Origin of the sequence: Kitasatospora sp. NPDC101155 (assembly GCF_044768305.1) — a bacterium.
Lineage (GTDB): Bacteria > Actinomycetota > Actinomycetes > Streptomycetales > Streptomycetaceae > Kitasatospora.
In genome coordinates this window covers 1-91,526 of the sequence record NZ_JBIWPN010000022.1, presented here as the reverse complement: position 1 = coordinate 91,526, position 91,526 = coordinate 1, and the positions used below count along the sequence as shown (strand labels likewise).

General features: G+C 72.1%; 78 protein-coding genes and 3 pseudogenes. 50 read left to right on the top strand and 31 right to left on the bottom strand.

What is annotated here, in order from left to right; translation table 11 throughout:
• Positions 1-173: 173 nt before the first annotated feature.
• From ACIRYZ_RS28380 to ACIRYZ_RS28355, 6 genes are all read left to right on the top strand, one after another.
• Positions 174-824 carry a hypothetical protein gene (locus tag ACIRYZ_RS28380; RefSeq protein WP_402949372.1) on the top strand — a complete coding sequence of 217 codons (651 nt, stop codon included), beginning with the start codon at positions 174-176 and terminating at the stop codon, positions 822-824.
• Positions 825-1,026: 202 nt separating this feature from the next.
• Positions 1,027-1,812, top strand: coding sequence for a thioredoxin domain-containing protein (locus tag ACIRYZ_RS28375; protein ID WP_402949370.1), 786 nt, complete (start codon positions 1,027-1,029; stop codon positions 1,810-1,812).
• A gap of 19 nt (positions 1,813-1,831) precedes the next feature.
• On the top strand, positions 1,832-2,476 hold the full coding sequence (locus ACIRYZ_RS28370; RefSeq protein WP_402949368.1) for a vitamin K epoxide reductase family protein: 645 nt from the start codon (positions 1,832-1,834) through the stop codon (positions 2,474-2,476).
• A 147-nt stretch (positions 2,477-2,623) separates the two neighbouring features.
• Positions 2,624-3,625, top strand: coding sequence for a hypothetical protein (locus tag ACIRYZ_RS28365; RefSeq protein ID WP_402949366.1), 1,002 nt, complete (start codon positions 2,624-2,626; stop codon positions 3,623-3,625).
• A gap of 148 nt (positions 3,626-3,773) precedes the next feature.
• Positions 3,774-4,874 carry an ABC transporter substrate-binding protein gene (locus ACIRYZ_RS28360; protein ID WP_402949364.1) on the top strand — a complete coding sequence of 367 codons (1,101 nt, stop codon included), beginning with the start codon at positions 3,774-3,776 and terminating at the stop codon, positions 4,872-4,874.
• Entirely contained in the window at positions 4,875-5,936 is a 1,062-nt protein-coding gene (locus ACIRYZ_RS28355) for a FecCD family ABC transporter permease (RefSeq protein WP_402949362.1), read from the top strand. It abuts the gene before it with no gap.
• 34 nt (positions 5,937-5,970) lie between these two features.
• Here ACIRYZ_RS28355 and ACIRYZ_RS28350 read toward each other — a convergent pair whose 3' ends face one another.
• Positions 5,971-7,179, bottom strand: a complete 1,209-nt coding sequence (locus ACIRYZ_RS28350) for an RNA-guided endonuclease InsQ/TnpB family protein (protein ID WP_402949452.1) — start codon at positions 7,177-7,179, stop codon at positions 5,971-5,973.
• A 202-nt stretch (positions 7,180-7,381) separates the two neighbouring features.
• On the opposite strand from ACIRYZ_RS28350, the gene ACIRYZ_RS28345 reads away from it, so the two are divergent.
• Entirely contained in the window at positions 7,382-8,191 is an 810-nt protein-coding gene (locus ACIRYZ_RS28345) for an ABC transporter ATP-binding protein (RefSeq protein WP_402949359.1), read from the top strand.
• A gap of 64 nt (positions 8,192-8,255) precedes the next feature.
• On the opposite strand, the gene ACIRYZ_RS28340 is transcribed toward ACIRYZ_RS28345, so the two are convergent.
• The 10 genes from ACIRYZ_RS28340 to ACIRYZ_RS28295 all read right to left on the bottom strand — a co-directional run bounded on the left by ACIRYZ_RS28340 (position 8,256) and on the right by ACIRYZ_RS28295 (position 16,615).
• A complete protein-coding gene (locus ACIRYZ_RS28340) occupies positions 8,256-9,200 on the bottom strand; it encodes an L-tyrosine/L-tryptophan isonitrile synthase family protein (RefSeq protein WP_402949357.1) in 945 nt (314 codons plus the stop codon).
• A 120-nt stretch (positions 9,201-9,320) separates the two neighbouring features.
• Positions 9,321-10,592, bottom strand: a complete 1,272-nt coding sequence (locus ACIRYZ_RS28335; protein WP_402949355.1) for a cytochrome P450 — start codon at positions 10,590-10,592, stop codon at positions 9,321-9,323.
• A gap of 39 nt (positions 10,593-10,631) precedes the next feature.
• Positions 10,632-12,464: an asparagine synthase (glutamine-hydrolyzing) gene (asnB, locus tag ACIRYZ_RS28330; protein WP_402949353.1), complete on the bottom strand. Its 1,833-nt coding sequence runs from the start codon at positions 12,462-12,464 to the stop codon at positions 10,632-10,634.
• A gap of 40 nt (positions 12,465-12,504) precedes the next feature.
• A complete protein-coding gene (locus ACIRYZ_RS28325; protein WP_402949350.1) occupies positions 12,505-13,866 on the bottom strand; it encodes an MFS transporter in 1,362 nt (453 codons plus the stop codon).
• A gap of 302 nt (positions 13,867-14,168) precedes the next feature.
• Positions 14,169-14,333: a 50S ribosomal protein L32 gene (rpmF, locus tag ACIRYZ_RS28320; protein ID WP_387630387.1), complete on the bottom strand. Its 165-nt coding sequence runs from the start codon at positions 14,331-14,333 to the stop codon at positions 14,169-14,171.
• A gap of 14 nt (positions 14,334-14,347) precedes the next feature.
• Positions 14,348-14,590, bottom strand: coding sequence for a 30S ribosomal protein S18 (gene rpsR, locus ACIRYZ_RS28315; RefSeq protein ID WP_402949346.1), 243 nt, complete (start codon positions 14,588-14,590; stop codon positions 14,348-14,350).
• A gap of 38 nt (positions 14,591-14,628) precedes the next feature.
• A complete protein-coding gene (locus tag ACIRYZ_RS28310; protein ID WP_402949344.1) occupies positions 14,629-15,792 on the bottom strand; it encodes a CobW family GTP-binding protein in 1,164 nt (387 codons plus the stop codon).
• Between the two features lie 5 nt (positions 15,793-15,797).
• Positions 15,798-16,103 carry a 30S ribosomal protein S14 gene (gene rpsN, locus ACIRYZ_RS28305; protein ID WP_402949342.1) on the bottom strand — a complete coding sequence of 102 codons (306 nt, stop codon included), beginning with the start codon at positions 16,101-16,103 and terminating at the stop codon, positions 15,798-15,800.
• A complete protein-coding gene (gene rpmB / locus ACIRYZ_RS28300; protein WP_402949339.1) occupies positions 16,103-16,339 on the bottom strand; it encodes a 50S ribosomal protein L28 in 237 nt (78 codons plus the stop codon). The genes rpsN and rpmB overlap by 1 nt, the downstream gene beginning before the upstream one ends.
• 108 nt (positions 16,340-16,447) lie before the next feature.
• Positions 16,448-16,615 (bottom strand): hypothetical protein, encoded by a 168-nt coding sequence (locus ACIRYZ_RS28295; protein ID WP_402949337.1) that lies wholly within the window; start codon positions 16,613-16,615, stop codon positions 16,448-16,450.
• A 169-nt stretch (positions 16,616-16,784) separates the two neighbouring features.
• On the opposite strand from ACIRYZ_RS28295, the gene ACIRYZ_RS28290 reads away from it, so the two are divergent.
• Positions 16,785-18,221: a hypothetical protein gene (locus ACIRYZ_RS28290; RefSeq protein WP_402949335.1), complete on the top strand. Its 1,437-nt coding sequence runs from the start codon at positions 16,785-16,787 to the stop codon at positions 18,219-18,221.
• 124 nt (positions 18,222-18,345) lie between these two features.
• On the opposite strand, the gene ACIRYZ_RS28285 is transcribed toward ACIRYZ_RS28290, so the two are convergent.
• Positions 18,346-19,104: a DeoR/GlpR family DNA-binding transcription regulator gene (locus tag ACIRYZ_RS28285; RefSeq protein WP_393035636.1), complete on the bottom strand. Its 759-nt coding sequence runs from the start codon at positions 19,102-19,104 to the stop codon at positions 18,346-18,348.
• Between the two features lie 141 nt (positions 19,105-19,245).
• Between ACIRYZ_RS28285 and nagA the strand changes: the two genes are divergently transcribed.
• Entirely contained in the window at positions 19,246-20,421 is a 1,176-nt protein-coding gene (nagA, locus tag ACIRYZ_RS28280; RefSeq protein WP_402949332.1) for an N-acetylglucosamine-6-phosphate deacetylase, read from the top strand.
• Here the strand turns inward: nagA and ACIRYZ_RS28275 are convergent.
• From ACIRYZ_RS28275 to ACIRYZ_RS28255, 5 genes and pseudogenes are all read right to left on the bottom strand, one after another.
• A pseudogene (locus ACIRYZ_RS28275) lies at positions 20,408-20,563 on the bottom strand (galactokinase family protein); the annotation flags it as partial. The gene nagA and the pseudogene ACIRYZ_RS28275 overlap by 14 nt on opposite strands.
• Positions 20,564-20,619: 56 nt before the next feature.
• Positions 20,620-22,599: a hypothetical protein gene (locus ACIRYZ_RS28270; protein ID WP_402949329.1), complete on the bottom strand. Its 1,980-nt coding sequence runs from the start codon at positions 22,597-22,599 to the stop codon at positions 20,620-20,622.
• An 11-nt stretch (positions 22,600-22,610) separates the two neighbouring features.
• The gene (locus ACIRYZ_RS28265; protein WP_402949327.1) at positions 22,611-23,471 is read right to left on the bottom strand and encodes a carbohydrate ABC transporter permease; all 861 of its coding nucleotides are present in this window, start codon (positions 23,469-23,471) and stop codon (positions 22,611-22,613) included.
• Positions 23,468-24,412 carry a carbohydrate ABC transporter permease gene (locus tag ACIRYZ_RS28260; RefSeq protein WP_402949325.1) on the bottom strand — a complete coding sequence of 315 codons (945 nt, stop codon included), beginning with the start codon at positions 24,410-24,412 and terminating at the stop codon, positions 23,468-23,470. Before ACIRYZ_RS28260 ends, ACIRYZ_RS28265 begins: the two co-directional genes overlap by 4 nt.
• A 126-nt stretch (positions 24,413-24,538) precedes the next feature.
• Entirely contained in the window at positions 24,539-25,852 is a 1,314-nt protein-coding gene (locus ACIRYZ_RS28255) for an ABC transporter substrate-binding protein (RefSeq protein WP_402949323.1), read from the bottom strand.
• A 219-nt stretch (positions 25,853-26,071) separates the two neighbouring features.
• Between ACIRYZ_RS28255 and ACIRYZ_RS28250 the strand changes: the two genes are divergently transcribed.
• Together ACIRYZ_RS28250 and ACIRYZ_RS28245 are read left to right on the top strand one after the other, a co-directional pair.
• Positions 26,072-27,310, top strand: a complete 1,239-nt coding sequence (locus ACIRYZ_RS28250) for an ROK family protein (RefSeq protein ID WP_402949321.1) — start codon at positions 26,072-26,074, stop codon at positions 27,308-27,310.
• A 307-nt stretch (positions 27,311-27,617) separates the two neighbouring features.
• Positions 27,618-29,375, top strand: coding sequence for a DUF885 domain-containing protein (locus tag ACIRYZ_RS28245; RefSeq protein WP_402949318.1), 1,758 nt, complete (start codon positions 27,618-27,620; stop codon positions 29,373-29,375).
• A gap of 252 nt (positions 29,376-29,627) precedes the next feature.
• On the opposite strand, the gene ACIRYZ_RS28240 is transcribed toward ACIRYZ_RS28245, so the two are convergent.
• Positions 29,628-31,118 carry a hypothetical protein gene (locus ACIRYZ_RS28240; RefSeq protein ID WP_402949316.1) on the bottom strand — a complete coding sequence of 497 codons (1,491 nt, stop codon included), beginning with the start codon at positions 31,116-31,118 and terminating at the stop codon, positions 29,628-29,630.
• Between the two features lie 282 nt (positions 31,119-31,400).
• Between ACIRYZ_RS28240 and ACIRYZ_RS28235 the strand changes: the two genes are divergently transcribed.
• Together ACIRYZ_RS28235 and tnpA are read left to right on the top strand one after the other, a co-directional pair.
• Positions 31,401-32,024 carry a TetR/AcrR family transcriptional regulator gene (locus ACIRYZ_RS28235; RefSeq protein WP_402949313.1) on the top strand — a complete coding sequence of 208 codons (624 nt, stop codon included), beginning with the start codon at positions 31,401-31,403 and terminating at the stop codon, positions 32,022-32,024.
• A 178-nt stretch (positions 32,025-32,202) separates the two neighbouring features.
• A pseudogene (gene tnpA, locus ACIRYZ_RS28230) lies at positions 32,203-32,508 on the top strand (IS200/IS605 family transposase); the annotation flags it as partial.
• On the opposite strand, the gene ACIRYZ_RS28225 reads toward tnpA, so the two are convergent.
• Positions 32,477-33,037: a hypothetical protein gene (locus tag ACIRYZ_RS28225; RefSeq protein ID WP_402949310.1), complete on the bottom strand. Its 561-nt coding sequence runs from the start codon at positions 33,035-33,037 to the stop codon at positions 32,477-32,479. The pseudogene tnpA and the gene ACIRYZ_RS28225 overlap by 32 nt on opposite strands.
• 444 nt (positions 33,038-33,481) lie before the next feature.
• Between ACIRYZ_RS28225 and ACIRYZ_RS28220 the strand changes: the two genes are divergently transcribed.
• Positions 33,482-34,558 carry a LacI family DNA-binding transcriptional regulator gene (locus ACIRYZ_RS28220; RefSeq protein WP_402949307.1) on the top strand — a complete coding sequence of 359 codons (1,077 nt, stop codon included), beginning with the start codon at positions 33,482-33,484 and terminating at the stop codon, positions 34,556-34,558.
• A gap of 154 nt (positions 34,559-34,712) precedes the next feature.
• Here the strand turns inward: ACIRYZ_RS28220 and ACIRYZ_RS28215 are convergent, their stop codons facing one another.
• From ACIRYZ_RS28215 to ACIRYZ_RS28195, 5 genes are all read right to left on the bottom strand, one after another.
• Entirely contained in the window at positions 34,713-36,647 is a 1,935-nt protein-coding gene (locus ACIRYZ_RS28215; RefSeq protein ID WP_402949304.1) for a hypothetical protein, read from the bottom strand.
• A gap of 206 nt (positions 36,648-36,853) precedes the next feature.
• Positions 36,854-38,800, bottom strand: coding sequence for a glycoside hydrolase family 5 protein (locus ACIRYZ_RS28210; protein ID WP_402949301.1), 1,947 nt, complete (start codon positions 38,798-38,800; stop codon positions 36,854-36,856).
• Positions 38,801-38,924: 124 nt separating this feature from the next.
• Complete coding sequence (locus ACIRYZ_RS28205) at positions 38,925-40,208, bottom strand: alkaline phosphatase family protein (RefSeq protein WP_402949298.1); 1,284 nt, start codon at positions 40,206-40,208, stop codon at positions 38,925-38,927.
• A gap of 743 nt (positions 40,209-40,951) precedes the next feature.
• A complete protein-coding gene (locus tag ACIRYZ_RS28200; protein WP_402949295.1) occupies positions 40,952-42,109 on the bottom strand; it encodes an ABC transporter permease in 1,158 nt (385 codons plus the stop codon).
• A gap of 152 nt (positions 42,110-42,261) precedes the next feature.
• Entirely contained in the window at positions 42,262-43,047 is a 786-nt protein-coding gene (locus ACIRYZ_RS28195) for an SDR family NAD(P)-dependent oxidoreductase (protein WP_402949293.1), read from the bottom strand.
• A 194-nt stretch (positions 43,048-43,241) separates the two neighbouring features.
• Here ACIRYZ_RS28195 and ACIRYZ_RS28190 point away from each other — a divergent pair, with 194 nt between their 5' ends.
• The 3 genes from ACIRYZ_RS28190 (at position 43,242) to ACIRYZ_RS28180 (ending at position 45,433) form a co-directional block, all read left to right on the top strand.
• Positions 43,242-43,925 carry a TetR/AcrR family transcriptional regulator gene (locus ACIRYZ_RS28190; RefSeq protein ID WP_402949291.1) on the top strand — a complete coding sequence of 228 codons (684 nt, stop codon included), beginning with the start codon at positions 43,242-43,244 and terminating at the stop codon, positions 43,923-43,925.
• Positions 43,922-44,593, top strand: a complete 672-nt coding sequence (locus ACIRYZ_RS28185; RefSeq protein ID WP_402949450.1) for an amino acid permease — start codon at positions 43,922-43,924, stop codon at positions 44,591-44,593. Before ACIRYZ_RS28190 ends, ACIRYZ_RS28185 begins: the two co-directional genes overlap by 4 nt.
• 444 nt (positions 44,594-45,037) lie before the next feature.
• Positions 45,038-45,433, top strand: a complete 396-nt coding sequence (locus ACIRYZ_RS28180; protein WP_402949288.1) for a transglycosylase SLT domain-containing protein — start codon at positions 45,038-45,040, stop codon at positions 45,431-45,433.
• Between the two features lie 123 nt (positions 45,434-45,556).
• Here the strand turns inward: ACIRYZ_RS28180 and ACIRYZ_RS28175 are convergent, their stop codons facing one another.
• Entirely contained in the window at positions 45,557-46,081 is a 525-nt protein-coding gene (locus ACIRYZ_RS28175) for a DUF6114 domain-containing protein (protein WP_402949286.1), read from the bottom strand.
• Positions 46,082-46,151: 70 nt separating this feature from the next.
• Positions 46,152-46,772 (bottom strand): DUF6230 family protein, encoded by a 621-nt coding sequence (locus ACIRYZ_RS28170; RefSeq protein WP_402949283.1) that lies wholly within the window; start codon positions 46,770-46,772, stop codon positions 46,152-46,154.
• Between the two features lie 893 nt (positions 46,773-47,665).
• Between ACIRYZ_RS28170 and ACIRYZ_RS28165 the strand changes: the two genes are divergently transcribed.
• The 22 genes from ACIRYZ_RS28165 to ACIRYZ_RS28060 all read left to right on the top strand — a co-directional run bounded on the left by ACIRYZ_RS28165 (position 47,666) and on the right by ACIRYZ_RS28060 (position 76,106).
• Complete coding sequence (locus ACIRYZ_RS28165) at positions 47,666-49,150, top strand: sugar transferase (RefSeq protein WP_402949280.1); 1,485 nt, start codon at positions 47,666-47,668, stop codon at positions 49,148-49,150.
• Positions 49,151-49,223: 73 nt separating this feature from the next.
• The gene (locus ACIRYZ_RS28160; protein ID WP_402949278.1) at positions 49,224-50,540 is read left to right on the top strand and encodes a nucleotide sugar dehydrogenase; all 1,317 of its coding nucleotides are present in this window, start codon (positions 49,224-49,226) and stop codon (positions 50,538-50,540) included.
• Positions 50,530-51,810 (top strand): glycosyltransferase family 4 protein, encoded by a 1,281-nt coding sequence (locus ACIRYZ_RS28155; RefSeq protein WP_402949275.1) that lies wholly within the window; start codon positions 50,530-50,532, stop codon positions 51,808-51,810. The genes ACIRYZ_RS28160 and ACIRYZ_RS28155 overlap by 11 nt, the downstream gene beginning before the upstream one ends.
• Positions 51,807-53,195: a Wzz/FepE/Etk N-terminal domain-containing protein gene (locus ACIRYZ_RS28150; RefSeq protein WP_402949272.1), complete on the top strand. Its 1,389-nt coding sequence runs from the start codon at positions 51,807-51,809 to the stop codon at positions 53,193-53,195. The genes ACIRYZ_RS28155 and ACIRYZ_RS28150 overlap by 4 nt, the downstream gene beginning before the upstream one ends.
• On the top strand, positions 53,192-54,721 hold the full coding sequence (locus ACIRYZ_RS28145; protein WP_402949269.1) for a Wzz/FepE/Etk N-terminal domain-containing protein: 1,530 nt from the start codon (positions 53,192-53,194) through the stop codon (positions 54,719-54,721). The genes ACIRYZ_RS28150 and ACIRYZ_RS28145 overlap by 4 nt, the downstream gene beginning before the upstream one ends.
• Before the next feature lie 3 nt (positions 54,722-54,724).
• Positions 54,725-56,632 carry an asparagine synthase (glutamine-hydrolyzing) gene (gene asnB / locus ACIRYZ_RS28140; protein ID WP_402949266.1) on the top strand — a complete coding sequence of 636 codons (1,908 nt, stop codon included), beginning with the start codon at positions 54,725-54,727 and terminating at the stop codon, positions 56,630-56,632.
• Positions 56,633-56,683: 51 nt separating this feature from the next.
• Positions 56,684-58,882, top strand: a complete 2,199-nt coding sequence (locus ACIRYZ_RS28135; protein WP_402949263.1) for a bi-domain-containing oxidoreductase — start codon at positions 56,684-56,686, stop codon at positions 58,880-58,882.
• Positions 58,879-60,846 carry an alginate lyase family protein gene (locus ACIRYZ_RS28130; RefSeq protein ID WP_402949261.1) on the top strand — a complete coding sequence of 656 codons (1,968 nt, stop codon included), beginning with the start codon at positions 58,879-58,881 and terminating at the stop codon, positions 60,844-60,846. Before ACIRYZ_RS28135 ends, ACIRYZ_RS28130 begins: the two co-directional genes overlap by 4 nt.
• A gap of 9 nt (positions 60,847-60,855) precedes the next feature.
• A complete protein-coding gene (locus ACIRYZ_RS28125) occupies positions 60,856-62,367 on the top strand; it encodes a right-handed parallel beta-helix repeat-containing protein (protein WP_402949258.1) in 1,512 nt (503 codons plus the stop codon).
• A 1-nt stretch (position 62,368) separates the two neighbouring features.
• Complete coding sequence (locus tag ACIRYZ_RS28120; RefSeq protein ID WP_402949255.1) at positions 62,369-63,613, top strand: O-antigen ligase domain-containing protein; 1,245 nt, start codon at positions 62,369-62,371, stop codon at positions 63,611-63,613.
• Positions 63,614-63,615: 2 nt separating this feature from the next.
• Complete coding sequence (locus ACIRYZ_RS28115) at positions 63,616-64,890, top strand: glycosyltransferase (RefSeq protein WP_402949252.1); 1,275 nt, start codon at positions 63,616-63,618, stop codon at positions 64,888-64,890.
• Positions 64,887-66,122: a methyltransferase domain-containing protein gene (locus ACIRYZ_RS28110; protein ID WP_402949249.1), complete on the top strand. Its 1,236-nt coding sequence runs from the start codon at positions 64,887-64,889 to the stop codon at positions 66,120-66,122. The genes ACIRYZ_RS28115 and ACIRYZ_RS28110 overlap by 4 nt, the downstream gene beginning before the upstream one ends.
• Positions 66,119-66,937, top strand: coding sequence for a glucose-1-phosphate cytidylyltransferase (locus tag ACIRYZ_RS28105; protein WP_402949247.1), 819 nt, complete (start codon positions 66,119-66,121; stop codon positions 66,935-66,937). Before ACIRYZ_RS28110 ends, ACIRYZ_RS28105 begins: the two co-directional genes overlap by 4 nt.
• Positions 66,934-67,611 carry a PIG-L deacetylase family protein gene (locus ACIRYZ_RS28100; RefSeq protein ID WP_402949244.1) on the top strand — a complete coding sequence of 226 codons (678 nt, stop codon included), beginning with the start codon at positions 66,934-66,936 and terminating at the stop codon, positions 67,609-67,611. Before ACIRYZ_RS28105 ends, ACIRYZ_RS28100 begins: the two co-directional genes overlap by 4 nt.
• Positions 67,612-67,614: 3 nt before the next feature.
• The gene (locus tag ACIRYZ_RS28095; RefSeq protein ID WP_402949242.1) at positions 67,615-68,640 is read left to right on the top strand and encodes an NAD-dependent epimerase/dehydratase family protein; all 1,026 of its coding nucleotides are present in this window, start codon (positions 67,615-67,617) and stop codon (positions 68,638-68,640) included.
• Complete coding sequence (locus tag ACIRYZ_RS28090) at positions 68,628-69,911, top strand: DUF4910 domain-containing protein (protein ID WP_402949239.1); 1,284 nt, start codon at positions 68,628-68,630, stop codon at positions 69,909-69,911. The genes ACIRYZ_RS28095 and ACIRYZ_RS28090 overlap by 13 nt, the downstream gene beginning before the upstream one ends.
• Positions 69,912-69,916: 5 nt before the next feature.
• Positions 69,917-71,236, top strand: a complete 1,320-nt coding sequence (locus tag ACIRYZ_RS28085) for a hypothetical protein (protein WP_402949448.1) — start codon at positions 69,917-69,919, stop codon at positions 71,234-71,236.
• Positions 71,233-72,180 (top strand): glycosyltransferase family 2 protein, encoded by a 948-nt coding sequence (locus tag ACIRYZ_RS28080; protein ID WP_402949237.1) that lies wholly within the window; start codon positions 71,233-71,235, stop codon positions 72,178-72,180. The genes ACIRYZ_RS28085 and ACIRYZ_RS28080 overlap by 4 nt, the downstream gene beginning before the upstream one ends.
• The gene (locus ACIRYZ_RS28075; protein ID WP_402949234.1) at positions 72,177-73,397 is read left to right on the top strand and encodes a polysaccharide pyruvyl transferase family protein; all 1,221 of its coding nucleotides are present in this window, start codon (positions 72,177-72,179) and stop codon (positions 73,395-73,397) included. The genes ACIRYZ_RS28080 and ACIRYZ_RS28075 overlap by 4 nt, the downstream gene beginning before the upstream one ends.
• Positions 73,394-73,942: a dTDP-4-dehydrorhamnose 3,5-epimerase family protein gene (locus ACIRYZ_RS28070; RefSeq protein ID WP_402949232.1), complete on the top strand. Its 549-nt coding sequence runs from the start codon at positions 73,394-73,396 to the stop codon at positions 73,940-73,942. Before ACIRYZ_RS28075 ends, ACIRYZ_RS28070 begins: the two co-directional genes overlap by 4 nt.
• A gap of 5 nt (positions 73,943-73,947) precedes the next feature.
• Positions 73,948-75,273 (top strand): glutamate-1-semialdehyde 2,1-aminomutase, encoded by a 1,326-nt coding sequence (locus ACIRYZ_RS28065; protein WP_402949230.1) that lies wholly within the window; start codon positions 73,948-73,950, stop codon positions 75,271-75,273.
• Between the two features lie 215 nt (positions 75,274-75,488).
• Positions 75,489-76,106 (top strand): HAD family hydrolase, encoded by a 618-nt coding sequence (locus ACIRYZ_RS28060; RefSeq protein ID WP_402949227.1) that lies wholly within the window; start codon positions 75,489-75,491, stop codon positions 76,104-76,106.
• Here ACIRYZ_RS28060 and ACIRYZ_RS28055 read toward each other — a convergent pair.
• Positions 76,074-77,372 carry a helix-turn-helix domain-containing protein gene (locus ACIRYZ_RS28055; RefSeq protein ID WP_402949224.1) on the bottom strand — a complete coding sequence of 433 codons (1,299 nt, stop codon included), beginning with the start codon at positions 77,370-77,372 and terminating at the stop codon, positions 76,074-76,076. The two genes, ACIRYZ_RS28060 and ACIRYZ_RS28055, sit on opposite strands and share 33 nt — an antisense overlap.
• A gap of 240 nt (positions 77,373-77,612) precedes the next feature.
• On the opposite strand from ACIRYZ_RS28055, the gene ACIRYZ_RS28050 reads away from it, so the two are divergent.
• From ACIRYZ_RS28050 to eis, 10 genes and pseudogenes are all read left to right on the top strand, one after another.
• Positions 77,613-78,050, top strand: coding sequence for an ATP-binding protein (locus tag ACIRYZ_RS28050; protein ID WP_402949221.1), 438 nt, complete (start codon positions 77,613-77,615; stop codon positions 78,048-78,050).
• A 258-nt stretch (positions 78,051-78,308) separates the two neighbouring features.
• A complete protein-coding gene (locus ACIRYZ_RS28045) occupies positions 78,309-78,629 on the top strand; it encodes a hypothetical protein (RefSeq protein WP_402949220.1) in 321 nt (106 codons plus the stop codon).
• A gap of 109 nt (positions 78,630-78,738) precedes the next feature.
• The gene (locus ACIRYZ_RS28040) at positions 78,739-79,482 is read left to right on the top strand and encodes an NUDIX hydrolase (protein ID WP_402949217.1); all 744 of its coding nucleotides are present in this window, start codon (positions 78,739-78,741) and stop codon (positions 79,480-79,482) included.
• Positions 79,475-80,269, top strand: coding sequence for a 2-keto-4-pentenoate hydratase (locus ACIRYZ_RS28035; RefSeq protein ID WP_402949214.1), 795 nt, complete (start codon positions 79,475-79,477; stop codon positions 80,267-80,269). The genes ACIRYZ_RS28040 and ACIRYZ_RS28035 overlap by 8 nt, the downstream gene beginning before the upstream one ends.
• A gap of 56 nt (positions 80,270-80,325) precedes the next feature.
• Positions 80,326-81,210, top strand: coding sequence for an acetylating acetaldehyde dehydrogenase (locus ACIRYZ_RS28030; RefSeq protein WP_402949212.1), 885 nt, complete (start codon positions 80,326-80,328; stop codon positions 81,208-81,210).
• Positions 81,207-82,205 (top strand): annotated as a pseudogene (dmpG, locus tag ACIRYZ_RS28025) (4-hydroxy-2-oxovalerate aldolase); the annotation flags it as partial. The gene ACIRYZ_RS28030 and the pseudogene dmpG, both read left to right, overlap by 4 nt.
• A gap of 12 nt (positions 82,206-82,217) precedes the next feature.
• A complete protein-coding gene (locus ACIRYZ_RS28020; RefSeq protein ID WP_402949445.1) occupies positions 82,218-82,478 on the top strand; it encodes an acyl carrier protein in 261 nt (86 codons plus the stop codon).
• Positions 82,475-83,347, top strand: a complete 873-nt coding sequence (locus ACIRYZ_RS28015; RefSeq protein ID WP_402949209.1) for an HpcH/HpaI aldolase/citrate lyase family protein — start codon at positions 82,475-82,477, stop codon at positions 83,345-83,347. Before ACIRYZ_RS28020 ends, ACIRYZ_RS28015 begins: the two co-directional genes overlap by 4 nt.
• The gene (locus ACIRYZ_RS28010; protein WP_402949207.1) at positions 83,344-83,874 is read left to right on the top strand and encodes a MaoC family dehydratase; all 531 of its coding nucleotides are present in this window, start codon (positions 83,344-83,346) and stop codon (positions 83,872-83,874) included. The genes ACIRYZ_RS28015 and ACIRYZ_RS28010 overlap by 4 nt, the downstream gene beginning before the upstream one ends.
• Positions 83,875-83,885: 11 nt before the next feature.
• The gene (gene eis / locus ACIRYZ_RS28005) at positions 83,886-85,061 is read left to right on the top strand and encodes an enhanced intracellular survival protein Eis (RefSeq protein WP_402949204.1); all 1,176 of its coding nucleotides are present in this window, start codon (positions 83,886-83,888) and stop codon (positions 85,059-85,061) included.
• Positions 85,062-85,150: 89 nt separating this feature from the next.
• Here eis and ACIRYZ_RS28000 read toward each other — a convergent pair whose 3' ends face one another.
• The 4 genes from ACIRYZ_RS28000 to ACIRYZ_RS27985 all read right to left on the bottom strand — a co-directional run bounded on the left by ACIRYZ_RS28000 (position 85,151) and on the right by ACIRYZ_RS27985 (position 90,488).
• On the bottom strand, positions 85,151-85,822 hold the full coding sequence (locus ACIRYZ_RS28000) for a phosphatase PAP2 family protein (RefSeq protein WP_402949201.1): 672 nt from the start codon (positions 85,820-85,822) through the stop codon (positions 85,151-85,153).
• 288 nt (positions 85,823-86,110) lie between these two features.
• The gene (locus ACIRYZ_RS27995) at positions 86,111-88,888 is read right to left on the bottom strand and encodes a SpoIIE family protein phosphatase (protein ID WP_402949199.1); all 2,778 of its coding nucleotides are present in this window, start codon (positions 88,886-88,888) and stop codon (positions 86,111-86,113) included.
• 150 nt (positions 88,889-89,038) lie between these two features.
• Positions 89,039-89,791, bottom strand: a complete 753-nt coding sequence (locus ACIRYZ_RS27990; protein ID WP_402949196.1) for an SDR family NAD(P)-dependent oxidoreductase — start codon at positions 89,789-89,791, stop codon at positions 89,039-89,041.
• A gap of 112 nt (positions 89,792-89,903) precedes the next feature.
• Positions 89,904-90,488, bottom strand: coding sequence for a glycosyltransferase (locus ACIRYZ_RS27985; protein WP_402949194.1), 585 nt, complete (start codon positions 90,486-90,488; stop codon positions 89,904-89,906).
• A gap of 69 nt (positions 90,489-90,557) precedes the next feature.
• Between ACIRYZ_RS27985 and ACIRYZ_RS27980 the strand changes: the two genes are divergently transcribed.
• Positions 90,558-91,154 (top strand): MFS transporter, encoded by a 597-nt coding sequence (locus tag ACIRYZ_RS27980; protein ID WP_402949192.1) that lies wholly within the window; start codon positions 90,558-90,560, stop codon positions 91,152-91,154.
• Positions 91,155-91,526: the final 372 nt, after the last annotated feature.

Below are 91,526 nucleotides of genomic sequence, written 5' to 3'. Positions count from 1 at the left end.
GGCGGGGGGGGGGGGCGGGGGGGGGGGCCGGCCCGCCGCGCCCGCGCCCCCGCCCCGCCCCCCGGGGGGTCGGGGCGGGGGGGGGGGGGGCCGCCGCGCCCCCCCCCGCCTCCGCCCGGCAACCGCGCACCGACGGGGTCAGAAATCGAACAGGCCGTGCCATACTCGGCCGCATGGAGCCCGGGACGGCGGTCCGCACAGCACGCGCGGGAGTGTTCACCGCGCTGCTGCTGTCGCTGTCGGCCGGCGGCCACATCCTGCTGACCGGCACGCCACTGCCCGCCACCGTCATGGCCGTGGCCGCCGTGGTGGTCTTCGGCACCGCGCTGCTGCTGTCCTCCGCCGAGCGGGCCTTCCTCCAGATCGCCGCGGTCCTCCTCCCCCTCGAACTGGCACTGAACGCCGTCTACAACGTCGGCCAGGACACCTGCGGAACCGGCCGCCGCCCCAGCGGTGGCCTGCTGCCCGACCTGCTGTGCGGCGGTGGCCCCGTCCACGGCATGGGCCCCGTACCCGAACTGCCCGGGCAGCTCGCCGGCGGCCAGCTGGCCGCCGTGTTCCTCGCCCACCTGGCCGCCGCGCTCGTCGCGGCCGTGTGGCTGCGCCAGGGCGAGAAGGCCGTCTTCCGGCTGCTGGGCGTAGCTGCCGCGCTCACGATGCGGCCGGTGCGGCTCCTGCTGGCCTGGCTGGTTCCGGCCGAGCCCGAGCAGGCCGTGCGCGCCCGGGCGCTCCCCGACGACGATCGTCCGGCGCCCCAGGAGGTCCTGCGGCGCGGCGTCCAGCGGCGCGGCCCGCCACCACTCCTCCCGGCGCTGAGCGGCTGACCGGGCTGACCGACGCTCGTCCACCGAGTGTGCCGTCCGCGGGGTGATCGCCCCGACAGCCCACCGCGCCCTTCCCTGCAGCCCACCCGGGCGGAACCGCCCGTACTTCCCCTTCCCCGAACCTGCACGGAGTCGTCCCGGACCCGGGCTTCCGGCCCTTGCGGCCGTGCCCGGCGTCCGCGAGACGGGAGACGAGGCCACCATGAGCGACCGGAACAGCCAGGACGCCAAGAAGTCCGCACGCGAGCGGATGCGCACCGAGCGTGAACGTCAGCAGCGGGCCGCATCCCGCCGCAAGAAGATCGTCATCGGCGGCATAGCCGTCGCCGTCGTCGGCGCGGCCGTCGGCATCAGCATCGCGCTGGCCGGGAACGGCGGCAGCAGCGGCCCGCTGGTGGTGCCCGCGAACGCCAGTGGCCCCAACGGCACCGTGATCGTCTACGGCAACCCGGACAACAAGAACGTCCTGGACGTGTACGAGGACTTCCGCTGCCCGGTCTGCGACAAGCTGGAGCAGGCCGACGGCCCGACCATCCAGCAACTCGCCGACAACGGCACGTACGCCATCCACTACCACCTGGCGACCTTCCTGGACGCCAACCTCGGCGGCAGCGGGTCGAAGAACGCCCTCGCCGCCGCGGGCGCGGCACTGAACGAGAGCACGGCGAAGTTCAAGCAGTTCCACGACGTGCTCTACGCCAACCAGCCGAGCGAACAGGACGACGCCTTCGCCAACACCGGCCACCTGCTCGACCTCGCCGCCAAGGTCCCCGGCCTGGTCACCCCCGACTTCACCAAGGCGGTCCAGGACGGCACCTACAAGCCCTGGGCCGGGAAGGTCAACGACGCCTTCAACAGCAGCGGCGTCTCCGGCACGCCCACGCTGAAGCTCAACGGCAAGCAGCTTGAGGTGTTCGACGGCCAGGGCAACCCGATCACCCCGGACCAGTACACCCAGCTGATCCAGCAGACCATCGCCGCCAAGTAGAGCCGGGGGACCACACACCATGACCACCTCCGCCCGACCCGGCACCGGCCCGACGACCGGACGGCTCACCGAAGCCGTCCGCAGCAGCCGGGCGTTCGGCCTGCTGCTGCTCATCGCCGGCGCCCTCGGCCTGGCCGCCTCCGTCACCCTCACGCTGGAGAAGATCCGGCTCCTGGAGAACCCCGCCTACGTCCCCAGCTGCAACATCAACCCGATCATCAGCTGCGGCTCGGTGATGCGCACCCCCCAGGCGTCGGCCTTCGGCTTCCCGAACTCCCTCATCGGCGTCGCTGCCTTCACCGTCGTCGTCACCATCGGGGTCTGCGTGCTGGCCCGAGCGCGGCTGCCGCGCTGGTTCTGGCTGGGCCTCCAGGCCGGGACCCTGTTCGGGGTCGGCTTCGTCACCTGGCTGATGGACCAGACGCTGTACGAGATCGGCGCGGTCTGCCCGTACTGCATCGTCGTGTGGATCGCCACCATCCCACTGTTCTGGTACACCACCCTGCACAACGTCAGGCACGGGGTGATCCCGCTGCCCGCGCGGTGGCGCCCGGCGACCGAACTGGCCGCCCGCTACCACTGGGTCGTCCCGGCCGTCTGGTACCTGGTGATCGCCCTGCTCATCCTCAACCGCTTCTGGTACTACTGGCACACCCTGCTCTGACACCCCAGGGCAGCCGTGCACACCGTCCTCGCCCGCACCGCCGGAAGGAACGCCTCCCTGCCCGCAGCTTTTCGTTATCTCCACCGGCCGCTCGGATCTCCTGAGTAGCGCGGCCCGACCGGCCGGACGAGAGGAGAGCGGGCAAGGATGAACACCGGCACCGAACACGAGAAGTCGGCGTCCCCGGAACAGGGAAGCCCTTCGTCGACCAACCGCTGGCCGGCCCACCGCATCCTCTACGCCTGCTCCCTCGCCCTGGCGGTCTGCGCGATCGCCCTGCTCACGCTGGCCGCGCGCGGGCCGTCCACGCAGGCGGGGCAACCCGGCATGCCCGGCATGGACCACGGCGCGATGCACATGTCCGGCACGGCGCCGTCGGGCATGCCCGCCATGCCAGGGATGCCGGGGATGTCCGGGACGCCAGGGATGTCGCCCGGTGACGGGCTCGCCACCGAACGCGACGGCTACCGCCTCGACTCCGCGGCCACCAGCCTCCCCGCCGGCCAAGCGGTGACCTACCCGTTCACCGTCACCGGCCCGGACGGACGCCCGGTCACCGACTTCGCCGACGTCCAGACCAAGCGGCTGCACTTCTACGCGATCCGCTCGGACCTCACCGGCTATCAGCACCTGCACCCCACGATGGCACCCGACGGCACCTGGACCGCCGACCTCGCCGCCCTCGAACCGGGCGACTGGCGCCTGTACGCCTCGTTCACACCGAACACCGGCCCCCACAAGGGCAGGGAATTCGTCCTCAGCCGCACCGTGACAGTGCCCGGCCAGGCCACCGCGGTACCACTGCCCGCCGCGACCGACAGCACTACGGTCGACGGCTACACCGTCGCAGTCCGAGGAGAGTTGACGGCCGGAACGCCCGCCCCGCTCACCGTCACCATCAGCAAGGACGGTCAGCCGGTCACCGACCTCCAGCCGTACCTCGACAGCTACGCCCACCTCAGCATCTTCCACGAGGGCGACCAGGCGCTGGCCCACCTCCACCCCGTCACCCCCGTCAACGCGGACCACGGCGGGCCGACGCTGACCCTCTACGCCCTGCTCGGCGAACCCGGCAACTGGCGGGCCTATCTGCAGTTCCAGACCGCCGGACAACTCCACACCGCGGCACTCACACTCCACGTCACCTGACACGCCGACGGTCTCACGCCGTCGGCGCCCGACCACGCGGGAGGATTTTCCGGACGCTCTTCGGAACTTTCCCCGGCCTCGATCCGACTACCAGTGCCGGGCCCGCACACCGCTGGCCCCCGCCCTCGGATCGTCCCAGGAGAGTTCCATGCGTTCTCGTGTTCTGTACGGCACGGCCGCCGCCGTCGCCCTGCTCGTGACGGGCTGCGGCAGCGGTGGGAGCGCCGAGTCCGGCGACGCGGGCGCCACCACGGCCGCCGCGCCGGGCGCCGGAGCCTCCTCGGCCGCGGCGGCCTTCCCGGTCAAGGTCACGGACTGCACCGGGAAGGAGACGGTGTTCGACTCCGCGCCGAAGAAGATCGTCACCAGCAACGCCTCCGGCCTGGAGATGCTGCTGAAGCTCGGTGCGGGCGACAGAGTGATCGGAACCGGCTTCCCGCCCGGCAAGGGCACGCTGCCCGCCGACGTCGCCGATGCCGGGGCGAAGGTCCCGGTCCTCGGTGACATGGTGATCCCGAAGGAGAAGCTGCTCGGCTCCGGTGCGGACCTGTACGTGGAGACCTTCGCCGACATGGGCGGCATGGGCGGCGGCATGGGCACCGCCCCGACCGCCCAGGAGTACCAGGCCGCCGGGATCAAGCGGGTCTTCCTGCACTCCACCGCCTGCGCGGCCGTGGCCCCGGCCGCGGTACGGGACCTGACCGGCGTCGAGGGCGACATCAAGAGCCTCGGCCAGGTCACCGGCACCTCCGCCAAGGCCGACGCGCTGGTCGCGGACATGGAGAAGAAGGTCGGCGCCGTGAAGACCGCGCTGGCGGGCGTGGCGGCGGACAAGCGCCCCGGCTACTTCTTCTTCGACTTCGACGCGGGCACCAAGCAGCCGATGGCGGTGGGCAACCGGCAGGTCGCCAACGCGGTGATCACCCTGGCCGGCGCGCGCAACGTGTTCGGCGACGTCGACGGCGACTTCAAGCCCGTCTCCTGGGAGGACGTCGTCGCCAGGAACCCCGACTGGATCCAGCTCGGGGTGCGCAACCGCGGCAGCGACGCCGAGAACAAGAAGGCCTTCGACGACGCGGAGAAGTTCCTGCGCGAGTTCCCCGCCACCAAGGGCCTCAAGGCCGTCCAGGAAGGCCACTTCGTGCGCATCGGTTCCGAGCTGACCACCATCGCCGGCACCCGCAACGCCGACACCGTCCAGCAGATCGCCCACACCCTCTTCCCCGACCAGGTCAAGGACGCACAGTAGATGACCGCCGCCACCGCGGCGACCGGCCGCCGGCCCGCGCGCACCGCGCGGGCCGGCCTCGTCGCGTCCGCGCTCTCCCTCGCCCTGGTCCTCGCCCTCACCCTCGCCGTCTCCCTCGGCGCGGTGGACATCCCCGTCCGCGAGGTGTGGACCGTCGTCGGCCACCGGCTCACCGGTTCGGCCCCGGAAGCCGGCACCCGGGACCTGATCGTCTGGCAGCTGCGGGTGCCCCGCGCCCTGCTGGCCGCGATCGTCGGAGCCGGACTGGGCCTGGTCGGCACCGCCGTCCAGGCCCTGGTCCGCAACCCGCTCGCCGACCCCTACCTGCTGGGCATCTCCTCCGGCGCCTCGCTCGGCGCGGTCGCCGTCATCGTCCTCGGCGCCGGCACCGGCTTCGCGTTCGGCTTCGGCGTCTCGGCCGCCGCGTTCGCCGGGGCCCTGGCCTCCTTCGCCCTCGTCTGGGCGATCGCCCGGCGCGGCGGCGGCTTCGCCCCGATGCGCCTGGTCCTCGCCGGGGTGGCCATCGGGCAGTTCCTCTCCGGCTTCACCAGCTTCCTCGTCCTCCAGGCCGGCGACGACCAGCAGACCCGGGGCGTGCTGTTCTGGCTGATGGGCAGCCTCGGCGCCGCCACCTGGGACCAACTCGCCGTCCCGGCCGCCGCCGTCACCCTGGGCTGGCTGGCCCTCCAGGGCCGCGCCCGGCACCTCAACGCGCTGCTGATGGGCGACGAGACCGCCGCCGGCCTCGGCGTCGACACCGCCCGGCTGCGCCGTGAACTGTTCGCCGTCACCAGCCTGCTCACCGGCGTCCTGGTGGCGGTCTCCGGCGCGATCGGCTTCGTCGGCCTGCTGGTGCCGCACGTGTGCCGGCTCGTCGTGGGCGGCGACCACCGCCGGCTGCTGCCGCTGTCCGCCCTCACCGGCGCCGTCCTCCTGGTGGCCGTCGACACCGTCGCCCGCACCGCGCTGGACACCCAGGAACTGCCGATCGGCGTCGTGACCGCCGTCATCGGCGCACCCGTCCTGCTGTACCTCCTCGACCGGAAGCTGGAGCGCTGTTGACCTCCTCCCCCTCCTCGAAGGAGGGGGATTCCCCTCAGCCTCGCGGCTGAGCCGCTGCGCGTGTGCGCTGCGGTGGGACTACTTCCTGCTTCATCGACAACCGCCCGCCCGGAGTGCTCCGTTGAGGTCTTACACCGTCTCCACAGGCTGTCACCGCCAGTCCGGCGGCCAGGATGTTGCGTGCCGCGTTCACGTCCCGGTCGTGGACTGCTCCGCAGTCGCACGCCCACTCGCGGATGTTCAGCGGCAACATGTCGCGGATGGTTCCGCAGGCCGAGCACAGCTTGGAACTGGGGAACCACCGGTCGGTTCTCACCAGGTCGCGGCCGTACCAGGCACACTTGTACTCCAGCATGGTCCGCAGCTCGGTCCAGGAAGCGTCCGAGATGGCCCGGGACAGCTTCTTGTTCTTGAGGAGGTTGCGAACGGTCAGGTCCTCGATCACGACCACTTGGTTTTCGTGGACGAGTCGGGTGGTGAGCTTGTGCAGGAAGTCCCTGCGCCGGTCGGCGATCTGCGCGTGGACGCGGGCGACCTTCTTGCGGGCCTTCTCGCGATTCTTCGAGCCCTTGGCCTTGCGGGCAAGTTCCCGCTGGGCCTTGGCCAGACGCTCCCGATCCTTGCGCTCGGACCGGGGATTGGCGATCTTCTCCCCGGTGGACAGTGTCACCAGGCTGGTGATCCCCGCGTCGATCCCCACGGCTGTGTTCAGCCTGGGCATCTGCTCGATGGTGGGGTCGTCGCACAGCATCGAGACGAACCAGCGCCCGGCCGCGTCCCGGGATACGGTCACCGTGGACGGCGACTGGCCCTCCGGAAGAGGCCGGGACCACCGGATGTCCAGCGGCTCAGCCATCTTCGCCAGCATCAGCCGGCCATCCCGGTAACGGAATGCGGAGATGGTGTACTCGGCGCTGTCCCGGGACTTCTTCTTCGACTTGAAGCGGGGATACTTCGCCCGCTTCTGCCAGAAGTTGGAGAACGCCCCTTGCAGGTGACGGAGAGTCTGCTGCAACGGAACGGAGGAGACCTCGCAGAGGAACGCCAGCTCCTCGGTCTTCTTCCACTCCGTCAGCATCGCCGAGGTGGCGTTGTAGTTCACCCGTTCCTGACGCATCGACCACGCCTCGGACCGGGCGGCCAGCGCCTTGTTATAGACGAGCCGCACACATCCGAACGTGCGCGACAGCTCAGCTGCCTGCGCATCGGTCGGGTAGAAGCGGAACTTGAAAGCCCGCTTCATGCGAGTAACCGCCACCGAACACACAGTAGCATCTACCCTTGCGACCACTGCGGGTGATCAGGTGATCAACTGCCGAGACGCCGGTCCGCCTTGGCGGCGAAACGGCTATCCCTGCCTCGCTACACGAGAGCTTCGTTTCTCCCCCGCGAGCGGGGGCACCTCCACCCCGGCTAAAGCCGGGGGTATCCATGAAGGAGTCCTGATGAGGATCACCGTCGAGGACATCACCGTCACCCTCGGCGGACGCGACGTCCTCTCCGACGTCGGCCTGATCGCCGCCGAGGGCGAGATCGCCGGTCTCGTCGGGCCCAACGGCAGCGGCAAGTCCACCCTGCTGCGCACCGTCTACCGGCATCTGCGCCCGCACGCCGGGCGGGTGCTGCTGGCCGACCGGGACGTCCGGTCCCTGGCCCCGGCCGAGGCGGCCCGGCACATCGCGGCGCTGCCCCAGGAGCGCGGCTCGGACTTCGAGTTCACCGTGCGCGAGGTCGTCGCGATGGGCCGTACCCCGTTCAAGCGGGCCTTCGCCGGGGACGACGAACACGACCACGCGACGGTGGCCGAGGCCCTGGAGCGTGTCGGTCTCCAGCCGTACGCGCAACGCCGGTTCGCGGAGCTGTCCGGCGGCGAGCGCCAACGGGTCCTGCTCGCGCGGGCGTTCGCCCAGCAGCCGGATGTCCTGGTGCTGGACGAGCCGACCAACCACCTCGACGTCCAGCACCAGGTGGAGCTGCTCGCCCTGCTGCGCGAGCAGCGCCGCACCACCCTGATCTCGCTGCACGACCTGAACGCCGCGGCCTCGCTCTGCGACCGGCTCCACGTCCTGCACGACGGCGCTGTCGTCGCCTCCGGGACACCCCGAGAGGTGCTCACCCCGGACTTGCTGGCGAAGGTGTTCGGGGTGCGGGCCACCGTGGTCGAGCACCCGCTGACCGGCGACCCGCTGATCGCCTTCGACCACCGGAACACCCTGCCCACCCCGACCACGGAGGAGTCGCCCGTCACGGTGTGAGATCGGTGCGGGTGGCCCCCGGTCCCCCCACGGGACCGGGGGCCACCCGCACTCCTGGAGGTGGTCAGGAGGCCTCGAAGTGGCTCGGCCGGCCGTCGCGCAGCACCAGGGTGCCCTGCCGCTCGGCGTCGGCCCGGCGCATCAGCTGCCAGCTGCCGTCGGGCCGGTGCAGGACGGCCGAGTGCCACGGGGTGGTCCAGGCGTCCGGGGCGTCGAGGAGGCAAATGCCGAACTTGGCGGCGCCGCGCGGCTGGGGGTGGATGGACAGGCGGACGGTACGGGGATGGTGCTCGGCGATGAGGTCGCCCCAGGCGCGGCTGCGCTGGATGACGCCGTAGGCGCGCTGCCGGCATTCGCGCTGGAGGGCCGACTTGGTGCCGGTGAAGTCGACGGTGTCCTCGGTGAGGAAGCGGGTGATGCCGCAGTAGAGGGCGAGGGTGTGCTCGTCGCTCTTCACCTCGGCGCGCAGTTCCTCGACGGTCGGGGCGTGGGCGGCGTGGACGTGGGCGCGCTTCTCGTCGTACGGGAGGTCGCCGAGCACGTCGCGCAGGTCGAAGACGGACAGGTGGGTCAGGCCCTCGCGCCGGATCATGGCGGCGAGTTCGTCGGAGTAGGCGTCGATCTGCGGGTCGGGGACGCGGATCAGATCGCCGAAGACGTGGCCGTCGGAGCAGATCTCCATCCGCGCGCCCGGCTCGTACACCTCGCCGATCGCGCGGCAGAGGTCGTCGAGGAAGGTGAGGGAGAGGCGCTCGCCCTCGTCGGGCAGGTGGCCGAGGACCTTGTCGGGGCTGGGGGACTTGCAGGGGAAGCCGGGCAGGGTGAACACGATCGGATCGCCGTACTCGGCGAACTCGCCTATCTGGCACAGCTGTTCGGGGAAGTCGTCGACGGTGGCCGGGGTGGCGGTGTCGGTGGCCCGGCGGTGGGGCAGGAGCAGTTCCAGGACGGCGGCGCTGATCTGCCGGACGTCTCTGGACCTGGGTGTGGCGGTACCGGTGGTGGTCATGCGGCTTCTCCGTGAGGGCATGGCGGGATGGCGTCCCGGCGCGCCCGCGCCCTCCGGTGGGGGCGGGCGGGCCGGGACGCCTGAGACGGGCGGGTCGGGGCGCGCGGTGGGGCCGGTCGGTCAGATGCGCTTGTCGTAGGCGACGGGCAGCTGGTTGACGCCTCGGGCGAGGACGGCCGGAATCCAGGTCAGGTCGTCCAGGGGGCCCCCGGGCCGCAGGCCGGGCAGGCGGGTGAGCAGGGTGGCGACGGCGATCTGGAGTTCGGCGCGGGCGAGGGCGGCGCCGGGGCAGAAGTGGATGCCGTGACCGAAGGCCAGGTGGGGGTTGGGGCTGCGCTCCAGGTCGAGGGTGTCGGCGTCCGGGAACTGTTCGCCGTCGCGGTTGGCGGCGCACAGCGAGACGATGACAGAGTCGCCGGCCGGGATGCGGGTGCCGTGCAGGTCGCTGTCCCGGGCGAAGAACCGCCAGGTGGTCAGCTCGAAGGCGCTGTCGTAGCGCAGGAGTTCCTCGATCGCCCGGGGCATCAGGCCGGGGTCGTCCCGTAGCCGTTCCAGTTGCTCGGGGTGGCGGAGCAGGGTGATCAGCATGGTGGTGATCTGGTTGGTGACGGGCTCCTGGCCGGCGACCAGGAGCTGGAAGATCATCGAGTCGAGTTCCTCCTGGGTGAGTTCCTTGCGGTCCTTGGCGACGACCAGGCGGGAGAGCAGGTCGTCCTCCCAGTGCTCGCGCTTGTGGGCGACGACGTCGGCGATGTAGGTCTGCAGGCCGAGCAGCCTGGCCTCGTAGGCGGGGCGGCCCGGGTCCTGGGGGCCGACCGGCTGGACGACCTTGCCCCAGTCGCGGTCGAAGCGGGCGGCGAGCTCCGGGGGCAGGCCGATGACCTCGGCCAGGACCTTGAAGGGGTAGTGCGCGGCGAAGCCGGCGACCAGGTCGGCGCCGTTCTCGGCGGGCAGCGCGTCGACCAGGGCGTCGGCGATCTCCTGGAACCTGGGCCGCAGGGAATCCACCCGCCGCGGGGCGAAGGCGTCCAGGACGAGGCGGCGCATCCGGGTGTGCTCCGGCGGGTCCTGGTGCAGCAGGTGGACCTGGAGCTGGGAGTGCTGGGGCTCCGGCATGATCGAGGCGAGGGAGCGCCAGTAGTCGTTGCCCAGGCGGTGGTTCTTGCCCAGTCGGGGGTCGTTGAGCGCGGCATGGGCGGCCTCGTAGCCGGTGACGAGCCAGGCGGCGATGCCGGAGGGGAAGCGCACCCGGTGGACGGGCCCGGCGTCGCGCATCCGCCGGTAGAGGTCGTACGGGTCGGTCTTGTACGCGGCTCCGTACAGCGGTATCGGCTCGCCGGCGGTGGCGCCGGTGACGGGGCAGCGGCCCTCGGTGCGGTCGGGGGTGGTCATGTCCGGGTTCCTCCGGGAGGGGTGGTGCGGTGGAGAGGTTCAGAGGGCGAGGGCGGGGCGGTGGTGGTCGAGCCAGAGCGCGAGGTCGACGACCCGTTCCAGGCGCAGGCGGTGACCCCATGCCAGCTGGTCGGCGGGGGTGTCGAGGGTGGCCTTGATGACCGTCTCGTCGGCGATGTCGCGCACGTGCGGCGCGTCCAGCGCCTCCCGGGCGAGCCGCTGGAGGCCGGCGTTGTAGTCGGCGTGGTGGGTGGCCGGGTAGTGGTTCTTCGGCCGCCACAGCACCGAGTCGGGGGCGATTGCCCGACCGGTGTCGCGCAGCAGGCTCTTCTCCCGGCCGTCGTGGCTCTTCATCGCCCAGGGGGTGTTGAAGGCGTACTCGACGAGGCGGTGGTCGCAGTAGGGGACGCGGACCTCCAGGCCCTGGGCCATCGAGAGGCGGTCCTTGCGGTGGAGCAGCTGGCGCAGCCAGCGGGTGAGCGAGAGGTGCTGCAGCTCGCGCTGGCGGTGCTCGGCCGGGCTCTCGCCGTCCAGGTGCGGGACGACCGCGAGGGAGCTGCGGTAGGTGTCCTCGCGGAACTCGCGGATGCGCAGGTGGGCGGCGAGGTCGGGGTGGATCGGCATGGCGGCGGCGTCGCCGGTGACGAGCAGCCAGGGGAAGGTCCGCGCGGCGAGCGCCTCAGGGGTGTGGAACCAGGGGTAGCCGCCGAACACCTCGTCCGCGGCCTCGCCGGAGAGCGCGACCGTGGAGTGCTTGCGGATCTCGCCGAACAGCAGGGAGAGCGAGGTGTCCATGTCGCCGACACCGATCGGCGAGTCCCGGGCGACCACGACGGCCCGCCGGTTCTCCGGGTCGAGCAGCGCGCGTGGATCGAGGACGACGGTGGAGTGCTCGGTGCCGATGAAGGCGCCCGCCTCGGCGGCGAACGGGGTGTCGTGGCCGGTGCGCAGCACGTCGCCGGTGAACCGCTCGGCCTGGTCGCTGTAGTCGACGGCGTAGGAGCGCAGCTTCGCCTCGTGCCCCTGGGTGCGCCGGAGTTCGTCGGCGACGAGGGCGGTGACGACGGTGGAGTCGAGGCCGCCGGAGAGCAGGCTGCACAGCGGGACGTCGGCTTCCAGCTGCGACCTGGCGGCGCGGTCGACCAGCTCAGCGACCCGTTCCTTGGTGGTCTCCAGCCGATCGGCGTGCGGGCGTGCGGTCAGCTCCCAGTAGCGGCGCTCGCGGACGCCGTCCCGGTCGAGGACGAGCAGGCCTCCGGGGTGGACCTCGCGGACGCCCGCCCAGACGGTGGGGCCGGTGTTGAACAGCAGGCTGTACGCCTCGCGCAGGCCGTCGGCGTCCACGGTGGGGGCGACCTCGGGGTGGGCGAACAGCGCCTTGGGCTCGGAGCCGAAGACCAGGCCACCGTCGACGGCGGCCCAGAACAGCGGCTTGACGCCGAGCCGGTCGCGCACCAGGAGGAGTCGCTGTTCGCGCTCGTCCCAGATGCCGAAGGCGTACATGCCCTCCAGGTGGTCGACCAGGGCATCGCCCCACTCCAGGTAGGCGCGGAGCACGACCTCGGTGTCACTGCGGGTCCCGAAGCGGTGGCCTCTGTTTCTGAGTCGCTCCCGCAGTTCGTGGTGGTTGTAGACCTCGCCGCTGTAGGTGAGGACCACCTGTGGCCGGTCGGGGCGGTCGGCCATGGGCTGGGCGCCGCCGTCGACGTCGATCACGGCGAGCCGCCGGTGGCCGAGCGCGGCGGTGCGGCCGAGCCAGACGCCGGCGGCGTCGGGGCCGCGCAGGGCCATGGTGGCGGTCATCGCCTCGATGACCGGGGCGCTGTGGCGGACGTCCTGGTGGAAGGACACCCAGCCGGTGATTCCGCACATGCGTGTGCTCCTGACGGTGAGCGGGGTGGAAGAGGAGGGTTCAGGCCGTACGGGGCCCGGAGCGGCCGTGCGACGCCAGCAGGGGGACGGCGAGGCAGGCGCCGGCTGCGGCGAGGCCGAGGCCCGCGTGCAGGCCGGCCGTACCGGATCCGCCGAGGCTCCAGGCGGCGGTGGCCAGGGCCGGGCCGAGGGTGAAGCCGAGGCTGCGGGCGAGCTGGACGGTGGAGCTGGCGGTGGCCGTCGTCGCCGGGGTGGCGGCGCTCATCACGAGGGTCTGGGTGGGGCCGCCGTACAGGCCCATGCCGGCTCCGGCCAGGGCGAGGCGCCAGGCGATGTCCGGCAGGCTCCAGGTGTCGTCGAGCGGCACGAGCAGGAGGAAGCCGAGTGCGGTGAGCGCGATCCCGGCGGTGGCGGTGGGCCGGGCGCCGAGGCGGTCGGCCAGGCGGCCGCCGAGCGGCCCGCCGATCCCCATGGCGAGGGGGAAGCACAGGATGGTCAGGCCGGTGACGGTGGCGCTCTCGGCCTCGTCGCGCTGCAGGTGCAGGGCGAGCAGGTAGTGGACGACCGCGAAGGCGGCCGCGACGGCCAGGACGGCCGTGTTGATCCCCGCCGTCCGGCTCTCGCGCAGGACGGCCCGGACGGGGCGGCCGCCTCCCCGGCGCAGCCACCACAGGACCGGCGCAATCGCGGGGGCCGCCAGCAGCAGCCAGGCGGCCGAGTCGGCCGACAGGGTGAGCCCGAGCAGCAGCGCGGCGACGGATCCCCCGATCAGGCCGGCGTCGGCGAGCTCGGCCCGGCCGGGTGCGCGCAGGACGCCTCCGGCGGGGACCTGGCGGCGGGCGACCAGCCAGGCGGCCAGGCAGACCGGGAGCTTGACGAGGAAGATGGCCCGCCAGCCGAAGTGGTCGAGCAGCAGCCCGCCCAGGGCGGGGCCGGTGACGGCGCCGAGCGGTCCCAGCGTCGCGGGCACGCTCATCGCCCGGGCCCGCAGCTGTGGCCGCACCGAGCGCATCGCCAGCACCGGCATCAGGACGAACAGCACGGAGCCGAAGGCCCCCTGGGCCACCCGCGCTGCGATCAGCGCGCCGGCCCAGGGCGCCGCGGCGGCGGCGACGCTGCCCAGCGCGAACCCGCCGACGGCGGTGAGTACGGCCGGCCGGGTGCCGACGGCGTCCAGCCAGCGGCCGGTGGGCAGGAGCAGGGCCACCAGCGGGAGTTGGTATCCCAGGACGGCCCACTGGGCGGTCCGGGCGGAGACGTGGAAGCTGTCGGCGATGTCGGCGAGTGCGATGTTGACGATGTTCATGTCGAGCATCGCCACGAACGACAGCATCCCGGCGACCGCGACCAGGCTCCAGCGGTCCGCCGACCGCGGCACCTCCTGTGCCGTCGGCGCGCTCACCGGGCGACCCCCTTGACGGCGGGTCCGAACCGGTGCGACGAGCGTTCGCTGGGGCGCATGCTCCGTCCTTCCTCCTGGAACCGGGCGCCGTCGGCAACGGCACCCGGCACACGAGTCGGACCGGAACCCCGCAAAGTTCCGAACGCCTGCGTGATTCTTTTCCGAACAGAGGAGCGACACCGGGCCGGGAACCGCGGCACCTCGCGCCGACTACCCGGACGACGACACCGCCCTCACCACCTCCCGACCCCCGGCACCCACAAGGAGCCGCGGCGCCCCCGCACCGCGGCCCCTCCCCTCCCTCACGGCTTCAGCAGGCCCCCCTCGTACGCCTTGACCAGACGGCGCGGCACCAGGTGCTCACGCCCCTCGATCGTGATCGGGACGAGCTGCGGGGCCGCGGCCTTCCACTGCGACCGGCGGTGCCGGGTGTTGCTGCGGGACGTCTTCCGCTTGGGTACGGCCATGGGAGGTCTCTCCTCTATCGGGTGGTGGAGGCGTAGGGCAGCAGAGCCATCTCACGGGCGTTCTTGATCGCCCGGGCCATCGCCCGCTGCTGCTGGACGGTGAGGCGCGTGACGCGGCGGCTTCGAATCTTGCCCCGGTCGGAGACGAACCTCCGCAACAGGTCGGTGTCCTTGTAGTCGATGTACGTGATGCCGGCTTCGATCAGCGGGTTCGGGCGCGGTCGGGCCGGACGGCCGCCGGCAGTGCGCTTGGCCATCTCAGTGCCTTCCTTCCGTTACGCAGGAGCAAGAGGAGTCAGGAGACGGGTTCGAGGAAGTCCTCGAAGGCGTCCGGAAAGGCCTTCCAGCCCTGTTCGCCGTCCAGCAGTTCGGCGTCGGTGAGCAGGCAGGAGTCCAACAGCCCGACGATGCCGTCGACATCCAACCCCTCGGCGATGAAGACGAGTTGCTGGACGCGGTCACCGTGCACCGGGTGCCAGTCCAGGGCCGCGGCGGCCCGCCGGGAGGGCGGATACAGCTCCCAGGAGTCGTCCGGCAGCGCGGCCAGCCACGGCCCGCACTCCTCCACCGCGAGGCTGGCTCCGGCAGCGTCCCAGGCCAGCATCAGCTCCGGCCGGTTGGCCAGCCAGAACCGGCCGCGGCTGCGCTGCGCCGCCGGGACGAGCTGCTCCAGCGCCTCGTGCAGCCGGACCGGGTGCAGCGGCCGACGGCGCTCCCACACCAGGGTGGCCACTCCCGCCTCGTCGTGCTCGTGCGGAAGCAGCGCGAGGGCGGGGTTGACCCGGTCCCGGGCGGCGGCCACGTCGAAGCCCCCGAGTGCGGCGCGCAGCAGCTCACCGGTACCGAGCAGGACCCGGCGGGCGGTCGGGTGCAGCTGGCGCAGCATCGCCAGTCCCGCCTCGCCCCCACGGGCCACCGCGACCGTGGTCGCGTACTCGACCTGGTGGGCGAGCGCCTCGGCGCGCGTGCGGGTGTCGTCGGGAGAGGTGTGCTCGCCGTGCTCGGCCAGGTCGTCCGGGACGGAGAGCTCGCCCAACAGCCGGTCCGGGTCGACGGCGACCACCACACCCGCGAGTTCGACGAACTCCTCCAACGGGTGTCCGTCCACCTCACCGCCCGCGATCACCTCGACCACCGGGTGCGGGTCGCTGCCGCCCCACAGCTCGACGACGGCCAGCCCGTACTGCCCTTCCTCGGCCAGGCGCCGCAGCTCGGGCAGCAGGTCCTCGCGCAGCGCACAGCAGGCGCAGTCGTTGCTCAGCGGGACGTCCGCCGTGGCGATGGTGCCGGTGGCGTCGCGGAGTTCGCGGTGGACCGTACGGCGCGGGGCGTCGCGCAGGTCGTGGTGGAGGACGACGCCGTTGACGCAGCCGTCCAGCAACTCCTGGACGGCGCGGCGGCGTTCGGCGCGGTGCAGGCCGGCCACCACCACGACGGGAAGCCTGACGTGTTCGGGCACCGCGCTCACCAGCTCGACTTCCGCACGCCGGGCAGCTGTCCGGCGTGGGCCATGGTGCGCAGGTTGATGCGGGACAGGCCGAAGGCGCGCTGGTAGCCGCGGGGGCGTCCGTCCACGCTGTCGCGGTTGCGCACCCGGGTGGCGCTCGCGTCCCTGGGCTGGCGGGCGAGCTCGCGCTGCGCGGCGGCGCGCTCCTCCGGCGTGCTGGCCGGGTGGGCGATGACACGCTTCAGCTCGGCGCGGCGCTCGGCGTACCGCGCGACGGTCGCACGCCGCTGCTCGTTCTTGGCGATCTTGCTCTGCTTCGCCATCAGACCTTCTCCCCCCGGGCGCGGATGCGGGCGACGGCGGCCTCGATGCCGATGGCATCGACGGTCTTCAGACCCTTGGCGCTGAGCGTGAGGCGCACGTACCGGCCTTCGCCGGGCAGCCAGTAGCGCTTGCGCTGGATGTTCGGGTCGAAGCGGCGGCGGGTGCGGCGGTGCGAGTAGGAGATCGCATTGCCGAAGGACGGCTTGCGACCGGTGAGTTGGCAGTGGGCGGACATGGGGACGACTCCGTTGCTCATCGTGCGGGCAGGCAGGCGTTCGCTCCCCGGAACCGGCGTGGCGATCCCGGGGAGCGCGCCCCACACTACGCTAGATGAAAACGGATTTCATTTCGCCGAACGGCCTTCTCCGCCGGCCACCCCTTCCGTGCCGGCGCCCACCCGCCCCTTCCGGATGGTGAGACGCCTTGCAGAACGGATCGTCAGCAGGCCACGATGGTCCGCATGGATCGCCACGCCCACCTGTGCCGTCGACTCGACGTCGACCTGGCGCACGCGTGCTCCGCGATCTGTCGCCGCACCCGCTGAACGCGGTGGCCCGCCCGGCTGTTGCCGACTCCCCTCCGTCCCGCAGAACTCCGCCGCCATGCGGCGCGCTGTCCTGTGTCGCAGGCCGGACGGCCCCCACCGCAGTCCACCCGCCGCTCCTCACCCCAGGACACCCATGCGCCTCAAGGCACTCACGCGCGCCGCCGCTGCCGCGGCGGCCGCCCTGCTCACCCTGGCCGCACCCGCGCAGGCCGCGACCTCCTACACGCCCCTGCCACCGCACAACCCGTTCGCCGGTCCGAACGGCACGGCCACCATGCACGGCGACACCGGCTCCTCCGACGCCACGCCGCTGCCCGGCCCGGGCCCCGGCCCGCTCACCTCGCACCGCATCGCGCTGGCCTCCGCCTGCCCCACCATCCTGGTCGGCTCGGACGGCTACCCCGTCACGCTCTGCACCACGATCTTCGGCCGGACCCCGACGGTCCACCTGCTCGACCCGGCCACCGGCGAGTCGCTCACCGAACTCCCCCTCGCCAAAGGCACCTTGCTCGGCGGTGTCTACGCCTATCTGGACAACCGCGACCGACTGGTCGCGATCGACGGCAGCCGCACACTGCTACGGATCGCCCACCGGCGGACGGCGACCGGCGGCTGGCAGCTGTACGTCGACAGCTCGCTCTCGCTCGCGGGCGCCGTGCCGGACGGCGACGGCTCGGTCGGCATCGCCCCGGACTGGCAGGGCCGGGTCTGGTTCGCCACCGCCGGCGGCGTGGTCGGCACCGCCGACGACCGCACCGGGGCCGTCCGCTCACTCGCCCTCCCGGCAGGCGAGAAGATCGCCAACTCCATCTCCACCGCTCCCGGCGGCACCGCCGTGGCCACCACCCACGCCCTCTACCTGCTCACCTCCGACGCCGACGGCACCCCGCAGATCGTGTGGCGCCGCCCGTACGACCGCGGCCCGGGCCGCAAGCCCGGCCAACTCAGCTGGGGCACCGGATCGACGCCGGTGTTCTTCGGCCCGCACACCGGCACCGACTACCTGACCGTCGTCGACAACGCCGCCCCCACCGTCCATCTGCTGGTCTACCGGAGCGACAGCGGCGAGCAGGTCTGCTCCGTGCCCGTGCTCAGGTCCGGTGGCAGCGGCAGCGAGAACGCCCCGATCGGCGCCGGGAACTCCGTCTTCGTCGCCAGCACGTACGGTTACCCGTACCCGGCGCTGCCGGCCGACGCCGGAGCGAGCAACCCCGCCCAGGCCGACTTCCACGGCGGGCTCTCCCGCGTCGACGTCCACCCGGACGGCTCGGGCTGCGACCTCACCTGGGACACCGAGGTGCGCTCGTCCGCCGTACCCCTGCTGTCCACCGCCGACGGGCTGATCCACACCGTCCTGCGCGAGCCGATCGTCCCCCGCACCGACACGACCACCGCCCTCGACCCGTACTACTACGCGGAGATCGACCCGGAGACGGGAGCCGTGGTGCGGAAGAAGTGGCTGGGCAGCGGATTCATCTACGACACCCTGCAGATGGCCGGGACGATCGCGCCGGACGGGGTCGTGTACCAGGGCACTCTGACCGGCGTGGTGCGGGTCGCCACGAACTAGACCACCAGGCCGTCCACTCAAAGGCAACGAGCGGTGGGCGTCCCCGTCGCAAGGCCCGGGTCCGCGACTCGGGCCTTCGCGCATTCCCGCGCGCAATCTGCGGTGCGGGACTCGCCCCGGTTGCTCAGGCCCGGCGCACCCGGACGCCGCAGTCGGCGATCGCCTTCTCGTCGGCGTCGGGAAGCTCGGTGTCGGTCACCAGGTCGTGGACGTCGGTGAGCGGGCAGATCGAGGCGAAGGTGACCCGGCCGATCTTGGTGCGGTCGGCGAGCACGACCGTACGGGCGCTGCTGCGCAGGAAGGCGCGGTCGGTCTGGGCCTCCATCTCGTCGTGGGTGGTGCAGCCCTGCTCGGCGGTCAGACCGTCCACACCGATGAAGGCGAGGTCGAGGTGGTAGCGCTGGAGCATGCTGTCGGCGGCCGGGCCGACCAGTTCGTAGCTGGCCGAGCGGGCGATGCCACCGATCACCACCAGGCGGACCTCGGGGCGCACGATCAGCTCGGCCGCGATGTTGACGGCGTTGGTGACCACGGTGACGTTGCCCCGCTCGGCCAGGACCCGGGCCAGTTCGGTGGTGGTGGTGCCGCCGGTCAGGCCCACCACGGCGTCTTCCGGCACCAGCTCGGCGGCCGCCCGGGCGATCCGGCGCTTCTCCTCCTGCTGCTTCTCACTGCGGTGCCGCAGCGGGAGCTCCAGGTTCACCGATCCCGTCACCGCCCCACCGCGGGTGCGATGCAGCAGGCCCTGCTCGTGCAGTTCCTGGAGGTCGCGCCGGACCGTCGCGCCGGACACCCCGAGCAGCTCGGAGAGCGCGTGCACGTCGGCGCTCCCCGCTTCGGCGATGTACGACAGGATCCGGGCAGCGCGATCAGCTTTGAGCATGAACGGAGTGTAGGTCAGGCCTTGTCTCCTGCCCAACAAACAGATGCTTCTCCCCCAACGCCTGACATGACATGGAGACTCACTGCTCATAACTGATTATCCTTTCGCCAAATCGAGCATCTGCAAGCACCCGAGGAGGCTGTGATCGTCACGGACCGCATCACACTGGCCGGCCGACTGATTCTGCCCGGCAGCGTCATCGAGGCCGGCCGCCTGGCGATCGAGGGCTCCCGTATCGCGGCCGTCACGAGCGGTGAGACCGAGCCGGGTGACCTGGACCTGACCGGCCACACCGTCGTCCCCGGCTTCGTCGACCTGCACGTCCACGGCGGCGGCGGCGCCTCCTACGCCTCCGGCATCACCGAGGAGGCCCTGCTCGCCGCCCGCACCCACCTCGACCACGGCACCACCACCACCGTCGCCTCCACCGTCACCGGCGAGATCGACGACCTCGCCCGCCAGGCCCACGTCCTCTCCGAGTTGGTCGAGGACGGCGTCCTGGCCGGCATCCACTTCGAGGGCCCGTTCATCTCGCGCAACCGCTGCGGCGCCCACCGCCCCGACCTGCTGCGCGACCCCGACCCGGCCCTCGTCCGCAAACTCGTCGACGCCGCCCGCGGGCACGCCAAGATGGTCACCCTCGCCCCCGAACTCCCCGGCGGCCTCGACTCGGTGCGCATGCTCGCCGACCTCGGCGTCATCGCCGCCGTCGGCCACACCGACTCCGACTACGCCACCACCCTGGAGGCGATCGACGCCGGCGCCACCGTCGCCACCCACCTCTTCAACGCCATGCCCGGCATCGCCCACCGCGCCCCCGGCCCCATCGTCGCCCTGCTGGAGGACGAGCGGGTCACCGTCGAGCTGATCAACGACGGCGTGCACCTGCACCCCTCCGTCCTCGACCTCGCCTACCGCACCGCCGGCGCCCACCGCGTCGCCCTGATCACCGACGCCATGGGCGCCGCCGGCATGGGCGACGGCCTCTACCCCCTCGGCCCCCTCCAGGTCGAGGTGAAGGACGGCGTCGCGATGCTGGCCGACGGCAGCTCCATCGCCGGATCGACGCTGACCCTCGATCGCGCATTCCAAAGATCTGTCCAGATGGACAAGTTGACACTCCATCAAGCTGTCGAGTCACTTTCCACGACCCCGGCCCGCCTCCTTGGTCTGAGTGACTCGGTCGGCTCGCTGGAGACTGGCAAGCTCGCCGACCTGGTCGTGCTCGACTCCGACAGCTACGACCTGGTCGCCGTGATGCGCCACGGCCGGTGGGTCCGCGGCGGCGAGACCTTCTCCACCGTCAAGTCCGCCTGAGTCGCGCCCCAGGCAGCACGACAGCGAGGCCCGTCCCGTTCGGGACGGGCCTCGCCTCGTCAACACCCCCAGGCCGTTGGCACCTTGAGACGTCGTTGTCGTCGGTGTGTTCACCGATCGGGTTGACCCGCCCAGCGGCCGTCCGGCCGGTCGTCGTTCACGGGGCTCCTCGCCGTCGAGGGCCCCGGTTGTCCGCCGCTACCGCCAGTCGAGGAGCAGCCAGCCGCGGTGCGGCAGGTTCCGGTCGACCTCGACGGTGCGGCCGCCAGTGGTGGCGGTGACGGCCTCGGGATCGGCCAAGGGGCGGAGCAGGGTGCCCTCGGCGCGGACGGCGTCGCCGGGCAGGTGTACCTGCGGACGGGCCGGGTCGTCGCTGCCGTTGGCGACGGCGAGCCGCCAGCCGTCCTCGGTGGAGGTCAGGTGCGGGATCAGGTGGGGCCCGCCGGTGACCAGCGGCAGGGTCGGCGCGTCGCCTTCCAGGTAGCGGACCATGGCGTGCAGCAGGTGCTGGCCGTCGTCGTCGTAGGGCAGCAGCTCGACGGCGGTGGCGGCCAACACCCCCACGCGGCCGCCGAGTTCATTGGTGAAGACGCACCGGCCGGCACCCCAGACCCGGTGGTCCGGGGTCAGGATCTCGGTCCAGGTCTCGGCTTCCGCCGCGGGCCTGAGCCGGGCCAGGGCCGGCTGGACGTTGACGCTCAGGTACGCGCCGGCGCCGTCCCCCGAGAGCACGCGCTCCAGCGCGTACGGGCCCGGCTCACACGGGCTCTCGCGCTCGACGACGTCCTCGACGGTGACGCCCAGCAGGTCCCCGAACCCGCGTGCCCGGAGGATGTAGGCGGCGGTGCCGTCCAGCAGCAGGCCGCCGGCCAGCATCCGGCGGAGCTCGTTGTCGTCGTAGGCCCAGGCGAGCTGCCCGAACAGCACCCTGACCGGGGCGTCCTCGGCGGTGACCGGCACGCCGTAGCGGAGCAGGAAGTCCGCGGCCGGACCGGGGTCGACGGCCAGTTCGGCGAGGTCGCCGCCCCGCCGGGTGCGGACGTGCGCGGCGGCGTCCTGGCGCACCGGCAGCGTCACGCCGTGGGTGCGCGGCGCGGGCCCGGCGATCAGGTCGAGCGCGGGCCGGGAGCGGCGCAGCAGTTCGGCCACCCGGGGAAAACGCTGGGCACGGCCGGACTGCATGGGGTGGATGTTGAGGAACATGGCGTCCGAACCCGCGAGCTGGGCGGCGACCAGTTCGGACCAGGTCTGGGTGTCGGACTTGGACCAGGCGGTGTGCGGCCAGTTCTCGATCTCGGGTTCGCTGCGCACGTAAGCCGGCCGCAGCGCCCGCTGGACCTCCAGCATCCAGACGGAGAAGCTGAGTTCGCGCCCGGGGGCGTCGCCGTAGCGGGCGAAGTGCGGGCGGTGCGCGGCCTGCCTGTCGACGGCGAGGGCGTCGAAGAGGGCTGGCCAGTCGCGGCCCTCGACGGAGTGGACGCCGGGTTCGGAGCTCATCAGACCGAGCTGCGAGCGTCCGCCGGACGCCTTCGCGACCGCTGCCGCCACCTCGCCTGCTACCTCCAACTGGGCTGTTCGCCACACCTGTTGGAGGAGCGCGCGCCACGGGTGCGGGGCGCCGGGGGCGGTGACGGCGGCGACGACCCGTTCCCGGCTCACCGGCTCCCCCACCAGCGCGGCGAGGCGCTCCAGCATCAGCGGTTCGAAGCCTCCGCCCCAGGGCAGCGGTGCGTGGTTGTGGTAGCGGAAGTCGTCCTCCAGCCACAGCACGCGGAAACCGAGGTCGGCGAAGCGCGCGTAGTGGGCGGTGATCCAGGCCCGGAAGCGTGGGCAGGCAAGCGACGCCTGGGCCGTGGCCACCGTTCCGTCCGGTCCGACCATGGGGGTGAAGCCGAGGCGGTCGGCCCGGCCTCGGTCGGCGTGGCCGGCGGTGACCCAGGGGTTGAGGCTGACGTCGAGCCCGGCCTCGCGCAGGATCGTGACGGCCGTCGCCGCGGTGTCGTACAGGCGGTCCTCGGCCTCGCCCGCGGGGTGGCCGGTGTACAACTCCTCGGCTCCGAGCAGCAGGACAACCTCGTCGACGCCCGACTCCCGGCAGAACGAGGCGAGTTCGGCGGCGCGTTCGGCGGCGTCCGGGGTGGGGTGGAGCTGGAACCGCAGGTGGTACCGGGCGGGCACGCCGGGCCTCCTCATTTGACGCTGCCGGCGGTGAGGCCGGCGCGCCAGAAGCGTTGCAGGGACAGGAACAGGACGACCAGGGGTATCGCGGAGACCATGGCGGCGGTGACCACGATGTTGAGCGGCGGCGCGCCGGGGCCGATCGCCCGCTGGGCCTGCCAGCCGACGACCCCGACGGTGACCGGCTGGAGGTGGTCGTTGGCCAGCATCAGCACGGGCAGCAGGTAGTTGGTCCAGATGGAGACGAACTGGAACAGGAAGATCGTGACCAGCGCCGGGGACATCACCCGCAGCGCGATGGTGGCGAAGATCCGGAACTCCCCGGCACCGTCGATCCGTCCGGCCTCGATGAGCTCGTCGGGCACGGAGGCGGCGGCGTAGATCCGGGCCAGGTAGACCCCGAACGGGCTGACCGTGCTGGGCAGCAGGACCGCCCAGTAGGAGTTCACCAGGTGCAGCTGGGAGAACATCAGGTAGAGCGGCACGGCCAGCAGCGGCTGCGGGACGAGCACCGCGGCGAGGACGCCGTTGAACGTCAACTCCCGCCCCCGGAAGCGGTACTTGGCCAGCGCGTAGCCCGCCATCGCCGCGATCAGGGTACTGACGCCCGCGCCGCCCACCGCGTAGAGGGCGCTGTTGCCCAGCCACTGCCAGTAGATGCCGTCCTGGCGGGTGAACACGTCCCGCAGGTTGTCGAAGAGGGCGAAGTCGCCGAACCAGAAGCCGTTTCCGGAGAACAGGCCACTGCTGGTCTTGGTCGAGGCGACCAGCAGCCACCACACCGGGGCGAGGAAGTAGACCGAGGCGATCAGCAGCACGCCGAGCGTGAGCCAGCGGGAGGCCGTGTACCGGGCCGCGTGGGTGGTGTTCACAGGGCGGCTCCGCGGCGCTGGACGAGCTTGAGGAAGCCGAAGGACAGCACAAACGCCAGCAGCGCGAGCACGACGGACTCGGTGGCGGCGATATTGAAGTTGTTGGCGTCCACGGCGTTGTAGGCGGCGTAGATGGGGGTGTAGGTGCTGCTGAGGTTGGGGGCGACGTTGTGCAGGATCGCCGGCTCGTTGTAGAGCTGGGCGGTGCCGATGATGGAGAACACCGTGGTCAGCACCAGGGCCGGGCGGATCATCGGCACCTTGATGCGCCAGGCGATCCCGAAGGCCGAGCAGCCGTCCATCGTGGCCGCCTCGCTGAGCTCCGCCGGGATGGCCTGGAGCGCGGAGTAGATGATCAGCATGTTGTAGCCGGTCCAGCCCCAGGTCAGCATGTTGCCGATGGTCGGGCCGAGCATGCCGTCGGAGGTCAGGTTCAGGTGCAGGCCCAGGTGCTGGGCGGCGGCGGTGATCGGGCTCAGGCCGGGGGCGACCAGGTACGACCACATGATCGCGCCGACCACGCCGGGGAGGGCGTAGGGCAGGAAGAAGGCCAGCCGGAAGAACCGCTTGAACATGGTCGACTTCGCGTCCAGCAGCAGTGCCAGGACCAACGCCAGCAGCAGCATCAGCGGCACCTGGACCACGCCGATCAGCAGCACCCTCAGCAGCGAGCCGCGGAACTGCGGATCGCCCAGCGCGGTGGCGTAGTTGCCGAGGCCGGCGAAGGCCTGGGTGGGTGCCGAGAGGCCGAGGCCGGAGCGGTGCATCCGGAACAGGCTCTGGTAGACGGTGTAGCCGATCGGCGCCAGGTACAGGGCCGTGAACAGCAGCAGGAACGGACCCAGGAACAGTGCGACGGTCCGGGCCGGGCCGCGGCGGCGCCGAGCCGGCCGGGCGGCCGGGTCCTGCGGTGCTGTCCGCCCGGCGAGGGCGGTGGTCATGGGTTTCGTCTCTCCTTGATCGGGCCGGGCTGCCCCGGCCTGACCGGTCCTTCGCGGCTGGTGCGGGGCCGGTCGGTGGGTGGCCCCGCACCCGTGGGGGACGGCGCGGGACCGGTCGGTGGGGCGTCAGCCGGCGACGGCGAGGCCCTGCTGCTTCATGCCGGCCACGGTCTTGCCCTGCACGTCGGTGAGTACGTTCGGCAGGGTGGCGCCGCCGGCGCCCGCCTTGCCGAGCCCGTCGCCGAGATCGGTGGAGGTCTGGGTCATGGTGGGGCCCCACTGCCAGGTGGTGGTGATGTGGGCGGTCTCGGCCTTGAAGACGTCGTAGATGGTCTGGCCGCCGTAGAACGCGTCCGGCTGGGTGAGCGCCGGGTTGGACAGGCCCGAGGTGGCAGCGGGGTAGATGCCGGTGACCTTGATCAGGTTGCCGACGCTGTCCGCGTCGGTGCTCATCCAGGTGGCGAACTCGGCGGCCTCCTTGGCGTGGGCACAGCCCTTGAGGACGGCCGTGGCCGAGCCGCCGTCGTTTCCGTACGCGGGGTTGGCCGCGTCCCAGACCGGCATCGGGGCGACGGCCCACTGGCCGGCGCCGTCCTTGACGCTGGTGGCGATGATCGGCGCGTCCCAGACCGCGTTGACGTCGGAGAGGATCTTGCCGTTCGCCATGTCGCTGAACTGCGAGGCGTCGTTGCTCGGGTCGGTCTTCAGCAGCTTCTTGTCCAGCAGGTCCTGCCAGTAGGAGGCGACCTTCTTGTTGGCGTCGCTGTTCAGGCTCACCTGCCACTGGTCGTTGCCGGTGCCGAACCACTTGGCGCCGGCCTGCCAGGCGAGCCCGGCGTAGGTGTACGGGTCGTTGCCGAAGTTGCCGAGGTAGACGGTCGGGTCAGCCGCGTGCACCTTGGCGGCGTCGGCCGCGTACTCGTCCCAGGTCACCGGGGGCTTGTCGATGCCGTACTTGGCGAACAGGTCCTTGCGGTACATCAGTGCCATCGGCGCGGTGTCGACCGGGATGCCGTAGGTGTGGCCGTCGACGGTGACCTGGTTCCAGGTCCAGTCCGCGAACTGCTCCTTGGCGTCGGCGGTGTACTTGCCGACGTCGGTGAGGGCGCCCGCGGCGGCGAAGCTGGGCAGGGTCTCGTAGCCGACCTGGGCCAGGCAGGGGGCGTTGCCGGCCTTGGCGGCGGTGAGCATCTTCGTGTAGCCACCCTTGGAGCCGGAGGCGGTCTTGTCGAAGGTGACCTGGATGTTCGGGTGGGTCTTGTTGAACAGGGCGATCGACTCGTCGTAGCCCGGGGCCCAGCCCCAGAAGTCGAGCTTGACCGGGCCCGACGCGGCACCCGGGTCGCCGCTTCCGCCGCCGCTGGACGAGCAGCCGGCGACGAGGGCCGCGGCCGTCACGACCGCGAGCGCGGCGGCCATCGAAACAGGTCTTGCCTTCACGTGTGTCTCCTCGGACCCAGGTGGGAAAGCGGGAACCAGCTAATTCGTTCGGTTATTGTTTGAACCAACCCTGATAAAGTCAAGAGGCAGCGGAAGGAGACCGCCGGCGCCCGTGATCACAGGTCATGCGGCAAGAGCCCGGCGGGCCTCGGCATGGACGCAGGAGAGGAACCGTTCGTGAAGGCAGCGCTTCAGGGGTCGGGCGTACGGAGTCTGGCCATGGCCGGACCGGCCGTCGCCCGCGACCGCTCGTCGTCCCGCCGGGCCAACCTCGGCATGGTGCTGCGACTGCTGCGCGACGAGGGCCCGCGCTCGCGCGCCCGTATCTCCGAGGACACCGGCCTGCCCAAGGCGACCGTCTCCAACCTGACCGCGGAGCTGCTGGAGGGCCGCCTGATCCGCGAGGGCGAGGCCGAGCGCGACCGGGGCACGGTCGGCAGACCCGGGCAGGCCGTGGAGATCGACGGCAGCGGAGTGCACGGCATCGGCGCCGAGATCAACGTCGACTACGTCAGCCTGCTCGCCCTCAACCTCAAGGGCGAGGTCACCGCGGAGCAGCGGATCCCCTTCGACGTGCGGGCCGCCGGGCCCGACGCCACCCTGGACACCACCGCACAGCTGGTCGCCCGAGGCATCGAGGCACTGCGCCGCGACGGCGGGCACGTCGTCGGCGTCACCCTGGCCACGCCCGGCGCCACCGACATGACCACCGGCACCGTCGGCTTCGCGTCCAACATCGGCTGGCGGGACGTACCGGCCATCGCCGGCCTGCGCGAGCGCCTCGGGCCGGGCGCCCCGGAAATGCACCTGGAGAACGACGCGAAGCTCGGCGCCCTGGCCGAGTACGTGACCGCCTCCGCCGCGGGCGTCCGCGACCTCGTCCACGTCACCGGCCAGACCGGCGTCGGGGTCGGCATCATCGCCGGCGGGCAGCTGGTGCGCGGCGCCGGCGGCTACGCGGGCGAGGTCGGCCACCTGCAGCTGGTGCCCTCCGAGCAGCTGTGCGCCTGCGGCCGGCGCGGCTGCTGGGAGACCACCATCGGCCGCGGCGCCCTGCTGCGCTACGCCGCCGACCCCGGTGACCTGGTCTGGGACCCGATGGTGGACCTGGAGCGCCGCCTCGCCGAACTGCGCGACCGCGCGGGCGCCGGGGACGCCCGCACGCTGGAGGCGCTGCAGCGGATCGCCGACAACCTCGCCCCCGGGCTGGCGCTGCTGGCCGACATCCTCAACCCCCGGCTCATCGTGCTCGGCGGCCACTTCGCCTTCTTCGGCGAGTACCTGCTCGACAGCGTGACCGCCCAGGTGCGCGAGCGGGTGATGGCACCGGACGCCGGCGGGTGCGAGATCGTCCTGTCCACCACCGGACTGACCGGCACCGCGCGCGGCGGCGCCCTGCTCGCCCTCGACGCCGTGTACCACGACCCGACCAGCGCCATGACGCCCGCACAGCGCTGACCGTACGCCCCCTCCCGGCCGTCGGCCCCGCGGCCGCGGCCCGCGCGCGCGATCACCTTCGGATCACCGTGCGATCCGTTCTCGTGCACGGGGGTTGACACCACAGGGGATACGTTCGGATTCTGACGGAACTAATCACCGGTCGTGCTGCCTCCCCACCCACTCCGCAGGCAGCGCGCCGGTGGCGCTTCCACGGGGGCGGGCTCCACCCGCACCGCGTCCGGCTGCCCGTCGTGCCGGCGACGACCACCCACGCCGAGTCCGGCCGGACCTGACACACAGCACCCGTTGCTCCAGGATGGTCACCATGCCCGAACACCCACTCCCCGGCCAGAGCCCCACACCCGACAACACGTCAGCTTCGGCGCCGTCAGATCGCCTGCCGGCCGCCCCGCCCGCCCCCGGCTCGCCGCGCCGGATCGCCGACGACCACGTCGCCGCCACGGTCGCCCACGACCCCTCGACCGCCGCCTGGCTGGGAGAACCGGTCGGAGCGGACCGGCAGCCCGACTTCACACCCGAGTGGTACGACGAGACCGCCGACCTGGCCCGGCGGACGCTGGCACAGCTGGCGCACGCGACAGTGCCCGCCACCGGAGCGGAGGCGGACTGCGCGCGGCTGCTCCGCGAGCGGCTGACGGCCGAACTGGCCGGCCACGAGGCCGGCGACCACCTCTGGTCGCTGCGGCCCCTGAACTCGCCGCTCCACACGCTGCGCCGGACCCTGACCCTGTCGCCGGCCGGGACCGAGACGGACTGGGAGAACCTGGGCGGCCGGCTGCGGGCGCTGCCGGGAGCCCTGGACGGGTACCGGCGAACGCTGCGGGCCGGGATCGACCGCGGGCTGCTGTCGGCGCCGCGCCAGGTCGAGGCGGTGATCGGGCAGCTGACCGCCTGGCTCGGCGAGGAGAGCGGCGGGCCCAGCTGGTTCACCACCTTCGTCGCGCCCGGACCGGAGCGCCGGCGGGCCGCCCTGGACCGGGCCGCACTCGACGCCACCACCGCGATCGCCGCCTTCCGCGACTGGCTGCGCACCGACTACGCGCCCGCCGCGGTCGGGGTTCCGGACGCGGTCGGCGAGGAGAAGTACCTGCGCGCCGCCCGCCAGGCCACCGGCGCCGACCTGAACGTCACGGACGCCTACGACTGGGCCTGGACCGAGTTCCACCGCACCCTCGACGAGATGCGCCGCGCCACCCGGCAGGTGCTGCCCGGCGCGAGCGTGCTGGAGGCGATGAACCACCTGAACGAGCACGGCCACGCGATCGAGGGCGAGGAAGGCATCCGCGCCTGGCTGCAGGAGCTGATCGAGCAGGCGATCGAGGACCTGGACGGCACCCACTTCGACATAGCCGGACCGCTGCGGCGGGTGGAGACCCACATCGCGCCGCCCGGAACCTCGGTGGCGCCGCACTACGCGGGCCCCAGCCTGGACTTCAGGCGCCCCGGCCGCACCTACCTGCCGGCGCTGGGCCGCACCCGGTTCCCGACCTGGCAGCTGGTCAGCACCTGGTACCACGAGGGCGTCCCGGGCCACCACCTGCAGCTCGCCCAGGCCGTCACCCTGCAGCACCGGCTGACCCGCTACCAGGTCACCCTGGGCAAGATCAGCGCCAACAGCGAGGGCTGGGCGCTGTACGCCGAGCAGCTGATGGACGAGCTGGGCTTCCTCACCGACCCGGCGAACCGGCTCGGCTACCTGGACAAGCAGATGCTGCGGATCATCCGGGTGATCATCGACATCGGCATGCACCTGCGCCTGCGGATCCCGGCCGACTCACCGTTCCACCCCGGCGAGCACTGGACACCCGAGCTGGGCACCGCCTTCATGGCCGCCTACCACGGCAGCCCGGCGGCACGGCGCAACGGCGAGATCGAGCGCTACCTGGGCTGGCCCGGCCAGGCGATCGGTTACAAGCTCGGCGAGCGCGCCTGGCTGGCGGGCCGGGCCGAGGCCAAGCGGCGCCGCGGTGCCGACTTCGACCTCAAGACCTGGCACATGGCCGCCCTCTCCCAGGGCTCACTGGGCCTGGACGACCTGGCCACCAGCCTCGCGGCGCTCTGACGGCCCACCATCCGACACCGGGTCGGGTCCGGTTCGGCGGCCCCTTCCCCCACCGGAAGGGGCCGCCGGCCGAGCCGCGGTGGGCACCTGCTCCCCCGACGGGCCACTACCTCGGGCCGAAGGTGTTGAGGAAGGCGCCGGGTGCCGCCGGTGCCGCGGCCGCGGGGGCGGTGAGTCCGGTGCTGATCGCGGCCGTCACGGCCGCTGCGGCGAGGAGCTCTACCCTGCTGCTCCTCTGCAGGAGAGCTGCCGTCAGTTCGCCGGTGCGGTGGTGCTCGGGGTCGCGTTGCTGTACGAGCCGGCCACGATGGGCCATTCGTTCTGGTAGAGCTTGAACGGCAGGTCCTTCTCCAGCAGCGGGGTGCCGAGGATGGCGATGCGCGCCATGACGGCCCCGTTCACGTTCAGCCCGCCGTAGAGACCGGCCTTGCCGGTGACGACCGGCTTGCCGGCGCTGGAGTCGATGCTGACCGCGCCGTCCACCGCGGCGCGCAGGTACGGCTCGACGGTGGCCTTCACGCCCACGGTGTCGTAGAGGGCGACCGAGCCGTCGGCGACCAGGCCGGCGCGGACGTTGGCGTTGCCGTTGAAGGCGGCCTTGACCGGGGAGACGGTGGTCTTGACCGGCTCGGTGGCGCTGGTCCAGCCGGTGGCCTTGGTGTAGTCGGCGTGGACGCCCCAGGCGCCGTCGATGTTCTGCGTGGTGTCGACGGTGACGGTGCCGTCGGCGCTGACCTCGGCGTAGACGGTGAGGTTGAGGGTGATCACGACGGGCACCTCGCCGACCATGATCGTGGGGGTGGCGGTGAGGGTGGCGATCGGTATCTTGACCTGGCCGGTGGAGCCGGTGAGTCCGGCGGTGATGTGCCAGTTGGCGTGCGCGCCGAGGTCGAAACCGACCTTGGCCTGGTCGGCGCCGAGGATGCCGTGGGTGCCCTGGTAGCTGAAGTCGAGGCTCGGGTCGAGTTCGAGCGAGCCGGAGAGCGTGGCCTTGCCACCGCCGGGCAGGGGGACGCTGTCGTTGGCGTCCAGCTTCAGCACGGCCGAGGCGGACCCGGTGCCGCCGTTGGGGTTGGGGACGTAGGAGGCCTTGAGGTCCTTGAGCTGCGGGGTGACCTTGATGTTGTGCGGGTCCAGGGCAGTCTTGATCTTGGCCCAGGTCTGGCCGAGCAGTTCGGAGATGGTGGCCGGGCGCGTGCTCGCCTCGACCTTCCCGCCCGCGACCGGCTTGACCTCGGTGATCGCGAGCAGCGCGCCCTGCGGCGCGGCCGGCGTCGGCGGGCTGTCGATCAGCTGACCGGGCTGGACTGCCGCGGTGGCCGCGGCGGAGGCCGACGGGCTGGGGCTGCCCTTGACGGTGTCGGCGGCGGCGAGGACGACCTTGCCGCTCTGCTTGTCGTAGGAGTCCAGCTTGAGGTCGGGCGTCTTGGCCGGGGTGGGCTGCCCGGACGGGGTCGCGGCGGGCGTGCCCGACGCGATGGGGGTGGCCGGGGTCGCCTTGGGCGTGCCGGAGGCGGTCGGGCCGGTCGACGACTGGCCGGCGGCCGGAGTCACCAGGGTCACCTTCGAGGTGCCCGCGGGGGCCTGGGCCGCCGCCGGGGTCCCGTCGGTCAGGACGGGGGCGGCCGGCGCGGTCGCGGAGGCGGCAGTGGGGTCGGCGGTCGGCGTGGTCGGATCACAGGCAGTGAGCGAGAGCACCACGGACGCGGCGAGCGCGGACAGCGCAACGGTGCGCATGGACATGCGGAGGGTCACCTTTGACGTCAGGCGGACAGGAATGCAGGCGACTGCCGTCAGATCAGGGGGTGGCCAGGCCGGAAGTGGCCGCTTTCGCCGTCGGCCGGAGCGTCAGAAGCGCTCTCGAAGGCCGGTCTTGGCGCCGCACAGGGCCGCCAGACGTCCCACCGGGCACCCCCTAAAACTAGAGCCAGTAGTTTCGCCTGGGCGAGAACGTACACTAGAGGGATCATGGGCTCCAACCCGGAGGAGGGCCGGACCGGCACAGAGGAAGCAGGAGGACAGCAGATGGGCAGACCGTCGAGACCGCTGGTGACGAAGGAGCGGATCATGCGGGCCGCTCTCGCACTGATCGACGAAGAGGGCCCTGACGCCCTGTCGACTCCCCGCATCGCCGCCCGGCTCGGTGTCAAGGGCCCGTCGCTGTACAACCACATCTCAGGACGCGACGAGATCATCGACGGGATCTGCGAGCTCATCGTCGCCGAGATGGACCTCGACATGAGCGTCCGCCCGTGGACCACCGCTCTGGACACCTGGGCACGCCACTACCGCGCCGGCCTCGGCGCCCACCCGAACGCGGTGCCACTGTTCCGGACCCGACCGGCCCAGTCCTCCTCCGCGCTCCAGGGCTACGCCGAGACCTTCGCCATGCTGCGTGAAGCCGGCTGGCCCGAGGAATACCTCCTGCCGATCGTGCACTCGTTCCAGTCCCTCATCGTCGGCTCGATGCTCATCGTGAACACACCGCGCGATCTGCTGGGCCCGGCCGAGGAGCTGCCGCCCGGACTCGACCCCTTGTTGAACCCGCCGCCCAACCACCGCGACCTCACCTTCGAGATCGGCGTGACCGCGCTCATCCGCGGCCTCCAGGACACCCTGGACCTCATCCACCCCGCCCACCGCTCCTGAACGGACCTCCGGCGGCGAAGCAGACGGCCGCCGGCTAGGACCGGTCGGCACTCGATCCCGGGATTCATTCGGGATTCATCCGGCGGGCCTACCGTTGACGGGCGCATGACCCGGGGCGAATCATGGCCCCACCGCCCGGAGTTCACGCTCCGCTGTCCGGACGGTGCGGTGAGGAAAGGTCCTCCGACGCTGTGAGGAGATCATGCGCGCCGTCTGTTCCGACTTCGAAACCGAGCTGATCGAGTTCAACGGCGAGAAGGACCACGTCCATCTGCTCGTGCACTACCCGCCGAAGGTCGCCCTGTCCCGATTGGTCGGATCACTCAAGGGCGTCTCCGCCCGCAGGCTCCGCCAGGAGTTCCCGGCCCACATCCGCAAGTACCTGTGGGGCGAACACTTCTGGTCCCCCAGCTACTTCGCCGCCTCCTGCGGCGGCGCGCCACTGAGCATCATCAAGGAGTACATCGAGAACCAGAAACGACCCGATTGCCCCCCGGAGCGCTGCTGCGGCGCTCCGCGCCGCAGGGCGAAGGATGCGATTCCTCCCGGCCGTAAACGGCCGGGGCTCCTCGCAAGATCACGGTGAAGTCGGTCGACGAACTGCCGATCGCCGCGGCGGTGGTGCCGGCGGTACCGGTCACCTTGATGTTCAACGGCGCCGACAGCACCGACCACAGGCTGAACTCGGCCTGCTGCTGCACCTCGGTCATCGAGGACTGGCCGATCGTCAGCTGGTCGAGGTCGTTGAAGTGCCCGGCCCGGGCGAAGCGCGCCGAGGCGACGCCCTGCGCGGCAACGGTCAGCATCGACGCCCAGTTGCCGCCGCCGCTGTCCGCGGCCATCCGCCACTCCTGCGCCGACAGCCCCGCCCCGGCCATCACCTGCTGGAACACCGAACTGCCGGTGCTGGCGTCGTCCCAGTTGAAGTCGGCCGGCGCCGACTCGTTCAGCACCATCTGCGTCCCGTAGGCGTCGTTCGCCGCCGCGATCTTCCACTCCGACAACCGGAGCATGACGATCGGAGCTTTCTGCGCAGCACCGATTCATGGCCGATTCATCCGGTCGAAGGCCGTTGACCGGCGCGCCGTCGCGGCGAAGAATTGCTCCGAACGGCCGCGTACGGCCCGAATCGCCGGGAGCGGTCCAGCCGATCCTCCCGGGCGCTCCAGCGCGAACGGCAGGGAGCCGATCCCCTTCGCCATTCGGAGCGTATTCGAATCATTCGGCTCTTCGTTGCCACTGAATCGGCCACGGATTCGTCGACTGCGGGCGGCACTCGGGCGCGGGAATGGGGGCGACCAAAGGGCGTGTACGTATTCGACGGCCGAGGTCGCCGCATGGCAGGCGGCGGGTGCCCCACGCCCCGACCGGCCGACGGCGGAACGGCCTGGCACACCCCGGCGCCGGCCGCCGCCGACCCCGTCCGGCCTGCGGTTCCGGTCGGGTACCTTACCGCCATGGCGAGGAGTCCGAGGGCACGCAGCACCGGAGAACGCTCCGGCGGGGCCGTCACGCTCCAGCAGGTGGCGCGGCACGCGGGCGTCTCGATCGCCACGGCCTCCCGGGCCCTGCACGGCGCCACCGGCCGGGCGGTCGGTGAGGAGCTGCGCCGCCGGGTGCTGGCGGCCGCGGCGGAGCTGGGCTACGTGTCCAACGCGCCCGCCCAGGCGCTGGCCCGCTCCCGCAGCTCGGTGGTCGGGCTGATCGTGCACGACATCACCGACCCGTACTTCGGCGAGATCGCCGCCGGGGTGATGCGAGTCGCCCGCGAGGGCGACCTGATGGTGATCCTGGCCGCGACGTTCCGCGATCCGCAGCTCGAACTGGAGTACCTGCTCCGGGTCCGCAACCAGCGGGCCACTGGTGTGCTGCTCGCCGGGAGCGGCTTCACCGACCCGGCGTTCGTGGCGCGCCTGGGTGAGAGGCTCGCGGGGTTCGTCGAGGACGGCGGCCGGGTGGTCTGCATCGGGGAGCACGGTGCGGACGCCGACCTGGTCACCGTCGACAACCGGCGCGGAGCCGAGCTGGCCGTCGCCCACCTCTGGGAGCTGGGGCACCGACGGATCGGGGTGATCGCCGGGCCGGGGGAACTGGTCACCGTCCAGCACCGCCTGGACGGTGTCCGCCGCGCGCTGACCGCACGGGGCGCGGCGCTGCCGCCCGGCCGCGTGGTCGAGGCGGACTTCACCCGGGACGGCGGGCGGGTGGCCACCCGCGAGCTGTTCGTGGCCCGACCCGACCTGACCGCGGTCCTGGCGCTCAACGACGGCATGGCGGCGGGTGCGCTCGCCGCGCTGCAGGAGGATCTCGGCAGGGCCGTCCCCTCGGAGGTCTCCGTCGTCGGCTTCGGCGGTCTGCCCTTCACCATCGACCTCCACCCGGCCCTCACCACGGTGCGCCTTCCGCTGGAGCGGATCGGCGCGCGGGCGATGGAGCTGATCCTGGACGAGCCCGATCACCGCGGGGCCCGGCGCATCGTCGAGCTGGACGTGGACCTGGCCGTGCGCTCCAGCACCGGGCCGGCCCGCGGCTGAACCGGTGAAGGCCCGGCTGTGGCCGGCACCCGGGTCGCGGTTGTCGACGGGAGAAGGGCAAGCGCTTTCCCGAAGGGTCGTCACCGGGCGAACGACACGGTCCGGCCCGGCTCCCCGCAGGGATCCGGGCCGGACTCGCGCAGGTGACGCCGGGTCAGGCGAGCTTCTGGCAGAGCAGCGCGTACGGGCGCGAGGCCCAGAGCTCGTACCACGGCTGGCTGTAGGCCACCCCGGCGATGAACTCGTCGTCCGCGCACTGGCCCTTGTAGAAGCCGTACGCGAAGTCACCGCCGCCGGCGGCGGCCGGCCGGGTGTCGCCGTTGTTGAACCACACCGTGCGGCTCGCCGTGCCGAGCGGCGCACCGGCCTTGGCGCACAGCGCGCCGATGGTCCTGCCGTTGCGGCTGTACCCGGTCACGGCGGAGCCGGCGGGGCACTGCGCCTTGGTGTAGCCGCGCGCCCAGTCGGTGGTCACGTTAATCTCGTCGTGGACCACCGTGAAGGCGTGGCCGGAGTCCCACAGGTCCGTCCGGGTGAGGGTGGTGCACAGGCCGCGGTCGCCGCCGAAGCTGAGGCCGATCAGACGGGATCCGTCCGGGCAGGAGGCCTTGCGGGCGGACGGGTCCCAGTCCGGCCGGGCCTTCAGGTAGGCGGAGCGGTTGTCGTCGCCCATGCTGGAGTTGAGCGAGGCCCAGGTCACGTCGGGCGCCGGGGCCTGGCCGAGGTTCTGCGAGGTGATCGGCCACTCCTGGTGGTAGGCGAGGAACGGCAGGTCCTTCTCCAGGATCGGCGTGCCGAGGATGGCGAGGCGGGCCATCAGCGCCCCGTTGATGTCGAGTCCGCCGTAAAGGTTCACCGTGCCGTTGACGCTGGGCGCCGCGCCGCCGCCGAGGACGACGGAGCCGTTCACGGCGGTCCGCAGGTAGGGCTCGATGGAGGCCTTGACGCCGACCGCGTCGTACAGGGCGATCGAACCCTCAGCCAGCAGGCCGGTCTTCACGGAGGCGGCGCCGCTGAGGTTGAGCTTCAGCGGGGAGACGGTGGACGTCCCCGGGTCGGTGGCGGTGGTCCAGCCCTGGCCGTTGGTGTAGTCGGAGTGGACGCCCCAGTGGCCGTCGTAGCTCTGCTCGGCGTCGACCGTGATGGTGCCGTCGGCGGCGATGTCCAGCGAGAGGGTGAAGTCCAGGTTGATCACGACCGGCAGCGGGCCGACCATCACCACGGGGCTGGAACTGAGCTTGGCGAGCGGGATCTTGACCGAGGCGCCGGCGGCGAGGTTGGCGCCGCTGACGTGCCAGTCGGCGTGCGCACCGAGGTCGAAGCCGATCCGGGCCTGCTGCGGGGTGAGCACGCCGCCCTGGTAGGAGAAGCTCACCGTCGGGTCGATCTCGACCGATCCGGACAGGTGCGCCGAGGAGCCGTTGGACAGCGGAACGGTGGCGTCGGCGCTCAGCCCCAGACCGCCGCTGACGGAGCCCTGACCGCCGGTCGCGGTCGTGTTGACGGACACCTGGAGGTCCTTGACCTGCGGCTGGACGTGGAGGGCGGCGGGGTCGACCGGGGCCTGGAGGCTGGCGGTGGTGCCGCCGAGCAGCTCGGGGAGGGCGGCCGGGCGGGTGCTGACGGCCACCGTCCCGTCGGCGGACTGCTGGACGCCGGTGACGGCGACCAGCGCGCCCTGCGGGGCGGCCGGCGTGGGCGGGCTGTCGATCAGCTGGCCGGGCTGCACCGCGGGGGTCGAAGTGCCGGACGTCGACGTGGAGTTCGCGGCCGGCTTGAGTACGGCGTTGCCGGTGCTCGGGTCGTAGGAGGACAGCGCGAGGGCGGGCGCGGCGGGTGTGGCGGGCGCAGCGGGCGCGGCGGATGTGCCCGCCTGGGCCGGGGTCGCGACGGTGGCGGCCTGGGTGCCGGTGGCCGGGGGCGCCAGGGTCGCCGGGGCGGTGGGCGCGGCGGTCGGTGCGGCCTGGGACGGCGCCGGCGCGGTGTCGGCGGCGGCGGGCGCCGCCGCCGCGACGTTCAGCGCGCAGCCGGAGAACACGAGCAGGGCGGTCGTCGCGACGGCAGGCAGCACGAGCTTGCGTTTGGCCACGTTGGGTCCTTCCGGATCTGGGGAGGGAGCGCGGTGTTGTGTAGCCAACACGGTGTCAGGAAAGCGTTTACCTAGGTTCCCGCAGCGGGCGAAGATATACCGGCTGCGTCGTGAACTTCCCATGTCCGCTTCGGAGTCGAACGATCGAACGTGGAGGGGGCAGCCCGACCGCCGAATCGGCCGGGCTGCCCGTCGGGGTCGTGCGCTCAGCCGAGCGGGCGGCAGAGCAGGGCGTCCGGGACGCCGTAGTGGAGCCACTTCCAGGTGTACGCGACGCCCGCCACGTACTCGTCGGAGGCGCACTGGCCCTTGTAGTAGCCCGGCGCCCAGTCGCTCGCCGCCGAGTCGGAGCCGGTGGAGGTCGAAGGGCGGTTGTCGGCGTGGTCGAACCAGACGTCGCGGCCGGTCAGCGGCAGCTTCGCGGCGGACGGGGCGCACAGCAGGGCGGACATGGCGTTGCTGTGCACGGCGTATCCGACGGCGAAGGTGTTGTCCGGGCACTGCAGCTTGTTGTAGCCGGATGCCCAGTCGCCCTCGGTGACGTACCGCTCGTCGGTGACGGTCACCCAGTCCCCTGCGCCCGTGGCCGGCTCGCCGCCGTCGGTGCACAGGCCCCGGCTGTCGCTGCGGCCGAGGCCGATCAGGCGCTCACCGTCGGGGCAGTCGCCCTTGCGGTTGCCGCCGCTCCAGTCGGGCAGCGCCGTCATGCGGGCCGACACGTTGTAGTCGCCGTGGTCCAGGTTGAGCTGGTTCCAGTGCGCGGACTTCGCGACCTGCCCGGTGTACGAGGGCGCGTTCACCAGCTTGTTCCAGTCGGCGGCCCGCCAGTCGCCCTGGTCCTCCAACGACAGCTGTCCGCCGTTCGCGTCGTACGAGAGCAGCGCCCAACTGTCCTGCGGCACACCGGCGTTCTGCCAGCCGACCAGCGGCCATACGGCGAAGTCGGTGTCGTTGGCGACCAGGATGTCGGTGAAGTTGCGGAACCAGGCCTGCTCCTTGGCGTCGGTCGAGCCGCGCCCGCCCGCACCGAACTCGCTCACCCACACCGGCGCCGTGAAATGCTGGCCGGCCTGCGTGACGAACAGCGCCTCCTGGTTGACCACCGAGGCCAGCTGGTCCGGCGTGAAGTCCTCGTAGCGCGGGTCACCGGTCGCGCCAAGGCCGCTGCCGGCACCCGTGTTGGCCGGTCCCGTGTAGGCGTAGAAGTGGGCGGCGTAGACCAGCTTGCCGGAGTTGATCAGGGTGTTGGAGAGCGTGGCGACCGGAGTGAGCATCGGGCGGCCGTGGGAGAAGAGGGCGGACGGGATGCCGTACCAGTTGATGCCCTCCATGATGATCAGCATGTCGGGGTCGGCCTGGAGGATCCGGTTGCCGGCCTCCTCGAAGGCGGCGTTCTCGTCATGGCTGTCGCCCATGCCCCAGTTGGGGTCGTCCCAGGTGTCGCGGCGGACCTCGTTGCGCAGGTCGGCGCCGACGACACGCTTGTTGGCCTTGTACCGGTTGGCCATGAACACCCAGTCGTCCTCCCACTGCTGGGTGCTCTGACCGCTGTTCCAGCGCTCGTTGCCGTCCAGGCCGCAGCAGAACCGGTAGCTGGTGGTGTGGTTGTTGAGGATCACCGCGAGGCCGTCGGCGGTGAGCGCCGCCACCACGGCGTCATAGACCTGCAGCGGGGTCCTGCCCTTGAGCTGCGGATTGGCCGCCACCGCCACGTCCGGCACCGTCGAGGTGTCGTGGATCAGCGCGTTCGCGAACGGCAGCCGGATGCTGTTGATCCCCAACTGGTGGAACCCGTTGAGGATTTCGCCCATCGGCGCGCGGTCCAGCCCGAGCGGGAGGTTGTACGAGACCTGGCCGGCCTGGTTGTTCGCAGGGTCGGTGGTCGAGCCGCTACCCTCCCACGTCCCCTGCGCTCCCGCCCAGTTGCCCGCCTTCAGCTTGAAGCGGTTGCCGGAGGCGTCGACGATGTACCGCCCCCGGGTGCTGAGCGGGCCGTCCCAGGAGGCCGCCAGCTGGGCGCCGGTCAGGACAGTGGGCGCGGCGGTGGTGGCCGTGGTGTCAGCCGACGCCGTCGCGGTACCCCCGACGGTTGCCATGGCGAACGCGAACAGGGCTGTTGCCGCCGCCAGGGCGCGGATCACAGGTCTTCTCATGGTCATTCCCGGACGTGGTGGTGAGGGTGGGTGCGCACACGCGCGGGCCTGTCGCCGAACTGCCGAAGGCGCGGTCCGACAACAGGCCTGATGTGTGCATGGTAGGCGTGGGGCGTGCGCCCTGTCAGGAGGGCAGGCGCCAGAGCTGGTTGGCCCCGGCCTTGCAGTCCCAGATGATCAGCTGCGGGCTGCCGAGACTGGCGCCGGGATCGTCCAGGCACCGGCCGGACTGCGGGTTCATCAGGGTGCCGTCGGCCTGGGCGACCCACTGCTGGGCGCCGCCGCCGTTGCAGTGGTAGAGCTGGACGACGGTGCCGTTGGCGGTGCCGCTGTGCAGCACGTCCATGCACTTGCCGAAGACCTGGACCGTGCCGTCGCCGGGCATCGTCCAGGCCTGGTTGGCGTTGCCGGTGCACGAGTAGAGCGTGACCGGGTCGAAGTCGGCGGTGCTGCTGCCCTTGTCGTCGAGGCACCAGTTGTCGAGGCCGGTGACCGGGCCGGGGCCGCTGCCGGTGCCGAAGGTGGTCGAGCCCCAGGTGTCGAGGATCGGGGCCGCGTTGGCGTCGTTGGCCAGGTACGGCAGGCCGTACATGTCCTCGATGGTGCGCAGCATGTTGTAGTGGTTGATCGTCTCGCTGTAGCTGCCGGGTTTGACGTTGGCGCCGTAGAGAACGGTCGGCATGTGGTTGGCCTGGGTGAAGTTGTCCTCGTCCCAGGTGACGAGCAGCAGGCTGTTGTGGGTCCTCGCCCAGTCCGCGTAGCCGCCGAAGGTGTTCTTGACCCAGGTGTCGCCGCCGAGGACATTGCCGTCGTGCATGGATTCGGAGGCGTTGCCGTGGGCGAAGGTGACGGTCGGCAGGTTGGCGTAGCCATTGGCGTCGGTCGGGAAGCCGCAGGCCTGGCCGGGCGTCGGGGAGGGGCAGTGGAGCCACTTGTCGACCGGGTTCGGCGCCGTCGCGGTCCCGGCCAGGTCGGCGAAGCGCAGCCAGGCGGCGGGGGTGGCCTCGTCGGAGTAGTCGGCGAAGCTGTAGCCGTGGGCGGCCAGTTCGTTGGGCAGGTTGTCGGCGTTGACCGAACCGACGGGCGGGGGCGTGCTGTTGGTCAGGCCCTGGGTCGAACCGGAGAGCAGCGCGTAGTAGTTCGGCAGGCTCGGGTGCCACTCACCGTGTGCGTCGCTGAACGAAGCGCCCTGCCGAGCGAGGGAGTTGATGTACGGCGCCTGGGCGGTGTTCCCGATGACGGCACCGTAGTCCTCGTTCTCCATCATCACGATGACGACGTGGTCCGGGGTGGGCAGCGAACTGGCCGCCGAGGCCTGCGCGGCCGGGGAGCCGGCGACGGAGAGCGCGGCGGCGAGGCCGCCGAGCGCGCGCAGCACTCTCGGGCGGCGGTTCGGACGGGTGGTCACGTGGGATTCCCTCTCTCCTGGAAAGCGCTTACCCGAGACCTCTGGAGGCGCCGTGTTCGCTCAGCCTGACGAGACGGGCGAACGCAGGAGCAGGGGTGATGGGGCAAGTGCGGCGTACGCCCACAACAGGGCACCGAGCGCCGACGGTTGGGAATCTATCGTGCGCAACACCCGGTCGGTACTGCTCCTCCCGGCCCAAGGGGCGATTCGGAGATCAATTCATGACGCCGTCATCGGACATTTCCTTCTGCTTCAGGGCGGATCGACGGGCGGCGGCGCCGGGGGGTGACCGACATCACGAGGCCACCCGCCCGTGATCCGCGTGGGTGGCCACTGCCGTCCCGTTCGCGCTCCAGTGACGCCCCATCAGGCCGTACGCAGGGCTGCCTTGCGCGGGACCTCGCGGGATGCCCGACGTCGAAGTCCCCGTCCCGGAGAAGCAGGGTCGGCCCTTCAGCGCCGGGCATCGGCCTTCGCGCCGGGCCGGCCCTCCCACGGCCCGGCCCGGTGCGCCTCACCCGCCCGCATGGACCGCCGAGGCGGCGAGCCGCGCCCCGGCTTGGTGAAGCCAGTGGCCGGCGTTGCCCCGGGCCCCGGCCCGGCCACCGGCCAGGCCCGTGAGGGTGACGGCCCGGGGGGCGACCGATTCTTCGGCGACCACCTCGCACCGGACCCGCAGAATTGTCAGACCCGCAGGGCCCTGCCGACTCTCCTCCTGGCGGCCGTCCGCGCAGCCGGAGCGGTCACACCGCGGCCGCCGCCTTCCGGGCGGCCCGCAGGTCGAGGACGTACTGGACGGCCAGGCAGCCGAGGATCCAGGCGGCGAGCAGGACGAGGCCGCCGGTCAGGTGTGCGGAGTGGTAGTAACCGGCGCCGCGCAGGGCGCGTACGGCGGCAGCCGGGGGCATGATCTGCGCCAGTGGGGCCAGCCACGGCGGCAGGAAGGAGGGCGGCAGGATGCCGCCGGAGGTGGCGTTGCCGAGGATCAGCAGCACCACCGACGCCACCGGCATGCCGAGGGGGCCGAAGAGCCGCAGCAGCACTCCGGCCGCGGTGGCGGTGGCCATCGCCAACAGGCCCGCGATCAGGGCCACGGTGATGAACGCGGCCGGCAGGGCGTGCAGGGCCTGGTGGCCGATGAGCGCGACCATGGTGCCGCTCGCGGTCGCGAAGACCACGGTGGAGGCCACCCGGGCGGCCAGGGGCAGGCGCGGGGCGATCTGGTAGGAGGCCACCGAGAACAGGAAGCCGGCCAGGACCACGCCGAAGGCGGCGTAGAACACCGACAGTCCGCGGCTGTCGCCGGAGGCCAGCGGCACCACGTCCTGGACCGCCACTGGATGGCCGGCCGCCGCGGTGGCGGCGGCCTGCAGGCTTCCGACGGTGGACGGGCCCTGGGCGCCCGCCGCGAGGAGCACCGTGCTGTTGCCCTCGGTGACCAGGGCGGCGGGCACCCGGTCGTGCGCGACGGCGTCGCGGGCGGCGGCGGCACTGGGGTAGCGGTGGAAGGTGTAGGCGTCGGGCGCACTGTCGTTCAGGGCGAGTTCGGCGCGGGCGGCCTGCTGGTCGGAGGCGGCGATGCCCAGCGGCTGGTGGTGGGCCGTGGGTGCGTGGAAGGCCGCCAGGTACACGGCGACGAACGCGGTCCCGATCGCCAGCGCCGTCACCACCGGGACGAGCATGGCCTTGAGCAGTCCGGCACCCGCGGCGAGCACGGGAGCGGCGATACCGGGCTCGGTGTCGAGCAGCGCGTGGCGGCCGTGTCCCTCCGCGGCCTGCGGGTGGGGAACGGTCGGCTCGTCGACGGACGGCGACGCCGGCCGGTCGGGTGGCGGAACGGACGGAGTCGGCTCGGCGGCCTCGGGGTACGGGTGCGGGGACGGGGGCGTGGTGTGGTGCATGGGTGTGTCTGCCGCTGACGCGCGGCGTGCGGTGGGGGACGGTGGTCGGCGCCAACTGGGATTCGGCCGTGGGGACTTGCTCGTGAAACACCCGTGCCGAGTCGGCCCGGGCAGGCGCGACCGTCGGGCCGGCTCGGCACGGGAGTCTGTTTCTAGAAGAAGCCGCCGTCCATGGGCAGTGTGCGGCCGGTCATGTAGGCCGCGTCGTCGGAGGCGAGGAAGGCGTAGCCCGCGGCGACCTCCTCGGGCTGGGCCAGGCGCCCGAGTGCGCCGTGGACGGACAGCCATTGGGAGAGCGGCATCGACTCCCTGAGCTGGGGGTGCTGGTAGCTGGCGGCGTGCTCCGCAGCCATGTCGGTGGCGGTGCCGCCGGGGGCGATGGCGTTGATGGTGATGCCGCGCCGGCCCAGTTCCGCGGACAGGTTGAGGACCATGGACTCCACGGCGGCCTTGGACGAGGCGTACAGGGTGTGGCCGAACACCGCGCGGGAGGCGCTCACCGAGGAGGTGAGCACGATCCGCCCGCCCTCGCGCATGTGGGCGGCGGCGTGCTGGACGGCGAACAGCTGGCCGCGGGTGTTCACGGTGAAGACGCGGTCGAAGTCGGCCGGGGTGATGTTCTCCAGGGCGTCGAAGTGCTCGATGCCGGCACACGAGGCCAGCACGTCCAGTTGCCCGAACTCGGACACCGCCCGCTCGATCACGGCCTTGGTCTGCTCGGGGTCGGCAACGTCCGCGCGCACGGCGAGCGCCCTGCCGCCGTCGGCCGCGAGCGCGGCCACCACCTCGTCCGCCGCCTGCTGGTTGCCGCGGTAGCCGATGACGACCGCCGCTCCCTCCGCCGCCAGCCGCACGGCGACCGCGGCGCCGATCCCCCGACTGCCTCCGGTCACCACCGCGACCTTGCCCGCGAAGCGGCTGCTGCCCACTGATGCCATGGGTCTTCGTTCCTTCCTGCCGCCACCGGTGCGCGAGCACAGGAGCGGCAAAGGCTCTGGTTCCAGCCGTCGTGTCCCTCAGGCGGCACGACGAGGCTAACACTAACCGCAGGAAATCCTTCACTTATCCCGATTGTCGTACGCTCGGCACGCACGCAGGGCAGGACGGCAGACGACAGCAGAGGTGGACCACGGTGACCGGCAGCACTCCAGGGCGAGGCGGGACCCCGCGACTGCGCGCCGACGCCGCGCGCAACCGCGCCCAGATCCTGGCCGCGGCGCGCACCGCCTTCCGCGAGTCGGGCACCGCTGTCCCCCTGGACGAGATCGCGCGCCGGGCCGGCGTCAACATCGCCACCCTCTACCGACGCTTCCCCGACCGCGACGCCCTGATCGCCCAGGTCGCCCTGGACGGATTCACCCTCGCGCTCGACACCGCCCGCTCGGCGGCCGACACGGCACGCACCGATCCACTCGCGGCCGTGGAGACCTTTCTTCAGGGCCTGATCGACAACCGCGACCTGCTCTCACTGCCGCTCATCGGGGGCCCCAGGACGAACGATCCCCAGGCCCGCGAACTGCAACGGGAGATCGCCGCCACGCTGGAGGAGATCCTCGCCGAAGGGCGCGCCCGCCAGGCCCTCCGCCCCGACGTCACCGTCGTCGACCTGATCACCACCGCCGCCCTGATCTGCCGCCCCCTGCCCCACCTCCCGCCCGAGCAGGCCGCCGCGCTGGCCGCACGACACCTCGGCGTCTTCCTCGACGGGCTGCGCCCGGAACGCGCCCGCACCCTGCCGCCGGCCCCCACCCACGAGGAGATGGCGGCCCACCTCACCCTCGCGGACGGGTCGGCCGACACCCCGACCGAGGACTGACCCGCAGTCGTACCCGCCTGGGGCCTGCCGTCCTCGTCCGGGACGGCGTCTTCCCGTTCTCCGGCCAGGTCAGGAGGGTCAACCGGCACAAGGCCCCGATCGGCGGCCTGCTCACCGCCACCCCGGTCAGCTGCGCCGCGCTCCCGCTCGGGCTGAAGAGCACCGCGATCGGCAGTCTGATCACCTTCGGCAGCGCCGCGACCTTCCTGCCGTTCTTCCTGCTCACCGCGGCCGCGCTGATCGCCCGGCTGCGCGGCACCTGGAAGCCGGCCGGGCTGGTCTCGTTCGGCCGCTGGGGCACACCGCTGAACGCCCTCGCGGTGCTCTGGACCGGCCTGGAAGTGGTCAACATCTGCTGGCCGCGGACCATCCTGGCCCCGCCCGGCGCGCCCTGGTACCAGGCGTGGGCGGCACTGATCGGCGTCGGACTGGTCACCCTCGTCGGGCTCGGCTACCTGGTCGCCCGCAGGCCCCAGCGACTGATGCGGGGGCCCGCCACCGAGCACCCCGGCACCGACGAGCTCGCGCCCGCCGTGCTCTGGCCGACCTCTCGCCCCACGGCTCCCCCGCCCCACGCACGCTCGCTCCACGCCTCGCCGTCAGCGCGCCGACCCGGGCGGGGCGGAGCCGTCGGAGCCGGGGGCATGCACGGAGCGACAACGGTGTGACGGGGGCCTCAGCCCGGGAAGATCGTCTGCACTCAGAGCACGGGCGGCAACCCGGCCAGTGACGGACAAAACGGGCAAACCCTGACATAAACCGTGAGCCCGCTCACACCCGAAACAGCCTACGACCCGCGATAGTGGCCGCCACCGACACCACCCGCGCCCTCATGCCGCAGCATCCGCCCAGCTCAGCCCAGTGATCGACCACACCACGCGCCCCGCGACCGGCCCCGGCGAACCCGTGGTCTACGACAGCGGATCGTAACAACGGGGTCTTGTCGGAAACCGATCCCACCTGGCAACAATTGCTGCAACAAGCCCCACCGGCTCCTGTCCCTCCGGTGAACGGCTCATCGCCGAGTCGCCCCCGCGACCGTTCGGCCCCTGTCCGGCCACGGTCCAAGGCGGGGAGCGACCCGGCCCAACCCGATTGAGGTCCAGGTCTATATGCCCACGTTCAAGCTGCGTATGCGCACCTCCGCCGCGATCCTCGCCGGCACCGCCGGACTGACCGCCCTGGGTGCCGCCGTGGTCCCCGCCGTCGCCTCCGCCGCCGACGCCTCCCCGCAGGCGCTCGCCGCCAAGATGGTGCCGGCCGACCAGCTCGCCTCCTTCAGCCAGATCATCTCCCACGAGTCCGGCTGGAACGTCACCGCGACCAACCCCAGCTCCGGCTCCTACGGCCTCGGCCAGGCCCTGCCCGCCTCCAAGATGGCCTCCGCCGGCGCCGACTGGAAGACCAACCCGCGCACCCAGATCAAGTGGGCCCTGGACTACATGAACACCCGCTACGGCAGCCCCAACGCCGCCTGGACCTTCTGGCAGAACCACCACTGGTACTAAACCAACCCCCAGCAGCACCGGCGACCTTGACCCCCCGCACCCTGGGGGCCGGACAGGGACCACCAGGATGACCCCGACAGGGCCCGCGCCCGCGCAACCCGCGCGGCACGGGCCCTGTCGCCGTTACTCCGAAAGCCCCGGCCCCGCCAGGCCACCGATGTCCCGCCCCACGCCATCACCCTCCGCGCCGAGCGCGTGACCACCGACGCCGCGATCACCACCGACCTCAGGGCGCACGGAGGGCGGAGCCCAGGCACAGGCCAGCGAGCCGCCGATGAGCCCGGGCAGCACGCCCAGGAAGAAGCCGCCGAAGTTGGCGACCGGCACGGAGAGCAGTGAGAGCAGGATCGCGGCGACCCCGGCGAAGATCCGCACCTGCTGCTGGAACCAGAGCGTGAAACCCAGCGTGATCAGCAGGCTCCCGATGAGGAGTGAGCCCGCGCCCGCGGTGGTGGAGAGCGCCAGGCCGAGCCCACCCAGGCTGAAGTGGGCGTAGGGGAAGGGGAAGTAGAGGATCGGCAGGCCGCCAACGAACGTCAGCAGTCCGGCCCAGAAGGGGCGGGTGCCGCGCCAGACCCGGAACTCCCAGCGGGCCGCGGCGATCGCCTCGCCCGGCCGGGACCACGAGGCCGCGGTCTTCTTCCACACGTGGCAACTCCCTGTGCTGTCAGTGGGATTGAGGCGGATCACCGGGGTATCGGGTCAGCGGGCCGACGGGTCAGAAGCACTCGTCCCGGCCGCGCACCAGCGACACGCCCAGCCCCGGAACATCGAAGCTGCCGGCCGCCACCGCGACCGCGGTCACCCGCACGTCGGTCAGCTTGATCGAACTTGCCTGCTGCGCCAGGCTGTTGGGGTTGAAGAAGCGCGAGTCCCGATCGCCCCGGCTGACTTCGCCCTTGGTGAGCGCTCCGGCGGCGACCCCGATGTCGAGGCGATGGGCGGTCGACTGGTCGGCCGTCAGGGTCTTCGAGTCGATGAAGAACTCCTTCGCGGTGGCCTCCCGCTTGTCGCCGGTGAGCCGCAGCGTGAAGGTGCCGAGCACCGGGATCGGGAAGACGGCGGACTGGCAGAGCCCGCGGATCGTGGCGGACTCGAACCCCGTGACCATGACCGGCACCGGGTCGTGCTCGCGGGTGAGGTCCACCGTGCCGTACAGGCTGAAGCCCTCACCGTCGAGCTCGTCGGCGAAGAGCTTGAACTCCTCCCCTGAGATGAGGAACGACGCACCGAGCGCGTTCTGGGCCACCCCGACCACGAGGGCCGCGGTGGCCGCGAGACACGGCAGCAGGATGACGGCGAAGCGCTTCCAGCGGGTCCTGCCGAAGCGTTGCGACATGCCGTCCCTCTCTGACGTGGACCGCGACTCCCGGGCCGCCCGTGCGACCGGACGGGAGCGGGCGCACGGGACACCGCACCGACTGCCCGACATCGAAAAAGACCAACACGGCCGATCATGCGATGCAGGAAATGGCTCCGCAAACCATTCACGCCCGGATCGGCGACCATGTCGCCGCACATCACTCCAGCGGCCCATCGGCCACGGCACCGGGGCGCGCTGATCAGCGCCGGTGGGACCGATGGAATGAGCCGATCGGCCGAGCCGCCCGGCCACCCACGAGTCCCACGGCCCGGCCGGCAGCGGCGGGACGCCTCGGGATCGCCGGTGCCGGCAGCCCGGAGAACCCCCGTCATCGCAGGTCGCACCGCACGTCTTCGCCTTCGAGACACCCGTCGGCCGTCACCGTTTCGTAGATCCGACTTCAAATCAAGAGCACGTGTTTCACACATCCCCCTCATTGGGTGGCCCAGATGCTCTAGATTGATTTTCGCTTCGCACGGTCGGTCGCGAGGCGACGAACAATGATCTGCAGGTCCGGCGCTGCGGACGGCCCGTAATCGCGTCCCCGGCGGCAGACGTGGGGTTGATCAATTCCTGGCGCCCGAGACGGTCCTCGAGTGTGGAGAGCAACCGTCGACGGTTTCCCGCGCACCTCGGGACTCCGGCAGGGCACGCGAGTCCGCCGGCGCCTGGGTGGAACGTTCAGGTAGCGCTGCAACAAGCCGATTTGCCATTCACAGGGGGGCTGGATCTCCCGGAGACAGGAACAGCGCAGCACGGGAGGCGAGGCCTCCCTAGGGGAGGAATCAGGTGCGGGAGGCGCGAGCCTCCCGGGGGGAGGAACCGTGTGGAGCGAACACGTGGAACCCACTGGTGACCTGGAGAGGGCTGTGGAGCAGGGGGAAGGAGCATTAGTCAGCCCGTTTCTACCGGCGCGGGGGCGTCCGAGGAACGGGACAATCAGCCGGCCCGAGATCGACTGGGAGCAGCAGTACCGCCGTACTGTGATCATCAGTGACACCGTGGCCACCGCCTTCGTGGTAGCGGCGATAGGCGGCTTCTTCGGGGTTCGGGACGCGGCCAACTGGCACGAGAAATGGGGAATCCTCGCCTTCGGCACCGAGCTGCTGGTGCTGGGCGCGCTGGCGATGACCCGGTCGTGGGCCCCGGCCGTGCTCGGCCAGGGCGCCGAGGAATTCCGCCGGCTCGGCCGCGCACTGTTCACGGCGGCCGTCGTACTGGCGCTCGGCGGAATCGCCCTCACCTCGCACAACATCAAGCTCTGGATCTTCGTCGCGATCCCGGCGATCACGGTCGTCACCATGACCGAGCGGTATCTGCTGCGCCTCTGGCTGCACAAACAGCGCAACGTCGGACGGTGCCTGCGCCCGGTGCTCGCTGCCGGGAGCCCGGCCACCGTGCGCGACCTGATCACCCGGACCCGCAAGTTCCCGCACCTCGGCTGGCGGGTGGAGGCGGTGTGCACACCGTACGATCTCGGGCCGGGCGGTGACCGACTGGACGGAGTGCCGGTCGTCGGCCGACTGACGGACGTCGCCAACCACGTCCGCCGCGACGGCTACCGCGTCGTCGCGGTCACACCGGACCCGCACTGGACACCGGACCGGCTGCAGCGGCTGGCCTGGAACCTCGAAGGCGGCGACGCCGAGATGGTCGTGGCGCCGGTGCTGATGGAGGTGGCCGGCCCGCGGCTGCACGTCGACGCGGTGCTCGGGATCCCGATGCTGAGGGTCAGCATGCCGACCTTCACCGGGGGCCCCCGGGCGGTCAAGGAGGTCGTCGACCGACTGGGCGCCGCGGTCCTGCTGGTCCTGTTCGCGCCGCTGATGGTGATCGTCGGACTGCTCGTGCGGGTGGACAGCCGGGGCGGGGCGTTCTACCGGCAGCACCGGGTCGGCAAGGACGGCCGTGAGTTCACCCTGGTCAAGTTCCGCACCATGGTCGTCGGGGCCGACCGGGCACGCGCCGAGCTGGCCGACCGCAACGAGGGCGCCGGCCTGCTGTTCAAGCTCCGCCGGGATCCGCGGGTGACCCGGGTGGGAGGAGTGCTGCGCCGGTACTCGATCGACGAGCTCCCGCAGCTCCTCAACGTGCTCACCGGCTCCATGTCGCTCGTCGGTCCGCGGCCTCCGCTGCCGGAGGAGTCCGCCGCGTACGGACCGGACATCCGGCGACGGCTGCTCGTCAAGCCCGGGCTCACCGGCCTGTGGCAGATCAGCGGGCGCAGCGACCTGCCGTGGGAGGAGGCGGTCCGGCTGGACCTGCGGTACGTGGAGGACTGGTCGCTCGCCCTTGACGCGGTGATTCTCTGGAAGACGCTGCGTGCGGTGCTTCAGGGGCAGGGGGCCTACTGATGCGTGGGGGGCGTCGTCCGATCGGCGCGCGGATGGCCGGCCACAAGGGCCTGCCCGAGGGGAGGAACGGGTCATGAGGATCAGCGTCCTGGGGCTCGGCTACGTGGGCTGCGTGTCGGCCGCGTGCCTGGCCAGTCTGGGGCACGAGGTCATCGGGGTGGACGTGAACCAGGTGAAGGTCGACCTGGTCAACGACGGCAAGGCCCCGGTGGTCGAGGAGCGGATCGGCGAGCTGATCGCCGAGGTCGTGCGGACCGGGGCGTTACGCGCCACCGGCGACGTCCGCGAAGCGATCATGGGCAGCGAGGTGTCGCTGGTCTGCGTGGGCACGCCGTCGGAGCCCAACGGCAGCCTGTGCACCACGTACCTGGAGCGGGTCGCCGAGCAGATCGGTGCCGCGGTGGCCGAGCGGGGCGGGCGGCACACCGTGGTGTTCCGCAGCACCATGCTCCCGGGCACCTGCCTTAACCTGCTGGTGCCGATCCTGGAGAAGCACACCGGCGGCACGGCCGGAGTGGACTTCGGGGTCGCGGTCAACCCGGAGTTCCTGCGCGAGGGCACGAGCGTGCGGGACTTCTTCGACCCGCCCAAGACCGTCATCGGCGAGCTCGACCCGGCGAGCGGCGACGTGGTCGCGGCGCTGTACGACGGGCTCCCCGGCGAGGTGTTCCGGGTGCCGGTCCCGACGGCCGAGGCGATCAAGTACGCGGACAACGCGTTCCACGGCCTCAAGATCGGCTTCGCGAACGAGCTGGGCGCGGTGTGCCAGGCACTCGGGGTGGACTCGCACCAGGTGATCGACGTGTTCCTGGCCGACCGCAAGCTGAACATCAGCCCCGCCTACCTGCGGCCCGGCTTCGCCTTCGGCGGCTCCTGCCTGCCCAAGGACCTGCGCAGCCTGGTCCACGCGGCGCGGAGGGCCGACGTCTCGGTGCCCATCCTCTCCCACGTGCTGCCCTCCAACTCCGATCATCTGCAGCGCGCGGTGGAGCTGGTGGAGCGCACCGGCAAGCGCCGGGTGGGCCTGTTCGGCCTGTCCTTCAAACCCGGCACCGACGACCTCCGCGAGAGCCCGCTCGTCGAGCTGGCCGAGAGGCTCTTCGGCAAGGGCTACGACCTGCGGATCTACGACCCCAACGTGAACCTCTCCCGGCTGCTCGGCGCGAACCGCGAGTACATCGAGACCCGGCTGCCGCACCTCGCGCAGCTGCTCGCGCAGTCCGTCGACGAGGTGCTCGACCACGCCGAGGTGTGCGTGGTCGGGACCAAGGACCCGGCCGTGCTGTCGGCGTTGCCCCATGGCGACGGCCCGATGATCGTCGACCTCATCCGCCTTCCCGACGCCGAGGCGCGCCGGACCGAACCGGGGTACATGGGCCTTGCTTGGTAACACGTCGTTTCATGACACGGCCAGCCGCGACGGGCGGGCCCGTCGCGCGCTGGTCCTGGTGGAGAACCTGTCGGTGCCCTTCGACCGGCGGGTGTGGCAGGAGTGCACGACGCTGCGCGACGCGGGCTGGGAGGTCCACGTCATCTGCCCCCAGGGCAGCAAGCGGGACACGGAGCCGGAAGCGGAGATCGACGGGGTGCGGATCCACCGGTACCCGCTGCAGGCGGCCACCGGAGGGCCGGCCGGCTACCTGCGCGAGTACGGAACCGCGCTGTGGCACACCGTCCGACTGGCCCGCAAGGTCGGCCCGGTCCACGTGGTCCACGCCTGCAACCCGCCCGACCTGCTGTTCCTTCCGGCCCTGCTGATGAAACGGCGCGGCGCGCGGTTCGTGTTCGACCAGCACGACCTGGTGCCCGAGTTGTACCTCTCCCGGTTCGACCGCGGGAAGGACCTGCTCTACCGCGCCGTGTGCGCGCTGGAACGGTGGACGTACCGGGCCGCGGACGTCGTGCTCGCCACGAACGAGAGCTACCGGGACGTCGCGCTGCGCCGTGGCGGCCGTCGGCCGGAGGACGTCTTCGTGGTGCGCAGCGCACCCGACACCGACCGGTTCCAGCCGGTACCGCCCGAGCCGGAACTCAAGCGCGGCAAGCCCCATCTGCTGTGCTACCTCGGCGTCATGGGCCCCCAGGACGGCGTCGACTACGCCTTGCGGGCCCTCGCGAAGCTGCGCGACGAGCTCGGGCGGACCGACTGGCACGCGGTGTTCGTCGGCGGCGGCGACACCTTCGACGCGATGGTGGAGCTGTCCCGGCAGCTCGGGCTCTCGGAGCAGGTGCAGTTCACCGGGCGGGTTCCGGACGCCGACCTGGTGCGCTACCTGTCCACCGCGGACGTGTGCCTCTCCCCCGACCCGCGCAATCCGCTCAACGACGTGTCGACCATGAACAAGGTCCTGGAGTACATGGTGATGGGTCGGCCGATCGTCTCGTTCGACCTCCGGGAGGCGCGGGTCTCCGCCGGCGACGCCGCCCTCTACGCGCCCGCCAACGACGAGGCCGAGTTCGCCAGGCTCGTAGCGCTGCTGATGGACGATCCGGAGAAGCGGGCCCTGATGGGCAAGCTCGGCCAGGAGCGGATCAACGGGCCGCTCTCCTGGCGGAACTCCCAGCGGTCGCTGCTCGACGCCTACGCCGCCGCCTGCCGTGGCCACGCTCCGGTGTCGGCGGGCTCCCCGGACCGGCCCGGGAGAAGGCCGCGCCGTTGAGCGACGAAACGATACGCCTGTCCACGATCGGTCGGATCCTCCGTCGGCGCTGGCGGCTTCTCGCCGTCCTCGCCGTGGTGGGTGCGCTCGTCGGCTACGGCACCTCCCTGCTGTTCCCGCCGAGCTACACGACGTCGGCATCGGTCCTGCTGCCGGGGGTGTGGCAGGACCGCGAGCTGCTGACGCAGGCGGAGATCGCGACCAGTTCGGTGGTGGTCGACCGCGCGGCCGTCACGCTCGGCTGGGCCGGGGGCAGCGGCAGCAAGCTGCGGGACCGGGTGAGCGCCACGGCCGCGGACGGGAACATCATCAAGATCTCCGGTACGGCCGACACCCCGGAACACGCCCAGCAACTCGCCGATCAGGTGGCCCAGCAGTTCGTCACCTTCGCCGCGCGGATCGCGGGCGACAGCGCCGACCCCGAAGCGGCGCAGCCCGAGGCGCTGCGGCAGCTGGTGGTGCAGGCCAGCCGCCGCATCACCGACCTGGCCGCCGCGGCCGGTCCGGGGCAGACCATGGACAGCGTGCAGACCCGCAGCGAGCTGGAGAAGCTGCGCACCTCGTTGCAGGACGCCATCAAGAAGCTGGACCAGGTCGACCCGGCCGCCAACAAGGCCAACATGGTCGTCATGGGGTCGGCGGCCCGACCGACCGGCGAGGCACCACCGACCAGGACGCAACTCGTCGTCGCCGGGGCGCTGTTGTTCGTCCTGCTCGCGGTCATCGGCCATCTCACCGCCGCACGGATGAGCCGTCGGCTGCGCACCGAACCGGAGATCGCCGCGGCGCTGGGCTCGGCGCTCCTCGGCACCGTCGACGTACCCGGTGAACGGCCCGCGCACCGGCCGGAGGGCCGTGGCCCGCGGGCCCTGGTCCGCCGGCTGCTGGGCACCGACGTCCGGTGGGACCTGCCGACCCCGCACGCCTCCGGCGACGAGGCCAGCAGGCAGCTCCGCTACCAGCGGGTGTGCGCCCATCTCCGGGACCAACTGCCGAGCCCCCGGCGACTGTTGGTGGTCGTCCCGGACGGCGACGAGCTGGCCCACCGGGCCGCCGGGCAGCTCGTCGCCGAGGCGGGGGGCGATCCGCTGCTGCGGGTGGTGGGGGTTCCGGTATCCCGGCCGCTGGTGCCGGACCCCGGCGAGGAGTCCGGTGCCCTGGTCGTGCTCAGCGCGGCCAGCTGGACCGCGGGGGAGCTCGCCGGCATCGCCGGGGCGTGTGCGGACGCCGGGCACGAGGTCGTCGGCATCGTCGTCGCCGGCACGGTCCGGGACCGTCCGGCGCGCTCCGCCGACCGTCGTCCGGACGGCGCCGAGCCGGTGCCCGTGGTCGCCGCCACGCCGGCGCTCGCGGTCGGCGACGAGGCGGGGAGAGGTTCGGGGTGACGACGAGTACGGCTTCGGAGGCGCCGGCCGCTCCACTGCTGGACCTTCAGGCGCTGGTGGTCGCGGTGCGCAGGCGCCGCCGCCTCTGGTGTGCCATGGCGCTGCTCGGGCTGCTGCTCGGCGCGGCGCTGGCGGTCCTGCGGCCGCCGCCGCCGAGCGCGGTGGCCACGGTGCTGGTCGCGCATCAGGCGGACCAGCCGAACGACCCCGGAACGTTGATCCGCACCGACGCCGCTCTGCTGCAGACCACGGGGATCGCCGGCCAGGCCCTGAAGTCCCTCGGGTCCTCGGAGAAACCGGAGGACTTCATGCGGGACTACGGGGCTGTCGGCCTGACCAACAACCTGCTGCAGATCACCGTGACCGGTCACAGCGACGCGGAGGCGACGGCCCGGGCCAAGGCGCTGGCCGACGCGTTCGTCGCGGACCACGTGCGGCGGATCCAGGAAGCCGCGGACGCCGAGGCCAAGGCCCTGCTCGACCAGCGTGACCGGATGCGGGACGAACTCGCCCAGGTCAACCAGGCGATCACCGCCGCATCGCAGCAGAGCGGGGCGAAGACGCCGCCGAACCTGGATTCGCTCTACACCAGCCGGAACGAACTCACCTCGCAGATCACCACCTTCGGCCAGCGCGCCGCGGAGGCGCGGGTCGGCACGCCCCAGCTCGTCGCCGGCACGCAGATCGTGGACGCCCCGCGCGCGGTGCGGCAGTCCCTGCCGAAGACCGCCGCCACCGACGCCGCGATCGGGCTCGTCCTCGGGCTCGTCCTCGGGCTCGCGGTGGCCGCGGTCGGCGCGGTGGTGGCGGACCGCCCCGTGCTGCGCCGGGAGATCGCGGCGAACCTCGGCGCCTCGGTCATCGCGGAGCTGAGCGGCGTGCCCCGCAGGTCGGCCGGACGGTGGCAGCTCCGACGGAGCCGGGCGGCCCGGACGAGACTCACCGCGACCCTGGCCCGCACCGTGCGCGGCTCCACGGAAGCGATGTCGCTGCTGGAACTGGGCTGCGCGCGCAGCACGAGCGCGATCGCCCTGGACCTCGCCGGGGCACTGACGCAGGAGGAGGGGCCGGTGGTCGTCGTCGACGGTCTGCCCGGCAAACAGCTCGCCGGCCGCCGCCCGAAGCCGGGGGACCCGACCGTGGTCCGCGGCGAGCGCGCCGAGGCCGTGCCGCCTGAGGAACGCCGGCTCGGCGTCGGCTCGGTGGCGCCCGGCACGGCGTGGACCGACCTGCGGTACCTCGGCGCCCGGACCGTGCTCGTCGTGCGTGCCGGGCACGGCAGCGCCGCCTGGCTGCACACCGTGGCGCGGCAGCTCGCGGACCAGCGCATACCGGTGCTCGGCGTGGTGCTGATCGACCCCGATCCGCGTGACCGGACCGACGGCACGCTGTGGGACGGGCCGCACACCGCGCTGCGCGGCCGCGACGAGCGACCGGGCCGGCTGAGCCGGACGGGTCGGCGGCGGACGGAACGACTACCGATGTGGACCGCACGGGTCCCGGACAGCGATCAGGAGGCGAGGTAGGACATGTGTGGCATCGCAGGCACGTACCGATGGCCGGACGGGAAGGTCGTGACCGACCTGCTCACCGATACCCTCGCCCACCGCGGTCCGGACGGGGCGGGCCGGTACAGCCACCCCGTCGGTGACGGCGAAGTGCACCTGGGGCACCGCCGGCTGGCCATCATCGACCTGTCCGAGACCGGCGCCCAGCCGATGGTCTCGGACGGCCTCGTCCTGACGTACAACGGCGAGCTGTACAACGCGCCCGAGCTGCGTGCCGAACTGGCGGCCGCCGGGGTGCGCTTCCGCGGCACCTCCGACACCGAGGTGCTGCTGGAGGCCTGGCGGCGCTGGGGCACGGACTGCCTGCCCCGGCTGCGCGGCATGTTCGCGTTCGGGATCTTCGACGAGCGGACCGGTGAGCTGGTGCTCGCCCGCGACCAGCTCGGCATCAAGCCGCTCTTCCTGGTCCGGCGTGGTGAGGGCCTGGTGTTCGCCTCCGAGCTCAAGGCGCTGGCCGCCGCCACCGGCGGGTCGCTGGAGGTGGACCACGCGGCGCTGGTGGCCTCGCTGCTGTACTACTGGGTGCCCGACTCCCGGTGCGCGTTCCGCGAAGCGGAGAAGCTGCCGCCGGGGAGCTGGCTGCGGTGCCGGCCCGACGGCCGGGTGGAGCGCGGCCGGTTCTGGCACCTGCGGGACGTCGCCGCCGAGGGCCGGGAGCGGGCCAGGGCCGGCGAACTGCCGGATCTCGCCGCCATCGTCGAGGAGTCGACCCGACGCCACCTGCTCTCCGACGTCCCCGTGGCGACCTTCCTCTCCGGCGGACTGGACTCCAGCTACCTGACCGCACTGGCAGCCCGCGACCATCCCGGGATCTCCGCCTACACGATCGGGTTCCGCGCCGAGGACGCCAGGTTCGAGGCGATGCCGGACGACCTCCGCTACGCCCGGCAGGTGGCCGAGCGGTTCGGCGTGGACCTGCACGAGATCGAGATCGCCCCGGACGTGCTCGACCTGCTGCCGCGGATGACGTACCACCTGGACGAGCCGATCGGGGACCCGGCCGCGATCAACACCTTCCTGATCTGCTCGGCCGCCCGGGAGGCCGGGGTCAAGGTGCTGCTCTCGGGGATGGGTGCCGACGAGTTGTTCGCCGGTTACCGCAAGCACCTGGCCAACCAGCTCGCGCTGCGCTACCAGCGCATCCCGCGGCCCCTGCGGCGCGGCCTGTCCGCGACCGTGGACCGGCTGCCGGTCGCCACGGCGCGCCGGGGGTTGCGGTCGGTGCGGTTCGCGAAGCGGTTCCTCTCCTTCGCCGATCTGCCGGAGGAGACGGCGTTCCGACGCAGCTACACCATGTACGACCAGGAGGAACTGCTCGCCCTGGTCAATCCGGACCTGGCCGGGACGGTCGAGGACGTGCTGACCGAGCACGCGGACGTCTACCAGGACAACGACCTCGACGACTTCGTCAACCGCATGTGCCTGGGCGACGCCCGGATGTTCCTGCCGGGCCTGAACCTCGCCTACACCGACCGCTCCAGCATGGCCGCCTCCACCGAGGTACGGGTGCCGTACGTGGACGTCGAGGTGGTCAAGGCCGCGTTCACCTTCCCCGGCGACCGCAAGATCGTCGGCCGGCAAGGCAAGGCCGTCCTCAAGGAGGCGGCCACCTCGATCCTGCCCCGGGAGATCGTGTACCGGCCCAAGGGCCTGTTCAGCGCCCCGCTGCGCGCCTGGATGAGCCGGGACCTGGCCCCGCTGGTGCGCGAGGTGATCAACGACGGGGAACTCGTGCGGTCCGGGTTCCTGCGCCGCGACGCGCTGGCGCGGCTCGTCGCCGAGGACGCCGCCGGGCAGCAGGACTTCTCCAAGCACCTTTGGCACGTGCTGACCCTGGAGTACTGGTACCGCGGCGCGACCAAGGCATAGCGCCTACATTCCGGCGCAGAAGCAACGGGCTCAGAAGCGAGGGGACTTCCGGTGAAACAGGTAGTGCAGAACTACAAGAGCGGCGAGCTGTCGGTGCTGGAGGTTCCGGTGCCGGGGTGCAAGCCGGGCGGGGTGCTGGTGCGCAGCGTCTACTCGCTGATCTCCACCGGCACCGAGATGATGAAGGTGTCCGAGGCCGGGATGTCGATGGTGGGCAAGGCCCGCTCGCGCCCGGACCAGGTGGCCAAGGTCATGCAGAGCGTGGCCACCAACGGGCTGCCCGCCACCTACCGCAAGGTGATGGGCAAGCTGGACTCCTACACGCCGCTGGGCTACTCACTGTGCGGGGTGGTCGAGCAGGTCGGCGCGGGGATCGACGACGTGAAGGTCGGCGACCTGGTGGCCTGCGCGGGCAACGAGCACGCGCTGCACGCCGAGTTGAACTGGGTGCCCAGGAACCTCTACACGCCGGTGCCGGACTGCCTCGCGCCGGACCACGCCTCCTTCGGCACCGTCGGCTCGATCGCCCTGCAGGGCGTGCGCCAGGGCGAGCCGCAGCTCGGCGAGGTGGCCCTGGTCATCGGCCTCGGGCTGATCGGCCAGCTGGTGGTGCAGCTGCTCACCGCCGCCGGGGTGCGCGTCGTCGGGGCCGACCCCGACCCCTCGCGCTGCGAACTGGCCGAGAGCCTGGGCGCGGCGGCCTGCGGCGACCCCGGCTCGGCGGCCGTGGAGAACGCCGTCATGGAGCTGACCGACGGTCACGGCGTGGACCAGGTGTACCTGGCCGCCGGCGGCGGCAGCAACCAGCCCGTGGAGCTGGCCGCCCACCTGGCCCGGGACCGGGGCCGGGTCGTCGACATCGGAAAGTGCCGCCTGGACCTGCCCTGGAACGCGTACTACGAGAAGGAGCTCGACGTCCGGTTCTCCCGCTCGTACGGCCCCGGGCGCTACGACCCGGAGTACGAGCTGGAGGGGCGCGACTACCCGATCGGGTACGTGCGCTGGACGGAGCGCCGCAACCTGGCCTGCTTCCTGGACCTGATGGCGCGCGGCCGGGTCGACGTCGGCCCGCTGATCTCCCACGTCGCGGACTTCGAGGACGCCGTGGAGACGTACCGGCGCCTGAAGGACGGGGAGTTGAAGGCCGTCACGGCGCTGTTCCGCTACCCCTCGCCCTCGGCCGAGGTGAAGCCGCTGGCCCCGAGGATCACCGTGCCCGAGGTGAAGCGCACCCGCGTCTCCGCCCCGGCCCGTACGGGCAACTCCCCGGTACGGCTGGCGTTCGTCGGCGCGGGCAACTACGCGACCTCGATGCTGCTGCCGCACCTCGTCCAGCGCCAGGGCGTCACGCTGTCCACGGTGGTCACCACCACCGCGCTCTCGGCGGCCAACGCCCAGCGCAAGTTCGGCTTCGCCCAGGCGACCACCGACCTGGACGCCGTCCTCGGCGACAGGTCCATCGACGCGGTGTTCGTGGTCACCCGCCACAGCTCCCACGCCGACCTGACCCGCAAGGCGCTGCTCGCGGGCAAGACCGTCTTCGTCGAGAAGCCGCTCGCCCTGACCGAGGAGGAACTCGCCTCCGTACTCGCCACGGTGGAGGAGTCCGGCAACGACCGCCTCCAGGTGGGCTTCAACCGCCGCTTCGCGCCGCTGCTGCGCGAGGCCAAGGCCCACCTCGGCGCCCGTACCGGCCCGGCGAGCCTGCGCTACCTGGTCAACGCGGGCCGGCTGCAGCACGGCAGCTGGTACCTCCAGCAGGGCACCGAGGGCTCGCGGTTCGAGGGCGAGGGCGGGCACTTCATCGACACGGCGAGCTGGCTGCTGGGCGCCGACCCGGTCTCGGTGTACGCCGTCGCCCCCTCCGGCAACGAGGACCTCCAGGTCGTGCTGCGCTACCCGGACGGCTCCACCGCCACCATCAGCTACGTCACCTCCGGCGCGCCTGGCTTCCCCAAGGAGACGCTGGACCTCCTCGCGGACGGCAAGGTGCTCAAGCTGGACGACTTCGTCCGCGCCTCGGTGTATTTCGCAAGCACAGCCGGCCGCAAGCGGTGGGTCAGCTCCCGGTTGCCCAAGGCCCGGGACAAGGGCCAGTCCAACGAGCTGGCCTCGTTCATCAAGGCCGTGCGTACCGGCGGGCCGATGCCGGTGCCGCTGGAGTCGCTGGTCGCGACCACAGCGGCCACCCTGGCCGTGCAGGCGAGCCTGGCGGGCGGCGCACCAGTGACCCTGGCGAGGTCCCTGTGACCATGAGCCCGGGGTGGTACCTGCGGCGGCTGTCCGCGATGGGCCCCCAGGAGGTCGTCGGCCGGGTCGGCGACACGCTGCGCCGCCGGCGCTGGCGCACCGCGCCCCCGCCGCCCTGCCCCCTGGTGCTGGACGCCCGGTTCACCGCCGTCCTGCCCGCCGGGGCGATCGCCGCGGTACCGGCGGACGCCGCGAAACGCCTCGTCGCCGAGGCGGACCGGCTGATGGACGGGCACGCCGAGTTCTTCGGGGTGGAGCGCGACGACCTGGCCGCCCCGGACTGGTGGCTCGACCCGAAGACCGGGCGCCGGGCCACGGCCGGCTACGCCTTCGACGTGCCCTACCGGGACGAGGACACGGTCGGTGACATCAAGCAGATCTGGGAGCCCTCCCGCCACCAGTACCTGACCGTGCTCGCCACCGCCTACGCGATCACCGGCAACGAGCGCTACGCCGAGCGGGTGGCCGCGCACCTGCGCTCCTGGTGGACGGTCAACCCGCCGCTGGAGGGCGTGCACTGGATCAGCGGCATCGAGCTGGGCATCCGGCTGCTGTCCTGGGTGTGGATCCGCCGGCTGCTCGACGGCTGGCCGGGCGCGGCCGCCCTGTTCGAGGGCAACCCGGTGGCGCTGGACCAGATCTGGCACCACCAGCGCTGGCTGGCCGCCTTCCCCAGCCGGGGGTCTTCGGCGAACAACCACGTCATCGCCGAGGCGGCCGGGCAGTTCGCCGCGGCCTGCGCGTTCGACTGGTTCCCCTCCTCCGAGCGCTGGCGCTCGGACGCGCTGCGCTCGCTGGAGCGGCACATGCGCGCCAACACCTTCCTCTCCGGCCTCAACCGCGAGCTGGCCACCGAGTACCACGGGCTCGTCCTGGAGCTCGGCCTGGCCGCGGTGGCCGAGGCGGACGCAGCCGACGTACCCGTCCCCGCGACCGTCCGGCTGGTGCTGCTGCGGATGACCGACGCGCTCGCGGCCGTCGTGGACAACCGGCTGCGGCCGCCGCGCCAGGGGGACGCGGACGACGGGCACGGTCTGATCGTGGACGGCGCGGGCACCGACCGCTGGGCCTCGCTGCTGGCCACCGGCGCCGCCGTGTTCGGTCGCCTTCCCTGGTGGCCGGAGGTGACCGGCACCGATGCGCGCACCCCGCTGCTGGCCGCGCTCATCCGGCCGTACGGGACGAACGCCAGCGCCGACAACGGCAGCGTGACCCGCCCGGCGAGCCGGCCGGTCCACTTCCCCGACGCGGGGATGAGCATCCTGCGCGCCGGGGAGGAGATCTGGTGCCGCTGCGACGGCGGCCCGCACGGGTTCCTCTCCATCGCCGCGCACGGCCACGCGGACGCGCTGTCCGTGGAGGTCCGCCACGACGGGGTCGACGTGCTCGCCGACCCGGGGACGTACTGCTACCACGGACAGCCCGAGTGGCGGCGGTACTTCCGCTCCACCCTGGGCCACAACACCCTGGAGCTGGACGGCGAGGACCAGTCCGTCTCCGGCGGCCCGTTCCTGTGGATCAAGCACGCCCGCACCCGCGTCCTGGTCGCGGACACCTCCGACCCGACCGTGGCCCGCTGGTGCGCCGAGCACGACGGCTACCAGCCCTCGGTGCACCGCCGCCGGGTGGAGCTGACCGCCGCGAGCCGGGAGCTGCGAATCGTCGACGAGGTGCACGGCCCGGGCGGCGCCGTACGCCTGGCCTTCCACCTCGGCCCGGCGATCACCGCGGAGCTGGCGGGCAACCGCGCCGTGCTGACCTGGACCCGCGACGGCGAGGACCGCTCCGCGGTACTCGACCTGCCCGGGCAGCTGACCTGGCAGGCGCACCGCGGCGAGAGCGAGCCGCCGCTGGGCTGGTACTCCGCCGGTTTCGGACGCAAGGAACCCGCCACCACGCTGGTCGGCACCGGCTTCGCCGACGACGCGCAGGGGTTCATCACCGTGCTCGGGTTCCGGGGCTAGGGGGGGAGGGTGGGGATCAAGAGGCGGCACTGGGGGGCGCTGGCGGTCCTGCTGCTGGCGACCGGCTGCACGAGCGGTTCGGACGCCCGGCCGGAGCCGACCGCCACGCCGTCCGGGGCCGTGACCGCGGCCCGGGTGTGCGCCGGCCCCGAGGCCGGGCCGGCGAACGCACCGGCGGGCGCGGTGACGGTCGACCCGGCGGTGGTCGGTGACCTGGCCGCGAAGACCAGGAGCAGCCCCCCGAACACCACGTTCTGGCTCCAACCGGGGACGCACACGCTCGACTCGGACCGGTACGCCCAGGTCGTCCCCAAGGAGGGGGACAGCTACCTCGGCGCGCCGGGCGCGGTGCTCGACGGCCGGAAGACCAACGAGTACGCGTTCAGCGGTAGCGCCGCCGGCGTCACCATCCGCTACCTGACCGTGCAGGGTTTCGTCGCGCCGCAGAACGAGGGCGTGGTCAACCACGACTCGGCCGACGGGTGGGTGATCGAGCACGCGACGATCCAGAACAACTCCGGCGCCGGGCTGATGGCCGGTGCCCGTCAACGGGTCCGCGCCAACTGCCTGCGCGGCAACGGCCAGTACGGCATCAACGCGTACAAGTCCGGTGCCCCCGTCAGCGATCTGCTGGTCGAGGGCAACGAGATCACGGCCAACGACACCGACCAGTGGGAGCAGCGGCAGCCGGGCTGCGGCTGCACCGGGGGCGTCAAGTTCTGGGCCGTCAACGGCGCCGACGTACGCGGCAACTGGGTGCACGACAACCGCGGACCCGGGTTGTGGGCGGACACCAACAACAACGACTTCCGCATCGAGGACAACGTACTGGAGGCCAACGACGGCGCCGCGCTGATCTACGAGACCAGCTACAACGCGGTCATCCGGAACAACACGATCCGGCGGAACGACTGGGTCGAGGGCCGCAATGCCGCCGACCGCGGCGACAACTTCCCGTACGCGACCGTCTACCTGTCCGAGTCCGGCGGCGAACCACGGATCCCGGCCCGCACGGACAGGATCGAGATCTACCGGAACGTGCTGGAGGACAACTGGTCCGGAATCACCCTGTGGGAGAACGCCGACCGGTTCTGCAACAGCCCGGCCAACACCTCGTCGGGTGACTGCACCTTGCTGGTGAAGAAGACCGACAGCTGCGCCCAGCCGGCGATCGCCACCCCGCCGCTCTACTCCGACTGCCGGTGGAAGACCCAGCGGGTGGACATCCACGACAACCGCTTCACGCTGGACCCGTCCGTCGTCGGGTGCACGGTCAAGTGCGGCCGCATGGCGCTCCTGGCCAACTACGGCACCTATCCGGACTGGTCGCCGTACAAGGGCGAACCGGTCGCCGAGGCGATCACCGGCAAACAGCAGAACCGCTGGCACGACAACGCCTACCTCGGACCATGGAGCTTCGTCGCCCACGACCCGAGCCGGGCGCTCGACTTCGGGCAGTGGCGGGGCACGCCGTACCAGCAGGACGCGGGCAGCACCTTCCAGCCACAGGCCGGTGGTTGAGATGGCCCGGGACCTCACGCACACCGGCACCCCGAAGACCGTCGAGCTGGTCTGGGGGCTGCTGATCCTCAACACGCTCGGCTCCGCCGGGGCGCGGACCATCATCCCGCTGCCCCGTTCCCTCATCCAGATGGCCACCATGGGCGCGCTGGTCTCCGCGTTCGCGCTGGCGCTCGTCCTCAATCTCCGGCTGCGTGTCCGGGCCAGCGCCTTCCTGTTCCTGCTCACCCTGATGCTGGTGCTGAGCGTGGTCTCCAGCGCGAACCTGCAGTCCGGGTTCGGCGCGCTGTTCCGCTGCTTCCGGCTGGCGCTCTTCGTCGGCACGCTGTGGCTGCTCAGCCGCTGGTGGGACGGCAGCCAGACGTTCGTCCGGTACCACATCCGGATGTACTTCGCGGTGCTCGCGACGGTGGCCGCCGGCCTGGTCGTCTCACCGGGCGCGGCCATGCCCGACCTCTACGGCGGTCGGCTGGTCGGCGCGCTGTGGCCGCTCACCCCGCCGCAGATCGGACAGTACGCCGCGGTGATCATCGGACTCACCGTGCTGCTCCTCCTGGACCGCCGGACCACCGGGGTCAGTGCGGCGGCGGTCATCGTGCCGTCACTCGTCCTGCTCGCGTTGACCCACACCCGGACGGCCACGCTCGGCCTGATCATCGGCCTGGCGTTGGCGATCGGCTCGCTCATCCTGACCAGCGCCGCCGCCCGCCGGTTCTTCGCCTGGGCGGTGCTGTGCGCCACCGTGGCCGCGGTGGGCCTGAGTTCGCTGCTCCAGGCGTGGTTCCTGCGCGGACAGACCCAGGAGAACTTCTCCAACCTCACCGGTCGGGCCAAGGTCTGGGACGCCCTGCTGGCAGCGCCCCGGACGACCACGGAGCAGCTGTTCGGCATGGGCCTGGGCGACAAGTCGTTCGGCGGGCTGCCGATCGACAACAGCTGGCTGGCCGTCTACAACGAACAGGGTCTGGCCGGCGTCACCATCGTGGCGGCGGTCTTCGTCGTGCTGGGCGGCGTCGCCCTGCTGCGGCCGCCCTCACCGGCCAGGGCCTGCGCGATCTTCCTGATCAGCTACTGCGCGATCGCCTCGTACACCGAGGCCGGGCTGGGCGACGCCTCGCCGTACCTGCTCCACCTGACCGTGGCCGCCTCGCTGCTGGCGGCACCTGCCGCGGCCGCGCCCCTCTCGGCCCCTGCAGTCCCCCGACGCCGCACACCGCATTGGGCCCAGAGATCGGAGGGAACCTGAGCATGCACGTCCTCGTGGTGCACAACCGCTACAACTCGGCGCAGCCGAGCGGGGAGAACAAGGTCGTCGACCAGGAGGTGGAGCTGCTGCGCGAGGCCGGCCACCGGGTCGAGGTGTTCGAGCGGCGCAGCGACGACATCGCCGCCCGGTCCCTGCTCGGCAAGGCCGCGGTGCCGCTGCTGGTGCCGTGGAACCCGGCGGTCCGCGCGGAGCTCGCCGCCCGGCTGCGCACCGAGCGGCCGGACGTGGTGCACGTCCACAACGTCTTCCCACTCCTGTCGCCCGCGGTGCTGGCCGCCTGCGCCGACGCCGACGTGCCCGCCGTCGCCACACTGCACAACTACACCCAGGTCTGCCCGCCGGGCACGCTGCAACGGGACGGCCGGCCGTGCACCGAGTGCGTCGGGGGCTCGCCGCTGCCCGCCGTCCGGCACGGCTGCTACCGCGGCTCCCGGCTGGCGACGGTGCCGCTCGCGGTCAGCCTGGCGGTCAACCGGCGGCGGTGGTGGTCCGGAGTGGAGCGGTTCTTCTGCATCTCCGCGGCCCAGCGCGACGTCCTGTCGCGGGCCGGCCTGCCGGCCGAGCGGCTCGCGGTGAAGCACAACTTCGTGCCCGACCCCGGCACCCGCCGGACGGGCGCGGGCGAGCACCTGCTCTACCTCGGCCGGCTCGCGGAGGCCAAGGGCGTGCGGCTGCTCATGGCCGCGTGGGACGAGATCGCCGCGGACGGCGGTGTGGGCGTGCCGCTCGTGGTCGCCGGCGCGGGGCCGCTGGAGCGGGAGGTGACCGCCTGGGCGGCGGGCCGGGACGACGTGCGGTACGTCGGCCTGTACGACCAGGACCAGTGCCGGCAGGCCGTCGCGCGGTCGGTCGCCGTGGTGGCCCCCTCGACGTGGCTGGAGGCGTTCGGCCTGGTGGTCGTGGAGGCGATGGCGGCCGGGGTCCCGGCCGTCGCCGCCGGTCACGGCGCCTTCGTCGAACTCGTCGAGGACGGGGTGACCGGGCTGCTGCACCAGCCGGGCGAGGCGGCCTCGCTCGCGTCCTGCATCCGCCGGATCACGGCCGCGCCGGAGCGCAACCGGGAGATGGGCCGGGCGGCCCGGCACCGCTACGAACAGGGCTTCAGCCCGGCCGTCGGGCTGGAGCGCCTGGTGGAGGGGTACCGCACCGCGATCGCGGTGCGGTCCGGCGGCGCGAACGGCGCGTCGCCGGTAGGGAACGGAAACGCTGGCTCGCGGCGGGGCACCCGCGCGAGCAGGATTGGGGGCAGTCAATGACACGATGCCGACTCTGCGGCTCGGCGGCGATGGGCAGCGTCGTCGATCTGGGGGCGACCCCGCCGTGCGAGAGCTTTCTCGCCGCTGACCAACTGGACCGGCCGGAGCCGGCGTACCCGCTGCACCTGCGGGTCTGCACCGACTGCTGGCTCGCGCAGATCCCTCCGCTGATCACGCCGGAGGAGACGTTCACGCAGTACGCGTACTTCTCCTCCTACTCGACCTCCTGGGTGGAGCACGCCCGCACGTTCGTCGCCGACGCCGTCCAGCGGCTGGGCCTCGGCCCCGACGCCTTCGTGGTCGAGGTCGCGAGCAACGACGGGTACCTGCTCAGGCACGTGGTGGACCGGGGGATCCGCTGCCTGGGCATCGAACCGTCGGTGAACGTCGGCGCCGCGGCGCGGGAGGCGGGCGTGCCCACGCTCACGGCGTTCCTGGACCCGGACACCGGCTCGTCCGTCCGCGCCGAGCACGGCCCGGCGGACCTGGTCGTGGCCAACAACGTGTACGCGCACATCCCCGACGTGGTCGGGTTCACCCGGGGGCTGCGCGCCCTGGTGTCCGACGACGGCTGGGTCTCCATCGAGGTGCAGCACCTGCTGACCCTGATCGAGGAGAACCAGTACGACACGATCTACCACGAGCACTTCCAGTACTACACGGTCGCGTCCGCGATCCGGGCGCTGGCGAGCGGCGGACTCACGCTCGTGGACGTCGAGTTGCTGCCCACCCACGGAGGCTCCATCCGGCTGTGGGCCCGGCCGACCGAGGCGGCCGGCGAGCCGAGCCGGCGGGTGGCCGACGTGCTGGACCGGGAGAAGGCCGCCGGGCTCCAGGAGCTGTCCGGGTACACGGAGTTCTCCGCCCGGGTGGCCAAGGTGCGCCGGGACCTCCTGCGGTTCCTCATCGACGCGGCCGAGCGCGGCGAGACGGTCGTCGGCTACGGCGCCCCGGGCAAGGGCAACACCCTGCTCAACCACTGCGGCATCCGGCCCGACCTGCTCCCGTACACGGTCGACCGGAACCCCTACAAGCACGGCCGGTTCACCCCGGGCACCCGCATCCCGATCCTGCCGCCCGAGCAGATCAGCACCGACAAGCCGGACTACGTCCTCGTCCTCCCGTGGAACCTGCGGGCCGAGCTGGTCGAGCAGTTGTCCTTCGTGCACGAGTGGGGCGGCCGACTGGTCTTCCCCATCCCGGAACTGAGCATTGTCGAGGTCAAGGCATGAAGGTCGTCCTGTTCTGCGGCGGTTACGGGCTGCGGATGCGCAGCGGATCCTCCGACGACGTGCCCAAGCCGATGGCGATGGTCGGCCCGCGGCCGCTGATCTGGCACGTCATGCGCTACTACGCGTACTACGGGCACACGGAGTTCATCCTGTGCCTCGGGTACGGGGCCCGGCACATCAAGGACTTCTTCCTCAACTACGAGGAGACGACGTCCAACGACTTCATCCTGCGGGGCGGGCAGACCGAGCTGTTGTCCACCGACATATCCTCCTGGACGATCACGTTCGCGCAGACCGGCATCGAGTCGCCGATCGGCGAGCGGCTGCGCCGGGTGCGCCACCACCTCGACGGCGACGAGATGTTCCTCGCCAACTACGCCGACGTGCTCACCGACGCCCCGCTGCCGGAGATGATCGAGCGGTTCTCCCGGCGCGACGCCGGGGCGTCGATGATGGTGGTGCCGCCGCAGTCCTCCTTCCACTGCGTGGAGTTGGGCGAGGACAACCTGGTGGGGGGCATCACCGCGGTGAGCGACATGCCGCTGTGGGAGAACGGCGGCTACTTCGTGCTCCGCCAGGAGGTGTTCGACCACATCCCGGAGAACGGGGACCTGGTCGCCGACGGATGTGCGGGGCTGGCCAAGCACGGCCGGCTGGTGGCCCACCAGCACCGCGGCTTCTGGAAGCCGACCGACACCGTGAAGGAACGGGCCGCGCTCGACGCCGCCTACGCCCGGGGCGACCGCCCGTGGGCCGTGTGGGAACGGGACGGCGCCGGGGCCGGCGCGACCGGCGGCGGGGTGAGGAGCGCGTGATCCGGCTCGGAGCAGGCGACCTGGACCGGATCGTCGCGGTGGGGGCGCACTGCGACGACATCGCCATCGGCGCCGGCGGCACCCTGCTGACGATGTGCCTCGCGCGGCCGGGTCTGCGCGTCGACGCGCTGGTGCTCTCCGGCGGCGGCAGCGAGCGGGAGCAGGAGGAGCAGGCCGCGCTCGCCGCCTTCTGCCCGGGCGCCGACCTGCGCCTGACCGTGCTCAAACTGCCGGACGGCCGGCTGCCCGCGCACTGGGACGAGGCCAAGGCCGCGGTCGAGGAGCTGCGCGCGCGGACCGAGCCGGAGCTGGTCCTCGCCCCGCGCACGGAGGACGCCCACCAGGACCACCGCGGCCTGGCGCAGCTGATGACCACCGCGTTCCGCGACCACCTCGTACTCGGCTACGAGATCGTCAAGTGGGACGCCGACCTCGGCCGTCCGACGGCCTACCAGCCGCTGACGGACGAGACCGCCGAACAGAAGGTGCGGCTGCTGCAGGAGCACTACGCCTCGCAGCGGCACCGGCCCTGGTACGACCGGGAGGCCTTCCTCGGGTTGGCGCGGATCCGCGGCATCGAATGCCACGCGCGCTACGCCGAGGCGTTCGCCGTCACCAAACTCACTCTCCATCTGGGCACTCTCACTCTGGGCACTCTCACTCTGGGGGACTGAACCTTGCGCGTACTGCTGACCGGACACCAGGGCTACCTGGGCACCGTGATGGCCCCGCTCCTCGCGGCCGCCGGGCACGACGTCGTCGGCCTTGACGCGGGCCTGTTCGCGGACTGCGTCCTCGGCCCGACGCCCGCGGACCCGCCGGGGCACCGGGTGGACCTGCGCGACGTCACGGCCGAGCACGTGGCCGGGGTGGACGCCGTGATCCACCTGGCGGCGCTGTCCAACGACCCGCTGGGCTCGCTGGCGCCGGACCTCACCTACGACATCAACCACCACGCCTCCGTACGGCTGGCGAAGCTGGCCCGCGACGCCGGGGTGCGGCGCTTCCTGTACGCCTCCACCTGCTCGGTCTACGGCGCCGCCGGCGGCGACGACCTGGTGGGCGAGGACGCCCCGCTGCGCCCGGTGACGCCCTACGCGGAGTCCAAGGTGCGGGTGGAGGACGACCTGCACGAGCTCGCCGACGACGACTTCACCCCGGTGTACATGCGCAACGCCACCGCCTTCGGCTACTCGCCCCGGCTGCGCGCCGACATCGTGCTGAACAACCTGGTGGGCCACGCGCTGCTGTCCGGCGAGGTGCTGGTGCTCTCCGACGGCACCCCCTGGCGCCCGCTGGTGCACGCCGCCGACATCGCCCGGGCCTTCGAGTCCGCGCTGACCGCCCCGCGGGAGGCGGTGCACGACCGGGCCTTCAACATCGGCAGCGAGGTCAACAACGTCACGGTCGCCGAGATCGCCGGGCAGGTCGCCGAGGCGGTGGACGGCTCGCAGGTGCGGATCACCGGGGAGAACGGCGCCGATCCCCGCTCGTACCGGGTGGACTTCTCCCGGTTCCGCGCCGCGCTGCCCGGCTTCGACTGCGAGTGGACGGTGAAGCAGGGCGCACTCGAACTCGCCGACGCCTACCGGAGGTTCGGGCTGACCCGGGAGGGCTTCGAACGCAGCTTCACCCGGCTGGCCGTGCTGCGCCGGGCGTCCGAGGCCGGCACCGTCGACGACACCCTGCGGTGGCGCCGGTGACCACGCCCGGCGAGGAGATGTACGCGCTGGTGGAGCGGCTGTACCCGCTGTGCCGGAGCATCACCGGCGACGGTGTGCGCGCCACCCTGGACATCATCGGCGAGTACGTCCCGCTGCAGGTGCACGAGGTGCCGACCGGGACGCAGGTGCTCGACTGGACGGTGCCGCAGGAGTGGAACATCCGGGACGCGTACATCGCCGACACCGCCGGCAACCGGGTCGTCGACTTCGCCGCGTCCTCCCTGCACGTGCTCGGCTACAGCGTGCCGGTGGCGGCGACCATGCCGCTGACCGAGCTGCGCGCCCACCTGCACACCCTGCCGGACCACCCGACCTGGGTGCCGTACCGCACCAGCTACTACACGCCGGACTGGGGGTTCTGCCTGGCCCAGGAGACCTTGGACGCCCTGCCGGACGGCGAGTACGAGGTGCGCATCGACTCCACGCTCGCCGACGGCCACCTCACCTACGCCGAGCACGTCGTCCCCGGGCAGGTCGCCGACGAGGTGATCGTCTCCTGCCACGTCTGCCACCCGTCGCTGGCCAACGACAACATGGCTGGCGTCGCGGTGGCCGTGTTCCTGGCCCGGGAGCTGGCGCAGCGGTCGCCGTACTACACCTACCGGTTCGTCTTCGCGCCCGGCACCATCGGGGCGATCACCTGGCTGGCCCGCAACGCGGAGCGGGTGGAACGGGTCAAGCACGGGCTGGTGCTGGCCTGCGCCGGCGACCCGGGCCACCTGACGTACAAGCAGAGCAGGCGCGGCGACGCGGAGATCGACCGGGTGCTGCGGCACGTCCTGGCCGCATCCGAACGCCCGCACCGCGTCACCGAGTTCACCCCGTACGGCTACGACGAGCGGCAGTACTGCTCGCCCGGGTTCGACCTCGGCGTCGGCTCGCTCAGCCGCACCCCGTACGCCGGGTACCCCGAGTACCACACCTCGGCGGACAACCTGGACTTCGTCAAGCCGGAGGCGATGGCGGACACCCTCGCCGTCTGCCGCGAGGCCTTCGCCGTGCTCGACCGCAACCGGCGCTACCTCAACCTCAGCCCGTACGGCGAGCCGCAGTTGGGCCGGCGCGGGCTCTACGACTCGCTCGGCGGGCGCAGCGACGCCAAGGAGGCGCAGATGGCCATGCTCTGGGTGCTCAGCATGTCCGACGGCGCGCACAGCCTGCTGGACGTCGCCGAGCGGTCCGGGCTGCCGTTCGACACGGTCGCCGTCGCGGCCGGCGCCCTCCGGGGCGCCGGGCTGATCAAGGCATGACGCCGATGACCACCGAGGGGGTGAAGACGGTTTCCCCGACGGACCCGCCCGCCCAGCGGTCCGCCAAGCGGGGCGTCCTCAGCCGGGTGTCCTGGGGGCTGGCCGACCAGGCGGTCACCAGCATGATCAACTTCGCGGTGGGCATCTACGTCGCCCGCGAGCTGGGGGTGCACGCGTTCGGCGTGTTCAGCCTGGCCTGGCTGACCTACGGCGTGGTGCTCAACGTCTCCCGCGGGCTGGCCACCGACCCGCTCATGGTGCGCTTCAGCGGCGTGCCGGAGGCCGCCTGGCGCGCGGCGGCGGCCCGGTCCTCGGGGGCCGCCCTCGCCGTCGGCACCACCCTCGGCGCGGTGTGCCTGCTGGTCGGGCTCGGCCTCGGCGGCGACGTGGGGCCGGCGTTCGCCTGCCTCGGCGTCGCCCTGCCGGCGCTGCTGCTCCAGGACTCCCGGCGGTTCGCGTTCTTCGCCGCCGGCACCGGGCAGAAGGCGTTCGCCAACGACCTCGTGCAGGGCGTCGCGCTCGTCCCGGCCATGGTGGTGGCAGCCCGGGTGGGCACCGTGGCCGCCTTCCTGCTGGCCTGGGGCGCAGCCGCGGCAGCGGCGGCCGGGTACGGCTTCCTCCAGTCCGGCGTCCGACCCCGGGTGACCGAAGCCCGCGGGTGGCTGCGCGAGCAACGCGACCTCGGCTCCCGGTACCTGGTCGAGAACGTCAGCCTCAGCGGCGCCGGCCAGCTGCGCGCGTACGGGCTCGGCGCGATCGCCGGGGTCGGCGCGGTGGGCGCCGTCCGGGGCGCCGAACTCCTGCAAGGCCCGTTCCTGGCTCTGCTGATGGGGCTGTCCCTGGTCACCGTGGCGGAGGCGGCCCGGGTGCTGCGCCGGACGCCTCACCGGCTCGGCCGGTTCTGCTTCCTGCTGGGCGGCGGGCAGGCCGGCGCCGCGCTGCTGTGGGGCACCGCGCTGCTGCTGATGCCGGACCGGGTCGGCGAGCTCGTCCTCGGCGACGTCTGGCACACCGCCTCGCAGCTCATCCTGCCCGCCACGCTCGGCGTCGCCGGCGCGGGCCTCGGCAGCGGCGCGGCGGCCGGGCTGCGCGCGCTCGCCGCGGCCCGGCGCAGCCTGCGCTGCCAGCTGTTCGCCTCCGCCTGCTACCTCGGCGGCGGGCTCGGCGGGGCGGCCCTGGCCGGCACGGTCGGCTCCGCCTGGGGCGTCGCCTCGGCGACCGCCTGCGGCTCGGCGGTGTGGTGGCTGCAGCTGCGAGCCGCCCTGCGCGAGCACCACCGCAATGTGAGTACCACCGCAGTCATCCCCGAAGTGAGGACGCCATGACCGCCGTTCCCCGGTTGAGCATCGGGCTGCCCGTCTACAACGGCGAGGAGTACCTCGCCGAGTCGCTCGACGCCCTGCTCGGCCAGACCTACGAGGACTTCGAGCTGGTCATCACCGACAACGCCTCGACCGACGCGACCCAGGACATCTGCCGCAAGTACGCCGCGCGGGACTCGCGCATCCGGTACCTGCGGCTGCCCCGGAACATCGGCGCCGCGCCGAACCACAACTACGTCTTCACCCAGTGCCGCGGCGAGCTGTTCAAGTGGGCCTCGCACGACGACCTGTACGCCCGGGACCTCCTGCTGCGCTGCGTGGAGGCGCTGGACGAACGGCCGGAGGTGATCCTCGCGCACTCCGGCCAGGCGGTCATCGACGAGAACAGCCGGGTGAAGGTCCCCTACGAGTACGGGCTCGCCACCGACTCGCCGTACGCGCCGGAACGCTTCCGCAGCCTGCTGTTCGAGCCCGGTGGCGACGACTTCTACGGGGTGATGCGGGCCGACGTGCTGCGCCGGGTGAAGCCGCACGACAGCTACCACCACGCGGACCGCACGTTCGTCGCCGAGATCACCCTGCACGGGCCCTTCCACCAGGTGCCGGAGCTGCTGTACTTCCGCCGTGACCACCCCACCCGCGCCGAACGGGCGAACCCCTCCAAGCGCTCCCGGTGCGTCAACCTGGACCCGCGCCGGGCGGGCCCGCTGCACCCGACGCCGCGTCTGCTCGCCGAGTACGTCTGGGGCTTCGCCTCGGCGATCCGGCGGGCGCCGCTGTCCCTGGACGACCGGCGCGCGTGCCGCCGCCACCTGGTCTCGTGGATGACCAGCCGGGTGCGGCCGGGCGCCGGCGAGCGGGTCGAGGACCGCGCTCCGGTCGAGCCGGCCTCGCTCACGGTCTCCGTGGACGACCTGGTGGCCGGACGCGAGGGGAGGCGGGCATGACCTCCGGGGACCGAACCCCCGTGCGCGTCGGGGTGTTCGGCCTGCTCGGCTCCGGCAACCTCGGCAACGACGGGTCGCTGGAGGCCGTGCTCGGCTACCTGCGCACCGAGCACCCGGAGGCCGTCGTGGACGCGCTCTGCGGCGGGCCCGAGGTCGTCACCGCCCGGTACCGCATCCCCGCGACGCGGCTGCACTGGTACCGCGGGGAGTACCGCACCGCCTCGCGGGCGGGCGCGATCCTCGGCAAGGGGCTGGGCAAGCTCGTCGACGCCGTGCGCACCGCCGCCTGGGTGCGCCGGCACGACGTGGTGATCGTCCCGGGCATGGGCGTCCTGGAGGCCACCCTGCCGCTGCGGCCGTGGGGCTTCCCGTACGCGCTGTTCCTGCTGTGCGCCTCCGGCCGGCTGTTCGGCACCAAGGTCGCGCTCGTGGGCGTCGGCGCCGCCCCGATCCGCGACCGGGCCACCCGGGCCCTGGTGCGCCGGTCGGCACGGCTGGCCGCCTACCGCTCGTACCGGGACGCCCTGTCCCGCGACGCGATGCGGGACATGGGCGTGGACGTCGCGCGGGACGAGGTCTACCCGGACCTCGCCTTCTCCCTGCCGACGCCGCCCGCTTCGGTTCCCTCGGACGGGCGGGTCTGCGTCGGCGTCATGGACTTCCACGGCGGCAACGACGACCGCGCCCGGGCCGAGGAGATCCACCGGCGCTACCTCGACGGGACGACCCGCTTCGTCCGCGCGCTGGTCGAGGACGGCCGGCCGGTGCGGCTGCTCACCGGTGACGAGGTCGACGCGACGGTGGTCGCCGCGATCATCGAGGCGGTGGACTCCCCGCTGGTAACCGCCTCCCAGGCGGCCTCGCTGGCCGAGCTGATGGAGGAGACGGCAGCCGCCGACACCGTGGTGGCGACCAGGTACCACAATCTGGTCTGCGCGCTGAAGGTCGGCACCCCGACGCTCGCCCTGAGCTACGCGGCGAAGAGCGACGCCCTGATGGCCCAGATGGGGCTGGACACGTACTGCCACCCGGCGCGCGAGGCCGACGCCGACCGGCTGATCGAACAGTTCCGGGAGCTGGAGAAGCGGTCGGCGGAGCTGCGGCAGACCCTCGCCGAGCGCAACCTGGCGGCCGGCCGGCGCCTCGATCACCAGTTCACCGCCCTGACCGCGGCCGTCTTCCCGGCCGCCGACCACGCCCCACGGGAGACCTCATGAAGGTGACCGAAGTCCCGGCGATCGCCGGCGCCTACCTGTTCGAACCAACGCCGTACGCCGACGAACGCGGCTTCTTCTGCCGCACCTTCGACGCCGAGGTGCTCCGCTCGGTGGGCCTCGACCCGAACGCCTTCGTCCAGCACAGCGTGTCCCGCTCAGTGAAGGGCGTGCTGCGCGGAATGCACCTGCGCTCCGGCGCCGGCGAGGCCAAACTGGTGCGCTGCTCGTACGGGGAGGTCTTCGACGTCGTCGTGGACCTGCGCCCGGACTCGCCGACCTACCGCAACGCGGCCTTCTTCGAGTTGTCCGGCGAGACGCAGGTCAGCGTGTACATCCCGGCGGGGTGCGCGCACGGCTTCCAGGCGCTGACCGACGCCGACGTCTCGTACCGGATCGACCGCCCGCACGACCCGGCCGAGGACGTGACGATCGCCTTCGACGACCCGGAGCTCGCCATCCCCTGGCCGCTGCCGGCCCTGTCGATGTCCGAGCGGGACCGGGAGGCACCGAGCCTCGCCGAGGTCCTGCGTTCTGAGGAGAACTGATCCCCATGGCCGTTGACGACTTCCAGCTCCCCAAGTCCCGGGCAGTCAACGAGCGGCTGCACGCCCTGATCCCCGGCGGCGCACACACCTACGCCAAGGGCGACGACCAGTACCCCGAGCACCTCGCCCCGGTCATCAGCCACGGCCGCGGTGCCCACGTGTGGGACGTCGACGGCAACCGCTACGTCGAGTACGGCTCCGGGCTGCGCTCGGTCAGCCTCGGCCACGCCCACCCCCGGGTGACCGAGGCCGTGCGGCGGGAACTCGACCGCGGCAGCAACTTCGTCCGGCCGTCCCTCCTCGAACTCGAGGCCGCCGAACGCTTCCTGGCCACCGTGCCCACCGCCGAGATGGTGAAGTTCGCGAAGAACGGCTCCGACGTCACCACCGCCGCCGTCCGCCTCGCCCGCGCCGTCACCGGGCGCGCGCTGGTGGCGATCTGCGCCGACCACCCGTTCTTCTCCGTCGACGACTGGTTCATCGGCACCACGCCGATGGACGCCGGCATCCCTTCGGCGATCACCGACCTCACCGTCTCCTTCCCCTACGGGGACCTGGCCGGGACCGACGAACTGCTCACCCGCCACCGGGGTGAGATCGCCTGCCTGATCCTCGAACCCGCCGGCCACACCGAGCCCGCCCCCGGCTACCTCGCCGGCCTGCGCGAACTCGCCGACCGGCACGGCTGCGTGCTGATCTTCGACGAGATGATCACCGGCCTGCGCTGGTCCGAGGCCGGCGCCCAGGGCCTGTACGGCGTCGTCCCCGACCTCTCCACCTTCGGCAAGGCCCTTGGCAACGGCTTCGCCGTCTCGGCGCTGGCCGGGCGCCGCGACCTGATGGAGCGCGGCGGGCTGCGCGGGGACGGCGACCGGGTGTTCCTGCTCTCCACCACCCACGGCGCGGAGACCCACGCGCTGGCCGCCGCGATGGCCGTGCAGGCCACCTACGTCGCGGAGGGCATCACCGCCCGGCTGCACGCCCTCGGCGAGCAGCTGGCCGCAGGCGTCCGCGAGGCCACCGCCTGCACGGGCGTCGGTGACCACCTCGTCGTCCGGGGCCGGGCCAGCAACCTGGTCTTCGCCACTCTCGACGAGAACCGGCAGCCGTCGCAGCAGTACCGCACCCTGTTCCTGCGCCAGCTCCTCACGGGCGGAGTGCTGGCCCCGTCGTTCGTGGTGAGCAGTGCACTCACCGAGGCCGACATCGCCCACACCGTCGACGCGGTGGCGGCGGCCTGCGCGGTGTACCGCAAGGCCCTGGACGCCGGCGACCCCACCCCCTGGCTGGGCGGCCGCCCGGTGAAGCCGGTGTTCCGGCGCCGCGCCTGAATCACCGCTTCTCCACTACCCGATCGACGAGCCAGGCGGCCGCCGGTACCACCGCCAGCGCGGTGCACCACCCACCCAGCACGTCGGTCGGGTAGCGCGTGCTCCGCGTGACCTGCGCCCAGCCCGAAAGAACGCGGGCGCGTCGCCGGACGTGACCAAACGTCGGTACAACCAGCCGGAAGCGGCCGTACGCTGTGCGGATGGAGCGAGCTGCAGTGACTTCGTTTCGTGCGGTGGTCTTCGACTTCTTCGGCGTCCTGACGTCGAACATGGTCGAGGTCATCACGTGGTTCGAGAACCGGGAGCGGATCGCCCCGGGGACGTTCCTGCGTGCCTGGTCCGACCCCCGGGGGCAAGACCTCTTCCAGAATCTCGAACTCGGCCGGATCAGCCAGGAGGACTGGAACACCGGGTTCGCGGCCCTGATGGGCGTGAAGCCGGACAACCTGCTGGCGAGGTGCCTTCACGACGCTTTTCCGGCGTACCAGGTTCTTCAGGTCGCGCGGCAGGCCCGTGGGGCGGGGGTGCGGACGGCGGTACTGTCCAACAGCCTCGGGCGGCAGCCCTACGACCCGTACGCGGGTTTCGACCTGCACGGCACCTTCGATGCGGTGGTGCTGTCGGCGGAGCATGGTGTCCGCAAGCCCGAACCCGAGGCGTTTCAGGCCGTACTGGAGCGCCTCGGTGTCAGCGCCGAGGAGTGCCTGTTCGTGGACGACAGTGAGGAGAACCTCGTCGCCGCCCAGCGGCTCGGCTTCACCCCTTTGCTGGGGCTGGACGAGGACGTGGTCGTCCGGCGGCTACGCGAGCTCCTGCGCCTGCCCGGCTTCTAGGAAGTCGCGGACTCCTGCGTGGGCGGTGTGCGGAGCCAGTTTCTCGCGCAGACCCCGCAGTTGGGATTCGGAGCGCGCGGAGTCGACCGCTCCGAGGCAGGCGGCGGCGTGCCGGCCCGTTGCCACGGCCGCGTCCAGGTCGTGCAGTGCGAGGTGTGCCTCCGCGGCGCGGGCGAGGTAGATGGCGTGGCTGCGGGGGTACTGCTCGTCACCCGGGTACGCCTGCATGCCAGCCTCGAACCGCCGCAGGGCCTCGGCAGGGTCTCCCAGTTCCAGAGCGGAGGAGCCGGCGATCATCTCGATCTCGCCGTAGTCCACCCAGTAGAGGAAACCGGGGTCGTCCTCGCGCCGTCCCTTGTCCAGCGCTGCGTGTGCCAGGTGAAGCTGGTGCTTGGTCTCCTTCCTCGCTCCGTCCTTCGACCACGCGCGGGCGGCGCGGGCGGCGAGCATCGCCTCCATCCGCGGGGTGCTACGGCCGCGCACCTGGGTCCGGGCTGTGTCCACGAACGACACCGCCCGGCCGGCCAGGCCGGGGGAGGAGTAGCACTGAATGGCGGCGAAGGACAGCGTGTAGGCGCCGGCGATCACATCGCCGCACTCGGCGGAGGCCCGCAAGGAGACATCGAAGTAGGACTGGGCGAGGCCGACGCGGCCCTGATCGAAGGCCGCCCAGCCGACCTGGCGGGCGGCCTCGGTGGTGATCGCGTACAAGCGCGACAGGTGGTCGCCCTTGTAGCGCCCGGACTTGATCGCTGCCACTGCCAGGGCAAGGTCGCTGCGCGCGGCCGTGAAGACCTCGCCGCTGCCGAGCTCGTCATCCACGCGGCGCAGGAGATTGAGCCGGCCCTCCAAACCTGCCATCAGGGACGAGCCGTCCACATGCCTGGCCCGTGGCTCCAGGAGAGTGCGCCCGATGGCCGTGACCCAGTTGTCCGTTGACGCTGTCAGGGCAACGCCGGCAGCGAGGAACCCTCGGCGATCCACTCGTCTTCCTTCCATCAGGCTCGTGAGAACCGCCAGAGTCGCTCCGGCCCGGTTCCAAGAAACCTCCACAACTGCGGTATCCGCAAGGGCGGCGGCGAAGTCTCCGCCTGTGGCGAGGACTCTGTCGTAGGCGGCGGCCACCGACTCGGTCACCCGGCGGTTGCCGTTCTCCACGTTGCGCAGGTACGCCACACCGAACCCGCTCGCACGGGCGAACTCGGCCCAGTTCATGCCGGAAGCGCGGCGGGCTTGCCTCATATCGTGACGCAGTTGATCGGGCATCAAGGCGCTCCTCGGGGATGGGATCGCTTTTGGATCGTGCCACAGCATTGTCTCCACAGCGCTGGCGGTGTGTGATCGATCCCGTACAGATCGCAGTCGTTGCCGTCTGGTCGCCTGGAGCCGGAGCGTTGACCCCGGCGTGCACCGGTCCGTCCGCGCCTGCCTGAGTTCACGTCAGTGTGGGGCAGCGGAAGCCATGCCCATGCCTCCCACCGGGATACCGTTCTGAGGTACTTCGCCATGCTCAAAACCTGCTCTGCGGCCCGCCGCCCCTGCTCGTTCGCCGTGCGCCTCGACTCCCGCGCGGACTTGACGCCCCTCGCGCGGCACCTCCTCCGGGCGTACCTCGCCGGCCTTCCCGCGGGTGATCGCTACCGCGATGTGGCCGAACTCCTCCTCGGCGAGCTGTTCGCCAACGCCGTCCAGCACTCCGACGCACCCGCCGACCGCCCCATCGAGATCCGCTTCGCCCTCATCGGCGATCGCCTGCGCCTGGAGGTCCACGACGCCGGCAGCGGACGTCCCTCTCTCCGCCGTTCCAGCACCGACAACGAGCGCGGGCGCGGCCTCTTCCTCGTCAACGAGCTCGCCGAGCGCTGGGGCTGCTGCCCTCAAGCCGTCGATATCGGGAAGTTCGTCTGGGTCATCGTCGCCCCCACCCCCGTTCCTGTCATCTGAAAGCGCGCCGTCGATGCAGCCGCCTCTCGCCGCCCTCGCCTGGCACTCCCTCGCTCGCGGCTCCACCGCAGCCGAGACCTACGCCCTCCTCGCCCGCCGCGGCGGCAAGCCACTCCCCGCCGCCCGCGCCGTCTGCCTCGCCCTCGACATCCCCCTCGCCGAGACCACGCGCCGCCTGAACGACTGCTACGACGCCCTGCTCGCCGACCCGCCCCCGGTGGCGAGGCCGATACCGGTGAACTCCTGGAAGCCCTCGGCGTGTTCGACGTCCCGAAGCACCTCGGTGCCCGCGAGCTGGCGGTCGTCGACCTCTTCCTCACCGCCATCGACGCCATGGGCGGAATCCGCGCCGGACACCAGCACGGGCTGGGGCGCTGGTTCACCACGGGCAACCTCATCACTGCCTACCTCTCCCTCGCCGCCGCCCAACCCCTTCCCCGCACCGGTGACCCCGTCCAGTACTGGACCACCCTCGTCCGAGCCGGCGAACTCCTCGCCGCCGCCCCCGATCCGGACCCGCGCATCAAGTACGCCCTCACCCAGTGCCGCACCAACGCCACTCGCGCAACCAGCACGTAATCGCAGGAGGTCGGCCCCGCTGACTTCCCGTGCACGACCTCCTCCAGGCGAACACGTTGAGTACGACGAAGGTTCAGATGCGCACCGTCCCAGGAAGGACCCCACAGCCGTGACCAGTTCACTTCCCACCCCCTCCGACCGTCTCGAAGTCCTCGAAGCCGCCACGCTACGCCTGGCGGAGACGACCCCGCCGATGCTCTCACCGGAGCACCGCGCCGCGATGGACCACGTGTGGGCGAAGGCCGTTCAGGCGAACCCGGACCTGTTCGACGGCCCGGCGGTGGTGTGCACCGCCACCGGGTACGACGGCGACACCCTCGTCCTGTCCTGGGCCCCCGTGACCTACCGGCACTTCGCGCTGCGCCGCGTGCCGGGGGCACCTCGGGTGTCGTCGGTGTTCGTGACCATCGCGCAGCCGATCGACGCGGGCGGCCTGGTCGTGGGCCGCATGTCCGCCTCGACCGCAGCGCCCGGCCGCTGGCAGTTGCCCGGCGGCAACGTGGAACCGCCCGTCGGTACCGGAGTCCTGGACGAGACCGAGTTGCGCAGCCAGGCGTGCCGGGAGCTGGCCGAGGAGGTCGGTGTGCACGCGACGCCCAAGGACCTGACGCTGTGGGCCGTCACCCGAGGGGAGAACGGCAACATCGGCGTGCACTACGAGGCGCCCCCGCTGCCGCAGCAGACCGTGCGCGAGCGGTACGAGGCGCTGGTGCGGGCGGAGAGCGCTGCAGGCCGCACCCCGGAGCTGGACCGGATCACCGTCGTGGACGGTGCAGCCACCCGGTTGGCGGACCCGCAGGCGGACTACCTCGAAGCCCTGCTCCACCGTTACCAGGCGAGGACCCATGAGTGACACCCGCGCCCCGCGGTGGATCCTGGAGGCGGCGGGGGAACTGCTGGCGGCCGAGCAGTCGGGCCTGCCCACCGCCCCGCTGGCCCAGAGCCGTCCCGGGCTGACACTGGAGCAGGCGTACCGCATCCAGGCGGCGGCGATCAGCAGCCGCCTGGACGGAGGGGCGTGCCCCGTCGGTCACAAGATCGGCCTGACATCGGCGGCGATGCAGGAGCAGATGGGGGTGAGCGAGCCGGACTCCGGCATCCTCCTGGAGGACATGGCGTTGCCGAGCGGCGGCGAGCTGCCCACAGCGGGCCTGCTCGCTCCCCGCATCGAAGCCGAGATCGGCCTGCGGCTCGGCCGCGACCTCCACGGCGACGACCTGGACGACCAGGCGGCCCGCGCAGCCGTGGCCGAGGTGTTCCTCGCCCTCGAAGTGATCGACACTCGGTACGGGAACTGGGGGATCACCCTGGAGGACAGCGTCGCCGACAACGCCTCCGCCGCCCGATTCACCACCGGCGCACCCGTCCCCTTCCAACCGGACATGAACCTGGGCCGGGTCTTCGTCACCGTCCGCGTCGATGACCAGCTGACCTGCGCCGGATACGGCCGAGACGTCCTCGGCGACCCGATCAACGCGCTCTTGTGGCTGACCCGCCGCCTCCACGGCCTCGGCACCGGCCTGCGCGCTGGTGACCTCGTCCTTCCCGGATCGATTCACGCGAGCATCCCGCTGCGCCCCGGCACGCTGGTCGAGGCGTCCTCGCCCCAGCTTCCCGCCGTCCTGCTGCGCTCGACCTGACCGCGGCCCGCTCTGGCACGCACCTTCACACCACTCCCTTCCTCTGGAGCACCCCCATGCCCTCGCACCGCACGATCGGCGTCGCCGTGCTCGGCGCCGGACTGATCGGCCTCGACCTGCTGGACAGGATCCGCCGCTCGCCCTGGCTGGAATGCCGCCTCGTGGCGGGCCACCGGCAGAACCTCGGCCTGACCCGGGCGGCCGAGACGGGCCTGCTCACCACGACCGGCGGCATCACCGCACTGGTGGAGTCCATCGACGGCATCGACGTGGTCTTCGATGCCTCCAACGCCGATGCCCACGCCGAGCACTGGCACCACCTGGAGCCCACAGGCGCCCTGCTCGTCGACCTGACCCCCAGCAACCTCGGCACGGCGACCGTCCCCACCGTCAACGGCGCCGACGCGCCGTCCGGGCGCCACATCAGCCTGATCAGCTGCGGCGGCCAGGCCGCGATCCCGCTCCTGCACGCCATCGCCCAGCACCGCACCCCCCACTACGTGGAGCTGGTTTCCACCGGTGCCGGCCGCAGCGCCGGCCGGGCGACCCGGCTGAACCTGGACGAGTACATCGATACCACCCAGCGGGCAGCCCACCACTTCACCGGCGCCCCCACGGCGAAGGTGCTCGTCAACCTCAGCCCCGCAACCCCGCCACCGCCCTTCCGCGTCACGCTCACCGCCCTCGTCGACGCTCCCGACCCCGCCACGATCCTTCCGCTCGTGCAGGCCGCCGCCCAGCGGGTCCGAGCCTTCGCCCCCGGCTACGCGGTGACCGCCCTGGAGACGGTCCACGACCGCGTCACCGCCACGGTGGAGGTCACCGCGACCGGAGACCGCATCCCCGCCCACGCCGGGAACCTGGAGATCATCAACGCCGCGGCGATCCAGGTGGCCGAGCTGCGCGCAGACGCCCACCACCCCGAAGGAGCCCGCTCATGACCGGCACCCCGACCCGCATCCAGCTCCACGACCCCACCCTGCGCGACGGCCACCACGCCGTTGGCCACCAGCTCTCGCGCGAGCAGTTGTCCGCTTACGCCGCTGCGGCCGACCGGGCTGGCGTACCGGTCATCGAGGTCGGCCACGGCAACGGGCTGGGCGCCTCGTCCCTGCAGATCGGCCTGGCGAGACTGAGCGACACCGAGATGCTCGCCGCAGTGCGAGACGTCCTCACCAACGCCCGCATGGGCGTCTTCATGGCCCCCGGGTGGGGCACCGGCGACGACCTGCGCCTGGCCGTCAGCGCCGGCGCGCAGGTCGTACGGCTGGCCGCGCACTGCACCGAAGCCGACGTCACCGAACGCCACCTGGGTCTGCTCGCCGAGTGGGGCGTCGAGGCGCACGGTGTCCTGCTGATGAGCCACATGGCCAGCTCCGGCCAACTGGCCGAGCAATGCGCTCTGTTGGCCCGCTTCGGCGCGCAGGCGGTCGGGATCTACGACTCCGCCGGCCACTACCTTCCCCACGACGTGGCCGCGCGCATCACCGCGATCACCGAGGCCGTCGACCTGCCGGTCATCTTCCACGGCCACAACAACCTCACCATGGCCACTGCCAACTCGGTCGCCGCCGTCCGGGCCGGAGCCACGATCATCGACGCCTGCGCTCGCGGGTTCGGCGCCGGAGCGGGCAACACCCAGATCGAGGCGCTGGTCCCGGTCCTGGAACGCCTCGGCTACACCACGGGCATCGACCAGCACGCCCTGTTCGAGGCCGCCGACCTCGCCGAGCAGCGGCTGATGAAGGCCCCACCGACGACCGACTCCGTCGCCGTGATGAGCGGCCAGGCGGGCGTCTTCTCCGGCTTCAAGACCCGTGTCCTCGACGTCGCCGCCCGCGAAGGCATCCGCCCCGGCGACCTGTTCGCTGCGCTCGGCCGCCGCCAGGCGGTCGCCGGACAGGAAGACCTGATCCTCGAAACGGCCTCCCAGCTCAAGGAGCACATCATGCCCGAACACAACCAGCCCACCCCGGCGATCCACCCCCGCCTCCACGACCTCCTGCTACGCGAACTGCGGATCGAGCCCGACGCCTTGGACCCGGCCGCGACCCTGGACGCGATCGGTCTGGACTCCCTGGCCGTCGTGGAACTGTCCGTGCTGCTGACCGAGGAATTCGGCAAGCCGGTCACCGAGGACCAGATCACCGCCCTGCGCACCCTGGAGAACCTGAACCGCTTCTTCACGTCGACCAGCCAGAAGGGATGACCGAGGCCATGACCCTCTCCCCGCACCGGCGCCTCGGCCCGGCCTGGTTCATGACCCCCGCCACCCGAGCCGACCGGTACGCCTCCGCCCTCACCTGCGACGCCGACGTCGCGCTGGTCGACCTCGAAGACTCCGTCGCCGCCGACGCCAAGGACCAAGCCCGGCGTGACGCCCGGGCGTTCTTCGCCCAGGACGGAGGTCGCTGCGTCCTGGGCATCCGCGTCAACGCCCTCTCCACCCTGGACGGCACCAAGGACCTCGCCGCCATCGCCGCCTACCCCCGCAAGCCCGACCTGATCCTCCTGCCCAAGACCGAGACGGCCCGCGACATCGCCCTCCTGGCCGCCGTCCTCGGCACCCCCGCCTACACCCCGATGCTCTTCGCCCTGATCGAGACACCTCGCGCCGTCGACCGCCTCCCCGAGATCCTGGCCGCGCCCCGACTGTCCGGCGCCGTCTTCGGGTCCGCCGACTACGCCCTCGAACTCGGCACCCACACCGGGTGGGAAGCGATGCGCCACGCCCGGCACTCCATCGCCAACAGCTGTGCCGCCGCCGGCCTCATCGCCATCGACACCCCGTACTTCGAACTCAACGACACCGCCGGCCTCACCGCCGAGGCCCACCGCGCCAAAGGGATCGGCTTCCACGGCAAGGGCGCCATCCACCCTCGCCAACTGCCGCACATCACCGAGGCGTTCCGCCCCACCGACGACGAGATCGCCGAAGCCCGGGCGATCGTCACCGCCGCCGAGCACAGCGGCGACCACATCACCTCCGTCGACGGGCACATGCGCGGCACCCCCTTCTTCACCCGGGCGCGCCGTCTCCTCGCCGGCCTCGACGAACCGCAAGAGCAGCAGCGGTGAGCGCCGACCTGCCGCAGGGCTACCGCCGCACCGGCGAGAACCGGGTACGGGAGGTCGTCGGACTCGGCTACCACGACCTCACCGAGGGCCTGACCATCGAGCACCGACCCGGCCGCACCGTCACCGAGGCCGACAACACCCTCATTACCACGCTCAGCGGCAACGCCGCCCCCATCCACCTCGACGCCGCCTACGCCACCCACACCGAGTGGGGCCGCATCCTCGTGTGCAGCGCCCTCACCCTCTCCATCGTCGGCGGCATGTCCGCCCGCTCCGTCAGCGCCCTCACCACCGCCAACCTCGGTCTGACCGACGTGCAGTTCACCCACCCGGTCTTCGTCGGCGACACCCTCTACGCCGAAACAGAGATCACCGGCCGACGCCCCTCCAAGAGCCGCCCGGCCAACGGCGTCGTCTCCTGCCGCACCCGCGGCCTCAACCAGGACGGCCAGCAGGTCACCTCCTTCACCCGCGCCTTCCTCCTCCCCATTGACCCCCACCCCATCCGCACCCTCACCAACTACTAGACGGGCGCGCCATGAATCACGAACCCACCTTCGTCCAGGCCGACGACAGCCTCACCCAGGAGTACGACGAGCTGGCCGCCCGCAGCTTCGGCCACCCCATCGGCGACATCACCCACCTGCACGGCCGCGCCGACATCCGCGTCGCCGTCCGCTCCGGCAAGGTCGTCGCCGGCGGCCTCGGCCTGCTCATCCCGCAGTACTTCGGCGGCTCCCCGGTCCCCAGCGCCCTCCTCGCCGCCGGCTGCGTCGCCCCTGAAGAACGCGGCGGCCGCCTCGCCGCCCGCATGATCCACGAACGTCTGCGCCCCCTGCGCGAACGCGGCGCCGTCATCTCCACCATCTCCACCCTCTCCAACGGCCGCGCCCGGCACCTGGGATGGCAGGCACCCGCCCTGGTCCACGCCCACGCCGTACGTGCCGACGACCTCAAACGCTCCTTCACAGCCGGGGACTTCCACATTGAACACGGCGACGGACCGGGCACCCACGCCCTGCAACGGAACCTCGCCCGCCGCTGGAACGCTCCCCTCGAACGCCCCACCTGGTGGCAGGACTGGAAGAACGCCAAGAACAACCTGACCACCTACCGCTTCCACCGCTCCGGCCAGCCGACCGCCGGATGGCTCTCCCTCACCACCAACCGACGAGAGCGCCACGGCACCGACCTCACCGTCCACGACTTCTGGGCAGACGACCACGACTGCGCCGCCGCGATGCTCGCCTTCCTCGGCCGCCACTACAGCCGCACCGAGACCATCCACTTCCGCCGCGGAGCCCTCCCACCCGCACCCCTGCTGCTGCACAGCCTCCACCGCTACCAGGTCACCACCCAAGCCTGGCACCCCTGGATGCTGCGCATCCTCGACCCCCAAGGCGCGGTACGCCTGCGCGGCTGGCGCCACGACATCGACCTCGAACTGCCCATTGAGATCGGGCAAGCAGCCCCCCGCACGACGCCCCACCGCTATCTGCTGCGTATCCGCGCCGGCACCGGCGACCTCACCCCCACCCCGGACGAAGGCCACGTGACCTTCACCACCGGCCAGTTCGCGGTGTGGTACGCCGGAGGCTGGCGCAGCCCCGAGACAGCCCGACTCTCCGGCGTCCACACCCGTTCCGACGCTGCCCTCGCCGGGCTTCTCAAGGCAACAGCCGGTGAGGCCCCCTGGCTGCCCGACCACTTCTGAGCCCACGGAAGAAGGCGATCCGGCGGCTGGCCTGACCAGGGCCTGTCCGGCGGATCTTGCCGGGCGCGCGAAGATCCGCCGGACAGGCCCTACCGCCAGCTCTGCCGCCGCCGGTCGGCCACCCGGTCGACCAGCCAGGCGGTCGCCGGTATCACCGCCAGCGCGGTGCACCAGCCGCCGAGGACGTCGGTCGGGTAGTGCGCGCCCAGCGCGACCTGCGCCCAGCCCATGGCGGCGCCGGCGACCAGCGCCACGGCGAGTACGAGCAAGGCGGCGGCCGTCCCGCCGAGGCCGAGCCCGCCCCGGCCTCGGCGGCGAGCCGCGAGCATCGCCACCGTGAGGGCGAGCGCGGTGAGGAAGGCGGTGTGCCCGCTCGGGTAGGACAGGTTCCCGCCGTGGATGGTGCGTCCCACCAGGTGTTTCAGCAACGTGGCCGTCCCCACGGCCGTGCCGACGCCCGCGACGACGAACGCCGCCGCGCGAGGGCGCCGAAGCACCAGGCAACCCGCCACGGCGGCCACGGCCAGAGTCACGGCTCCCACCGGCTCCCCCAAGGAGTCCATGGCCAGGGCGACGGACCGCCACGGCGGCCCCACACCGTCCACCGCCGCCCCGATCCGCGCGTCCACCCGGCCGGGCTCGCCCTCGCCGGCATACCGGATCCCGAGCCCGGCGACCACCAACGCGGCGAAGGCCGCGACCAGCCCGAGCCACCCGCGCAGCGACGGGGGCAGCACCGCGGGTGCCGGCCGGCCGGTCACACGCCCACCACGTCCGGTCGACCCGCGGGCTCCGGCCAGGCGATCCAATGCGAGCCCCCCATCGTGTCCCCCCACCCTCCAGCGACCACAACGGCCCCACGGATACCCGCTCCCGGTTGTCGACCCGACCGAAAATCCGGTCGCGGCAAACCCCTGACGGACAGTCACTGGGCTTGAACAGCACCCTGCTTCACCACACCCCCGGAGCCGGACCCATGGTACTGGCGTACGGCGACATCCGAGCAGTGCCGGCACCGCGCGAACACCCGGGCGAGAACCCCGCGGTGGCTACAGCAGCATCGCCTCGAACTGGAACTCCGGTGCGGTCAGTGGTTGCTCCGACCAGATGACCTTGCCGCGGGCCGTGTACCTGGTCCCCCACCGCTCGGCCAGCTGGGCCACCAGGAACAGGCCCCGGCCACCCTCGTCCATGGTGGCGGCGTAGCGCAGGTGGGGGGCGGTGCTGCTGGCGTCGGAGATCTCGCAGACCAGGCTGGTGTCGCGCAGCATGCGCACGTGGATCGGCTGGGCGCCGTAGCGGAGGGCGTTGGTGATCAGCTCGCTGAGGATCAGCTCGGCGGTGAAGGTCAGTTCCTCCAGTCCCCAGGCGGTCAGCTGGTCGGTGCACGCGTTGCGGATGCGGGAGACGGCGGCGAAGTCGTCGGGCACGTCCCAGCTGGCCACCTGGTCGGGCGCGAGCAGTCGCGTGCGGGCGACGAGGAGGGCGATGTCGTCGCTCGGACGCGACGGGACCAGCGCGTCGAACACGGCCCGGCAGATCTCCTCCGGGGACCTGTCCGCGTGGGCGTCGGCCAGGGAACGGTGCAGCGCGGCGAGTCCGTTCTCCAGGTCGCGCTCGCGGCCGGTGACGAGTCCGTCGGTGTAGAGCACCAGTGCGGTGCCGGGTTCCAGCTGGAGTTCGGTGCTCTCGAAGGGCAGGCCGCCCACGCCGAGCGGCGGGCCGGCGGGCAGGTCGACGAACTCCACGCTGCCGTCGCTGCGGACCAGGGCGGGCGGCGGGTGGCCCGCCCGCGCCATGGCGCAGTGCCCGGAGACCGGGTCGTAGATCACGTACAGGCAGGTGGCGCCCGCGATCGCCAGCTCGCCCTCACCCTCGATGTCACCCTCTCCCTCCCCTGCCTCGCCCTGGTCGAGTCGGGCGATCAGTTCGTCGAGGCGGCCGAGCAGCTCGTCCGGGGGCAGGTCGAGGGCGGCGAAGTTGAGGACGGCGGTGCGCAGTCGGCCCATGGTGGCGGCGGCGTGCAGGCCGTGGCCGACGACGTCGCCGACGACCAGGGCCACGCGGAAGCCGGGCAGCGGGACGACGTCGAACCAGTCCCCGCCGACACCCCGCTGCGCGGGCAGGTAGCGGTAGGCCACCGCCAGGGCGTTCTGCTCGGGCAGCCCGCGGGGCAGCAGGCTGCGCTGCAGCGCCTCGGCCATCCGGTGTTCGCGGGTGTAGCGACGGGCGTTGTCGAGGCACATCGCCGCGCGGGCGACCAGCTCCTCGGCGAAGGAGACGTCCTCCGGCCCGAACGGTGCGGACTCCCCCGCACGCCAGAAAGTCACCGTGCCCAGGGTCAGGCCGCGCGCCTTGAGCGGCGCGGAGACCAGCGAGTGCACCCCGTACGCGAGGATCCGGTCGGCGGTCTGCGGGTCGCGTGCCCACCAGGCGTGTGCCTGGCGCAGGTCCGCCACCAGCGAGGCGCGCCCGCTCCCCAGGGCGGTGGCCTCCGGTGTGCCGGGCAGCGGGCTGATCTGCGAGCCCACCGGGTAGAACGGCCGGTCCTCGCGGATGCCGTCGGCGGCCACCCGGCGGATCCGCGGGCCCCCCGCGACGCCCGTGCCCGGGAGCGGCTCGTCTCCGCGCAGCACCGCCTCGGCCAGCTCGACCGTGACGAAGTCCGCGAAGCGGGGAACCGCCACATCCGCCAGTTCCTGGGCGGTCCGCACGATGTCCAGGGTGGTGCCGACCCGCAGCCCGGCGTCGTAGAGCAGTTTCAGCCGGGCCCGCGCCGCCTCGGCCTGCCCGGCCAGCGCCCGCAGCTCGGTGGTGTCCCGGATCGTCGCGACGCTGCCGGGCCCGCCGCCGAACGGCGCCGTGGGGCGGCTGCTGACGGCGAGCAGCCGGTCCTCGGCCAGGTGCACCTCGTCGGTGGCGGCCCGCCCCGACACCAGCAGCTCGGCCAGCCCGGGGTCGAGCCCCAGCTCGGTGACCGGCCGCCCCTCCACCTCCGGTGCCAGCTCCAGCAGCCGCCGGGCCTCGTCGTTCGCCAGCAGCGCCCGCCCGTCCCCGCCGACGATCAGCACGCCCTCGCGCACCGCGTGCAGAACCGCGTCGTGGTGGTCGTACATCCGCGTCATCTCGGCCGGGCCCAGGCCGTGCGTCTGGCGGCGAAGCCGCCGCCGCACCAGCACCGCCCCGCCCGCCCCTACGGCGAACGCGGCCACCGCGCCGCCGAACAGCACCGGCAACTGCCCGCTCACCGCACTGCCCGCGTGCGCGACGGTGTAGCCGACCTGGACCAGGCCGGCGACCGAACCGTCCGGCCTGGTGACCGGCGCGCTGCTCTCCACGACCCGTCCGATGGGCGCGGTGAAGCTGATGGTGATCGGCCCCTTGAGGGCCGGCTGGTACGGGCCGATGAGGCGCTGCCCGATCAGCTCGGGCTGGGCGGTCTGGGCGTAGCGGATCCCCTCGGGGCTGGCGATCACGACGTAGTCGAAGCCGCCCTTCTTCGTGATGTCCAGGGCCAGCGGCTGCAGCACCGCGGTCGGGTCGGCGCTGCCCAGAGCGTCCACCACCGTGGGGACCTGCGCCAAGGTGACGGCCGCGGCGCGCGTGCGGTGCACGGCATCACTCGTGGCGTAGTTGCGGGCCTGCAGGATGAGCGTCGTCAGGGCCGCGCCGACCAGCAGCACCACCACGACCAGCAGCCACAGGAACACCTGCCCGGCGACACTGCGCACCCGCAGCCGCGAGCGCAACCGATCCCTGGCGGACCGGTGCTCCCCCGGTCCGCCGGGTCCCGTGCCCCCGGTGACATGGCTGTCCACTGTGTGCATGCAGGCCGTCCCCGCGCTTCCGGCCCCCCACCTACACGCTGCCACCCGGCCCGGAGATGCGCATACCCGAAGCCGCTGGAGGGCCGGGTGGACCGCCGGGCCAGCCCGAGCACCCGCTGACCGCGGGCGCGCGGGGAGCAGCGCACGGGGTCAGCGGACGGACGCCCCGCCGTCCACGGTGAGCAGGGCGCCGTTGACGTAGGAGGCGGCGTCGGACACGAGGAAGGCCACGGCCTCGGCGACCTCGTCGGGCAGTCCGGCCCGGCCGGCGGGGGTCATGGCGAGGATCTCGCCGCGGTCCTCGTCGCTGAGCGCGGCCTGCACGCCTTCGGTCTCGGTCACGCCCGGGAGGACGGCGTTGACCCGTACGCCGGCCGGGCCGTACTCGGCCGCCCAGATCCGGGTGAGCTGGTTGATCGCGGACTTGCTCGAACCGTAGGCGGTGGCCCCGACCACGGCCTTGCCGGCCGCGAGGGAACTCACGTTGACGATCGCGCCGCCGCCCTTGTCGACCATGGCGGGGACCAGCTCGGCGGCCAGGAAGAAGGGCGCCTTGACGTTCACGTCGAAGACCTGGTCGAAGACCTCCTCGGTGGTGTCGGTGGTACCGGCGAACGGGTAGATGCCCGCGTTGTTGACCAGGATGTCGATGCCGCCGGTCAGCCGCCGCGCCTCGCGGGCCAGTCGGCGGGCGGCGTCCGCACTGCCCAGGTCGGCCTGCACGAAGTCGGCCTTCCCGCCGGCCGCGCGGATCTCCCGCACGGCCTGCTCTCCACGGGCGGCATCGCGGCCGGAGACGACCACGTGCGCGCCCCGCTCGGCCAGAACCTGCGCGACCGCTCGGCCGATGCCACTGGTCGCACCGGTGACCAGGGCGGTCGAACCATTCAGCGACGGAGCCATGAGAACTCCTCGAAAGCCGGTTTGAATCACCTTCACCGACCTACAACCACTGGCCCGGAAAGCCCATTCCGGTCCGAGTGGGAGGTCGAGCAGCCGGTCCCGTGCGCTGCCCTCACGTTCGCGTACTGACGCGCGGCCCGGGCACCAGGACGGCCTCGTGCCGGAGCACCGCGGCACAGTGCACCAACAGCTCATCGCAGAGCACGGGCCAGGTCCGGTGGAGCACCGAGCGTCGGGCGGCGGCGCCGAATCGGCGGCGGCGGTCGTCGTCCGCGAGCGCCAGGACGGCCGCGCGCAGCCCGTCGACCGAGTCCACCGGGTAAAGGTAGCCCACCAGATCGGTCTGGAACACCGCGACCGTGGGCAGCCGGAGTCTGCGCGCCGCGGTCAGGGCGGCGGCCCCCACCACGAACGGGGAGGCCAGGTGCACCACGTCCGGCCGGAAGTCACGGATCGCGGTGAACACCTTGCGGGTGGGCAGTCCGATCGGCAGTGACTTGACCGGGGGCAGCCGCACCGAGGGCACCCGCACCACACGGGTACCGCGGTAGGCGTCGGCGCCGGGCCCCGGGGCGATCACCAGTGCCTCGTGACCGGCTCGGTCGAGATGCTCCAGTACCCGGAGCACCGAGTTGGTGACCCCGTTGACCTCGGGCAGGAAGGACTCGGTGGCGATCGCGACCCGTAGCGGAGCCACGGGAAGCCGCGTGGCAGCGGACGGGTCGTCAGGTGTCGTCTCACACCTGCGAGCGGGCGGGCCGCGCTGATGGTGCCTCAGGTCGTCGCGATCATCCACGTCACCTTCCCCGCGCACGAGCGCGGCAGGGTCTACGCCGGCTACGGGGCGATGGTCGGGCTGGCCGGGGTCTGCGGACCCCCGCTGGGCGGGCTGCTCGTGGCAGGAGACCTGTGCGGCCTGGGCCGGCGGCCGATCTTCCTGGTCAACCTGCCGGTCGGGGCGGCGGGCCTGCTGCCGGGCCGGCGCTGGCTGCGCGAGTCGAGGGCACCGGACGTCCCGCGGGCCGACGCCGGCTCCGCGTCCGGCCTCACCAGTACCAACGTGCAACTCGGCAGCGCGATCGGCAGCGCGCTGGTGACCTTGGCCCTGCTCGGCCCGATGGGGCGGGGGTCGGCCATGGACACCCAGGCATTCTCCACGGCGTTCCAGCGCATCCTCGTCTGGGTCATCGGCTTCATGGCGGCGATGTTCGCCCTGATGTTCGCCTTGCCGAAGAACGCACGAGACGGTGACGGAGCGCGGCGCGCATCCGCGTGTGACGTGGGCCTCAGCCCGGGAAGATCGCCTGCGCTCAGAGCACGGGCGGCGACTCGGCCAGTGACGGACAAAACGGGCAAACCCTGACATAAACCGTGAGCCTGCTCACACCGGAAACGGCCTACGACCCGCGATAGTGGCCGCCACCGACACCACCCGCGACCTCATGCCGCAGCATCCGCCCAGCTCAGCCTGGTGATCGACCACACCACGCGCCCCGCGACCGGCCCCGGCGAACCCGTGGTCTACGACAGCGGATCGTAACAACGGGGTCTTGTCGGAAACCGATCCCACCTGGCAACAATTGCTGCAACAAGCCCCACCGGCTCCTGTCCCTCCGGTGAACGGCTCATCGCCGAGTCGCCCCCCGCGACCGTTCGGCCCCTGTCCGGCCACGGTCCAAGGCGGGGAGCGACCCGGCCCAACCCGATTGAGGTCCAGGTCTATATGCCCACGTTC

Bases quoted from the DNA above. Each gene is read 5' to 3' on its own strand.
- ACIRYZ_RS28380 (WP_402949372.1), top strand. From the start codon at position 174: ATGGAGCCCGGGACGGCGGTCCGCACAGCACGCGCGGGAGTGTTCACC.
- ACIRYZ_RS28375 (WP_402949370.1), top strand. From the start codon at position 1,027: ATGAGCGACCGGAACAGCCAGGACGCCAAGAAGTCCGCACGCGAGCGG.
- ACIRYZ_RS28370 (WP_402949368.1), top strand. From the start codon at position 1,832: ATGACCACCTCCGCCCGACCCGGCACCGGCCCGACGACCGGACGGCTC.
- ACIRYZ_RS28365 (WP_402949366.1), top strand. From the start codon at position 2,624: ATGAACACCGGCACCGAACACGAGAAGTCGGCGTCCCCGGAACAGGGA.
- ACIRYZ_RS28360 (WP_402949364.1), top strand. From the start codon at position 3,774: ATGCGTTCTCGTGTTCTGTACGGCACGGCCGCCGCCGTCGCCCTGCTC.
- ACIRYZ_RS28355 (WP_402949362.1), top strand. From the start codon at position 4,875: ATGACCGCCGCCACCGCGGCGACCGGCCGCCGGCCCGCGCGCACCGCG.
- ACIRYZ_RS28350 (WP_402949452.1), bottom strand. From the start codon at position 7,179: ATGAAGCGGGCTTTCAAGTTCCGCTTCTACCCGACCGATGCGCAGGCA.
- ACIRYZ_RS28345 (WP_402949359.1), top strand. From the start codon at position 7,382: ATGAGGATCACCGTCGAGGACATCACCGTCACCCTCGGCGGACGCGAC.
- ACIRYZ_RS28340 (WP_402949357.1), bottom strand. From the start codon at position 9,200: ATGACCACCACCGGTACCGCCACACCCAGGTCCAGAGACGTCCGGCAG.
- ACIRYZ_RS28335 (WP_402949355.1), bottom strand. From the start codon at position 10,592: ATGACCACCCCCGACCGCACCGAGGGCCGCTGCCCCGTCACCGGCGCC.
- asnB (WP_402949353.1), bottom strand. From the start codon at position 12,464: ATGTGCGGAATCACCGGCTGGGTGTCCTTCCACCAGGACGTCCGCCAC.
- rpmF (WP_387630387.1), bottom strand. From the start codon at position 14,333: ATGGCCGTACCCAAGCGGAAGACGTCCCGCAGCAACACCCGGCACCGC.
- rpsR (WP_402949346.1), bottom strand. From the start codon at position 14,590: ATGGCCAAGCGCACTGCCGGCGGCCGTCCGGCCCGACCGCGCCCGAAC.
- rpsN (WP_402949342.1), bottom strand. From the start codon at position 16,103: ATGGCGAAGCAGAGCAAGATCGCCAAGAACGAGCAGCGGCGTGCGACC.
- rpmB (WP_402949339.1), bottom strand. From the start codon at position 16,339: ATGTCCGCCCACTGCCAACTCACCGGTCGCAAGCCGTCCTTCGGCAAT.
- ACIRYZ_RS28290 (WP_402949335.1), top strand. From the start codon at position 16,785: ATGCGCCTCAAGGCACTCACGCGCGCCGCCGCTGCCGCGGCGGCCGCC.
- ACIRYZ_RS28285 (WP_393035636.1), bottom strand. From the start codon at position 19,104: ATGCTCAAAGCTGATCGCGCTGCCCGGATCCTGTCGTACATCGCCGAA.
- ACIRYZ_RS28260 (WP_402949325.1), bottom strand. From the start codon at position 24,412: ATGACCACCGCCCTCGCCGGGCGGACAGCACCGCAGGACCCGGCCGCC.
- ACIRYZ_RS28250 (WP_402949321.1), top strand. From the start codon at position 26,072: ATGGCCGGACCGGCCGTCGCCCGCGACCGCTCGTCGTCCCGCCGGGCC.
- ACIRYZ_RS28245 (WP_402949318.1), top strand. From the start codon at position 27,618: ATGCCCGAACACCCACTCCCCGGCCAGAGCCCCACACCCGACAACACG.
- ACIRYZ_RS28240 (WP_402949316.1), bottom strand. From the start codon at position 31,118: ATGTCCATGCGCACCGTTGCGCTGTCCGCGCTCGCCGCGTCCGTGGTG.
- ACIRYZ_RS28235 (WP_402949313.1), top strand. From the start codon at position 31,401: ATGGGCAGACCGTCGAGACCGCTGGTGACGAAGGAGCGGATCATGCGG.
- ACIRYZ_RS28225 (WP_402949310.1), bottom strand. From the start codon at position 33,037: ATGCTCCGGTTGTCGGAGTGGAAGATCGCGGCGGCGAACGACGCCTAC.
- ACIRYZ_RS28220 (WP_402949307.1), top strand. From the start codon at position 33,482: ATGGCGAGGAGTCCGAGGGCACGCAGCACCGGAGAACGCTCCGGCGGG.
- ACIRYZ_RS28210 (WP_402949301.1), bottom strand. From the start codon at position 38,800: ATGAGAAGACCTGTGATCCGCGCCCTGGCGGCGGCAACAGCCCTGTTC.
- ACIRYZ_RS28200 (WP_402949295.1), bottom strand. From the start codon at position 42,109: ATGCACCACACCACGCCCCCGTCCCCGCACCCGTACCCCGAGGCCGCC.
- ACIRYZ_RS28195 (WP_402949293.1), bottom strand. From the start codon at position 43,047: ATGGCATCAGTGGGCAGCAGCCGCTTCGCGGGCAAGGTCGCGGTGGTG.
- ACIRYZ_RS28180 (WP_402949288.1), top strand. From the start codon at position 45,038: ATGCCCACGTTCAAGCTGCGTATGCGCACCTCCGCCGCGATCCTCGCC.
- ACIRYZ_RS28170 (WP_402949283.1), bottom strand. From the start codon at position 46,772: ATGTCGCAACGCTTCGGCAGGACCCGCTGGAAGCGCTTCGCCGTCATC.
- ACIRYZ_RS28160 (WP_402949278.1), top strand. From the start codon at position 49,224: ATGAGGATCAGCGTCCTGGGGCTCGGCTACGTGGGCTGCGTGTCGGCC.
- asnB (WP_402949266.1), top strand. From the start codon at position 54,725: ATGTGTGGCATCGCAGGCACGTACCGATGGCCGGACGGGAAGGTCGTG.
- ACIRYZ_RS28120 (WP_402949255.1), top strand. From the start codon at position 62,369: ATGGCCCGGGACCTCACGCACACCGGCACCCCGAAGACCGTCGAGCTG.
- ACIRYZ_RS28115 (WP_402949252.1), top strand. From the start codon at position 63,616: ATGCACGTCCTCGTGGTGCACAACCGCTACAACTCGGCGCAGCCGAGC.
- ACIRYZ_RS28110 (WP_402949249.1), top strand. From the start codon at position 64,887: ATGACACGATGCCGACTCTGCGGCTCGGCGGCGATGGGCAGCGTCGTC.
- ACIRYZ_RS28105 (WP_402949247.1), top strand. From the start codon at position 66,119: ATGAAGGTCGTCCTGTTCTGCGGCGGTTACGGGCTGCGGATGCGCAGC.
- ACIRYZ_RS28085 (WP_402949448.1), top strand. From the start codon at position 69,917: ATGACCACCGAGGGGGTGAAGACGGTTTCCCCGACGGACCCGCCCGCC.
- ACIRYZ_RS28080 (WP_402949237.1), top strand. From the start codon at position 71,233: ATGACCGCCGTTCCCCGGTTGAGCATCGGGCTGCCCGTCTACAACGGC.
- ACIRYZ_RS28075 (WP_402949234.1), top strand. From the start codon at position 72,177: ATGACCTCCGGGGACCGAACCCCCGTGCGCGTCGGGGTGTTCGGCCTG.
- ACIRYZ_RS28070 (WP_402949232.1), top strand. From the start codon at position 73,394: ATGAAGGTGACCGAAGTCCCGGCGATCGCCGGCGCCTACCTGTTCGAA.
- ACIRYZ_RS28065 (WP_402949230.1), top strand. From the start codon at position 73,948: ATGGCCGTTGACGACTTCCAGCTCCCCAAGTCCCGGGCAGTCAACGAG.
- ACIRYZ_RS28055 (WP_402949224.1), bottom strand. From the start codon at position 77,372: ATGCCCGATCAACTGCGTCACGATATGAGGCAAGCCCGCCGCGCTTCC.
- ACIRYZ_RS28050 (WP_402949221.1), top strand. From the start codon at position 77,613: ATGCTCAAAACCTGCTCTGCGGCCCGCCGCCCCTGCTCGTTCGCCGTG.
- ACIRYZ_RS28035 (WP_402949214.1), top strand. From the start codon at position 79,475: ATGAGTGACACCCGCGCCCCGCGGTGGATCCTGGAGGCGGCGGGGGAA.
- ACIRYZ_RS28030 (WP_402949212.1), top strand. From the start codon at position 80,326: ATGCCCTCGCACCGCACGATCGGCGTCGCCGTGCTCGGCGCCGGACTG.
- ACIRYZ_RS28020 (WP_402949445.1), top strand. From the start codon at position 82,218: ATGCCCGAACACAACCAGCCCACCCCGGCGATCCACCCCCGCCTCCAC.
- ACIRYZ_RS28015 (WP_402949209.1), top strand. From the start codon at position 82,475: ATGACCGAGGCCATGACCCTCTCCCCGCACCGGCGCCTCGGCCCGGCC.
- eis (WP_402949204.1), top strand. From the start codon at position 83,886: ATGAATCACGAACCCACCTTCGTCCAGGCCGACGACAGCCTCACCCAG.
- ACIRYZ_RS27995 (WP_402949199.1), bottom strand. From the start codon at position 88,888: ATGCACACAGTGGACAGCCATGTCACCGGGGGCACGGGACCCGGCGGA.
- ACIRYZ_RS27990 (WP_402949196.1), bottom strand. From the start codon at position 89,791: ATGGCTCCGTCGCTGAATGGTTCGACCGCCCTGGTCACCGGTGCGACC.
- ACIRYZ_RS27980 (WP_402949192.1), top strand. From the start codon at position 90,558: ATGGTGCCTCAGGTCGTCGCGATCATCCACGTCACCTTCCCCGCGCAC.